Source organism: Shinella sp. 1A1, assembly GCF_055379515.1.
In genome coordinates this window covers 1,715,262-1,825,428 of record NZ_AP039671.1, presented here as the reverse complement: position 1 = coordinate 1,825,428, position 110,167 = coordinate 1,715,262, and the positions used below count along the sequence as shown (strand labels likewise).

Below are 110,167 nucleotides of genomic sequence, written 5' to 3'. Positions count from 1 at the left end.
TTCCCCGCAACATGTATCGCGCCTCGCCGATGGCCTTCGCCACGGACTGGATCGCCCGACGCGAGGCGCGGCTCGCGCTGGAGGCGGGGGCCGATAAGCTGGTGGACTATGGCCGCCGGCATTTCTTCTACATGCCCTTCGAACATTCCGAGGACCTTGCCGACCAGGACCTCTGCGTTTCGCTGTTCGAGGCGCATGGCGACGAGATGTATCTCGACTATGCGGTGCGGCATCGGGACGTCATTGCGGAATATGGTCGCTTCCCCCACCGCAATGCCTTCCTCGGGCGGGTCTCGACCCATCATGAGGAGGCTTATCTCGCGGAGCCGGGTGCCGGATTCTAGCACCGGTTTAAAATGGCCGCATTCATGGCTAGAAGAGTGCGGAATCGCATGATCGCGATGCGTCGTTCTTTCAGCGAGGGGCCTTTGCCTATACTCCGCCTTCTCTCCATGTTTTTCGTGGTGCTGCTGCTTGCGGTTTCGCCTGTCTCCGCGCAGACGGCGGCCGCGCCCGCCGCCGATGCCACGACGCAGTTGCAGCAGGCGAGCGCCGATCTCGACAAGGCCGGCGAGCAGCTCGCCTCCATTCGCGAGCGGGTCGAGAAGTTCAAGGATGACGATACGCGCCTCGTCGACCTGAAGGTCGAGGTCGAGGCGCTGAACCGGTCGATCATCGCCATATCCGTCGCGACGCGGCCGCGGCTGGAGGCGATCAAGGCGCGCCAGACGGAGCTTGGCGATCCGCCGGCCGAAGGCGCGCCGGCCGAGGCGGATGTCGTCGTCGCCGAGCGCAAGAAACTGGCGGCCGAGCGCAACGAGATCAATGCGCTGACCGGGGAGGCGGAGAACCTTTCCATCGAGGCGACGAAGCTCTCCAACCGCGTCACCGAGATCCGCCGGCAGCTCTTCACCGATGCGATCCTCAAGCGCACCGAAATCAGCTCCACGCTCTTTACCGAAGCCTCCGGCGCCCTTGCCGACGAGACGCAGACGCTTCGCCGCACGGCCACCGCCTGGACGCAGTTCGTCTGGAAATACAAACGCATGCAGCTTCTGGGCGCCGTCACCCTGTCGCTGCTTGCTGCGCTCATCCTGCTTTCCGGCAGCTACCGGCTGTTCTCGCCCTATATCACGCGTGCCGCCCGGCAGGAGAAGCCGCACTATATTACCCGCCTTTCCGTCGCCTTCTGGTCGACGGTGCTGCCGACGACGGCGGCCGGCGCCTTCGCGGGGGCCAGCTACTTCTTCCTTGACGCGTTCAAGGTGCTGCGGAGCGATATCGCGCCGCTGGTCGCAGTGGCGCTCGGCGTGACGGTCGCCATCTATTTCGTCGCGCAGCTCGCCAATGCGGTGCTGTCGCCGGGCGACGGCCACTGGCGGCTGGTGCGGGTTTCCGACCGGGGTGCCCGGCTTCTCTGGCTGCTGATCTTCGGCATGGCCATCGTCAACGGCGCGGATTTCTTCCTCGGCACGATCAGCGAGGTGCTCGGCTCGCCGGTGGTTCTGACGGTGGTGAAGAGCTTCTTCGCCTCCATCGTCATCGGCGCCCTGCTGGTGGTGACTGCCTTCATCAAGCCGGTGCTGCGGCAGGGTGAAATGCCCGGCTCGCAGGGGCGGCCCTGGCCGCGCTCGATCTTCGTTTTCCTGATCCTGATCGGCCTCGGCCTCATCTTCTCGGCGCTGCTCGGCTATGTCGGCATGGCCCGGTTCGTCGCCACCCAGATCGTCGTGACGGGCGCGGTGGTGGTGACGATGTATATCGGCTTCCTGTCCGGCCGCGCCGTTTCCGGGCCCAACGCCTTCGCGGAAACGGCGGTCGGCAAGCGGATGGAAGAGCGCTTCGGCCTCAGCCAGGTCGCGCTCGACCAGATCGGGCTTGCGGCGGGGCTGGCGATCTACCTGCTGCTCTTCGTCTTCTTCGTACCGCTCATCCTGCTGCAATGGGGCTTCCAGGTCGCGGACATCGAATCCTGGACCTATCGCATCTTCACGGAAATCCGCATCGGCACGATCACCATCTCGCTGATCGGCATCCTCGCGGGCATCCTGCTGTTCGTCATCGGCCTCGTCGTCACGCGCTGGTTCCAGAAATGGGTGGACGGCAATGTGCTGGCGCGCAGCCAGGTCGATGCCGGCGTGCGCAACTCGGTTCGCACGGCCGTCGGCTATGCGGGTGTGGCGCTGGCCGGTCTCATCGGCATCTCGGCGGCGGGCATCAACCTTTCCAGCCTCGCGCTCGTCGCCGGCGCCCTCTCGCTCGGTATCGGTTTCGGCCTCCAGAACATCGTGTCGAATTTCGTCTCGGGCCTCATCCTCCTGGCCGAGCGGCCCTTCAAGGTGGGGGACTGGGTGGTGGCCGGGACGACGGAAGGCTTCGTGCGCCGCATCTCGGTGCGCGCCACGGAGATCGAGACCTTCCAGCGCCAGACGGTCATCGTGCCGAATTCCGTGCTGATCAACGGGCAGGTCGGCAACTGGACGCATCGCAACAAGCTCGGCCGCGTGGAGGTGGCGATCAGCGTGCATGGCGGCAACGATCCTCATCGCGTGCAGGCGGTCCTGACCGAGGTGGTGCGGGCGCAGCAGGGGCTGCTGCGCAATCCCGAGCCCGTGGTCGTGTTCCAGGCGTTTTCCGCCGCGACGCTGGATTTCGAGATCCGCGCCTTTCTTGCGGATATTCTCAACGGCACGGGCGTCAAGTCGGAGCTACGGGCGGCCATTCTTGAGCGACTGCGCGCGGAAGGCATTGCCATCGGCGCACCGGCCGCGCCGGAAGTGCCGGTCAAGATTTCGAAGGAGGGGGCCGAGCTCATCTCCGCGCTTCTCGACCAGGCGACGGAAAAGGTTCGCCCCGCGCCGGCCCGGCGCCGCGGCAAGCCTGACGGAGAGGCGCCGCCGGCCTGAGACAGCTTGCCCGATTTCCGGCACATGAACGCCGCATTCACGCTGCATTCAGCACTTGCCCCATAAAACACATGCAAATCCGATCGGGGAACGGTAGTGTTCCCTCGGGCTTGAACAGGGGCGGCGCTCGGCGCCGGGCAAAAATGAAGCGAATGATCATGATGCTGCTTGTGTCGGCTGCGATGTCCGCTCCGGCCGTGGCTGCCTCCGTGACCAACAAGGATGCCGATACGCAGGTGCTCGTGGTCGTCGAAGGCGGCAGCCGCATGGAAATCGCGCTGGAGCCCGGCGCGACCGAGACGATCTGCCCCTCCGGCTGCTTCGTCACCCTGCCGAACGGCGACCGCATCGCGCTCAATGGCGGCGAGAATGTCGAGATCGAGGGCGGGGCCGCCTCGGTCAAGTAAACCCGGAATCCCGATTTCATGACGACGGCGCGGAAGAAGAACCGCGCCGTTTTACTTTATACGGAAGGTTGGTCCGGGTGTTGGGCCAATTCTGCTTCCCCGTGTTTTCATGCCTTCTGAATTTAACGCTTTCGCAAAGGGTTGCCGTTACGCCTTAAGCTGGGGAAAATCCATATTATGAAGGCATATCATGGCGTTTATCGGCATTTCCGGAATGCAATATTCCGGCGCGTCTCTTTCGCATCATCGTATTCTTGTTGCCGAAGACTCCAATGTCTTCACGTCCATGATCTCCAAGCGGCTGAAGGAGCTTCTCGGCCTCGATGTCGAGATCTGCCGCAGCTTCGAGGAACTGGAACTGGCCTATGACAAGTCCAGCGAGAAGATCACGCTGGCGATCTCCAATATCAACCTGCCGGGCGCCGAGAACGGCGAGGCGCTGAACTATCTGGTCGATCTTTCCATTCCGACGATCGTCTTCACCGGCACGTTCCAGCAGGCGACGCGCGACCAGCTCCTGTCGAAGGAAATCGTCGACTACATCATCAAGGACAATGTCTTCGCGGTCGACATGCTGGCCGAGTCCGTCTGCCGGTTCCTGACCAATCACCAGCACCATGTGCTGATCGTCGACGACAGCGCGACGGCGCGGGCGCTGCTTTCGACGCGCCTCAAGCGTTACAATTTCCGCGTCAGCACGGCGGAGAACGGGGCAAGCGCGCTGGCGCTGCTGAAAGCCAATTCCGATATCGGCCTGATGATCACCGACTACAACATGCCGGATATCGACGGCTTCGAGCTGACGCGGCGCATTCGCGGCACGGTAGGATCGCACCAGCTGCGCATCATCGGCATCTCGTCCTCGACGGACCGGCTGCTCTCCGCCCGCTTCCTGAAGGCCGGCGGCAACGATTTCATCATGCGCCCCTTCATCGACGAGGAATTCTACTGCCGCGTCAACCAGAACCTCGATACCCTCGCGCAGATCCGGTCGGCGCAGCTCAAATTGGCGAGCTGACCGGCGCGCAGGCCATATTCACCCAAGACTGTCCTCACGTTACGTGAGATATTTCCCGGCGAGTTAACCACTTGGTAAAACCGCTGGTTTGTAATGCGGCCCAACGGGAGCAATACGGGGTATTGGACGAGGTGGGAGTGGAACCGAATTCGCAGCGGGGACCTGCATTTCTGCGCCATTCCGGCCAGCAGGTGCTGCTCGTGGAGGATTCGCGCATGTTCTCCACGGCGCTGAAATACCGCCTGGAGACCGAGCTCGGCCTTTCCGTTACGCATTGCCCCAGCATGGCGGCGGTGCGGGCGATCTTCCAGTCGGAAGCGCCGGAATTCGCGCTTGCCGTGCTCGACCTCAACCTGCCCGACGCGCCCAATTGCGAAGCGCTCGACTACGTGATCTCCAAGGGCATCGCGCCGCTGGTCTTCACCGGCTCCTTCAGCGATACGACGCGTGACGCCATCCTGGCCAAGAACGTGCTCGACTATGTCGTCAAGGACAGTCCGGCAGCCATGCAGCAGCTCGTGCTCGCGGTCGACCGCATCCTGACGAGCGGCAAGACGCAGGTTCTCATCGTCGATTCCGAGCCGGAAAGCCTGCAGCAGCAGGTGAGCCTCATCGCCAAGCAGCGTTTCCAGATCGTGGCGGTCGAAACCGGGGCGGCGGCGCTGGAAGCGCTCGACAGCTATGGCGGCATCGATCTCGTCGTCACGGATCTCGATCTCTCCGACATGGACGGCTTCACGCTGCTGCAGGAAATTCGCAAGCGGCACGGGGACGATACCGTGCGTGTCGTGGGGCTCGCGAAGTCGGAGGACCGGATGGTCGCGGCGCGCTTCCTGCGGGCGGGCGGCGACGAATATATCCAGAAGCCGTTCCTGGTCGAAGAGTTCAACAGCCGCATCTTCCATGTGGCCGCCATCCAGAAGCGCGTGCAGTCGCTCCATCGCATCGCCGCGCGCGACTACCTGACGGACATCTACAATCGCCGCTATTTCTTCGAGGCCGGCCCGCGGCTCGTCGACCAGGCGCTGCGGCGCGGCGAGCAGATGTCCATCGCCATCCTCGACATCGACCATTTCAAGCGCCTCAACGACACCTACGGCCATGAGGTCGGCGACGTCGTGCTGAAGGCCGTGTCGCGCCGCCTCAAGCACCGGGTCGGCGACCGTCATCTTCTCGCGCGCCTCGGCGGCGAGGAGTTCGGCATCATCTTCCACGGGCTGGGGCTCGAGGAGGCGCTCGATTATTGCGAGCGGCTGCGCACGGAGCTTGCCGCCCAGCCGATCAGCGCGGATGGCGAGCCGCTGACGATCACCGTCTCGGCCGGCCTTGCCGCCATTTCCGTGCGGGAAACCTTCGACAACTATCTCAACGCCGCCGACCAGTTCCTCTACATGGCCAAGCATGCCGGGCGGAACCGCGTCTTCTCCGAACTGTCGCTGATGAACGCGCTCGCCAGCTGACCCCGCCTTCGAGGCGGGGCGCTTTGACCAGCTGACTTTTCGCATGTCGTTATCGCAAAGCCGCTGCACACTTTTGCGCGACATGCTTCAGGTCAGCGCGCGATGGCCGAAAGGGTCAGCTTGCGCTCGGCGCGCTCCTGCTGGGGCGAGCGGTTGTAGAGTTCGCGATAACACTTGGAGAAGTGCGAGGCGGAGACGAAGCCGCAGGCGACCGCCACTTCCACCACCGGCATGGACGACTGAACGAGCAGGTGGCGCGCGCGGTCGAGCCTGATCTCGAGATAGTAGCGGGCGGGCGAGCGGCCCATTTCCTGGCGGAAGAGCCGTTCGATCTGGCGGCGCGACAGGTCGGCGCCGTCGGCGATATCGAGCAGGGAGAGGGGCTCGGAGAGGTTCTTCTCCATCAACTCGATGATCGACAGCACCTTGGCGTTCTGTACGCCGAGGCGGGCGCGCAGCGGCAGGCGCTGGCGGTCGTGCGGGCCGCGCACGCGGTCGGTCAGGGCCTGCTCGCAGACGCGGTTGACGAGGTTCTCGCCGAAATCCTCGTCGATGAGGTTCAGCATCATGTCGAGCGAGGCGGTGCCGCCGGCGCAGGTATAGATATTGCCGTCGATCTCGTAGAGGTCGGCATAGACGTCGGCCTGCGGGAAGGCCTCGGCGAAGCCCGGCAGGTTCTCCCAGTGGATCGCACAGCGCTTGCCCGCGAGCAGGCCCGCCTGGGCCAGCACATGGGCGCCGGTACAGAGCGACCCGACGGCGACGCCGCGATTATAGACCTCGCGCAGCCAGGCATTGACCGACTTGTTGTTGAAATCCTCGACATAGACGCCGGAACAGACCAGCACCATGGAGGGGCGGTTCTCGCCTCCGAGATGCTTGCGCTCGTCGGCGAGCGAGGAGTTCACCTCGATGCCGATGCCGGCGGAGGACAGCACCTGCTGGCCGTCGCTGGAGGCGAGGCGCCAGCTATAGGCCTCGTAGCCGAGCATGCGGTTGGCGATGCGCAGCGTCTCGATCGCCGCCGAAAAGGGCAGCATGGAGAAGTTGGGCACGAGGAAGAAAACGAGAGAGCGCTTCTTGACGTTTTGCTTGTTCATCGGTGTGTCCATGCTGATGGGGCGATGTCGCAATGGTCGCAGGCAGGTCCGGGATCGGATAGCATTTTTGCGACGTTGAAAAGGACGGATACGACTGCGACATCCTTCGTATCTCCGCAATGTCAACGTGTTCCGGCGGAATTATGACGATTGTCCAGTGATGGCGCATTTGCGACCAGCGCCTTCGCATCGTCGGATTGCGACAAGCCTCCCGGTGCTTCCCGCCTGTTTGACGAGGTCGTTTGACAAGGCTGGCGCGCTCGGCCAAAACGAGCCGGATTTTCAAGGATGACGCCGATGCTGCCAGACGGATATTCGGACGTGCCGGCGGGCAAGCTCGCGGCCGTCGTGACCTGCCTCGAAATGCGCGAGCCGCCGGACCGGCGCGCCGACCCGGGACAGCCGGGCATCACGCTGGAGCATGTCGAGCGGGCGGACCCGGCCTGGTACCGCGATCTCTACCGGCGGATCGGCACGGACTGGCTCTGGGCCTCCCGCCTCGTCCTTCCCGAAGACGACCTCGCCGCTATTCTCCATCATCCGGACGTGGAGGTCTACGCGGTGATGAAGGACGGGCATGCGGAGGGGCTGCTGGAACTCGACTTCAGGGAAGAGGGGATCTGTGAACTCGCCTTCTTCGGACTGACCGCCGCGGCTATCGGTCGGGGCACCGGCCGCTGGCTGATGAACCATGCGATCGCGCGGGCGTGGTCGCGGGAGGGGCATCCGCCCATCGGGCGCTTCTGGGTGCATACCTGTACGCTGGATTCGCCGCAGGCGCTCGACTTCTACATCCGCTCGGGCTTTTCGCCGGTGAAGCGCCAGATCGAGGTTTTCGACGATCCACGGCTGACCGGTGCATTGCCGGCGACGGTCGCGCCCGGGGTTCCGCTACTCTAGAATCAAAAACCGCCGGAGGGACTTTCGTCATCTCCGGCGGTATCGGGCGTCGTCTTCCTTCGGCATGTCGCCGTGACAGTCATCCGTCATCGTGTCGTCTTGTCCCATGCGCGAAAGCCGATGTCCTTGCGCAGGTCGAAGGGCAGGCTTTCCAGTTCGCGTTCGACGCGATGACGCTGCCAGGCCGAAGCGAGCCGGCCGGTGACGGTCCGCAGGAGGTGGACGAGGCTGCCGGACACCTGCACGCCTGATGCGCGCCGGACCGGACGATGTTCCAGTGCAATTGCCATTTTCAGGGTTCCTTTCGAGCTTGGGAGGTATCGAAAGGTCGCGACCTTGATCGTGACTATTCCGCAACCTCACGCATCAATCAAACGAATATAACTGATCGAACCGATCAACGGTCTTCATGCTTCGTGACGGCGGGCCAGTCGATGTCCTGCTTGAGGTAGTCCGGCAGTTGCGCCAGCTCCTCTGCCGTGTGGCGCGCAACGGCGCGCCGGCGGCGGGCCTCGATGGCCTCGCCCACGAAGCGCCGTATTGCGTAGTAGAATCCGTTTCCGCGGGCGAGCACGGCAAGATCGGCACCGTCGGTCAGCGACTTTTGCGTTTTCATGGCGTTTTCCTCACGTTCGTTTGCTTTGCAGGTTGACTATCCGCCCGTCTCGGTTTTCAATCAAACGAAATGAAGTGACGCTTTGCTTCAGATTTTCTGATCCATGGAGGCGACAATGAACCTTCTGATGCGCCAGACGCTCCCGCTGCTGGAACTCGATATCCTGAGGACCTTCGTGGCGATCGCCGAGACCGGAAACTTCACCACGGCCGCCGAAACGGTGCACCGGACCCCGTCCGCCGTTTCCATGCAGATCAAGAAGCTCGAGGAGCTTCTCGGCTGCACGCTCTTCCGCCGCGATGCCCGGTCGGTGGTGCTGACCCATCACGGCGAGGTGCTGCTTTCCTATGCCCGCCGGCTGATCGCCCTCAGCAACGAGGCCGTCTCGCGCTTCATGATGCCGGAAATGAACGGTGTCGTGCGGCTCGGCGCGCCGGACGATGTCGGCGAGCTCATCCTGCCGGAAGTGCTCAGGCGTTTTGCGGAAACCTATCCGTCGATTGCCGTCAACGTCTCGATCGAGACGAGCAGCAATCTGCGCCGCGCGGTCGCCGAGCGCCGGCTCGACCTTGCCATCTTCAACGCGACGGACGGCACGATCCCGATCCCCGGCGAGGTGCTGCTCAAGGAACAGCTCGTCTGGGCCGGCAAGAATTGCGGCAACGCGCATCTGAAGAACCCGCTGCCCGTCTCCGTCTGGGAGGAGGGCTGCATCTGGCGCGCGCGGGCGCTGGAGGAGCTGAGCCGCTCCGGCCGGGATTTCCGCGTCGCCTATTTCTGCGCCCATCACATGGGCCAGCGCGCCGCGATCCGGGCCGATCTCGCGGTCGCGCCGCTTGCCCGCTTCCTGGTGGGGGACGACATGGTGGCGCTCGGCGAGAAGGACGGCCTGCCGGACCTCGGCCATTATCTCATCGGCCTCGTCGTCAACGAGGAGGCCGAGGCGCCGGCGCAGGCCGTGGCCGACTATATCCGCGCGGCCTTCGCCCGCATGGAGCGCCGGCCGATGGACATGCTGCAGGTCGCCTGCTGAAGCCTGGCCTTCCTTTCGCGCGCGGCTACCAGATGCCGCGCGTGATGCCGTTCCACAGCCAGGTCCAGACCGGCGGGTGATACCATTGCCGCGAGGGCGCCTCGATCGTCCGGGGCATCAGGGTGCCGTTCACGGCATCCGTCAGCGCCGTAAGGATGATCCCCGTCGCCGCCGCCGTCTGCAGGAGCGGATAGGTGTGCATCGTGTCCCGTTTGCCGGGCTTCATCCGCTGCTGGTAGAGCACGCCGCCGGTATCGACGCCCGCATCGACGAGATGCACGGTCGTGCCGAAATTCGCCTCGTCCCCCAGCACGCGCGACCAGTAGCCGCCCTGCAGGCCGCGATATTGCGGATTGATGCCGGCATGGAGATTGAGCACGGGGCAGGAAATGGCCGCAAGCGTCTCCGCCTTCAACATGCGGCAACTGACGAGCAGCAGCGCTGCGGGCCGGATGCCGTCGAAGGCCTCCAGGAATTGCGGGCTGTTGGCGGAGGGAACGGCGATGCGTCGGACGGCCGGGTCGACCGAGGCGTCGGCGCCATGGGCCGCGAGGATTTCCCGGGCGCGGCCCTCGGTGAAGCGCTTGCCGAATTTCGAGACGGCCATGGTCGCGAACTGGCCGAGCGCCTGGAACCATCCGAGCGTCCTCGCCCTCCGCCGCAGAAAGAGCGATTTCGGCTCGGGCTGCTCCTCGATGACGACGAGGTTCGGGAAGGCGGCCTTGACGGCATTGACGACAATTTCGGGATTGGTGCCCGGCTGGATCAGCATGGCCACCATTTCCGTCCTCGCGTCGCGTTCCGTCATGTCCGTCATTCCATCGTTGCCTTCGGCGGCATGATGGCCGGGGTGCCTTAGGAAGCGGTAACCGCCGGCGGGATTCGCCGGGCAGGGCTAAGGATTGGTTAGTGCACTTTTTGCTTGCCGATCCCGTTTCCCTCCGGCGCGGGCTGGTCTAGATTTCCCTTCGATGTGATTCACGAGGAGAATCTTCCATGACCGCAAAGAATCTTGCCCGTCTCGGTGCCGTGTTTGCCGCGCTGCTGGTGCTCAGCGCCTGTGGGAATACGATCCGCGGCCTCGGCCGGGACACGGCGAACACCGTGGATGCGACCAAGGATGCCGGCCACCGCATCGCGCGCGCCGCGAACTGAGACGCCTGAGGGCAAGCTCCGACGCTGCCGGCCTCAAGGTGGCGGCGCTCGGGGATCGGTCATGACCGGCCCGGCGCATGAAGGGGATATGGTCCGGTGAGAACCCGCCATCCCGACAGCGAGGGCATCCGTGCGGTTCTCGAGCCGCACGGTCTTTTTTTGCGCGGTGTCGTGAATTTCGCCGATGGCGATGCGGCGCCGTTCCTTTCGGATGGGCGCCCCGCCGCAAGCGTGCTGCTTGTCGGCAATGTCGGCGGCTCGATCTGGCCGGCCTTTTCCCTCTGGCGCGCCGCGCAGTCGGATGATGGCGGCAGCGATCCGCTCGATGCCTGGTCGAAGGTGATCATCGGCGCCGTTGCGCTGTCGGCGGGGGCGACGGCTTGGTTTCCCTCCGATCCGCCATGGCAGCCATTCCAGCAATGGGCGATGCGCGCGGAGGGGCTGAAAGCCTCGCCGCTCGGCATCCTGATCCACCCGGTCTACGGTCTCTGGCACGGCTATCGCGGGGCGCTCGGTTTTTCCGTGCCGGTCGAGGGCGAGGCCTTGCCGCTGCGCCCGCATCCCTGCGAGCACTGTCCGGACAAGCCGTGCCTTGCAGCCTGTCCGGTCGGCGCTGTCCGTCCGGAGGCCTTCGACGTCGCCGCCTGCCGGTCGCATCTGCGCGGGCCGGAGGGGCCGGGTGGCTGCATGGTGCTCGGCTGTCTTGCCCGTGCGGCCTGTCCCGTCGGGGCGGATTATCGCTATTGCGATGCCCAGCTCCGCTTTCACATGGCGGCGCTCTCTCTTTGACCTTTCGGCGGGAATCGCCGCTAAATTCGCCGCATTGCCGGCGGAGCCAGAGGGCCATGCGAGCGCTTCTGTTTGTCCTTTTCCTGTTTCTCACGCCTGCCCTGTGGAGCGTTGCCATGGCCGAACCGCCGAAATGCGCCGCGATCGAGCATTTGTCCGGCCGCTACACCGTCTGCACCTTCGATCCCGCGAAGGAGACGATCCGTCTCTTCGGCACGCAGACGCTCGATGCGCGCGGCGCGACCTACGACCAGCTCAATACGCATCTCCTGCGCAACGGCCAGCATATGAGCTTTGCCATGAACGGCGGCATGTACCATCCGGACTACGGGCCGGTCGGCCTTCTGGTCGAGAACGACCGGGAGACGGGCGCGCTCAACAGGCAGGATGCCTTCGGCAATTTCTTCATGAAGCCGAACGGCGTCTTCTTCCTCGAGGACGGCAAGGCGGGCGTGATGGAAACGGAAGCCTATGCGAAGGCAGGGCTTTCCCCGCGGGAGGCGACGCAATCGGGGCCGATGCTGGTGTTCGACGGCAAGATCCATCCGCGCTTCCTGCCGGATGCCACGAGCCTGCAGATCCGCAACGGCGTCGGCATCCTGCCGGACGGGCGCGTCGCCTTCGCCATCTCGAACGACCGGGTGCGCTTCCACGACTTCGCGACGCTCTTCCGCGACCGGCTGCAATGCCGTAACGCGCTTTTCCTCGACGGCAGCATTTCCAGCCTCTACTCCCCGGAAATCCGGCGGCACGACCGCCGCGCCGTCATGGGCACGATCATCGCCGTCGTCAAGAATCTGCCCTGGTGAGAAAAAATTTGCAGCCGCGACCCAAGGATTGCGGTCCGGCGCACGTCTGAAAGGATAGTGCACGCAATCGGGATGGACCCGTGGAAACAGAACTCGTCGAAAAGGCGGCCTTGGGGGATCGGCAGGCGTTCGCCGCGCTGGTCGAGAGCCGCTATGATTTCATCCATGCCGTCGCCTGGCGATGGTGCGGCGACCGGCAGGATGCCGAGGACGTGGCGCAGGAGGTGTGCATACGCCTCGCAAGCGCCATCCGCGGCTTCAAGGGTGCGAGCCGCTTCGGCACGTGGCTTTATGCGGTGACGCTGAACGCCGCGCGCGACCAGATGCGCAAGCGGCGGCGGAGCGAGTGGCGCGACGCCGCCTATCTGCGCGAGCAGGCGGTGCTGGAAGGCGGTTCCGGCGACGACGGCGGCGAGGAGCTCTGGCAGGCCGTGCGCCGGCTTCCCGACAAGCAACGCGACGCCGTGCTGCTGATCTATGGCGAGGGGCTGAGCCATGCGGCGGCGGCCGATGTGCTCGGCTGCGCCGAAACGACGATTTCCTGGCATGTGCACGAGGCCCGCAAGCGCCTGAAGGTGCTGCTGCGCGACACGGCCGCGTGACGGAAGGACAGACGATGACCGATCTCGACCTCGACAGACTTTCCCGCCGCCGCCCGCCGGCCGCAAGCGCCGCCGCCCGCGCCGAAGCGCTCACTGCTGCCATGCAGGCTTTCGACGGCGCGGAAAAAAATGCGGATGCTCCCCAAGGTTCGGCGGATCGCGGGCGTCGAAGCTCCATCTTTAACCGGATATGGAGCCCCATCATGAACCGCAGACTTCTCGCCGGCTCGGCGCTTGCCACGCTGCTCGTCGTCCCCGTCGCCGGCCTCGTCACCTATGAGCTGGTGCGCAACGGCACGGTGCCGCTGACAAACGAGACCGGGATCGCCGCCAAGCCCGCCGATGCGGACCAGCGCGCCCGCAAGCCGGTCGAGGAGGCGGCGAAGGCCGAGGCCCGGGTCGCCGCGGAGGCGGATGCCAAGGCGAAGGCCACCGCCGATACGGCCGACGGCACGCTTGCGGCCGAGCCCGCGCCGCTTGCCGAAAGCCGCGAGGAGGAGGCCGTCGCCGCCATGCCGGAATCGTTTGCCGTCGGCGGGGCGGCGAACCTGCAGACGTTGAGCCGCATGGCCGTGCCGTCCTCGGACATTGTTGCCATGCCGATGCCGGTGGAGGATCGCGAGCGCTTCGCCTCCGCTGATCCCAATCCGGTGAAGAGCGTTGCGGCCGATCCGGTCTCCACCTTCTCGGCGGATGTCGACACGGCTTCCTATTCCTATGTGCGCCGGTCGCTGCTCGGCGGCAGCCTGCCGGATCCCGAGGCGGTGCGCGTCGAGGAGATGGTGAACTACTTCCCCTATGACTGGAAGGGGCCGGAGACGGCGGAAAAGCCGTTCAACGCCACCGTCACCGTCATGCCGACGCCGTGGAACACGGGTACCGAGCTCCTGCATATCGGCATCAAGGGGTTCAACACCGCTCCGGCGAAGCAGCCTTCGGCCAATCTCGTCTTCCTCATCGACGTTTCAGGCTCGATGGACGAGCCGGACAAGCTGCCGCTCCTGAAGAGTGCCTTCCGCCTCCTGGTCGGCAAGCTGAAGGACACCGATACGGTCTCCATCGTCACTTATGCGGGTGATGCCGGCGTCGTTCTGGAGCCGACGGCGGCAAAGGAGCGGCAGACGATCCTCGATGCCATCGACACTCTCCAGCCCGGCGGCTCGACGGCCGGCGTGGCGGGCATCGAAACGGCCTACAAGCTCGCCGAAAAGGCCTTCAGGAAGGAGGGCGTCAACCGCGTCATGCTGGCGACGGACGGCGACTTCAATGTCGGGCCGGCCAGCGACGAGGACCTGAAGCGCATCATCGAGGAGCGCCGCAAGAGCGGCATCTTCCTCTCCGTGCTGGGTTTCGGCCGCGGCAACTACAATGACGGCATGATGCAGACACTGGCGCAGAACGGCAACGGCACGGCCGCCTATATCGATACGCTCGCCGAGGCGCAGAAGGCGCTGGTGGAGGAGGCGGGGTCCTCGCTCTTCCCCATCGCCAAGGACGTCAAGTTCCAGATCGAGTTCAACCCGGCGCGCATCGCCGAATACCGCCTGATCGGCTACGAGACCCGTGTGCTCAACCGCGAGGATTTCAACAACGACAAGGTGGATGCCGGCGATATCGGCTCCGGCCACCGCGTCACCGCGATCTACGAGGTGACGCCGAAGGGCAGCCCCGCCGTGTTGAACGATCCGCTTCGCTACGGCGAGGGCGAGGCGGCCGCGACGCCGGCGGCGGAAAGCGGCGAGCTGGCCTTCCTCAAGATGCGCTGGAAGAAGCCGGATGGCGATACCAGTGAGCTCGCCACGATGCCGGTTACGGATGCCGATGCGATCGCCGACGTGAACGCCGCCTCCGCCGACGTCCGCTTCTCCGTTGCCGTCGCGGCCTTCGGGCAGAAGCTCAAGGGCGTCACGGCCCTGCAGGACTATGCCTATGGCTCGATCCTCGGCCTTGCGGAAGCCGCGCGCGGCAACGATCCGTTCGGCTATCGGGCGGAGTTCCTGAAGCTCGTGCAGCTTGCGCGGGGGCTTTCGGGCGAGACGGCGCAGTAGGACAGGCCGCCCCTCATCCGGCCTGCCGGCCACCTTCTCCCCGCAAGCGGGGAGAAGGGGATATGCGGCGCCGCTTTCCTCAAGCAATACCCTGCGGGGGCTGTATCTTGTTGCAAGGCTGTCGCACATGAAAGGAAAGCATTGCCCATCTCCCTTCTCTCCGCTTGCGGGGAGAGCGACTGTCTTTGTTGTCAAGTGTTTTGCCATGGCCTTTGGTCCCTGATGATGGCGTTGAGCATGGTCAGCAGCTTCCGCATGGTTGCGACGATGGCGACGATCTTCGGCTTGCCGGCCGCCACGAGATGATCGCGGAAGGCCTTGAGCACCGCATTGTGGCGACTGGCCACGAGGGCTGCCATGAACAGCACGGACCGCACGTTGCTTCGGCCTCCGCCGATGAAGCTCCTGCCCTTCCACTTGCCCGATTGCCGCGTCCACGGTGCAAGCCCGGCCAGCGCCGCGATCTGTCGCCGGTCGAGGCTGCCCAGTTCCGGCATATGCGCCAAAAGCGTGCGCGCCACCGCCGGTCCCACGCCCGGCACCGAGGTCAACAGCCTCTCGCGCACCCGCCACAACGGTGATTTGCGGATCCGGTCGTCCATATCGGCATCGAGGCTCTCCAGCTCGCGCCGCAGCGCCGTCAGGACGCGCCGGATGCTCTTGCGGGCGGGCGGGGATGCGGCCATCCGCTCGCGGTTCTCTTCCGCCACCATCATCTGCACGATCTGGCGCCGCCGTGTCACCAGTTCGCCGAAGGCCCGCGCCGCCTCGTTCTTCAAGGGACGTATGTCGGGCTTGGCCGCTTCGACGAAGGCCGCGATCACTGCCGCGTCGATCGGATCGGTCTTGGCATGTTTGCCCAGAGCATTCGCATAGGCGCGAACCTGTGCCGGATTGACGCCCACCACGGCAAGCCCCGCCGCCGAAAGCGCCGCCACCGCCACATGCTCGTAGCCGCCCGTCGCCTCCAGCGCCACCAGAGCGGGGCCGTGCGACGACAGCCGGGCTATCAGCGCCTCCACGCAGGCATGATCGTGGCCGACCCGGAAATGTTCACCCGACGGCGCGACATGCACGTCGAGCCAGTCCTTCGATACGTCGATACCGACGACAACCTTGTCCATCCGATCCCATCCTTGCCTAAGCGGGCTTCGCAATGTCGAGCGGCCCTGGCGACTGTTCGGGTTCGATGGAACGGCGGATGGAGACCCGGGCTCTCCCGCGGGCTTGGTGTCCCAAAAGTGCTGCGGGATGCCATCCGCCACCGCAATGCCAAATACACCGGCTTTCGCGGATAAAGGGAAGTTACAAAGGTGCCGGCAGGCGGATGAGGGGATGCCGGAGGCAAGAAGATAAGTCTTTCGGTGCCGCGCCCCTCTTCCGACCCTTCGGGCCACCCTCTCCCCGAGGGGAAAAGGGAAGAGCGGTAACGTCGAACTCGTTCGATAGCCCTGCGGCTCGCGGTGGGCAGGATTATGCGGCGGGCTTTTCCCGCTCCTTGCCTGACTTGCCCGGGGATGCGCTTGCCGCATCCCCTTCGTCCCGCTTGCGGGGAGAGGGCGGCAGCAGGCGGATGAGGGGGGCGGTCCAGCGCCTTTCCTTCGTTTGCGGCAGGGGCTCGCAGCGCAGGACGTCGTTTTCCGCCTCGATCAGGTTCAACCCGGCATCGCGCAGCAAGCGCCGGTCCCTGCGGGCGACGAGCAGCCGCAAGGCCTCCCGCTCCGCCTGCCGTTGACGCCATTCTCTCAATCTTTCCAGCGCTTTTTTCAGGATGCCCATGGCCGTTGCCCTTCGTTCCGCGCATCAGTCAATCAAGGCGATAGACATTTCACAAACGAATAGCGATGATGGCAGGTATCAGGAAAAGCGATGGTGCGTCATGTATCCACCCCTTGAAAGCGATCTCCTGCGCATCTTCGTTGCCGTCGCGCAGGCCGGTAATGTCACCCATGCGGCGGAAAGGCTGGCGCGGACCCAGTCGGCGGTCAGCATGCAGGTGCGCAAGTTGGAGGATTCGGTCGGCGCCGTGCTGTTCGAGCGCGGTCCGCGCGGCGTTTCGCTGACGCCGGAGGGCAAGCGGCTGCTGCCCTATGCGCGGCGCATCGTCGGGCTCGTCGACGAGACGACGGCCGTCATGCGGACGGCGCCGCTCGACGGGCCGGTGCGCGTCGGCATTCCGGAGGAATACAACCAGACGGTCCTGCCGAACGCGCTGGCCGCCTTCGCCGAAATCCATCCCAATATCGAGGTGACGGTGCTTTGCGGCTATACCGCGCAGCAACTGGCGGCGCTCGAAGCGGACCAGTTGGACCTTGCCATCATTTTCGACTGGTGCGACGGCATCTCCGGCGAATTGCTGGCGGTCGATCCCACTGTCTGGGTGGCCTCGGCCGCGCATGGCCGGCATCTGGAGCGGCCGGTTCCGGTGGCGGTCTACTGGCGCTCAAGCTGGTGCCGGGATTTTGCGCTCCGCTCGCTCGAGCGGCACACCATCCCCTATCGCATCGCCTATACCTGCGATACGAGCGGCGGCCTGCGCTCGGCGGTGACCAGCGGGCTCACCATCGCGCCGCTCTCGCGCAGCAACATTCCGCCCGGCGCACGGGAACTGACGATCGCGGACGGCTTTCCGCCGATCGATTCCTCCCGCGTCATCCTCAAGCGCAATCCGCGCCGTGGCGGGCCGGCCATCGAGGGCATGGCGGACATGATCCGCAAATCCTTCGGGCCGCTCGCGAACGCGGGCGATCAGGCTTTCGGATAGGCGCGGTCGAGGCCGCCGGAGCGCGTGAGGCCGGTGCGGAAGGCGCCGTAGGCGGCGTGCTGGCTGGAGCGGGCGGTTTCCATGAGCCGTATCTGCAGGCGCGCGGGCGCCGCCTCGCCGAGCCATTCGCCGAGCTTTTCCAGCTTCAGCGAATTGAGGAAGCGGGCGGCCGCGGCGCGGTTGAGATAGAGGTCCAGGCCTTCGAGCAGGTTTTCGTCCTGTTGCGGGTTTTCCATCAGGAGGGCGAGATAGGCCCGGTCTGCCTCGCCGAGCGTGCCAAGCTTGTCGGCGACGGTTTCCCGGTCCGGAAAGGCTGCAAGATCGGCGTTCATTGTGTCCCCCTGGAATCGTTCACCCCTTGGGAATAGGACGCACCCGACCGGCCCGCAAGCGGGGATGGCGGAATTGGATTGAAAATCCAATATTGACAAATCATCCAATATTGGATTGTTTGTCGCCATGTTCGATACAGCAAATGCCGATGCGCTTCTGCGCCACCATGCCGCGACTGCCGCGGCCATCTCCACGCTCTTCTATCCCCATGCCGAAGTCGTGCTGCACGACCTCGAAACGGGGCTGATCGCTGGCATCTGGAATGCCTTTTCCGGCCGCAAGCCGGGTTCCGAATCGCTTGTCGAGGACGAGCTCGACCAGGCGGGCGAGGGCGGCGTCTACGGGCCCTATGAAAAGACCGGCGAGGACGGGCGGCGCCTCAAATCCGTGACGGCGGTGCTGAAGGACGATTTCGGCCAGGCCGTCGGCCTTCTGTGCATCAACATGGACGTTTCGCATTTCGAGGCCGCGGCCAAGCTGCTGGCGGCTTTCACCTGCGCTATCGCGCCGCGGCCGCCCTCGCTCTTTGCCGGCGACTGGCGGGAGGAGATCAACACCGCCCTGCACGACTGGCTGCGCACCCGCGGCCTTGCCCTGACGGCGATGCGCAAGGGCGACCGGGTGGCGCTCGTCGCCGAGCTCGACCGGCGCGGCCTGTTCCAGACCCGCAACGCCGTCGACCATCTCGCCGGCCTCATGGGCGCGTCGCGCGCCTCGATCTACAACTATCTCGCCGATGCCCGGCGCCAGAACAAGAAGGACAACATCTCGTGACCACGCTGCCGGATTTCCGCCTCGAAACCCATTTCTCGCGCTGGGAATTCAAGGCCCGCCACCACATGACGGCGAGCGACGCCGAGACCATGCGCATGTCGGACCTGCTGGCGCTCGCCGGCCCCGAAGACCTCGATGCCTGGGAGCGGGTCTCGCTCGGCTATACGGAGACCTGGGGGGCGCCGGCGCTGCGCGATACCATCGCCTCGACCTACGAGACGCTTTCGGGCGCCGATATCCTCACCTTCGCCGGGGCGGAGGAGGGGCTCTATTGCGCCATGCTGGCCCTGCTCGGGCCGGGCGACCATGCCATCGTCACCGTGCCGAACTACCAGTCGATGGAGACGATGCCGGTTACCATCACCCGCAATGTCACGGGCGTCGCGCTGCGGCCGGAGAATCGCTGGCAGCTCGATCTCGATGAGCTGCGCGCGGCCCTGCGCCCGGAAACCAAAGTCATCGCCGTCAACTTCCCGAACAATCCGACAGGCGCGATTGCCGATCAGGATATTTTCCGCGCGCTGGCCGATCTCTGCGCCGAGCGCGGCATCCACCTCTTTTCCGACGAGGTCTATCGCGGGCTGGAGATCGATGCGGCAAAGCGCCTACCGCAGGCGGCCGACCTCTTCGACAAGGGCATTTCGCTCAACGTGATGTCGAAGGCCTACGGCCTGCCGGGCCTGCGCATCGGCTGGATCGCCAGCCGCGACCGCGCGCTGCTGTCGCGCATGGAAAGGATGAAGCACTACCTCTCCATCTGCAACGCGCGTCCCTCGGAGGTGCTGGCCGGCATCGCGATCAAGGCGCGCGAGACGATCTTCGCCCGGCTTCGCGCCCTCTGCGCGGAGAATATGGAAAAGCTCGACGCCTTCTTCGCCGACCATCCGGATCGCTACGAGTGGACCCGGCCCGACGGCGGCTGCGTCGCCTTCGCCCGCTATCTCGGTAGGGACGGCGTGGAGGAGCATTGCCGGCGGCTGGTCGAGGAGAAGGGCGTCCTCCTCCTGCCCTCCAGCCTCTTCGTTTCCGACCTGCTGCCCGCTCCGATGGACCGCTTCCGCGTCGGCGTCGGGCGCCGCAATATCGATGCGGGGCTTGCGGCGTGGCGGGAATTCCTGGCCGAGGCTTGAGGCGGCCGCCGGCACGAAAAAGGGCGCCGTTCGGCGCCCTTGTCGTATTCGGCATTCCCCGGACTTCAGGCGGCTTTGGTCTCGTGGCTCGTCTGCGTCACCATGGCGGCGATGATCGTGCTGATGCTGAGCGCGCCGATCGGCCGGCCGGCTTCGTCCACCACATGGGCGAGCGTCTGGTTGGCGGCGGTCATGGCGCGGGCGGCGGTTTCGAGCACGGTGCCCTTGGTAAGCGGCATGCCTTCCGGATTGCCGGAAAGCGGCGCCATGATCGTCTCGACATTGACCACGCGGCCGCGGTTCACTTCCTTGACGAAGGCGGTGATGTATTCGTCCGCCGGGTTCAGCACGATTTCCTGCCCGGTGCCCTGCTGCACGACCATGCCGTCGCGCAGGATCGCGATCTTGTCGCCGAGGCGGAGCGCCTCGTCGAGGTCGTGGGTGATGAAGACGACGGTCTTCTTCAATTCCTTCTGGAGGTCGAGAAGGACGGTCTGCATGTCGACGCGGATCAGCGGGTCGAGCGCCGAATAGGCTTCGTCCATCAGGAGGATGTCGGCGTCGTTGGTCAGTGCGCGGGCAAGGCCGACGCGCTGCTGCATGCCGCCCGAAAGCTGGTTCGGATAGTGGTTCTCGAAGCCGGCAAGGCCGACGCGGGCGATCCATTCCTTCGCGCGCTTTTCCCGCTCGGCGGCGGCGACGCCCTGGATCTCCAGGCCATAGACCGTGTTTTCCAGAACGGTGCGGTGCGGCAGCAGTGCGAATTTCTGGAAGACCATCGCCGTCTTGTGGCGGCGGAACTGGCGCAGGTCGTTCTCGTTCATCCGACAGACGTCGACGCCATCATAGAGCACTTCGCCGGCCGTCGGGTCGATCAGGCGGTTGATGTGGCGGATCAGCGTCGACTTGCCCGAGCCGGAAAGGCCCATGACCACCATGATGCCGCCCGCCGGCATGGAGATGTTGATGTCGCGAAGGCCGAGGACGTGGCCGTATTTCTGGTTCAGTTCGGCCTTGCCGAGGCCGTTCTTCACGGCGTCGACGTAATCGCTGCCGCGCGGCCCGAAGATCTTGTAGAGATTGCGGACCTCGATTGCATGACTGACCATGAATTATCTCCCAGTGCTTCTGGCGCCGCACGCCGTGGGAATGGCGGCAACGATCGAAAATGATGGCGATGACCACGCGCGCGAAGCGCCCGCGGATATCCGTCCTTGGATGATGTCCGCCGCGCGGAAGCGGGCGTCGCGAAAGGCTGAAAATCTGCAAAGTAAGTCTGGCGATGCTTCGCGCAGGCCTGCCATCCGTTTCCCCTCTTCTCCGGCAGTAACTGCCCCGTACCGCGAGGCGCGATGACCTTGCGAACGGAACGGCGCGCGCGGGATATTCTTCTTATGGTTCCCGGCTTGCCTCTTCTTCATTGCATGAACCGCGGGTTCATATTGTGCTATTTGCGACCTCTTCGGTTTCCTGACGCGCATCGGAGCCCGCGGCCGCGTTCAAAGCGCGGCCTTGACCTTGCCGGCGATGTCGGGCGCGACCCATGGCGTCCAGATCTCCGGGAAGGTCTCGAGGAAGTACTTCGCGGCGTCTTCCGTGGAGGCATGGTTCTCCTCCATCCAGGCGAGCACCTTGGCAACGGTACCGTTGTCCCACTGGCGGACCTTCATGTAGTCCATCGCCCCGCCCGCCTTTTCGGCGAAGTCCTTCGTGGCGACGGTGAAGACGTCCGAGGTCGGGTAGGAATTGACCTTCGGATGAGGGCAGGCCGGCACCGCCGTGCAGCTATCCCATTCGGCCTTGTCGAATTCGACGCCGAAGGAGAGCTTGACCATCTGGTACTTGCCGAGGATCGCGGTCGGCGCCCAGTAGTAGCCGAGCCAGCCGGTCTTCTTTTCGAAAGCATCGGCGATCGAGCCATCGAGGCCGGCGGCGGAGTCCGTCTCGACGAGGCGGAAGCCGAGCTTGTCGGCGCCGAGCGCGCGGTAGAGGTTATCGGTCGTGACCTGGCAGTTCCAGCCCGCCGGGCAATTGTGGATCGCGGCCTTCGACGGGTCCTGCGGATCGGGGAAGAGCTCGGGATGCTTCAGCGCGTCCTGCACCGTCCTGATGTCCGAATTGTCGTCCGCGATGAATTTGGGGATCCACCAGCCCTCGACGCCGCCTTCGGAAAGGAGAGGGGCAAGCTGCATCAGCCGGCCTTCGGCAATCGCCTTGTCGAGCGGCGTGCGCACGGCGTTCACCCACAGTTCGGGCGCAAGGTCCGGCTCGCCCTTCTCGTTCATCGAGGTGAAGGTCGACATGGTGTCGCCCGCCACCAGGGTTACGGTGCAGCCATATCCCTTTTCGAGGATGAACCTGTCGAGATGGGCGGCGATGCCGGCCGAGGCCCAGTTCATTTCGGCGATGGAGACCGCGCCGCATTCCGCCGCCCGGGCCGGACCGGCAAGGCCGCAGAGACCGGCGGCAAGCAAGGCGGCGGCGAGGAGCTTCTTCATGGGCTGGAGACCTCCCAGTCTCGGCATGCAGCGATCGATCCGGATGGCAGCGCAGGTTACTGCGTGGTCCCGACTGCCCGAACGTTTTGTCCGACAGGAAAGCACGGCGCTATCGGTGAGCCGGTCTGCCTGTTGCGGTGACGCCGCGCTTTTTATGTTTGCCGCCGGAACCCTGCTGCCGGCGCCCGTCTTCGTGCGTCACCCGACAAGCCTACGGGTTCCTATTGAGAAATCAACCTCCTGCCCCTCGCAAGCGGCCCGAGGATGGCGCCAGCGGCCCGCCGGGCGGGAATTTTTCGAAATCACCCGAAAAAGTTCGCGATTCACCATTGCTTAAGGTCCCGATAACGGTCCGGTAACGATGTGCCGCTATTGGTGTTGTCACGGCGGGGGACACCGCCGCCTGCTCCGGAAAGGTTTTGCGTACCGGAGTGCCTGGGTTTCGATGCGTTTTTGTCGAAGCCGCCATGCGTATTTTGGCAAGCCGTGCATCCTTCCGGGATGCACGGCTTTCGCCATTTCAGGGCAATAAAAAACGCCGCCTTCCGGGGAAAGGCGACGCGGGATACGGGCGGACCTGACGACGGCTCGAAGGGATCAGCCGACGTTGCCGGTGCGGATGACGCCGAGCGGGCCGAGCGGCGCGTCCATGACGACGTTGCGCACGCGGGATTCGCTTCTGGGGGCTTGGCCATTCCAGGCGATCTGAACGAAATTCGGCTTGCTGAAGATATACAGCATGGTCTTGATCCTTGAAACCCGAAGCCACTTGCCTCGGCTGTGCGATATATTGGATATAGGCTCGAACGCGGGAAAAGTCATCGTCGCCGACGGCGCAAAATGTCGCAGACAGGATATCAAGGCAGGCATGCTCGAAACGCATGGCGGGACCGTTCGAATAGAGCCGGGGCGGCATGGCCGGATTGCGGCAATATTGCGGTAAATCAGACTTTTCCGGCGGCAAAAAGGAGTGTTGGAAGGACGCCATGACCAGGACGATCATGCTGCAGGGCACCGGCTCCGATGTCGGAAAAACGGTATTGGTCGCGGGCCTCTGCCGCATCGCCGCCAACCGCGGGCTGAAGGTGCGTCCCTTCAAACCGCAGAACATGTCCAACAATGCCGCCGTGTCGGCCGACGGCGGCGAGATCGGCCGCGCCCAATGGCTGCAATCGCTCGCCGCGCGCGTGCCGTCCTCCGTCCACATGAACCCGGTCCTCCTCAAGCCCCAGTCGGAGACCGGCAGCCAGATCATCGTGCAGGGCAAGGTGTTCGGACAGGCGAAGGGGCGGGACTATCAGGCGCTGAAGCCGAAGCTGATGGGTGCGGTACTGGAAAGCTTCGAAACGGTTTGTGCGGGCGCCGACCTCGTCGTCGTCGAGGGCGCGGGCTCTCCGGCGGAGATCAACCTGCGCGCCGGGGATATCGCCAATATGGGCTTTGCCACGCGGGCAGGCGTGCCGGTCGTGCTGGTCGGCGATATCGACCGCGGTGGTGTCATCGCTTCGCTGGTCGGGACCCACGCCATCCTGTCGGAAGAGGACCGGCGCATGGTCACCGGCTATCTTATCAACAAGTTCCGCGGGGATGTGACGCTCTTCGACAGCGGCATCGCCGAGATAGGGCGCTTCACGGGCTGGCCGTGCTTCGGCGTCGTGCCGTGGCTGAAGGAGGCCGGCCGGCTGCCGGCGGAGGATTCCGTCGTGCTGGAACGGCTTGCGCGGAGCGGGACGGGGGCCTTGAAGGTCGCCGTGCCCGTCCTGCCGCGTATCGCCAATTTCGACGATCTCGATCCGCTGAAGGCCGAGCCGCAGGTCGATCTCGTCTTCGTCCGGCCGGGCGAGCCGCTGCCGGCCGATGCCGGCCTCGTCGTGCTGCCGGGATCGAAATCCACCATCTCGGACCTTCGCGCCTTCCGCGCCGCCGGCTGGGACCGCGACCTCGCCCTCCACATGCGGCGCGGCGGCCGCGTCATCGGCATCTGCGGCGGTTACCAGATGCTCGGCGAGCGCGTCAGCGACCCGCTCGGCATCGAGGGCGGCGAGCGGGAGGTGGCGGGGCTCGGGCTGCTTGCCGTCGAGACGGAAATGGCGCCGGAAAAGACCGTGCGCAACAGCGCCGCTCGTTCGCTGCAATATGACGTGCCGCTGGACGGCTACGAGATCCATCTCGGCCGCACGACGGGGCCGGATGCGTTGCGCCCCGCCGTCAGCATCGACGGGCGGCCAGACGGCGCGCTCTCGGCCGATGGCCGGGTGATGGGCACCTATCTGCACGGGCTGCTTTCCAGCGACGCCTACCGGGCGCGGCTGCTCGCCGATTTCGGCATTGCGGGCGGCGGGTTCGATTACCGCGCGAGTGTCGATGCGGCGCTCGATGGCGTCGCGGCCGAGCTGGAGGCCGTCCTCGACCGCGGCTGGCTCGAAGGTCTTCTCGGTGCGGCTGATTAAACCGGCCGTCTGAAACGTACAGCTATCGGGTTCCTTCTGCATCCGCCTGCCGCACCAAAGTTGCGCCAGAATTGGGTGCAAGGAGTGACGAAAATCCGCCCGGCATGCCGGGCGCCGACGCCTGCGCGCGATCCGAAAGGGTGAATATATGGGTTCTGGACCTCTCGCACGTTCCGTTCTGGCCAGTCTGCTGGGGCTGTCGCTGGCCGGTCTTCCGGCCGCCGGCTTCGCCCAAAGCACCCAGGAAAACACGAGCGCCGGAAAGCGCTGGGAGGAGGAGTTCTCCTTCTGGCAGAAGGCCTCGTCCGGCAACGACCTTGCGCAGTACGAGCGCTACCTGAAGCAATACCCGACCGGCACCTTCGCCTCCATGGCGCGGCTGCGCATTGCCGAATTGCAGGCTGCCGCGAAGACGAAGGACGCGCAGGCCGCGACCGACGACGCTTCCGCCAAGGCAAAGGCGGATGATACGGCCGCTGCCGAAAAGGCCAAGGCAGAGGAAGAAGCGCGCAAGACCGAAGACGCCCGCAAGGCGGATGAGGTCAGGAAGGCCGCCGAAGCCGGGAAGGCGAAAGCGGACGAAGCGGCCCGCAAGGCGGCCGAAGCGAAGAAGGCCGCCGACGAGGCCGCGCGCCTGAAGGCGGAGGCCGAGGTGAAAAAGGCCGAGGAAGAGGCTGCCGCCCGCAAGCTCGCCGAAGAAAAGGCTGCCGCTGCCGAAAAGGCGAAAGCCGAAGCCGCCGCCGCGGAAAAAGCCCGCGCCGAGGAGGCGGCCCGCCTGAAGGCCGAGGCCGAGGAGAAAGAGGCCACCGCCCGCAAGCTCGCCGAAGAGAAGGCCGCCGCTGCCGAAAAGGCGAGGGCTGAAGCCGCCGCCGCGGAAAAGGCCCGCGCCGAGGAGGCTGCCCGCCTGAAGGCTCAAGCCGTGGAGAAGGAAGCCGTGGCCCGCAAGCTCGCAGAGGAGCAGGCGGCCGAGGCCGAGCGCCTGAAGGCGGAAGCGAAGGCCGCCGCCGACAAGGCGAAAGCGGAGGAAGCCGCGCGCCTCAACGCCGAGGCGGACCGCAGGAAGGCCGAGGAGGCCGCTGCGGCCGAAAAGGCCCGCGCCGAGCAGGAAGCTGCGGCCCGCCGGGACGCCGAGGCGAAGCGCGTCGAAGCCGAAAAGGCCGCTGCCGCCGAGAAGGCGCGCATCGAGCAGGAGGCTGCCGCCGCCCGCAAGCTTGCCGATGAGAAGGCGGCCGAATTGGAGCGCCTGAAGGCCGAGGCTGCGAAAGCGGCGGCGGATGCTGAGGCCAAGGCCGCGGAAGCCGCCCGCCTTGCCAAGGAAGCCGAAAAGCGCGCGGAAGAAGCCGCTGCCGCCCGCAAGCAGGCCGAAGGCGGCGCTGCCGCGGCGAATGCCGGCAAGGCTGAAGCCGCCGGCGGCCAGAACGGCGATATCGCAGCCCGCAAGGCGGAGGACGCCAGGCGCGAGGAGGAGACGTTCCAGAAGGCGGTGCTCGACGGCTCCGAAAAGGCGTTCCGCGCCTATATCGCGGCCTATCCGAACGGCCGCTTCCTTGCGGATGCGCGCGAGCGCCTCGCCGCGCTCTCGAAGGCCAGGCGGCCGGAAACCGGCACGGCGACCGCCGACACCGAGCGCAAGGCCGTGGAGCAGCCCGTGGTCGATCCGCGCGAGGCCTATATGGACCGCTCGCTGCGCGCCCAGGCCCAGCGCTGGCTGAGCGCGCTCGGCTATAACACCTACGGCGCCGACGGCGTTTTCGGTCCGCGCACCCGCGCGGCGATCTCCGCCTGGCAGGGCGCATCGGGCTATCGCACCAGCGGCTATCTCACGCGCCAGCAGTACCGCGTGCTGCGCGAGGCCGCGCAATATGCCGAGGCGCGCCAGACCCGCCAGCGGCGCTACCAGCGGCAGCGCGAGTACGACGTGCTGGAAGGCCCCGTCGACGGTTACTATGACGGGCCGTATTACCGCGACGACGGCTATTACAATCGCCGCGGCGGCGTGGTGATCATCCCCGGCTATTGAGGCCGGGGGCGCAGGACCTCCTTATGCCCGCCGCTCGATTGACTTGGCGGCGGGGCACGCTTAATCATCCGACCATCGGATGGTTCCCGACGGCCGCAAACCGGCCCGGGAGAGAAGGGAACGTGACACGGTGGACCCAGATCGGGCGCCGCAATCACGGCCGACCCCGCGACTGTAGAGTGGCGAGGAACGATCGGCCGATGGAACCGACGGCGTGCGGGGCGGCATGGTGCCACCCCGGCAAGGCGCCGGCGAACCATCGGAAAAGCCACTGGGCTGCACTGCGATAAGCCGGGGTTGGACGCCTCTATCTCTACGAATCGTCCGCCTTTCGCAAAGCCTGCCCGGGAAGGTGAGAGCGTTCCGCCGGTGCCTTGGCACCTGACGCCGCGAGCCAGGAAACCTGCCATCCGACAGAGGGCATGTCGCCCGATCCGGGAGTTCTCCCCTGTGCCTGAACGGAGGTTGTCATGGCGCTATCCACATCATCCCTTTGGCTCCGGGCCGGTCCGGCCGGGGCCGCGTGCGCGCCTCCTTTCCTCGCGTCCGCCTGAGGCCGCCGTTATGGCGGTCACTTTCGACATGAATTTGCGGAACGCCGGACGATGACGGTTCCTCACGGCGGAGCTGTGCTCGTGCTGGGCGGAGCGCGTTCGGGAAAATCCGCATTCGCCGAAAGGCTGGTCGCCGGGACCGGCCTCGAACGCCATTACATCGCCACCGGCCGCGCCTTCGACGACGAGATGCGCCAGCGCATCGCGAAACACCGGGAAGACCGCGGCGGCGGGTGGCGGACGCATGAGGAACCGCTGGCCCTTGCCGCGCGCATCGCCGAGGTGGCGCGGGAAGACCGCGCGGTGCTCGTCGATTGCCTGACGCTCTGGGTCACGAACCTGATGCTGGAGGAGCGGGACATTCCCGCCGAATTTTCCGGCCTTCTCGCCGCCATCGCTGGCGCTCCCGGCCGGCTGGTCTTCGTGTCGAACGAGGTCGGCCTCGGCATCGTGCCGGACAATCGCATGGCGCGCGAGTTCCGCGACCATGCCGGGCGGCTGCACCAGCAGGTGGCCGCCCTCGTGCCTGAAGTCTATTTTATCGCGGCCGGACTGCCGCTGAAAATGAAGGGTTGAGCCATGCTGCAACAGAAAATCCCCGCCACCGTCATTACCGGCTTCCTCGGCGCGGGCAAGACGACGATGATCCGCAACCTCCTGCAGAATGCCGGCGGAAAGCGCATTGCGCTCATCATCAACGAATTCGGCGACCTCGGCGTCGACGGCGACGTGCTGAAGGGCTGCGGCGCGGAGGCCTGCACCGAAGACGATATCATCGAGCTGACCAACGGCTGCATCTGCTGCACCGTCGCCGACGATTTCATCCCCACCATGGCGAAGCTGCTGGAGCGCGAGAACCGCCCGGACCATATCGTCATCGAGACCTCGGGCCTTGCCCTGCCGCAGCCGCTCGTCGCGGCCTTCAACTGGCCGGAGATCAAGACGCAGGTGACGGTGGACGGCGTGATCACCGTGGTCGACAGCGCCGCCGTCGCCGCCGGCCGCTTCGCCGACGATCACGACAGGGTGGACGCGCTGCGTGTCGAGGACGAAAATCTCGACCATGAAAGCCCGCTGGAGGAACTCTTCGAGGACCAGCTGACCGCCGCCGACCTCATCGTCCTCAACAAGACGGACCTCATCGATGCCGCCGGCCTTCAGGCCGTGCGCGACGAAGTCGCCTCCCGCATCGCCCGCAAGCCCTCGATGATCGAGGCGCGGAACGGCGAGGTCGCCGCCGCCGTGCTGCTCGGCCTCGGCGTCGGCACGGAGGACGACATCGCCAACCGCAAGTCGCACCACGAGCTGGAGCACGAGAACGGCGAGGAGCACGACCACGACGAATTCGACAGCTTCGTCGTCGAGCTCGGCGCCGTCGCCGATCCCGCCGCCTTCATCGAACGCCTCAAGGGTGTGATCGCCGAGCATGACGTGCTGCGCCTCAAGGGTTTCGCGGATGTTCCCGGCAAGCCGCTGCGCCTGCTCGTCCAGGCCGTGGGCAGCCGCATCGACAGCTATTTCGAGCGCGCCTGGGCGCCCGGCGAAGCGCGCGGCACCCGCCTCGTCGTCATCGGCCTGCACGACATGGACGAGCAAGCCGTTCGCGCCGCCATCGCGGCGGCGGTGTGATTTCGGCATGAAAGTGCTGCGGTTCCTCTCTTCGGTGCGTCGGCCGTCTCCCCGGCGGGGGGCAGGGCGCTTGCCTATGGCATTCGGCGCGGCCGCTTTTCCCTTCTCCCCTCGGGGAGAAGGTGGCCCGAAGGGCCGGATGAGGGGGCGCGACACGGAATGACTTCTCTTTCTTGCCTTCGGCATCTCCCTCATCCGCCTGCCGGCACCTTCTCGCCGCTGGGGAGAAGGGGATGGGGCGCCGTTTTACATTCGATAGCCCCTTCTGCGGGGGAGACTGCCTCCGGGCCGAAGGGCATGCCATGCACCTCCTGCTAGCCCAGAAAGGCACCATCGCCGACGGCAAGGAGGCCGTCGACCTCGGCCAGACGCCGGGCGATATCCTCTTCCTCTCCGCCGCCGACACGGAACTCGCCGCCATCGCCGCCGCCCATCGCGCGCGGGGCGGCGAGACGCGCCTGCGCCTCGCCAGCCTTGCCACGCTGTCGCATCCGATGTCGGTCGATACCTATGTCGAGCGCACGGCGCGGCATGCCAAACTCATCGTCATCCGCGCCCTCGGCGGAGCCAGCTATTTCCGCTATGTGCTGGAAGCTCTTCTGGCGACCGTCGTCGCCAATGGCGTCAAGCTCGTCGCGCTGCCGGGCGACGACCGGCCGGACGACGGCCTGATCCCCTTCAACCGCATCGAAGACGAGGACCGCCAGCGGCTCTGGGCCTATCTCAACGAGGGCGGCGCGGAGAACGCGGATCGCTTCCTCGCCTATGCGGATGCCGTGGTCCTCGGCGGCGAAAGGCCGGAGCCGGCGATGCCGCTGGACAAGGCCGGCATCTGGTGGCCGGGGCAGGGTGTCGTCGATATCGGGACGTGGCGGCAGGTTGCCGGCGTTTCACCCCCCTCTGGCCCGCCGGCCATCTCCCCCAGAGGGGGGGAGATCGATGGAGGAACGGTTTCCCGGAATTCAGGCGCTTCTACGGAAGCAAATGCGTGCCGCCTGCCAATCTCCCCCCTTGTGGGGGAGATGGCCGGCAGGCCAGAGGGGGGTATCCCAACCGCCGCCGTCTGCTTCTACCGCGCCTATGTCCAGAGCGGCGAGACGCGCCCCGTCGAGATGCTGATCGAGGCGCTGGCGGCCGAGGGCATCCGCGCCCTGCCGCTTTTCGTCTCCAGCCTCAAGGAAGCCGCCTCCATCGAGACGGTCCGCGCGGCCTTCGCTGAGGCCCCGCCGGATATCGTCCTCAACGCCACGAGTTTCGCGGTCTCCGCCCCCGGCGCGGGCCGCAAGCCGACAGTGCTTGATGAGACCGGCGCGCCTGTCCTTCAGGTCGTCTTCTCCGGCTCCTCGCGCGAAGCCTGGGAGGCGTCGGGGCAGGGGCTGACGGCGCGCGATCTCGGCATGAACGTTTCCCTGCCGGAGGTCGACGGCCGCGTGCTTTCCCGCGCCGTCTCCTTCAAGGCGGCGGCGCGTTATGACGAGCGGGTCGAGACCAATATCGTGAGCCTCGATCCGGTGGAGGACCGCATCCGTTTCGTGGCGAAACTCGCCGCCGGCTGGGCGCGGCTGCGGCGGGCAAGGCCGGCCGAGCGGCGCATTGCCCTCGTCATGGCGAATTACCCGAATCGCGACGGCCGGCTAGGCAATGGCGTCGGCCTCGACACGCCGGCCGGCACGATGGAAGTGCTGCGCGCCATGGCGGCTGAGGGCTATGCGGTCGCCGATCTGCCGGAGGATGGCGATGCGCTGATCGCCCATCTCATGGCCGGCCCGACCAATGCGGCGCGCGACGGGCGGGAAATCCGCGAGACGCTTTCGCTGAATCAATACAAGACCTTCTTCTCTTCGCTTCCGAAAGTGATTCAGGAGGAGATGACGGACCGCTGGGGCGAGCCGGAAGACGATCCCTTCGTCATCGGTGACGTCTTCGCCCTGCCGCTCGCCCGTTTCGGCGAAACGCTGGTCGGCATCCAGCCGGCGCGGGGCTACAATATCGATCCGAAGGAGAGCTACCATTCGCCGGACCTCGTGCCGCCGCACGGTTATCTTGCCTTCTACGCCTTCCTGCGTCTCCATTACGGCGCGCATGCCATCGTGCACATGGGCAAGCACGGCAATCTCGAATGGCTGCCGGGCAAGGCGCTGGCGCTGTCGCAGGCCTGCTATCCCGAAGCCGTGCTCGGCCCGGTGCCGCATCTCTATCCCTTCATCGTCAACGATCCGGGCGAGGGCACGCAGGCCAAGCGCCGCTCCGCCGCCGTCATCGTCGACCACCTGACGCCGCCGCTGACCCGTGCCGAGACCTATGGCCCGCTTAAGGACCTCGAAGCGCTGGTCGACGAATATTACGACGCCTCCGGCGGCGACCCCCGGCGCATCAGGCTGCTCTCCAAGCAGATCCTCGATCTGGTGCGCGATATCGGCCTCGACAGCGATGCCGGAATCGCCAGGTCCGATGGCGAGGCGGCGGCGTTGCAGAAGCTCGACGCCTATCTCTGCGACCTCAAGGAAATGCAGATCCGCGACGGGCTGCATGTCTTCGGCGTCTCGCCGGAGGGGCGGCTGCTCACAGACTTGACGGTGGCGCTCGCCCGTGTGTCGCGTGGATTGGGCGAAGGGGGCGAGGCGAGTCTTCAGCGGGCGATCGCGGCGGATGCGCTTGCGGCGGCAACCCCCTCTGGCCTGCCGGCCATGTCCCCCACAAGGGGGGAGATTGATGTGGGGACGGTTTCCCGGAACGCGAACGTCGCTGCCAAGGGAGGGGCTCACCACCTGCCAATCTCCCCCCCTGTGGGGGACATGGCCGGCTGGCCAGAGGAGGGTGGCCTCCGCTTCGACCCTCTCGACTGCATCGCCTCCGACCCCTGGACCGGCCCGCGCCCCGACATCCTCGCCTCCCAGTCCGTCGCCCCCTGGCGCAGCAATGGCGACACGGTGGAGCGCATCGAGCTTCTGGCGGCAAGGCTGGTGGACGGCACGCTGCCTTGCCCGGACGGCTGGCAGGCTACCCGCGCCGTCCTCGACACCATCGACACGACCATCCGCCCCGCCATCGCCGCCTGCGGCCCGGCGGAGATTTCGGCGCTGATACGCGGCCTTGACGGGCGCTTCGTCGAACCCGGCCCCTCCGGCGCGCCGACGCGCGGGCGGCCGGACGTGCTGCCGACGGGGCGCAACTTCTATTCCGTCGACAGCCGTGCCGTGCCGACGCCCGCCGCCTGGGAGCTCGGCCGGAAATCCGCCGAACTTATCGTCACGCGCTATGCGCAGGACCACGGCGAATGGCCCACCTCCTTCGGCATCACCGCCTGGGGCACCTCCAACATGCGCACCGGCGGCGACGATATTGCGCAGGCCATGGCGTTGATCGGTGTCAAGCCGACCTGGGACATGGCCTCCCGCCGCGTCACCGGCTTCGAGATCATCCCGCCCGCAACGCTCCGCCATCCACGCGTCGACGTGACTTTGCGCATCTCCGGCTTCTTCCGCGATGCCTTCCCGGAGCAGATCGCGCTCTTCGACCGCGCCGTGCGCGCCGTCGGGGCGCTGGACGAGGACGATGCGGACAATCCCATCGCCGCGCGCATGCGCGCCGAGGCGGCGGCGCTGGCGGCGAAGGGCGCTTCCGATGACGAGGCGGCGAGGCAGGCGGGCTTCCGCATCTTCGGCGCGCAGTCGGGCGGCTATGGCGCGGGCCTCCAGACCATGATGGACGAGGGCCTGTGGAGCGAGCGCGGCGACCTTGCCGAGGCGTGGCTCGCCTGGGGTGCGCATGCCTATGACGGGACGAGCGACGGCGTGCCGATGCGCGCGCGGCTGGAGGCGCGCATGAAGAGCCTTCAGGCGGTCATCCAGAACCAGGACAGCCGCGAGCACGACCTGCTCGACAGCGACGAATACTACCAGTTCGAGGGCGGCATGGCGGCGGCGGCCGAGCACCTTTCCGGCAGGCAGCCCGTCGTCTACCACAACGACCTGTCGCGGCCGGAAAGACCCGTCGTGCGCACGCTGGAGGACGAGATCGGCCGCGTCGTGCGCGCCCGCGTCGTCAATCCCAAGTGGATCGACGGCGTCATGCGCCATGGCTACAAGGGCGCTTTCGAGATCGCCGCGACGGTCGATTTCATGTTCGCCTTCGCGGCGACGACCGGCGCGGTGAAGGATCATCATTTCGAGGCCGCCTACCAGGCCTATGTGCAGGATCCGCGCGTGCGCGATTTCCTTGCTGAAAAGAACCCGGCGGCGCTCGCCGAGATGGCGGCGCGCCTTGCCGAGGCGATCGACCGTGGCCTGTGGACGCCGCGCTCCAACTCGGCGCGCTATGAGCTCGACATGCTGGGAAAGAGGAGGGCGTCGTGATGAACCTTGCCGGCCGCTGCCTTTGCCGTTCGCTGACGTTTTCCGTTTCCGGCGATATCGTCAGCACGGGCCATTGCCATTGCGAGAGTTGCCGGCGCGCCACATCCTCGCCGGTCACGACCTTCTTTTGCGTGGTGGCGGGCGATGTCGCATTCAAGGGCGGGACGCTGCGGCACTATGCATCCTCGCCCGGCGTGCGGCGCGGTTTCTGCGGCAATTGCGGCTCGCCGATGAGCTACGAGAGCGAGAAGCGGCCCGGCATCGTCGATCTCTACGTCGCCTCGCTGGACGATGCGGCGGGCGTCGAAATTACCCAGCACGGGTTTTGGAACGAGCGGGTTTCCTGGCTGCATTGCGAGGACGACCTGCCGAAACGGGAAGGCTGACATGACAGACAACCACGACGAAACCGCCGGCATGAGCGAAGCCGAGCTTGCCCGCCATTCGGAGAAGATGGCGAAGAAGAAGCAGGCGCGCGAGAAGATCATGGCGACCAAGACGGACGAGAAGGGCCTCGTCATCGTCCATACCGGCAAGGGCAAGGGCAAGTCGACCGCCGGCTTCGGCATGATCTTCCGCCATATCGCCCACGGGAAGCCCTGCGCCGTCGTGCAGTTCATCAAGGGCGCTATGGTGACGGGAGAGCGCGACCTGATCGAGGCGCATTTTGCCGATCTCTGCCAGTTCTTCACGCTCGGCGAGGGCTTCACCTGGGAGACGCAGGACCGCGCCCGCGACGTGGCGATGGCGCAGAAGGCGTGGGAAAAGGCTAAGGAACTCATTCGCGACGAGCGCAATTCCATGGTGCTGCTCGACGAGATCAACATCGCGCTGCGCTACGACTATATCGACATCAGGGAGGTCGTCGACTTCCTGAAGACCGAGAAGCCCTACATGACCCATGTCGTGCTGACGGGCCGCAACGCCAAGGAAGAACTGATCGAGATCGCCGATCTTGCGACCGAGATGGAGCTCCTGAGGCACCCGTTCCGCTCGGGCATCAAGGCGCAGCAGGGCGTGGAGTACTGAGGGAAGGTTTCGCCCCTCATCCCCCTGCCGGGACCTTCTCCTTGGCTGCGGGGAGAAGGGAGCAGAACGGCGCGCCCGGCGCTCCTCGCCCCGCTTGCGGGGAGAGGATGCCGGCAGGCAGGTGAGGGGCCGTGCGGCCTACCAGCCGAGCCACACCCGCAGCGGATGGCTCGGATCGGCCATCAGGCGGATAGCGAGCGCGATGGAGGTGACGACGAGAAGCGGCTTGATGATCTTCGCGCCGCTCTTCATCGCCACGCGCGAGCCGGCCTGCGCGCCGAGGAACTGGCCGGCGCCCATGACGAGGCCGACCTTCCAAAGCACGACGCCGTAGAGCAGGAACACGGCGAAGGCGCCGACATTGGAGCCGAAGTTCAGGAGCTTGGTATGCGCCGTCGCCTTCAGGACGCCGAAGCCGGCAAGCGTCACGAAGGCCAGCATGAAGAACGAGCCGGTGCCCGGGCCGAAGACGCCGTCATAGAAGCCGATCGCCGGCACGATGGTGACGGTGAAGAGGAAGACGCTCATGCGCCGGTGCTTGTCCACGTCGCCGATATTCGGCTTCAGCCCGAAATAGACCGCGATGGCCACCAGCAGGAAGGGCAGGATCGCCTTCAGTACGTCGCCCGGAACCACCGTCGCCAGCAAAGCCCCGAAAACCGCGCCGAACGCCGAGAGCGCGGCCATCGGTGATTGCTCGGTGAGCCGCACATGGCCGGCGCGCGCATAGGCGAGCGTCGCCGATCCCGAGCCGAAGAGCGATTGCAGCTTGTTGGTGCCGAGCGTTTCCAGCGGTGGAATGCCGGCGAGCAGCATGGCTGGAATGGTGATCATGCCGCCGCCGCCGGCAATCGAATCGATGAAGCCGGCGAGGAAGGCGGCGAAGAACAGGAAGACGAGAAGGTGGAGGGCGATATCGGCCACGGCGGGACTCGGGAAAACGAGGGGTCTGCCGTTCTTCTGTCAGACTGCATGACAAAAGCAAAGCCTGCCGGCGATCCGCCGATCCGGTTTGACCGGCCTTTCGCCCTTCGATACTAAGGAGACGCGACGGTGCCCCGAGCGGGCCGAGCGGTGTCCGGTGCGGCTGACCCAGAGGGGCTTCATCCGGAGCTGTCGGAAACGGCAAGGCCGGGCTCTTTCGCGTGGAATTTAGCAAGAGACCGCCATGAGTGCCGAGGCCCCATTACCCGACACCGGACGACGACCGCTCGTTCTCGGCCTTGGCTGCGAGCGCGGAACGCCACCGGGCGAACTCGTCGATCTCGCCATTTCCATCGTGACCCGGCCGGAGGATATCGCCTTCGTCGCGACGCTGGACATGCGCGCCGAAGAGCCGGCCATGCTGGCCGTCGCGCGGCATTTTTCCGTGCCGCTCGTGACCTTCTCCGCCGCGCGCCTCGAAACCGAAACGCCGCGGCTTGCCAATCCGTCGCAGATCGTCTTTGCCCATGCGGGCTGCCACGGCGTTGCCGAGGCGGCGGCGCTGGCGCAGGCAGGTGCGGGCGGGCGGCTGGTCGTGGAGAAGACGAAATCCGCCCACGCCACGGCGGCGGTGGCTGAATCCTTTCAATCGCTTGTCGCGGTTTCCTCGCAAGGCGATTCCATGTCCTCGCATTTCGATTCAAACCGGGAGCACATCTGATGCACGCCCTGTTCTCCGCCCTCCCGCCGATGGAAAGAGGCACCGTCTGGCTCGTCGGCGCAGGCCCCGGCGATCCGGGCCTCCTGACGCTCCATGCCGCCAATGCGCTGCAACAGGCCGATGTCGTCGTGCATGACGCGCTGGTCAATGCCGATTGCCTGTCGCTGGCGCGTCCCGGCGCCGTGCTGGAATTTGCCGGAAAGCGCGGCGGCAAGCCCTCGCACAAGCAGCGGGATATTTCGCTGCGGCTCGTCGAGCTCGCCCGCGCCGGCCATCGCGTGCTGCGGCTGAAGGGCGGCGATCCCTTCGTCTTCGGGCGCGGCGGGGAGGAAGCGCTGACGCTGGTCGAGCACGGCATTCCCTTCCGCATCGTGCCGGGCATCACGGCGGGCATCGGCGGGCTTGCCTATGCCGGCATTCCGGTGACGCACCGCGAGGTCAACCATGCCGTCACCTTCCTGACGGGGCACGATTCCTCCGGCCTCGTGCCGGATCGTATCAATTGGGAGGGCATCGCCAAGGGGTCTCCCGTCATCGTCATGTACATGGCGATGAAGCATATCGGCCAGATCGCCGCCAATCTCGTCGCCGGCGGGCGCTCGCCGGACGAGCCGGTCGCCTTCGTCTGCAATGCAGCGACGAGCGAGCAGGCGGTGCTGGAAACGACGCTCGCCCGCGCCGAGGCGGATGTCGCCGCCGCCGGCATCGAGCCGCCCGCCATCGTCGTGGTGGGCGAGGTCGTGCGCCTTCGCCCCTCGCTCGACTGGATCGGCGCGCTGACCGCCGGCCGCAGGCTCGCGCCCGATCCCTTCGGCTCGCGCGAAAGGAAGGATCCGGCATGAGCGGACTGCTCATCGCCGCCCCCGCATCCGGCTCCGGCAAGACGACGGTGACGCTCGGCCTTGCCCGCGCGCTGGCCGATGCCGGCCTCCGTCTCGTTTCCGGCAAGGCGGGGCCGGATTATATCGACCCGGCCTTCCATGCCGCGGCGAGCGGAAAGCCCTGCTTCAACTACGATCCCTGGGCCATGCGTCCGGACCTCATCCGCGCCAATGCCGTCCATCAGGCGGGCGAGGGGGAATTCCTGCTCATCGAGGCGATGATGGGCCTCTTCGACGGGGCGGCCGACGGCACGGGCGCGCCGGCCGATCTGGCCGCGACGCTCGGCCTGCCCGTGGTGCTCGTCATCGATTGCAGCCGCCTGTCGCAGTCCGTCGCGGCGCTGGCGAGGGGATACAGGGATCATCGCGGCGATGTGCATGTCGCCGGCGTCATCCTCAACAAAGTGGGCAGCGCCCGGCACGAGGCGATGCTGCGCGCGGCGCTGGAAACCGCCGGCATCGCGATTTTCGGCGTGCTGCGCAGCGATCCGGCGCTTGCCCTGCCGGAGCGGCATCTCGGCCTCGTCCAGGCGGGGGAGCATGGGGCGCTGGAAGCCTTCATCACACATGCCGCCGGCGTGGTGGCCCGTGACTGCGATCTCGACCGTCTTGCCGTCCTTGCTTCTGGCCGCGCCGCTTCCCTGCCGCCTTCTGCCGTCTTGCACCTTCCGCCGCTCGGCCAGCGCATCGCGATTGCCGAGGACCGGGCCTTTGCTTTCACCTACCAGCACCTGCTGCTCGGCTGGCGCATGGCGGGGGCGAGCCTTTCGTCCTTCTCCCCGCTTGCCGACGAGGCGCCCGCGGCCGATGCCGATGCGGTCTACCTGCCCGGAGGTTATCCGGAACTGCATGCCGGGACGCTTGCCAATGCCGGCCGTTTCCGTCAGGGCATGCTGGAGGCCGCGCGCCGTGGCGCGCGTATCTATGGCGAATGCGGAGGCTACATGACACTCGGGGAAGGGCTGGTCGATGCAGCAGGAACGCGCCATACCATGCTCGGCCTGTTGCCGCTCGTCACCAGCTTCGCCGAGCGTCGCCGCCATCTCGGCTATCGCCGCGTCACGCCGCTGGCGGGGTCCGGCTTTGCCGCGCCGATGACGGCGCACGAGTTCCATTATTCGACCCTCGCGCATGAGGGAGAGGCGGATCGGCTCTTCGCCGTCACGGATGCCGTCGGCGAGGATCTCGGCATGGCCGGGCTTCGCAGGGGTGCCGTCAGCGGCTCCTACATGCACCTGATCGACCTTGCACCGGAGGCCGCATGAGCGCGCCGCGCATCGTCCACGGCGGCGGCATCGCCGCGGCCGCCGCCCGCTACGGCGGAAGGCCCGAGGACTGGCTCGACCTTTCGACCGGCATCAATCCCAATCCCGTCGCCGTTCCCGAGGTGGACATTGCCGCCTGGCACCGCCTGCCGGATCGCCACCGCCAGGATGCCGCCCGCATCGCCGCGCAGCGTTATTATGCGACGCCGCAAGCCCTTCCGCTTCCCGTGCCCGGTACGCAGTCAGCCATCCAGCTCCTGCCGCGCCTCGTTTCGCCCGGCCGCCGCGCCGCTGTGCTTTCCCCCACCTATGGCGAATATGCCCGCGTGCTCGCCAATGCCGGCGTCGCAGTGGACCGGATTGCAAGTCTCGATGCGGTGACGGCCGCGCACGGTCTCGTCGTTGTCGTCAATCCGAACAATCCCGACGGCCGGCTTTTCCCGCGCGAGGCGCTGCTGTCGCTCCATGCGCGCGTCGCCGCGAAGGGCGGCCTGCTCGTCGTCGACGAGGCCTTCGGCGACATGCGCCCGGAAGGTTGCATCGCGCCGCTTGCCGGCGACGACAGACCGGGCCTTCTCATCTTCCGCTCCTTCGGAAAGTTCTTCGGCCTTGCCGGCCTCCGCCTCGGCTTCGCCATCGGCGAGGCGGCGGTCATCGATCGCATCGAGGACGGGCTCGGCCCCTGGGCTGTCTCCGGCCCGGCGCTGACGATCGCGACCACGCTCATGGCCTCCGACACGTCCGCCATCCGCTGCGCCATCGACGGGCGCAAGGCCGCGCTCGACGCGGTGCTGGCGGCTGCCGGCCTCACTGTTGCCGGTGGAACGGGCCTTTTTTCGCTGGTGGATCATGCGGATGCCGCCGCGATCCATGAAGGCCTTTGCCGCCATCATGTGCTGGTGCGTCCTTTCGATTATAATCCGCGATGGCTGCGGTTCGGCCTTTCCCCCGACGCCACGGGGGATGGCCGGCTGGCCGCGGCGCTGGCGGATGTGATGGGCCGATGACGGAGACGCTGCTGATCCTGTTTTTCGCGCTGCTGCTGGATCGTCTCGTCGGCGATCCCGACAGGCTCTGGCAGCGCGTGCCGCATCCGGTCGTGCTGTTCGGCCGGGCGATCGGGGGGATGGATGCGCTTTTCAACGGCAAGCGCCTTTCGCCGGCGACACGGCGCTTCAACGGCGCTGCCGGCATTGCCGTGCTGCTTGCCGCCAGCCTTTTCGCCGGCTTCGTCCTGCACCGGCTTTTCGCGCCGCTCGGCGTCGGCGGCGCGGTTGTCGAGGTGGTCGTCGTCGCCGTCTTCCTCGCGCAGAAGAGCCTTCACGACCATGTCCGCGCCGTCTCGACGGGCCTCAAGGACGACGGCCTCGAAGGCGGGCGGCGGGCCGTGTCGATGATCGTCGGCCGCGATCCGGCGACGCTCGACGAGCCGGCCGTCTGCCGCGCCGGGATCGAGAGCCTTGCCGAGAATTTTTCCGACGGCGTCGTCGCCCCGGCACTCTGGTATGCGCTTCTCGGCCTGCCGGGCCTCCTTGCCTACAAGATGCTCAACACGGCCGATTCGATGATCGGCCACAGGAGTGAGAAATATCTCGATTTCGGCTGGGCCTCCGCCCGGCTCGACGACCTTGCCAACTGGCCCGCCGCGCGCCTGTCGATCCTCTTCATCGCCGCTGGCGCATGGCTGGCGCAGGGCCGGCGGGCGGCGCGGGCGGCCATCGGCGCGGCGCTGCGCGATGCCGGCCTGCACCGCTCGCCGAATTCCGGCTGGCCGGAAGCGGCCATGGCCGGCGCGCTCGGCATCGGCCTTGCAGGTCCGCGCATCTATGGCGGCGCGCGCGTCGACGAACCGATGATGAACGCCGCCGGTCGCACCGTCGCGACGGTCGCCGATATCGATCTGTCGCTGCGTATCTTCTCAGCCGCCTGCGCCGTTCTTGCCGTCACGGTGCTGCTGGCGGCAGGCCTTGCTGCCTCCATATAGGCGCAACGATTAACTTCGTTTTCTTTTCTCCACCCCCGTCAATATTGTGGAAGGCTGGAACGTCTATAGTCTGTCTTGCCGTCAGACATGGCGCCGATGTCATGCGCGAACGAATAGAGGGGAAATCATGCGTGGCTTGCTTGCGACCGCGGTCGCATTCCTTCTGGTCCTGTTTCAGGCCGAGACTGCACTTTCCGCCAACCTTGTCGCGGAGGTCAGCCTTTCTTCACAGACGATGATCGTTACTCAGAACGGTATCGTGAAACACCGCTGGCGCGTCTCGACGGGCCGCAAGGGCTTCGGCACGCCGACGGGCGCGTGGAAGGCGAAATGGGCCTCGCGCAACCACCGCTCGCGCAAGTACGACAATGCGCCGATGCCCTATGCAATCTTCTTCAACGGCGGCTACGCGGTGCATGCGACCTTCGACACCAAACGCCTCGGCCGCCCCGCCTCGCACGGCTGCGTGCGGCTGCATCCCTCGAACGCCGCGACGTTCTTCCAGCTGGCGAACAACAGCGGGCTTTCGAACACCCGCATCGTCATCTCGCGCTGAGGATATGGATCAGTCGTTGCCTGCAAAGCGCATCAGCCGGTCCATGTCGGGGACGGTGACGTGGCGGTTGTTCTCGATGCGGATGACGTTTTCCTTGCGCAGCTTGGTGAACTGGCGGCTGACGGTCTCGATGGTGAGGCCGAGGAAGTCGGCGATGTCGGCGCGTGAGAGCGGCAGGTCGAAGGACGACATGTCGACGCTTTCCGGGTCGATATGGGTGGCGATGAGGTAGAGGAAGCTCGCCACCTTCTCCTGCGCCGTCTTGCGGCCGAGGGTCAGCATCCAGTCGCGCGCCTCGTCCAGCTCCTTGAGCGCCTGGCGGTGCAGCTTGTGCTCCAGCTCGGGCGTCCGCCTGACGAGGCGGTCGAGTACGTTGCGCGGGAAGTTGCAGACTTCGCTTTCGGTGGCAGCTTCCGCGGTGATCGCGCTCTCTTCCAGGAAAGGGCGGCCGAGGAAGTCGGGGGCGAACTGCAGGCCGACGATCTGCTGACGGCCGTCTGCCATGACCTTGGTCAGCTTCACCACGCCGCGCATGATGTTGGAATAATTGACGATCGTCTCGCCCTGGCCAATCACCTCGGCGCCTGTCTCCAGCCGGTGGCGGGAGGAGTGCTTGTTGAGCTCGGTGAGCTGTTCGGCCGTCAGCGCGCCGCACACGCCGCCATGGCGCGCCTCGCAGGCGCGGCAGACCAGCGGAATGTCGGAATTATGGATATCCTGACGGCGAACTTCCATGTCGGCTTTTCCTTTCGCCCCGCGGCTGACGACGCAACGATGCCGTGCTAGCCCACGCAGGCATGAACATAAAGCGTGCCGCCTCGCGGCAAAATAGCGCTTCCTGACTATTGTCAAATCGTAGCGCAGTCCCGCCGGCTTTCACTTGATCAAAATCAAATGGCGGCGCGCCTTTCGGGGTTATTTGCGTATGCGAAGGAGATATTCCATGCAGGACGCACTCGTAAGACGCCTTTCTTCCCCGGTTCCGCGCTATACAAGCTACCCGACCGCCCCGCATTTCAACGCGGGGATCGGTCCGCAGGTCTATACGGAAGGGCTGGGACGGCTGGGAAAGGCGAACCGCCTGTCGCTCTATGCGCATGTTCCCTATTGCGACCGGCTCTGCTGGTTCTGCGCCTGCCACACCAAGCAGACCCTTCGTTACGAGCCGGTCGAAGCCTACCTCAAGGGCCTTCATGCGGAGATCGCGGCCGTCGGCCGGTGCGTCTCGCCGGAAGCGCCTGTCACGGCGCTGCACTTCGGCGGCGGCTCGCCGACGCTGCTGCGGCCGGACGACATGGTGGCGCTGAAGCGCTGTCTCGAGCGGAGCTTCGCCTTTTCGCCCGAGGCGGAAATCTCGGTGGAGATGGATCCGAACGACCTGGATGAGGCGCGGCATGATGCGCTCGCCGCGATCGGCATGACGCGTGCCAGCCTCGGCATCCAGGATTTCGATCCGAAGGTGCAGAAGGCGATCAACCGCATCCAGACCTTCGAGCAGACGCGCGGCGTCGTGGAAGCGGCGCGGCAAAGGGGCGTGCGTTCGGTGAACTGCGATATTCTCTATGGCCTGCCATACCAGACGATGGAGACGCTGGCGGAGACGGTGCGCGCCGTCATCTCGCTTAGCCCCGACCGTATCGCGCTGTTCGGCTATGCCCATGTGCCGTGGATGAAGAAGCACCAGACGATGATCGACGAAGCTGCACTGCCCGGTGTCGTCGCCCGCTTTGAGCAGATGACGATGGCCGGGGAAATGCTGGTCGCCGCCGGTTATGAGGCCGTCGGCATCGACCATTTCGCCCTGCCGGCCGATCGGCTCGCTGTTGCTGCGCGCAACGGCACGCTTCGCCGCAATTTCCAGGGCTATACCGACGACCAGGCCGATGCCCTGATCGGGCTCGGCGCATCGGCCATCGGCCAGTTGCCGGAAGGCTATTTCCAGAACATGCCGGCAACCGGCGAATATCTGCGCCGGGTGGAGGAGGGCGGTGTCGCCGTCGTCCGCGGCTATGCGCTGACTGACGAGGACCGCGCCCGCGCCTTCGTGATCGAACGGGTGATGTGCGATTTCGGCTTTTCCTTTGCCGATCTTGCCATCCGTCATCCGCTTTTCGCCGCGACGATCCGGGCGGAGGCCTGCGGCTTCGCCGCTTCGGACAGGGACGGCCTTTGCCGCATCGAGGGGGACAGGTTCATGCTGACGGGGGCGGGCAAGCCCTTCGCCCGCACGGTCGCGGCAGCGTTCGATGCGCATCTTTCAAGTGGTCGGGGACGGCATTCCATCGCGGTCTGACGGCGGGCTTGGGCATGTTCTTTGCGCAACACAGGGGCGCAGATCATGCAGGGCCCTCATCAACCCCATTGGCAATCGCATCGGATTTCCATATAGGATCGCCCAACTATAGATTCATGAGGTATGGGCGTGACTGCTACATTCGACAAGGTTGCCGACATCATTGCTGAAACGAGCGAGATCGATCGCGAGACGATCACGCCGGAAAGCCACACGATCGACGATCTCGGCATCGACAGCCTGGACTTCCTCGACATCGTCTTTGCGATCGACAAGGAATTCGGCATCAAGATCCCGCTGGAAAAGTGGACGCAGGACGTCAACGAAGGCAAGGTTGCGACGGAAGAATACTTCGTCCTGAAGAACCTCTGCGCCAAGATCGACGAACTGCGGGCCGCCAAGGCCTGATCATACGGCGCCCGGCCGCCGCTGGCGGCGCTGTTCCGGACGATCCCGGCGCAAGGGGCTATCGGCCTGCCGTCTTCGGCAGGCCTTTCGGTTTTCGGCGGAGGCATATCCGATGCTGCTAGAATATTTTCAGATGATCGACCGGGTGGAAGCCGTCGATGGCGCGCGCCGCGTGCTGAAGGCCCGTTCCGTCGTTCCGTCCAAGAGCCCGGTCTTCGAGGGCCATTTCCCCGGCATGCCGCTCGTTCCGGGCGTGCTGCTCATCGAGACCATGGCACAGGCCTCCGGCTTCCTCGTGCTGGCGGCATCCGATTTTGCGGCCATGCCTTTCCTGATGAGCGTCGACGGGGCCAAGATGCGCACTTTCGTCGAGCCCGACGCGGTACTCGACATCGAGGCCGTGCTGGAGCATGACGGATCGGGTTATGCCGTGACGAAGACCAAGATTACGTCGGCCGGCAAGAAGGTGTGCGACGCGCAGCTCAAGCTGCGCACCATGCCGTTTGCCGAAGTGCCGCTGGCCGATATCGTGCGCAAGCGCGCGGGCGAGGTGGGTTTGTTCGAGGCGCTGGCAGCGTCTGCTGAAGGGAAGTGAGCATGGCGAAGGCGAAGAACGATGTGGTTATCACCGGCGTCGGCATCGTCACCTGTCACGGTGTCGGGGCCGAGGCCCATGTGCAGATTCTGGGGAGCGCAAAGGCCCCGGAACTGAAGATCGATACGGAGCGCTTCGCGCCCTATCCGGTCCATCCGATGCCGGAGATCGACTGGAACCAGCAGATACCCAAGCGCGGCGACCAGCGCCAGATGGAGAACTGGCAGCGTCTCGGCGTCTTCGCCGCGGGCCTGGCGCTCGACGATGCCGGCTTCAAGGACGATGCAGATGCCTGCGGCACGATGGACATGATCGTGGCGGCCGGCGGCGGCGAGCGCGACATCACGGTCGACTCGCTGATCGTCGACGAAGGCTTGAAGCGCAACGACCGCGAACGCCTGCTCAACGAGAAGCTGACGACGGAACTGCGCCCGACGCTGTTCCTCGCGCAGCTCTCCAACCTGCTCGCGGGCAATATCTCCATCGTGCATAAGGTCACGGGTTCGTCGCGTACCTTCATGGGCGAGGAAGCTGCCGGCATCAGCGCCGTCGAGACCGCTTTCCACCGCATCCGTGCCGGCCAGTCGACCCATACGCTTGTCGGCAGCGCGCTGGTTGCCGAGCGGCAGGACGTCATCCTGCTCTATGAAGCCATCGGCGCGCATGCGACGGGCGGCTGGACGCCGCTCTGGTCGCGTGACGAGAATGCCGGCGGCGGCATCATCACCGGCTCGGCCGCTGCCTTCCTCATCCTGGAATCCCGCGAACATGCGGAAGCCCGCGGCGCGCGCATCTACGCGACCATCGACGCCATCGGCGGCGATCGCGGCGCGCGTGACGAAGGCCGGCTGGAAGCGCGTCTCGAGCGTCTTGCCGAAGGCGCTTCGGCGGGCAACGAGACCGTCGTCTTCTCCGGCGCATCCGGCGCGCATGACGCGACGGCCCGCGAAAAGGCCTGGCTCGACCAGCGTTTCGCCGGCAGCGCGGTGCGCGGCTACAGCGCCGTCATCGGCCAGTCGCTCGAAGCGCAGTTCCCGCTCGGCCTCTCGCTCGCCGCGCTGACGCTCGGTGCGGGCGTCAAGGTCGCGCCGTTCGATACGGCCGTCGAGGCCGCCATGAGCGCTCCCGCCGCCACCGCCGTCGTCACGACGGTCGGCCATTCGCGCGGCGAGGGCGTCGCAATCCTTTCCGCAGAGAAGTGAGGTTCCGGCCATGACGAATGCCGCTTACAGGGATCATCTCGGTCGCCCCATCGTCGTCGTGACAGGCATGGGCGTCGTCACGTCGCTCGGGCAGGGCCTCAAGGACAACTGGGCCGCGCTCACCGGCGGCGTCTCGGGTATCCATGACATCACCCGCTTCCCGGTCGACGGGCTGAACACCCGTATTTCCGGCACGGTCGATTTCATCGACGTGCCGGTCGAAAACCCGGTCGAGCGCTCCTATGCCTATGCCCGCGAAACGACCGACGAGGCGCTGGCACAGGCCGGTATCTCCGGCGCGTTCGGCGGCCCGCTCTTCCTCGCTGCCCCGCCGATCGAGCCGGACTGGCGCGACCGCTTCGCGCTTGCCGACCGCGCGCCGGCCTCGCAGCGTCCGGGCGATGCCTATGACCGCTTCCTCGCCGTGCTGCGCGACAATCCCAGCCCGGCGCTGCATGAAGCCTGGGCCTTCGGCTCCATTTCCGAGCGTCTTTCCGACCGCTACGGCACGCGGGGCCTTCCGGTGACGCTGTCGACCGCCTGCGCTTCCGGAGCGACGGCCATCCAGCTCGGTGTCGAGGCGATCCGCCAGGGCCGCACCGACCGCGCGCTGACCGTCGGCACAGACGGCTCGGTGACGGCCGAGGCGCTGATCCGCTTCGCGCTGCTCTCGGCGCTCTCCACGCAGAACGATCCTCCGACCAAGGCCTCCAAGCCGTTCAGCAAGGATCGTGACGGCTTCGTCATTGCCGAAGGCGCGGCGACGCTGGTGCTGGAATCGCTGGAATCGGCCATCGCTCGCGGCGCCAAGGTGCTCGGCATCCTCAAGGGCTGCGGCGAGAAGGCCGATCATTTCCACCGCACGCGCTCCTCGCCGGACGGCGGCCCCGCCATCGCGACGATCCGTGCGGCTCTGGAAGACGCCGGCATCGACGAAAGCGGCATCGGCTACATCAATGCCCACGGCACCTCGACGCCCGAGAACGACAAGATGGAGTATCTCTCCATGTCGACCGTTTTCGGCGACAAGCTGGCGAATATCCCGGTCTCGTCCAACAAGTCGATGATCGGCCACACGCTGACGGCCGCCGGCGCGGTCGAGGCGGTGTTCTCGATCCAGACGATGCTGACCGGCACCCTGCCGCCCACCATCAACTACACGAATCCCGACCCGACGATCCAGCTGGATGTCGTGCCGAACGTGAAGCGCGATGCGCGCGTCACGGCGGTTCTGTCCAACTCCTTCGGCTTCGGCGGCCAGAACGCCAGCCTCGTGATGACGGCCGAACCGGCCTGATAGGAATTCTACCATGCGCGCCCTCCAGCTTCTCGACGACCGCAAGCTCGAAATCACCGATATCCCGGAACCGGAAGCTCCCGGCCCGGGCGAGGTGACGCTGCGCGTCAAGGCCGTCGCCCTCAACCATATCGATGTCTGGGGCTGGCGCGGCATGGCCTTCGCCAAGCGCAAGATGCCGCTGGTCATCGGCGCGGAAGCGGCCGGCGTCGTCGAGGCCCTCGGCCCCGGCGTTTCCAATGTTCTGCCCGGCCAGCTCGTCTCGATCTATGGTGCGCGCACCTGCGGGCTCTGCAAGCCCTGCCGCGAGAAGCGTGACAACCTGTGCGAACATGTCGGTGGCGTCTACGGCTTCCATCTCGATGGCTTTGCGCAGGAGAAGGTAAACCTTCCCGCCCGCCTGCTGGTTCCGGCACCGCCCGGCATCGATGCCGTCGCCGCGGCGCTCGCGCCCGTCACCTTCGGCACGGTCGAGCACATGCTGTTCGACAATGCCAAGCTCGAACCCGGCGAGACGATCCTCGTCCATGCCGGCGGCTCGGGCATCGGCACGGCGGCGATCCAGCTTGCCAAGAAGATCGGCTGCACCGTCATCACCACGGTCGGCTCGAACGACAAGATCGAGAAGGCCAAGGCCCTTGGCGCCGACCACGTCATCAATTATCGCGAAGACCGCTTCGAGGGCGTCGTGCGCAAGCTGACGAAGAAGAAGGGCGTCGACGTCGTCTTCGAGCATGTCGGCAAGGATACCTGGGCAGGCTCCATGCTCTGCCTCAAGCGCGGCGGCCGCCTCGTCACCTGCGGCTCCACCTCGGGCGTTTCCACCGACATGAACCTGATGATGCTGTTCCAACAGCAGCTCAAGCTCCTCGGCTCCTTCGGCTGCCGCATGGAGAACATGGCGGATGCCATGCAGAAGATGGCGCGCGGCATCGTGCATCCGGTCATCGACACGGAAGTCACCTTCGATGGCATCGAAACGGCGCTGGAGCGCATGGAATCGCGCCAGATCTTCGGCAAGATCGTCCTGAAGCTGGACTGACGCCGTTGCGGATGCTGATCACCCGCCTCGTCCTGGCGCTGCGCAATTCGAAGGACTGGTTCATTGCGCAGTTCGCCTTCGGCCTGCTCAATCTCCTGAAGCTGCTGCCGGCCGATGGTGCGATCAATTTCGCCGACCGCGTCGCGCGCTGGATCGGGCCGAAAACCAAGCGTCACACGCTGACGCTGACGAACCTGCGAAACGCCTATCCGGAAAAGCCCGAGGCGGAGATCGAGGCGATCGCGCTCGATGCCTGGGGCAATATGGGCCGGCTTGCCGCCGAGTATGTCTTTCTAGATCGCCTGTTCGATTTCGACCCGGAGAAGACGGAACCCGGCCGCATCGAGGTCTCCGGCATTCCGCTTTTCAAGGACCTGCGCGACAATCCGCGGCCTTTCATCGTCTTCACGGCCCATACGGGCAATTTCGAGCTGCTTCCGGTCGCTGGTGCGGCCTTCGGGCTGGACGTGACGGTGCTCTTCCGCCCGCCGAATAATCCCTACGTTGCCGAGAAGGTGTTCGAGTTCCGCAAGGCCCGGATGGGGCAGCTTGTGCCCTCCCATGCCGGTTCGTCCTTCACGCTTGCCCGCAAGCTCGAAGCGGGACAGCCTGTTGGGGTTCTGGTCGACCAGAAGTTCCGCAAGGGGCTTTATACGAAGTTCTTCGGCCGCGACGTGCAGACCAATCCGCTGCTGGCCAAGCTCGTCCGCCAGTTCGACTGCGAAGTCTATCCGGCGCGCTGCATCCGCCTTCCGGGCAACCGCTACCGGCTGGAGCTGGAACCGGCGATGGCGGTCCCCCGCAAGGCGAACGGCGCGGTCGATGTCGATGCGACGGCCCAGATGCTCAACGACAAGGTGGAGCAATGGGTGCGCGAATATCCCGGCCAGTGGCTGTGGTATCACGACCGCTGGAACATCAAGCGCAGTCTTAATACTTGATGGCTTCCAATTCCTTTCTTCATTTCTCCGGCTGAGCATATCCGGCCACGCCATTTACGTGTTTTCTGTCCCATTATGGGTTTGACATATCTCCCTCCGCTTATATGATTTTATCGAGCCGCCCGCTTTGGCAGTGGTTTGACGGAGGGTAGAGTCAAAAAAGAGCTTTCGATTCGGACACGATAAGTAAAATGATGATGCAATTGCTGTAGTTCTCAGCAATTCATGGAGCATGATTTGAAAGCTCTTGTAGGGTTGTTCTGGTTTAAGTATTCGCAACTTCAGCATGCGGTGAGGGCGGGAGACGAAAAGCTCATCGCCATGCTGGACAGGGAAATCGAAACGGCCTTGCTGGCCGTCCTGCAGAAGGAGGCGAGCGACGCCTCCGAATTCCGCTCCCAATTCCAGTTCTTCGTGGATCTTTTGCGGGAGGAGGCGGAAGACAAGGCTTGCGTGCTCCGGCAGGCACGCCATTTCAAGCTGCTGCTTGACCGCTATTTCGGCACCGAAGAGGGCGCCGCGTTCCTCGGCTTCAGGCCGTCCCCCGGAGTTCGCCCCGTTGCGGCGCCGCGCGTCATGGAGGATGGGCTGCTCAACGAGGCGATCCTCGACAGCCTGCCGGATCGTGTGGCGGTCGTCACCACCGACTATCGCTACATCTATTCCAACCCGTTGAATGCGGAGCGCTTCGGCGGCAAGCCCATCGATCTCGTCGGGCGGCATATCGCCGAATTCATCGGCCGCCCGCGTTTCGAAAACCTGCTGAAGCGGCACCTGGATCGCTGTTTTACGGGCGAGGCGGTGGAATACGACTATATGTCCACCCGCCCGGGCAAGGGCATGACCCGTTGCCGGATGACGCCCTGCATGTCGGTGGCCGGGCATGTGCTGGGCGCCATCGTCGTGCTCCAGGACATGCTGGAGTTCCGCGATCCGATGGCGGCCTGAAACCTAGGACGCAAGGCCCGCTTCGGGCAGCATGAACCGCTGTTCGAAGGCGATGTGGCGCCGGATGGATTCGAAGAAGCCGCGAAGCATGTAGCCTGCGGCTTCCGCGTTCACGCTGTCGTCACCGCTGCCGAGGCGCGTCAGCGTGTCGGTCAGCTCTTCCGCGAAGCACTCGTCCTCGACATGCTCGAATTTCAGGCGGGCGATCGTCCCGGCCATTTCCTCGCCGCCCGATGCCTGCGTTTCCAGCATGGGGAACAGGGCTTCCTCTTCATAGCGGTGGATGCCGTTGATCAGCGGGATCAGGGACTTGGCCGCGTAGATGCATTTCTGCCGGTTGATATTGGCCGGCAGGCTGTCGGCGATTTCTTCCAGTGCGCTACAAAGCGCCAGCTGGGCGTCATGGGCCTTTTTCAGCCAGTCCAGTGAAGCGGTGTCCGTCGGGCGATCCGAGAGCAACCGGGCGATGCCAGCGTAATCCGTCATGTCGTGCTTCCTCGTTGAGGGGAGGGCCGCGGTGTTTTCGACGCGCGGCTGCGTCAACCTGTCCCTTGATGCCGCCACCTTCCGATCCGCGCCTTGATCCAAGTCAAGGATACGGGCTCGCGCATCTGCGATGGCTCCATGGAGCGCAATGGCCGATTCCGTGCGGGAACCGGGCGTTGCGGTACTTTGACCGGTTGGGGGATGCCAACGATGAAATACATAACGGAAACAATCGTCCTGGCCGTCGGCGCCTTCCTTGCGCTGCTCGGTGTGGCCTTCGCCCAGGACAAGCTCTTCGAGGCCCATATGTGGGTCCTCTTCTTCGTGCTGCTCGCCAGCACGCTCGTCATGGTGCGGCGCGTGTCCTTCGTGCCTGCCGGCCCAGCCCCATCCTCGCAGGATGACGGCGGCTATTTCGACGAGGTCATCAAATACGGCGTCATCGCGACGGTGTTCTGGGGCGTCGTCGGCTTCCTCGTCGGCGTCTTCGTGGCGCTGCAGCTTGCCTTCCCCGACCTCAACATCGAGCCCTGGCTGAATTTCGGCCGCACGCGTCCGCTGCACACCTCGGCCGTGATCTTCGCCTTCGGCGGCAATGCGCTGATCGCGACGTCCTTCTACGTCGTGCAGCGCACCTCGCGGGCGCGCCTCTTCGGCGGCAATCTCGGCTGGTTCGTGTTCTGGGGCTACCAGCTCTTCATCGTCATGGCCGCCACCGGCTACCTGCTCGGCGTCACGCAGGGCCGCGAGTATGCCGAGCCGGAATGGTATGTCGACCTCTGGCTGACCATCGTCTGGGTCGCCTATCTGGTCGCCTTCCTCGGCACGATCATGACGCGCAAGGAACCGCACATCTACGTGGCGAACTGGTTCTTCCTGTCGTTCATCGTGACGATCGCCATGCTGCACATCGTCAACAACCTGGCGATCCCGGTCTCGTTCCTCGGCTCGAAGAGCTACTCGGCCTTCTCGGGCGTGCAGGATGCGCTGACGCAGTGGTGGTACGGCCATAATGCCGTAGGCTTCTTCCTGACGGCCGGCTTCCTCGGCATGATGTACTACTTCATCCCGAAGCAGGTGAACCGTCCGGTCTATTCCTACCGCCTGTCGATCATCCACTTCTGGGCCCTGATCTTCATGTATATCTGGGCCGGCCCGCACCACCTGCACTATACGGCGCTGCCGGACTGGGCGCAGACGCTCGGCATGGTCTTCTCGGTCATGCTCTGGATGCCCTCGTGGGGCGGCATGATCAACGGCCTGATGACGCTCTCGGGCGCCTGGGACAAGATCCGCACCGACCCGATCGTGCGCATGATGGTCATGGCCGTCGCCTTCTACGGCATGGCGACCTTCGAAGGCCCGATGATGTCGATCAAGTCGGTCAACTCGCTCAGCCACTACACGGACTGGACCATCGGCCACGTACATTCGGGCGCGCTCGGCTGGAACGGCCTCATCACCTTCGGCGCGATCTACTTCCTCGTCCCGAAGCTGTGGAAGCGCGAGCGGCTCTACTCGATCCGCATGGTCAACTGGCACTTCTGGCTCGCAACCCTCGGCATCGTCGTCTACGCGGCCGTCATGTGGGTCGCCGGCATCCAGCAGGGCCTGATGTGGCGCGAATACGACGAGCAGGGCTTCCTGGTCTACTCGTTCGCCGAAACCGTCGCCGCCATGTTCCCCTACTACGTGCTGCGCGCCGTCGGCGGCGGGCTGTTCCTCCTGGGGGCGATCATCATGGCCTACAACGTGACCATGACAATCCTCGGCTACCAGCGTGACGAGGCCCCGATCCCGGGCGCCGCGCCCGCCCTGCAGCCGGCCGAATAGGAGGGGACAGAATGTCCATTCTTGATAAACACGCCATCCTCGAACGCAACGCGACGCTTCTCCTCGTCGGCTCGCTCCTCGTGGTGACCATCGGCGGCATCGTCGAGATCGCCCCGCTGTTCTACCTGGAGAACACCATCGAGAAGGTGGAGGGCATGCGGCCCTACTCGCCGCTGGAGCTCGCCGGCCGCGACATCTACGTCCGCGAAGGCTGCTACGTCTGTCACAGCCAGATGATCCGGCCGTTCCGCGACGAGGTGGAGCGCTACGGGCATTACTCGCTGGCGGCGGAATCGATGTACGACCATCCGTTCCAGTGGGGTTCGAAGCGCACGGGGCCGGACCTTGCCCGCGTCGGCGACCGCTACTCGAACGAGTGGCACGTCCAGCACCTGATCGAGCCGCGCTCGGTCGTGCCGGAATCGGTGATGCCGAGCTATTCCTTCCTCAAGGAGACGAACCTCGAGGTGAAGAACGTCGCCATGCACCTGACGGCCAACCGCGACGTCGGCGTGCCCTACAGCGACGAGATGGTCGAGAACGCCGAGGCGGACATGAAGGCGCAAGCCGATCCGAACGCCGATACGGCGGGCCTTCTCGGCCGCTATCCGAAGGCCAAGATCGGCGATTTCGACGGCGATCCGGCGCGGCTCACCGAAATGGACGCGCTCGTCGCCTATCTCCAGATGCTCGGCACGCTGGTGGACTTCTCCACCTATGACGATGCCAGCGGCTACCGCTGAGGAGGACGTCTCATGGAAACCTATACCGCCATGCGCCACTTCGCCGATAGCTGGGGCCTGCTCGCCATGACGCTGTTCTTCGTGGCCGTCCTCGCCTTCACCCTTCGCCCCGGCGGCCGCAAGGCTGCCGAACGGGCCGCTGAAATCCCCCTCAAGGAGGACTGATCATGGCCGAGAAGCATATCGACGAAATCTCGGGCGTCGAAACCACCGGCCATGAATGGGACGGCATCAGGGAACTGAACAATCCGATGCCGCGCTGGTGGGTCTGGACGTTCTACCTGACGATCCTGTGGGCCATCGGCTATACCATCGCCTTCCCGGCCTGGCCGATGATCTCGGATGCGACGCGAGGCATGCTCGGCTGGTCGAGCCGCGCCAACATCGCCGCCGAGCTTGCCAGCGCCAAGGAAGCGCAGGCCGTCAATGTCGACCGCATCGCCAAGTCGTCGCTGGAGGAGATCCTGGCCGATCCGCAGCTCTCGCAGTTCGCGATCTCGGGCGGCGCCTCGGCCTTCAAGGTCAACTGTGCCCAGTGCCACGGCTCGGGCGCGGCCGGCGGCGCGGGCTTCCCGAACCTCAACGACGACGACTGGATCTGGGGCGGCACGGTGGAGGACATCTACCAGACCATCGCCCACGGCATCCGCCATCCCGGCGACGATGAGACCCGCGTCTCGGAAATGCCGGCCTTCGGCGAGATCCTCGAGCCGGCGCAGATCAAGGAAGTTGCCGCCTATGTCGTCAGCCTGACGGGAACGCCATCGGATGCGAGCCTGGTCGAGCCCGGCAAGCAGGTCTTCGCCGACAATTGCGCTTCCTGCCACGGCGAGGACGCCAAGGGCAACCGCGAGATGGGCGCCCCCGACCTTGCCGACGCCATCTGGCTGAAGGGCGAGGGCGAAGCGGCTATCGCCGCGCAGGTCCGCGCGCCCAAGCACGGCGTCATGCCCGCCTGGCTCCCCCGCCTCGGAGAGCCGGCCGTCAAGCAGCTCGCTATCTTCGTGCATTCGCTCGGTGGCGGCGAATAGACAGCAGGACATGCAAGGACGGAAGGCCGCGGGAGACCGCGGCCTTTCTGTTTATGGGGTGAGGGGTTGTTCCGGATCGGCGGAGCAGGCGCCGGTGGCGTTGATCATCGGGTCGAGCCCGAGGAGGAAGACGGTAGGAAGGTTTCGATGCTGAAGGCGATGGTTTCCTCCGCCACGCCGCCTGATGGGCGCGCACCTTTGCTCCCCTCCGTCAACCTCGGCCTTGAGCCGAGGGTCCACACTTACACCCGTACCAGGTCGGCTGCCGCTATGCGGCAAGGCCAACGATGTCGCTGCCCCGCAGGGCGACCGTTCAGGCCACGACCGTGTTCCGGCCCGCCGATTTCGCGCGATAGAGGTTCCGGTCCGCTGCAGCGAGCGCTTCGGCCGGGTCGAAGTGAGGCGCGCAGTGGAAGGCGCCGATGCTGATGCCGAGGGCGATGCGGATGCCGGAGGGCGTGCGCAGGTCGATCGCCGCGACCGCCTTGCGGATTGCCTGTGAGTGGTCGAGCATGCGCTCGGGCGCGGCTTCGTGCAGGAAAACGGCGAACTCCTCGCCGCCGAGCCGCCCGACCAGATCGCCGTCGTCGGAAAGGCCCGAGAGCACCGTGCCGACACGGGCGAGCGCTTCGTCGCCGGCCGCATGGCCGAAGCGGTCGTTGACCGACTTGAAATGATCGATGTCGAGGAAGAGCAGGCCGCCATGCGCGCCGGCCCGGTTGCGCTCGTCCAGCCCCGCCATGAAGGCCGCGCGGTTGAGCACGCCGGTGAGGGCATCGCGCCGGGCCTGGTCCTGCAGGCGGTCATAGGCCGCCGCCAGCGCGTCGCGCGCCTGGGCGAGGGCGGTGTTGGCCGTGCGCAGCCTTTCCGCCTGCCAGAAGTGCAGCATGGAGGCCGGTATGGAGATGGCGATGGGGCAGGCGATGGTCATGACGAGGCCCGCGCCGGCGACCTTGCCGCCCAGCATCGGCACGAAGGCGAAGCTGATCATGAGCGAGGCCAGCACGGAGAGCGCCGCCACCGCCAATGTCTTGCCGAGGATCCTGTACATCGAACGAGCCCGTCCGTTTCAACCGCGGCACTCGCTAGAGCATTTCCGCTTTTCGCCGAATCGCGAAAACGCTCCAACTCTTTCTGTGCCGCATTCCCGAACGCAAAACCGCTTCGCGCTTTTGCTGGAAATGCTCTAGGAGCCGATGATTGAAAAAGCCTGAATTCATTCGATAAAAGTCATCCCGCGATCATATTGACGTTACGGCAGGTTTTTATCGGTCCGACCAGACCGCCAGTTCGTAGCCGTCGGGATCGGCGAAGTGGAAACGGCGGCCGCCGGGAAAGGCGAAGATCGGCCGGACGATTTTCCCGCCGGCCGTCTCGATGCGCGCGAGGGCGTCCTCCAGATCGTCGGCGAAGAGGATGACGAGCGGCCCGCCGCCAGCCGCCACGGGCGCCGTCGTCGTGAAGCCGCCGGTGAGGCGGCCGTCCTGGAATTCGCAATAGTCCGGGCCGTAATCGGTGAAGGTCCAGCCGAAGGCGCCGCCGTAGAAGGCCTTGCTCCTCGCGATGTCCGAAACGTTGAATTCGATATAGTCGATCCTGTAATCGGCGTCCCTGCTGCTCATCGCGGCCTCTCCTCGTTTTCCATCAATCGCGCCAGCGCGTCGAGATCGCGGGCGACATGCGCCGCGTCCGCCGCGAAGGCCGCATCGTCCATATCCGCCTGCCGCAGCAGGGTGAACATCACCTCCGCGCCATCGCCATTCGGCACGACGCGCAGGGCATTTTCGACCCGCAGCCCATCCGGCAGCGTCACCGTATGGTCGATGACGCCGAATTCGTTCGGCGGCGCGAAGCGCACGCGCACATTGCCGACGGGGCCGCCGTCGGCGATCCAGTCGTCACCGTCGCGCGTCAACCCCGCGGCGAGACCGGACGCCCAGAGCGGCATGTTCTCCGGCCTCGACGCGAAATCGTAGACCGCGCGCCAGTTACGTCGAATCGTCCGGTGGACGATGCGGGCGGGAAGGGTGGTCATGGCTGTCTCCTCTCTCCCGATCATAGGTGAGTTATAGGAAAGTGTCGAACAAAAAGTGAACATATTGCCGTGCAGCGGCGCTCCACGCATGCCGTACAATGCCTTGTGCGGCAACCCGCCACGCCATGCGATGCGCGAAACTTGACGTAGATCAACGATAGCGGCCCCTGTTGGCGTCATTGTGCCGGCACAACGACAGGTGCGGCCCATCCCATGCAACAGACTTCCACCACGATCTATAATTCCGTCGAGCGCCACGAAGCGGAGCCCGTCAATTCGGCGAAGGTGCGCAAGCCGCTTTACGAGAAGCGCAAGAAGATCTTCCCCAAGCGCGCCGAAGGCCGCTTCCGCCAGTTCAAGTGGCTGGTGATGCTGATCACGCTCGGCATCTACTACCTGACGCCGTGGATCCGCTGGGATCGCGGCCCGCACGCGCCGGACCAGGCCGTGCTGGTCGATCTTGCCGGTCGCCGGTTCTACTTCTTCTTCATCGAGATCTGGCCGCAGGAATTCTTCTTCGTGGCGGGCCTGCTCGTCATGGCGGGCTTTGGGCTCTTCCTCGTCACCTCGGCGGTAGGGCGCGCATGGTGCGGCTATGCCTGTCCGCAGACCGTCTGGGTCGATCTCTTCCTCGTCGTGGAGCGCGCCATCGAAGGCGACCGCAACGCGCGCATGAAGCTCGATGCCGGCCCCTGGACGCTCGACAAGATCTGGAAGCGCGTCAGCAAGCACGTCACCTGGCTGGTGATCGCAGTGGCGACCGGCGGCGCCTGGATCTTCTATTTCGCGGATGCGCCGACCCTGCTCGTCGAGTTCGTGACGCTGCAGGCGCCGCCCGTCGCCTATATCACTGTCGCCATCCTGACGGCCACGACCTATGTCTTCGGCGGGCTGATGCGCGAGCAGGTCTGCACCTATATGTGTCCGTGGCCGCGCATCCAGGCGGCGATGCTCGACGAGAGCTCGCTCGTCGTCACCTATAACGACTGGCGCGGCGAGCCGCGTACCCGCCACGCCAAGAAGGCCATCGCCGCCGGCGAGAGCGTCGGCGACTGCGTCGATTGCAATGCCTGCGTCGTCGTCTGTCCCATGGGCATCGACATCCGTGACGGCCAGCAGCTCGAATGCATCACCTGCGCGCTCTGCATCGACGCCTGCGACAACGTGATGGACAAGCTGGGCAAGGAGCGCGGCCTCATCGCCTATGCTACCCTTTCGGACTATTCGACCAACATGGCGCTGGCGACCGCCGGCGGCACGGTTCCCGTCGATCCGAAGCGCGTGCGCGATGCCGACGGCCGCTTCATCGACGCGATCAGGCATTTCGACTGGCGCATCATCTTCCGCCCGCGCACGCTGCTCTATTTCGGCGTCTGGTCGCTGGCCGGCCTTGCGCTCGTCTTCGCGCTGCTGTCGCGCGACCGGCTCGACCTCAACGTCATCCACGACCGCAACCCGCAATTCGTCGTCGAATCGGACGGCTCGATCCGCAACGGCTATGCCGTGAAGCTGCTCAACATGATTCCCGAGCCGCGCGTCATCACCGTCTCCATCGAGGGCATGCCGGGCGCGACGATGAAGATAGCCGGCCATGACAGCGCGGACGGCCGCAGCGTCGACGTACCGGCGGACCCGGACAAGGTGACGGCGCTGCGTGTTTTCGTCACCCTGCCCAAGGATCGGCTTGCGGAAGCCGCCGAAGGCTTCCAGATTATCGCCGAGGACCGGCAGGGTCACGAGCGCGATGTCTATTCCGCCAAATTCAACACGCCGGGAGCAAAGTGATGGCCGCAGAACGCAAGGAACAGGGCTTCGTCTTCACCGGCTGGCATATGCTGGGCGTCATGGTGCTGTTCTTCGGAACGATCATCACCGTGAACCTCATCATGGCGTGGAACGCCTCGCATAGCTGGAGCGGCCTCGTCGTGCCGAACACCTATGTCGCCAGCCAACAGTTCAACGGCAAGGTCGCCGAGGCCAAGGCGCTCGCCGCCAGCGGCATCGAGGGCAACCTGACCATCGAGGCGGGCCGCGTCGCCTATCGGGTGGTGGACGCCAAGGGCGCGCCGCTCGTCGCCGACGACGTCTCTGCCGTCTTCAAGCGGCCGGTGGACGAACGCGACGACTTCACCCTCGCGCTCCAGCCGGACGGGCGGGGGCTCTTCACGGCCGAGCGCGACATCGCCTCCGGCCAGTGGGTCGTCGACATCGCCACGAGGAAGGACGGCAGGAAGGTATTCCACCAGACCGTCCGCACCGTGGTCGCGGGAGGCGCGAAATGAGCTGCTGCGCACCCGGCACGGAAGGCGCGATGGAGGCCGAGCGCGCCAGCCACGCGCTGCCGTCCTCGGAGGAGCTGATGCTCGCCAGCCGCACGGTAGGCGAGGGGCTGCGCCAGAGCGACCTCAGCGTGCCGGGCGTGCATTGCGGCACCTGCATCACCACCGTCGAGGGTGCTCTGAACGCCCTGCCGGAAGTCGCGCGGGCACGCGTCAACCTCTCCACGCGCCGCGTCTCGGTCGTCTGGAAGGAGGAGGTCGAGGGCCGCCGCACCGATCCGCAGGCGATTGCCGCCGCCATCCGCGCCACGGGCTACGACACGCATCTGTTCTCGCTCGCCGCCGAGGGCGACGACAGGCTGCGCAACCAGCTTATCCGCGCCGTCGCCGTCGCGGGCTTTGCCGCGACGAACATCATGCTGCTGTCGGTTTCCGTCTGGTCGGGCGCGGAAGACGCGACGCGTGACCTCTTCCACTGGATCTCCGCCTTCATCGCCGGGCCGACGCTGATCTATTCCGGCCGCTTCTTCTACCAGTCCGCCTGGAACGCCGTGCGCCACGGCCGCACCAACATGGACGTGCCCATCGCGCTCGCCATCACGCTCTCCTATGCCGTCTCTCTCTGGGAGACGCTGCACAGCGCCGAACATGCCTGGTTCGACGCGACCGTCAGCCTTCTCTTCTTCCTGCTCATCGGCCGCACGCTCGACCATGTGATGCGCGACCGCGCCCGCTCGGCCATCACCGGCCTTGCCCGCCTTTCGCCGCGCGGAGCCATGGTCGTGAGGCCGGACGGCTCGCGCGACTATCGCCCGGTCGAGGAGATTGCCGTCGGCGAACATCTCTCCATCGCGGCCGGCGAGCGCATCCCGGTCGATTGCCGCGTGCTTTCGGGCGTGAGCGATATCGACCGCTCCATCGTCAACGGCGAGAGCGATCCGCTGGCCGCCACGCCCGGCACGCAGCTCGAGGCCGGGGCGATGAACCTTACCGGCTCGCTCACCGTCGAGGCCGTCGCCACCGCGCGCAATTCGTTCCTCTCCGAGGTTATCGGTCTTATGGAAGCCGCCGAAGGCGGCAGGGCCCGCTATCGCCGCATCGCCGACCGGGCCGCGCAGATATATTCGCCCGCCGTGCATCTGCTGGCGCTCGTCTCCTTCCTCGGCTGGGGCTTTCTCGACGGCGACTGGAAGCATGCCATGCTCGTCGCCATCGCGGTGCTGATCATCACCTGCCCCTGCGCGCTCGGCCTTGCGGTGCCGGTGGTGCAGGTGGTGGCGGCCGGCCGGCTCTTTGCCGGCGGGGTGATGGTGAAGGACGGATCGGCGATGGAGCGTCTCGCCGAGATCGACACCGCCGTCTTCGACAAGACCGGCACGCTGACGCTCGGCAAGCCGCGCCTCGTCGACCGGGGCAAGCTGAACCGCGCGCATCTTGCCCTTGCCGCCGCGCTCGCCGCCCATTCGCGCCATCCGCTGTCGATGGCGCTGGCCGGCGCCAATGCCGGCCCCGCGCCGGTGATCGACGCGGTGACGGAGGTTGCCGGCGGCGGGCTCGAAGCCGTGACGGGGCAGGGCGTGCTGCGCCTCGGCAACCGCGCCTTCGCCTGCGGCAGGGCGGCCACCACTGAGGAGGCGCATGGTCTTTCCGAAGTCGTGCTCACCTGCGACGGCGAGGTGCTCGAAACCTTCCGCTTCGAGGATGCGCTGCGGGCCGGCGCGGGCGAGGCCATCGCCGCCCTCCGGCAGGACGGCGTCGAAATGGCGATTCTTTCGGGCGACCGCGCCCCAGCCGTCTCGCGCATCGCCGGCCTTCTCGGCATCGGCCGCTGGCGCGCCGCGCTCTCGCCGCGCGAGAAGACGGAATCGGTGGCCGAGCGGGCGGCAGCGGGGCATCGCGTGCTGATGGTCGGCGACGGCATCAACGACGCGCCGGCGCTTGCCGCCGCCCATGTCTCCATCGCGCCCGCGACGGCGGCCGATGTCGGCCGGCAGGCGGCGGATTTCGTCTTCCTGCACGAGAGCCTCGAAGCCGTGCCCTTCGCCCATGAGACCGCGCGGCGCGCCGGCCGGCTCATCCGGCAGAACTTCGCGCTCGCTATCGGCTACAACGTCATCGCCGTGCCCATCGCGATCCTCGGCCATGCCACGCCGCTCATCGCCGCCATAGCCATGTCCACTTCCTCGATCATCGTGGTGGTGAACTCGCTTCGCCTGCGCGGCAGGATGCCGGCCTTCGCGGCCCGCGCCGCGGACGAAGCGCGCCCGGTCAGGACCATGGTGCGAGCCGCATGAACACGCTGATCTTCCTCATCCCCATCGCGCTCTTCCTCGGCGCGCTCGGCCTCGGGGCCTTTCTCTGGTCGCTCAAGAGCGGCCAGTACGACGATGTCGAGGGCGCCGCCTGGCGCGTGCTCGACGACGGCGACGACAAGCCGGGGACGTGATTTCGAGCGGTTCTAAAAACGCTGTTCGAACAAACAATTGCTTGTCGTAAATCGATTTGAATGCCAAAACACCTCCGCTGGAGCTAAGCTCCTCAGTCTCTTCTTGCGCGGCGTTTCCGGCATGAGCCCGAAACAATCCCCGCCGCGCCATTCTACGGAGGTATTATCGTGGCACAGGCGGAAATCGGTCTTATCGGTCTCGGCGTCATGGGGTCGAACCTTGCGCTCAACATTGCCGAAAAGGGCAACACGATCGCGGTGTTCAACCGCACGGCGGCGCGCACGAAGGAATTCTACGAGGAGGCCGGCGATCTCAAGGGCCGCATCGTGCCCTGCGAGACGATTGAAGAATTTGTCGCCGCCATCCGCCCGCCGCGCCCGATCATCATCATGATCCAGGCCGGCGCCGCGGTCGACCAGCAGATGGAACTGCTGCGCCCGCATCTGGAAAAGAACGACATCATGATCGATGCCGGCAACGCGAACTTCCGCGACACGATGCGCCGCTTCGACGCGCTGAAGGATTCGGGCCTCACCTTCATCGGCATGGGCGTCTCCGGCGGCGAGGAGGGCGCGCGCCACGGCCCCTCCATCATGGTCGGCGGCACGGAAGACTCTTGGAAGCGCGTCGAGAAGGTGCTGACGTCGATCGCCGCCAAGTACAACGACGACCCGTGTGTGGCCTGGCTCGGCGAGAACGGTGCCGGCCACTTCGTCAAGACCATCCACAACGGCATCGAGTATGCCGACATGCAGATGATCGCCGAGATCTACGGCATCCTGCGCGACGGCCTGAAGATGAGCGCCTCCGAGATCAGCGCCGTCTTCGGCGAATGGAACAAGGGGCGCCTCGAATCCTACCTCATCGAGATCACCGCGACGGTGCTGGCCGCCAGGGATCCGATCAGCGGCAATGCGATGGTCGACATGATCCTCGACAAGGCCGGCCAGAAGGGCACCGGCAAGTGGTCCGCCATCGAGGCGCAGAACATGGGCGTGCCGGCGACCGGCATCGAGGCCGCCGTCGCGGCCCGCTCGATCTCCTCCTTCAAGGGCGAGCGCGAGGCCGCCGAGAAGATCCTCGGCCTGCCGGCCGTTCCCGAACTCAAGGTCGCCGACAGGGCCGCCTTCCTCAAGGACCTCGAAAGCGCGCTTCTCGCCGGCAAGATCGGCGCCTATGCGCAGGGCTTCGCCGTGATGTCCGCCGCCTCGAAGGAATACGGCTGGAACCTGCCGATGCCGACGATCGCGAAAATCTGGCGCGCCGGCTGCATCATCCGCTCGCAGTTCCTCGACGCGATTACCAGCGCCTTCACCAAGACGCCGGATGCCGCCAACCTCATCGTCACCCCGGCCTTCGCCGAGATGGTGAAGGAAACCGACGGGGCGCTGCGCCGCGTCGTCTCCGCCGCCGCCCTGCACGGCCTGCCGGTCCCGGCGCTCGCCTCGGCGCTCGGCTATTTCGACAGCTACCGCCGTGGCCGCGGCACGGCGAACGTCATCCAGGCGCAGCGCGACTTCTTCGGCGCGCACGGCTTCGACCGCGTGGACGGTGCGGACAGCCACCATGGCCCCTGGGGCTCCGGCCTCAACGGCTGAGTTCCGGCGAAAGCCTGAAATGAAAAGGCCCGGTCACAAGACCGGGCCTTTTGCTTGAACGGCGGGAGGCGTCAGGCGTAGACGCCCCTGAGATGCGGGCCGACGGCGCCGCTCGATGCGGCTGCCGGGGCAAGCTCGACCGAAGCCTTCGGCGGCGGCATTCTGGTGCCGATGGCGAACAGGATGGCGCTGACGATCGAGAAGCCGGCGAAGAGAAGGAACATGCCCGGCCCGCCGAAGGCGCCGAGCATGAGGCCGCCGAAAGTGGGGCCGACGAAGTTGCCGACGGTCGAGAAGGAATGGGCGCCGAAATAGCTGCCCCTGTTGCGGTCGTTCGAAATGCCGTCGACCAGCATGTATTCGGACGGGACGACCAGAATTTCCCCGATGGTGAAGATGACCATGGAGATCGCGAGGCCCCAGAGGCCGCTGGAGGCCAGGAAGCCGAGCTCGCCGACGAGAAACAGCAGGCAGCCGGTCACAAGTGCATTCAGCGCTCCGGCGCGTTCGATGAAGCGGCGGGCGAACGGGTTGCCGATCAGGACGACGGCGCCGTTGATGGAGACGATATAGGCGAAGATCTCGACGCCGCCGGCGATGTTACCGGCGAGGTAGGGAGCAAGCGTCGCCGACCATTGGCCGTAGACCGCCACCAGCATGGTGCCGCCGCCGACGAAGAAGGCGAGGCGGGGATCGCGGATCGCCATCTTGATGCTCTGGAGCACCGATATTTTCGGCGCGGATGCGTGCTCGGCCTCGCTAAGCTGCACGGGCACTTTCAGCATGTAGAGGGCGAGCGCGAAGAGGGCGTAGACGATGCCGGCGATGACGAACAGCGTCGTGGATGCGGCGCCTGCCGCGATCCCGATCAGCGGGCCGACGGCGAAGCCGAAATTGATCGCCATGTAGCGCCAGGAGAAATAGTTGAGGCGCAGCGGTTCGGGGCACACGTCGCTCATCAGGGCGCGGGATACCGGCTCGTTGATCGCGACGGCAACAGCCGCGACCACCTGGGCAATGCAGAATGCGATGACGGTTTCGGCGACGCCCATGCCGACCATGGCGAGGGCCATGGAAAGCAGCGTGAGCGTCAGCACGGTCTTGCGCCCTACCTTGTCCGACAGGGAGCCCGCGAAGGGCGCTGCGACCGCGCCCACCAGCGGGCCGACACCCAGCAGCATGCCGATCATCGCCGGCCCGAGGCCAAAGGTCTGCTGCAGCTTGATGGCAAGGAACGAGAGCGTCATCGCCCTCGCGACATTCACGAGGCCGGCGCCTGCGATGAGGAACAGCACATAGTTCAATCTTTGTTTCTCGTGGGCCATCGCCGCTCCTGCTTGCCGTCGCGACTGCTTCAATTCAGCGACGGCTTTGCGATGCCTAAAAAACGGGCGGCCTGCAACGGCTATATATGGCTACGCCCAGTTGCCGGCATGCCGAAGCGGCATGGGTTGATGTGTCAGGCCTCGTCCGTCGGGATCGGATAGCTCAGCGTCTGCAATTCTTCGGGCGGAATGCCCTCTATGCGGGCGATGACGGCCTTTGCAAGCTCCCGGCCGGCGAGGCGGATGTCCTCGCGCATGGTGACGACCTCCGGCCGCAGCCATTGCAGGAACATGTGCGGCTCCTTGGAGACCATGTCGATGTCCTGCCCGAGCCTGCGGCCCCTGGCCTCGAGCGCCGCGATCAGCGCCACCGCGCCCGAGCCGCTGCCGGAGACGATGCCGTCAGGCCCGTCGGCGGCGTCGAACAGCGCCTCCGCGGCGCTGCGGATCTCGCGAAGATTGTTGTCGAGGTTGACGGTGTTGAAGGGCAGGGCCGTCGCGCCGAAATCGCGGATGCCCTTTTCGAAGCCCGCCCGCATGTGCAGGTAGAAGGTGAGGTAGGGCGGTGGCTGGAGCAGCACCAGCCGCTTGCGGCCGAGCTCCACCAGCTTGCGCACGGCCTCATAGGCAAAGCGCTCGTTGTCGAAGTCGTGATAGGGATGGGCAAGGCCCATCTCGGTGCGGCCATGCGTGACGAAGGGGAAGTTGTGCTCCATCATCAGCGCGACGCGCGGGTCCTTCGGCTCGGTGCGCGAGATGATCACACCGTCGGCCGCGCCCGTTTCCAGCACGTAGCGCACCGGATCGAGCGCATTGCCCTGCGTGCGGTAGGGCGTCACCACGAGATGGTACTGCGTTGCGGCGAGCACCTCCGAGATGCCGACGACCATGGGGCTCGTCAGGCCCATGATCTCCTCTTCCAGGCTGAGGATCAGGCTGATGACATTGGTCTTGCCGGTGCGAAGGCGCACGCCCGCCCGGTTCGGCTGGTAGCCGATCTGCCGGGCGACGAGGCGCACGCGCTCCTTTGTCTCGCTGCTGATGTCGGGCGCATCCTTCAGCGCCCGCGAAACGGTGGTGATGCCGAGGCCGGTCATGAAGGCGATGGTCTTCAGCGTCGGTCGCTCGCTGGAGGGGGGCGTCGATGCCGCCCGGCCCCCACTCTTCATTCTGTCCATCCCCGCCTGTCCACCTCTTCGCATTAGCGGCCGGTTATACAGATTTTGCTTCCGGCCGCCACTCCTTGTCGGAAGTATATATAAAACTGAAACGATACAGGTGTTTTGTCGAGGGTGAAATTTCAGGAAACTCCATGCTTTCGTCCTGCTTGCCTGACATTGCGCCAAAAAGCGATAATTCATGCGATTACGAATGCGAGGTATGAAAAACGCCGTTTTCTCGATATAAATATAATAAATACAGTATATTAATTCTCTTTTGCCTTTGTGCTTTCCGGTTCGCCTCGAGTCATAAGCGACCATTGCTCGACGGAAAACACATGAGTCGCGCCCGGGCTGATTGCGTGTTCAAATCGATCGGCTTAACTTTCCACTAAAACGTTTCAGTTGGGGAGGAGACTCATGGAAATTTGCTCGAGACGCCGGCCGAGACGGTGGTGCGGCGCATCGGCCTCCGGCAGGTCGAGCTGCTCACCGACAAGGACGAGGCCGGCAGCCGTTTCGCGCTGAAGGTCAACGGCCGCGAAATCTTCTGCCGTGGCGCGAACTGGATTCCGGCCGACGCCCTGCCGTCCCGCATTACGCCATCCGGCGTGCGCGATCTCCTGCAATCGGCCGTCGACGTCAATATGAACATGCTCCGTGTCTGGGGCGGCGGCTTCGACAGCGGCAAGCTCGGCAAGATCATGTCGGGCACGGCGCATGTGCTGGGGCCGGGCATGGAGAGCTGGCATCCGAACCCGGACTTCTTCTTCGCGCCGGGCGGTGGGCCGATCCTCGACATGGGGCCGTATTACGTCAACAACCTCGTCAACCTTGTCGGCCCGGTGAAACGCGTCTTGGCGCTCGCCAACCGGGCGCGCGAGGAGCGGGTGATCGGCAACGGCCCCCGCCTCGGGGAGAAAGTGCCGGTCGTGGTCGCGACGAACATCCACGCCATTCTCGAATTCGCCAGCGGCGCGCAGGTGGCGTTGATGGCGAGCTGGGACGTCTGGGCGCATCGCCACCAGAACATGGAGCTTTACGGCACGGACAGCGCGGTCTTCGTGCCGGACCCGAATTTCTTCGGCGGGAAGGTGGAAGTCGCCGGTGACGACAAGGAACCGAAGGAAGTGGAGGTCTGGGACCATCCGCTGACCGCGCAGAACTTCCAGTTCGACTGGGGCAAGCAGGCGAACTACCGCGGCATCGGCCTTGCCGACATGATGGAGGCGGTGACGACCGGCCGCGACTATCGCTGCTCGCTCGATCGCTCGCTGCACACGATCAACGTGCTGACGGCGATCCTGCGTTCGGCGGAGGAGGGCCGGGCGATCGACATCGTGACGACCTGCACCCAGCCGGAGGCGCTGGGCATCGAAGAGGCGCGGGCGTTGCTGAGGTAAGCGCCCCTCATCCGGCCTGCCGGCCACCTTCTCCCCGCAAGCGGGGAGAAGGAGATATGCCGCGCAGGTTTCCCCAATCAGTGACTCTCGTGGGGTACGTTCCCCCTCTCCGCTTGCGGGAAGAGGGTTAGGGTGAGGGGCAATTCCCCCTTGTGAATACCGGCGTGGGAGCGTTATGCAGGCGCAACCAGAATGCAGCAAAGGAACGCGACCATGGCCTGGCAGCCGGCGGAAAACCGTTACGACACGATGACCTATAACCGCGTGGGACGCTCCGGCCTGAAGCTGCCGGCGATCTCGCTCGGCCTCTGGCACAATTTTGGCGACGACACGCCGCATGACCGCAAGGTCGACATGTGCCGCACGGCCTTCGACCTCGGCATCACCCATTTCGACCTCGCCAACAATTACGGCCCGCCGGCCGGCACCGCCGAGATCGCCTTCGGCGAAATCCTGCGCACCGATTTCAAGGCGCTGCGCGACGAGCTGATCATCTCCTCCAAGGCCGGCTACGACATGTGGCCGGGTCCTTACGGCGAGTGGGGCAGCCGCAAATACCTCATCGCCTCCTGCGACCAGAGCCTGAAGCGCATGGGCCTCGATTATGTCGATATCTTCTACTCCCACCGCTTCGACCCGGATACGCCGCTGGAAGAGACCTGCGGCGCGCTCGATCATATCGTGCGCTCCGGCCGCGCGCTCTATGTCGGCATCTCCTCCTACAATTCGCAGCGCACCCGCGAGGCCGCCGCGATCCTGAAGGATCTCGGGACGCCCTGCCTCATCCACCAGCCGAGCTATTCCATGCTCAACCGCTGGGTCGAGGAGGACGGTCTCGTCGATACGCTGGAAGACCTCGGCATCGGCTCCATCGTCTTCTCGCCGCTGGCGCAGGGCATGCTGACCACGAAGTATCTCGGCGGCATTCCGGGTGACAGCCGCGCGGCGCTGAACCACTTCCTCAAGAAGGATTTCATCCGCCCTGAGATCATCGACAACATCCGCAAGCTGAACGCCATCGCCGAAAAGCGTGGCCAGACGCTGGCGCAGATGGCGCTCGCCTGGGTGCTGCGCGGCGGTCGCATCACCTCGGCACTGATCGGCGCCAGCCGTTCCGCGCAGATCGTCGATTGCGTCAAGGCGCTGGAAAAGCCCGACTTCACGGCCGAGGAACTGGCCGAGATCGATGTCTACGCCAAGGAAGCCGACATCAATCTCTGGGCCAGCTCCGCGGAACGCGACTGACATTATCAGCTCACCTGCCGGACCCAGACAGGAAACGGGTCCGGCAGGTTCGCCCACCGGGCAGGCTCGAAATCATCAGCCTCCACGAGACAGGCATCGAGCCGGCGACGGATATCGGTTTCATCCATCGGATCCGCGCCGATGAAGACGAGTTCCTGCCGCCGGTCGCCCCATATTGGATCGGAATGGTGGGTGATGGCGTCTTGCGCCGCCCGATCCTCCGGCCAGTGCTGGCGCGGCACGGAGGCCCACCAGAGGCCGAGCCGGCCGCTCCTGACCAGCGCACCCGCCTGGCTCATCTCCCCGACATGGTGCGGGCGGGTGGCGAGCCAGAAGAAGCCCTTGGCGCGGATGACGCCCGGCCAGCTCTCGTCGAGGAAGGCCTTGAAGCGGGCAGGGTGGAAGGGGCGTTTTGCCCGGTAGACGAAGGAGCGGATGCCGTATTCATCGGTCTCCGGCACATGATCCCGGAAGCCGTGCAGTTCCTTGAACCAGAGCGGATGCTCGCTCGCCTGCTTGAAATCGAAGCGGCCGGTGCCGAGGATATCGGCGAGTTCGACGCGGCCGAAATCCGTCTCGATGACGCGGGCGCTCGCATTGAGGCCGCCGACGATCTGGCGGGCGGCGACGAGATCGGCGGGGCTTGCAGCGCCCGCCTTGTTGAGCACCACCACGTCGGCGAATTCGATCTGCTCGACCAGCAGTTCCACCAGCGTGCGCGTATCGCCTTCGCCGGCGGTCTCGCCGCGGTCGGCGAGGAAATCTTGCGAGCCGTAGTCCTTGAGGAGGTTGGCGGTATCGACGACCGTCACCATCGTATCGAGGCGGGCGACATCCGACAGGCTGCGGCCGTCTTCGTCGCGGAAGTCGAATGTGGTGGCAACGGGCAGCGGCTCGGAAATGCCGCTGGATTCGATCAGCAGGTAGTCGAAGCGGTTCATTTCCGCCAGGCGTCGCACCTCGTTCAGGAGGTCGTCGCGCAGCGTGCAGCAGATGCAGCCGTTCGTCATCTCGACGAGCTGTTCATCCGTGCGCGACAGGTCCGCACCGCCGTCGCGGATGAGGGCGGCGTCGATGTTCACCTCGCTCATGTCGTTGACGATGACCGCGACGCGCAGGCCGCTGCGGTTGTTGAGGACGTGGTTCAGCAGCGTCGTCTTGCCGGCGCCGAGGAAGCCGGAGAGGACGGTGACGGGGAGGCGGTTGTCCATCGGGATTTGCCTTTAGTGTTATACTATTACATCTGATTGGCTGAAAAAGGCGGGAAAATTCCCGCCTTCTTGTGCACTTGTTGGGAAGCCGAGTGCTCAGCCGTCCTTGCCAAGGCAATCGCGCAGGGATGTCGCGATGCTCTTCATCAGGGTGAAGTAGAGGTCCGGGCCGGGATCGAGCGTGGCGGCTTCGGGGTCGAGCGTGCCGGACTTTGCCGGCGTGCCCTCGATCACCACGTTCACCAGCTTCGGCTCGAACTGCGGTTCGGCGAAGACGCAGGTGGCGCTGAGGGTCTTTACCTTGTCGCGGATCTGGGTCAGGCGTTCGGCGCCGGGCAGGGTTTCCGGGCTGACGGTGATCGAGCCGGCCGCGAGCACGCCGTAGTGGTGCTCGAAATACTGATAGGCGTCGTGGAAGACGATGAAGGGCTTGTCCTTGATCGGGGCGACCGTCTCGGCGAGTTCCTTGTCGAGCGCGGCGAGCTTATCGTTCAGGCTGGCGAGGTTCCTATTGTAGGTCTCGGCATTGGCGGGGTCCTTTTCGGCAAGCACCTTGGCGGCCTCGGCGGCGATGGCGCGGGCATTTTCCGGGCTCAGCCACAGGTGCATGTCGAATTCGCCGTGCTCGTGGCCTTCGGCCTCCTTGGCATGGTCGTGGCCATCGGTGTCGTGGGAATGGCCTTCATGGGCGTGATCGTGGCCTTCCTCGCCCTCATGCGTATGCGCCTCGAAGGGACCGCCTTCGCGGAACGGCAGCTTTTCGAGGCCCGGCGCGTCCTCCAGTTCGACGACGGTCGCCTTGCCGCCGAGCGATTCCAGCGGCTTTTCCAGGAAGGCCTCCAGCCCGTGGCCGACCCAGAAGATCACATCGGCGTCCTGCAGGGCGGCCGCATTGGAGGGCTTGAGCGAGTAGGTATGCGGCGAGGCCGCCCCCTCCACGATGAGGCTTGGTTCCCCGACGCCCTGCATGATCGCGGAAACAAGCGAATGGATCGGCTTGATCGAGACGACCACGCTCGGCGCTTCGGCCCGCGCCGCGGCTGCGCCGGCGGCGAAAAGGGCGGTGGAAAGAAGGAGGGTGCGAACGGCCTTTTGCATGGGATCTCCGTCTTGAATGGAAATGTAATGTTATTACATCAATTGCGTTATGCTATAACGTGTGCCATATCGAGTGGCAACAGGCTTTTGGAAAAATCATGCTGCAGACTCCGAACAGGACCGCTCCGCCGCTCGTCTCCCTTTCCGGCGTCGGCGTGCGCCGCCAGGGCCGCTGGCTCGTGCGCGGCGTGGAATTCTCGATCGCGCCTGGCGAGATCGTCACGTTGATCGGCCCGAACGGCTCCGGCAAATCGACCACCGCCAAGACGGCGATCGGCGTCATGAAGGCGGACGAGGGCAGGGTGGAGCGCAAGGCCGGGCTGAAGGTCGGCTATGTGCCGCAGAAGCTCGCCGTCGACTGGACCATGCCGCTCACCGTCGACCGGCTGATGACATTGACCTCCCCGCTTAAGGGCGCGGAGATCGATGCCGCGCTTGAGGCGACGGGTATCCGCCATCTTGCGCGCGCCGAGGTGCAGCATCTTTCGGGCGGTGAGTTCCAGCGTGCGCTGCTTGCCCGCGCCATCGCCCGCAAGCCCGACCTGCTGGTGCTCGACGAGCCGGTGCAGGGCGTCGATTTCTCCGGTGAAATCGCGCTCTACGATCTCATCAAGACCATCCGCAATGCGACCGGCTGCGGCATCCTGCTCATCTCGCACGACCTGCATGTCGTGATGGCCGAGACGGACACCGTCATCTGCCTCAACGGTCATGTCTGCTGCCGCGGCACGCCCGATATCGTCAGCCAAAGCCCGGAATACTTGCGCCTCTTCGGCGCCCGGGCGGGCCAGACGCTCGCCCTCTACAACCACAATCACGACCATACGCACCTGCCCGACGGCCGCGTGCTGCATGCCGATGGCTCGATCACCGACAATTGCCGGCCGGACGACGGCCACCATGCCGTCGATATCCTGCCTTCCGGCGGGCGGGCGGGGCGGATGCGCCTCGGCCATGTGCACGGGCCGAACTGTGGCTGCGACCACGAGGCGGCAGGCAGCAAGGAGCAGCGCGATGCTTGACGATTTCTTCATCCGCGCCCTCGTCGCCGGCATCGGCCTTGCGCTGACCGCCGGCCCGCTCGGCTGCTTCGTCGTCTGGCGGCGCATGGCGTATTTCGGCGATACGATGGCCCATTCGGCGCTGCTTGGCGTCGCGCTGTCGCTGCTGATGGATTTCAACCTGCTGCTCAGCGTCTTCATCGTCGCGGCGACGGTTTCGGTGCTGTTGCTGCTGCTCCAGAAGCGCGGCACGCTTTCCACCGATGCGCTGCTCGGCATCCTCTCTCATGCGACGCTCGCCATCGGCCTCGTCATGGTCTCCTTCATGACCTGGGTGCGTATCGACCTCGTCGGCTTCCTCTTCGGCGATATCCTCGCTGTCTCGCGCGCCGATGTGGACCTCGTCTGGGGCGGCGGTATCCTCGTCACCTTCGCGATCATCTGGATGTGGCGTCCGCTGATCGCCTCGACGGTCAATCCGGAACTGGCGGAGGCCGAGGGCATGCAGCCGGAGAAGACGCGGCTCGTCTTCATGCTGCTGATGGCGCTCGTCATCGCCATCGCCATGAAGATCGTCGGCATCCTGCTGATCACCTCGCTGCTGATCATTCCCGCCGCGACGGCGCGGCGGTTTTCCACCAGCCCGGAGATCATGGCCGTGCTCGCCTCCGTCATCGGGGCGCTGGCGGTTGTCGGCGGGCTGTTCGGTTCCCTGAAATTCGACACGCCTTCCGGTCCCTCCATCGTGGTCGCAGCGCTTGGCCTGTTCATTCTAAGCCTGCTGACGAAGCCGAGGATGGGCGCAGTGGCGGCAAGTGAAGGAGGTCGTGCATGACCATGCAGCAATTGACGCGCAACCAGGGCCTCGTCTTCGACGTGCTGACGCATTCCGAAGGCCCGCTCAGCGCCTATTCCATCCTCGACAAGCTGCGCGACAGCGGTTTTCGTGCGCCGCTGCAGGTCTATCGGGCGCTCGACAAGCTCCTGGAATTCGGCCTCGTGCATCGTCTCGAAAGCATGAACGCCTTCGTCGCCTGCGCCCATCCGGACGAAGGCTGCCATGCCCATGGCCTGACGGCGTTCATGATCTGCGAGACCTGCGGCGATGTCGTCGAATTCCACGATCACATGATCGAGGACCGGCTGAAAGGCTTTGCGAAAGACCGCAACTTCAAGACCGGCAAGACGACCATCGAGATCCGCGGCACCTGCGCCGGCTGCGCTTGAAATCCGGCTTTTGCTGGAAATGCTTCAGCCGATCGGCTTGAGGCCCCTCTTGAAGCGCTGCCAGTTGCGCACATAACTTTCGGCCGATTTCTTCAGGCCTTCGACCGCTTCCGCATCCAGCGTGCGGATGGCTTTGGCCGGCGAGCCGACGATCAGGGAGTTGTCCGGAAAGACCTTGCCTTCCGTCACCAGCGCATTGGCGCCGACGAGGCAGTTGTTGCCGATGACCGCGCCGTTCAGCACCGTCGCGCCCATGCCGATGAGCGAATTGTTGCCGATGGTGCAGCCGTGGATGATGGCGCTGTGGCCGATCGTGCAGCCTTCGCCGATGATGACCGGCTTGCCGGGATCGGTATGCACGACGACGCCTTCCTGGATGTTCGAGCGCGCGCCGACGATGATCGGCTCGTTGTCGCCGCGCAGCGTCGCGCCGAACCAGATGCCGACATCCTCGCCGAGGATGACCTTGCCTATGACATTGGCATCCGGCGCCACCCAGTAGCGGTCGTCGGCGGGAAGCGTGGGCGTCCGGTCGTCAAGGGCGTAGAGCGGCATGGGGTCCTCCTTCGAATCCTTGGCGGTAGTCTAGCACCCATCTCGCCGGGCGGGGAAAGGCCGAGGGTGGTTTTTCCCGGCCATATGGAGTATGAGCCGCGCCATGACGAAGACAGGCACATTCTACCAGCAGGCCGTGGAGACGGGGACGAAGATCTTCGCCACCGCGCCGATGATCGACTGGAGTGACCGGGCGTACCGCGTCTTCGCGCGGCAGCTGACGAAGCACGCGCTGCTCTTCACCGAGATGATCGTCGCGGATGCGATCCTGCGCGGCAACCGCGACCGGCTGCTCGGCTTCGACGCGGTGGAGCAGCCGGTGGCGCTCCAGCTCGGCGGCAACAGCCCGCAGAAGCTGGCGGAAGCGGCGCGGATCGGCGAGGGGTTCGGTTATGCCGAGATCAACCTCAATGTCGGCTGCCCCTCGGACCGGGTGCAATCCGGCACCTTCGGCGCCTGCCTGATGCGCGAGCCCGATCTGGTGGCCGATTGCGTGGCGGCGATGAAGGCGGCGGTCGCCATTCCGGTGACCGTCAAGTGCCGCATCGGCGTCGATGATCAGGATCCGGAAGTGGCGCTGCGCGATCTCGTCTCGCGGGTGAAGGCGGCGGGCACGGATGCCGTCTGGGTCCATGCGCGCAAGGCCTGGCTGCAGGGGCTTTCGCCGAAAGAGAACCGCGATATTCCGCCGCTCGACTACGGTCTGGTGCGGCGGCTGAAGGCGGAAAACCCGAATCTTTTCATCGGTCTCAATGGCGGGCTTCATAGTTTGAGTCAGGCTGTTGAAGAGATGGATGGCCTCGATGGTGTGATGCTCGGAAGGGCTGCCTATCAGGATAGCTGCGTTCTGACGGGCGTGGATGAACTTTTTCCGCATCCGCTTCTGGGCGGCCAGCCCTCCGGCATATCTTCCGGCCCACAGGCGCTTCCGGTCGCCTATTGGGAGGCGGTGCGGGACGGCATGATGGCCTATGCGGGCGAGGTGATCGCACGCGGCGGCCGGGTAGCGCATGTGACGCGGCATATCGTCGGGCTGTTTCAGGGGTTTCCGGGCGCGCGGCGCTACCGGCAGATTCTTTCGGCCGACGCGACGAAGCCGGGTGCGGGGCCGGAGGTGATCGCGGCGGCTTTCGCGGCGGTGCTGGCGGCGCGGGGCGAGGTCGAGGCGGCGGAGTAGCGCTTTCTGTGCATCGCCGCGGCGTCACCACAATTTCGTCCCCTCCGGGTCGGAAAACGGCGTAGATAACGAACGACGCAATGCAGAAGCAGGTCCAGCAGAAGTGCGCAGCGGTTTTGCGTCCGGACTTGCGAAAGACAGGCAGAAACAGACAGGTGGCCGCGTGATCGATCCCTACGCCATGCTCGGACTTGAGCGCGATGCCGATGACGGCGCGGTCAAGACCGCCTACCGCAAGGCCGCCAAGGGCATGCATCCCGATTCGGGCGGCGATGCCGACCAGTTCGCCCGCCTGCAGGCCTGCTACGACCTGCTGCGCGACCCCGTGCGCCGAAAGGTCTTCGACGACACCGGCTTCGACCCGCAGCTCGCCGATCCGCGCGACCTCAAGGGCCTGATGCTGCTCGAACCGCTGGTCAACGACGTCATTCTCGACGAGCGCGAGCCGGGCAGCTTCGATCCGCTGGCGGCGATGCGCCGCAAACTCTCCGACGACATCGTCAAGAGCCGCTTCCACATCCTCGAGCTGGAACGCCACCGCAACCGCGTGCGCCAGCATATCGACCGCCTCGGCCGCAAGGCCGGCACGGACTTTCTGGGCTCCATGCTGCGCGCCCGCTCGCAGTCGATCACCGAGGCGATCCGCAATGCGGAAGGGCAGATCCAGGCCATCGAGCAGGCCTATACCATGCTGGAAGGCTATTCCTACGAACTGGCCGCGGCGCTGGAGCCCATGAAGGGCGAGGCGGCAGAATAGGCCGCCGCCCCACCATTCCGGACATCACCATTTGATCGGTGGCGAAAACCCTTCCTGCTCCGCCGGCGGCCGCTTTTCGCGTATCCTGGCGAAGCGGCGGAACTCGTGCAGCCTCTCGCCCCGCAGGAGCGGGCGGGTGATCTCCACGGCGGCGTCCTGAAGCACCCGCTCGTCGCGCCAGGAGGAGGTGAAGAACAGCTTGCTGTCCCGGTGGCCGTAATCGCGCACATCGCGGACCTGCTCGGCAAGCTGGTCGAAAAGCGCGCGCTGGCCGGCGTCGAGATTGGCGAGGCAGCAGGGCTGCTGCGTCTTGCGGAAAAACCAGGCGCAGCGTTTCTGCCGCCGGCAGGACCGGTGGCGGCAGACGCGCTCCGGCATGGCGAGCATTTCGGCGGTGCGGGCGAGCAGCGCGGCGTCGAGCGGGGGCAGTCTGGATCGGTCGAACATGGAAACTCCTAGAGCATTTACAGCAAAAGTGCGAAGCGGTTTTGCGTTCGGAAAATGCGGCGAAACAAAGAGTTAGAGCGTTTTCGCGATTCGGAGAAAAGCGGAAATGCTCTAGTGCTGGAGAGAGGTGAGGGAGGCGCATCGCGCCGGCCGCGGACATGCGCCATCGTTCCCGCGCGAAAAACATCGCCGGGGTTTGCGCATGAAACTTCGGACGGGGCGCTGAAAGCTGCCGGGTCAGAAGTAGAAATGGCACCTTTCAGCGCCCCGTTCGGTGGTTTTTGCCTGCGACTTGGGTCTCTCTGCAAAGGCCGGGTCCGGCGGCGGTTCGCCGTCGGTTTCCGGGGCGGGCTCCTTCCGGTTTTGGCGCGCCGGACCGGGCGCTCGTTCGCTCCCGCTCCGGGCGGAAAGGTTTTCACCTTTCCCGGAAAAACGTCACCCCGGCGGACGATGCCGACGCCGTCCGCCAGTCCCGGCCCCCTTGTGTGCCGCACAGGCACGCCCGGCGCGCCGTTCGGGGATGAAACCACGGGACCGGTCCGACGCCCCGCCGTTTCCCCCGTGTCGCCGGAGGGAGACCATTTTCCGCAGGCCCCCTGGGCGAAGGCCTACGTCCTTCCTCCACCCAAAGCGCCGACCCCGCCTCGCCGCAACGCCTTGCGGTGTATCCGCGGCGGGATGAGGGGAGTATCGCATGGGTTTTGGAGGCGGGGAAAATGATAGGGGGGCAATTGGAATGCAAATTTAGCCACGGCTAAACGAGCCGGGCTTCGCTATGCGTGTGTATACTCTGCAAGAGAGCACACCACGCCGGTTCTTTGGAGAAAATTGAGCTCATGATTTCATTTTGGAATATTTCTGTTGAGAGTTTACAGGGCGAATACCGCACTTCCGCTCCGCTATAACAATTAACCCAACAGCAAGCGCGGTCTGTTGAGATTCTTCCTTAGAGAAGCCAACGAATCCATATCCTGTGCCTGGTTTTACATAAACCCTTTCGATGTCCCCGAATTGAGCGAAGGCTTCGTATACCTTCTTTCTATCTATTTTCTTTGGAAGGTTTCCAACGAACACTTCATAGTAACCCTGCTTTTCCTCAGCACTGTCGGCGGTTCTTTGGGGCTTGGAATTCGTTTTTATCTCACTAGGTGCGCTGTTCTGATCTGTAACGATCATAAATCTCGGAACGTCGCGAATTCCAATTTGATCTTTCCTCGATATTCTCTTCGCTGATTGCTTTGATACTTCTGTATTTATCAAGTTTTTCTTTTTAAGCGAAACAAGTAGCTGTCTGTATTGCTCAATATCGATAATTCCGGCGCGATCGATGATGTTTTGCGGAGATATTAATTCCCCGCCTCTCCCAAGGAGAACTATTGATTTCTCCTGTGTTGAAAGCTCAACCTTATCAAAATGACTTAGCCACAAAATTTCATCTTTAGTATATATAGTTCTGTGATGCATATCCAATTGGAATGAATTGTCCACGCTCTTTATTTCGGGCGGAGCCAGCTCATTTGACTTCATGAGCTAAAATATTCTTCTCATGCCCTCACCAAGCTCTCGCATGAAGCCAAGTTCTCTCAATGTTCTTGCGATATAAGAGTTTCTTGACTGGTGGACGCCCCTCATTTGCTTTAACTCATCGATCTTTACGGTAGAGAGCAGACCGCCTGGATTCTTCACCTCGATTCTGTCATCGAAAACAAAAATCTCGATGCCTGCCCCCTCACTTGAATAATCTCGGTGCGCAACGGCGTTTACTAGCGCTTCCCTACATGCGTTTTCTGGATACATAAATGTTGATCGAAAGCGAGCATCCTCGTGGAACGTTGTCTGAACAAGGAAGGGACGCATAAGATCCCAAGATCTTTCAATAATCTTGCATACATTTTCAGTTACGACTTCATCTGAGGAGACGTTATATGACGACCCGGCTCCCAATACGGTCCCCGATATTTTCATTACTCTTACTTGGCATCTTGGGTGCCATTTCGAGATGTCCTTCGCAAAAAGCAGAAGCGCCGCTTTTCTTAGGCGAACTCCTATATCGGGGCCGCCGTACTCTGCTAAGCCAAGGTATTGTAAGCATTTTTCAGCGCTCATCCCCTTGGATATCAGATCGCCAGTAATCTGAATTAAATCAGCGTCGAGGTCTGTAACATTGGCTCCGTCAACAAATTGTCTGTCGTATTCTCTCGATGTAATCTCTGTTCTGTCAAATATTATTGATTCTGCGGAAATTGGTATTGTTTCGAGGTCGTTTCTTTTTAGGCATCTTCCGTCTGACGTTTGGTGAATGTATTTTGTTGACTTAGGAATGCTAAAAGAAATTATTTTATTATTGAATATTTCTTCTATTACGATTTTCACCGATTGGAGCGGCGTTGTCTTTAGTACGTGCGTTTTGTATGATTCAACAATTGTTTCAATTTCAGATGAATCAAAGCATTATGCACCTGTAATTTCTCCGGAATCTTCAACTCCTATTAATATTTCTCCCCCATCTGCATTTGCAAAGGCAACTAATGCTTCCGCGACGTCTTTGCAAACGTCGCGTGTTGGGCGAGCCGACTTCTTTCCAGGCGCGCCATGAAAGGCGCTTTTAAACTCGCGAAAATGGCTTTCTCCGAGGGAAATGGAGCGCTCCATTTTTTCCTTGTTTGACAGCATTAGACTCCCCTTTATTGTCTTATATACAAACGGTTGTGATCCAAATGAATGGCAGATCAGAATGTTCGTGTCACCCCGCTGGTGGGGTGTGAAAACTCAATTTATGGTTTTGCTTGCGGACGCGGCGTCTATCATCGGCGATGTTATGAGACGGTACTTGCATTGATTCACTGTCCCGGCCGACCCGTCTTCCCCTTCGTCCGCCCCTTGCGCTTCGCCTCAGTCGGGTCCTCATAGCTTCCGGTGCCGATCTTCCCCCGCCGAACCGGCTTGGCATCGTCCGCGCCGCTTGTCCGCTCCGGCTGGCCTTCGGCTGCCGGGGCGGTGCGTTTCTTGGTGGAGAGGGTTTCGTCCGGGCGTTGGGGGAGGTCGCCGGTGATGGGTTTTTCGGTGCGGCCGACGGTCATTTCGTCGAGGGTGTTCCTGCGGAAAAGGGATTTTCCGGCCGGGGTGGCGACGTCGCGGCCCATCTCGTCGAGGGCGGGCTTGCGGAAGAGCGGGCGTTCGGTGTCGGTGCCCGGGCCCATGTCGTCGAGCTGGGGTTTGGCAAAATAGCTTTTGCCATTCTCTTCTGTGCTCACGGCCGTACCGCCCTTCGGGCCGGCCTCCGCACGGGGCGCCGGGCGACCGGCGGCCGCCGCCTGGCCTTGCGGCTTCGCCGAGCTTTTGCCCTTTCCTCCACTTTCCTGCGATCTTGCTTCGTCCCGCGCCATCGGGTCGTCCATGACGGCGAGTTCGGCGGCCTTAAGGCGCTTGATCTCGTCGCGGATGCGGGCGGCGGCTTCGAAGTCGAGGTCGGCGGCGGCGTCGCGCATCTGTTTTTCGAGCGCTTCGAGATGGGCCTTGAGGTTGTTGCCGACGAGGTGGCCGGCATCCGCAAAACCCTTGCCGGAGACGCCGGAAATGTCGGCGCGGACGTGGTCGCGCTCGTAGACGCTGTCGAGAATGTCGGAGATTTTTGCCTTCACGGATTCCGGGGTGATGCCGTTCGCCTCGTTATAGGCGACCTGCTTCTCGCGGCGGCGGGTCGTCTCGTCCATGGCGCGCTGCATGGAGCCGGTGATCTGGTCGGCATAGAGGATGACCTTGCCGTCGACGTTTCGCGCCGCGCGGCCGATGGTCTGGACCAGCGAGGTCTCGGAGCGCAGGAAGCCCTCCTTGTCGGCGTCGAGGATGGCGACGAAACCGCATTCGGGAATGTCGAGGCCTTCGCGCAGCAGGTTGATGCCGACGAGCACGTCGAAGGCGCCCAGACGAAGATCGCGGATGATCTCGATGCGCTCCAGCGTATCGATGTCGCTGTGCATGTAGCGCACGCGAACGCCCTGCTCGTGCAGGTATTCGGTGAGGTCTTCGGCCATGCGCTTGGTGAGCACGGTGACGAGGGTTCGGTAGCCGGCGGCGGCGGTCTCGCGGATCTCGCCCAGCACGTCGTCCACCTGGCTTTTCGCCGGGCGCACCTCGACCGGCGGGTCGATGAGGCCGGTCGGTCGGATGACCTGTTCGGCGAAGACGCCGCCGGACTGTTCCAGCTCCCAGCCGCCCGGTGTCGCCGAGACGGCGATCGTGTCCGGGCGCATGGCGTCCCATTCCTCGAAGCGCAGCGGGCGGTTGTCCATGCAGGAGGGCAGGCGGAAGCCGTATTCGGCCAGCGTCGCCTTTCTGCGGAAGTCGCCCCGGTACATGGCGCCGATCTGCGGGATCGTGACGTGGCTTTCGTCGATGAAGATCAGGGCGTTGTCGGGGATGTACTCGAAAAGGGTCGGCGGCGGCTCGCCGGGGCGGCGGCCGGTGAGGTAGCGCGAATAGTTCTCGATGCCGGCGCAGGAGCCGGTGGCCTCCAGCATTTCCAGGTCGTAGCGCGTGCGCTGCTCCAGACGCTGGGCCTCCAGCAGGCGGCCGGCCTTTTCCAGCTCAACGAGGCGGTGCTTCAGCTCCTCGCGGATGGCCTTGATGGCGCCGTTGAGGGTGGGGCGCGGGGTGACGTAGTGGCTGTTGGCGTAGATTTTTACCGATTTCAGGTCGCCGGTCTTCTGGCCGGTCAGCGGGTCGAACTCGGTGATGGCGTCGATCTCGTCGCCGAACATGGAGATGCGCCAGGCGGCATCCTCAAGGTGGGCGGGGAAGATTTCGATGGTATCGCCGCGCACGCGAAAACTGCCGCGCTGGAAATCCATCTCGCGGCGCTTGTACTGCTGGGCGACGAGGTCGGCGAGGAGCTGGCGCTGGTCGAGCCGTTCGCCGACTTCCATCTGGAAGGTCATGGCGGTGTAGGTCTCGACCGAGCCGATACCGTAGATGCAGGAGACCGAGGCGACGATGATGCAGTCGTCGCGCTCCAAGAGCGAGCGCGTCGCGGAGTGGCGCATGCGGTCGATCTGTTCGTTGATCGAGCTTTCCTTCTCGATGAACGTATCGGAGCGCGGCACATAGGCTTCCGGCTGGTAATAATCGTAGTAGGAGACGAAATATTCGACCGCGTTGTCGGGGAAGAAGTTCTTGAACTCGCTGTAGAGCTGCGCGGCCAGCGTCTTGTTCGGCGCGAGAATGACGGCGGGGCGCTGGGTCTCCTCGATCACCTTGGCCATGGTGAAGGTCTTGCCCGAGCCGGTGACGCCGAGCAGCACCTGGCTGCGCTCGCCGGAGGAGAGGCCGCCGACGAGATCGCCGATGGCGGTGGGCTGGTCGCCCGCGGGCTTGTATTCGCTGACCATGCGGATGGGGATGCCGCCCTCGGATTTTTCCGGGCGGGCGGGGCGGTGCGGCGTCCAGAGCTTGCCGTCCTTGAACAGCGGATTGCCGCTCTCGATGAGCGCCGAAAGCGCCTCCACCGTGGCGGTGACGCCGGAGCCTCTATCGAGCGCGGCCGCGTCTTCCAGCGAGACGTCAAGGCCGGAGACCGGGTTGAGGCCGGCGGCGGCGCGAGTCTTCGGATCGGACGAGCCGCCGATGGAAACGCCGCGGGAGGTTTTCGACACCGTCACCTGCTCGGTGTGGCGGCGCGCGGCGTTCTCGACGCTCTTGCGGTGCTTGCCGGCCTTGGAGGCGACCTCGCGGCGGCTTTCGATGCCGGAGGCCTCCGCCTCGGCCTCGAGCTGCTTCACCCAGTCGGAGACGCTGCCGCCAAGCGGTTCTCCCTCGAAAGGCGATTGCGGGGCTTCCTCGAAACCGGGGTTCGGGGCGGTGGATTTCTTCGGTGATCTGGCCATGCGGGGAATATGGAGAGAGTCACCGCGAAAGGGAAGGGGTGACGAGTACAAAAGGGAAACGAATCTGTCGTCTCATGCCGCTTGGGCGGCGGGTGCTATCGTGCGGACGGTCGGGTGCGCGCGGCATGCTCGTTCAGCCAGCGCGGGATTTCGGCGGCGGGCATGGGGCGGGCGAAGAGGTAGCCCTGGGCATGGCGGCAGCCGAGCATGCGCAGGATCTCGGCCTCCTCCTCCTTCTCGACGCCTTCCACCACGATGTCGATGGAGAGGGCGTGGCCGATGCCGATGAGGGCGGAGATGAGCGCCTGGTTCTCGCGGCTGGTGGCGATCCCGGAAACGAAGCTGCGGTCGATCTTCAGCCGGTCGATATGCAGGCTGACGAGATAAGCGAGGGAGGAATGGCCCATGCCGAAATCGTCGACGGCGAGGCGGAAGCCGGCGGCTTCCAGCCGGGCGAGCTCGGCGCCGGCGGCCTGCGTGTCGAGCGTCGCCTCCTCGGTGATCTCGATCTCCATCAGGCCGGGGGAAACCTCGTGTTCCTTCGCGATGCCGGTCAGGAGGCGCGAGAGCGTGTCGCCGGAGAATTCGCGCGGCGAGACATTCACCGCGACGGCCGCCTCCGGCAGGCCGAGGCGGGGCAGGGTGCGCAGGAACTCCGCGGCGCGGGTGGCGACATAGCCGGTGAGCGCCGTCGAGATGTGCAGGGCCTGGGCGGCGCGGACGATATCGGGCGGGGCGACGGCGCCGAGCTCGGGATGCGTCCAGCGCAGCAGCGCCTCGAAGCCGGTGACGGCGCCGGTTGCGAGCTCCACCTGCGGCTGGAAGACGACCTGCAACTGGCGCTGCTCGATGGCCTCGGTCAATGTCGCCTCGATGAGGCGCTGGTGCTCGATCCGGGCCTTCAGCACCGGGTTGAACAGGCCGAGGCGGCGGCGCCCGCCTTCCTTGGCGGCATAGAGGGCGATGTCGGCGCTGGCGAAGAGGTCGTCGGCCGTGTCGCCGTGCTGCGGATAAAGGACAAGGCCCGCGCTGGCGCCGACGGTGATGGGACGCTCGCCGATGAGGACGGGATCGCCGGCGAGGCGCACGATTCCGTCGCCGATGGCGCGTCCGCGCGCTTCCGCCTTCTCGCCCTCGACGATGACGGCGAACTCGTCGCCGCCGAGGCGCACGACGAGGTCGGTCGGCCCGGTCAGGCTGACGAGGCGGCTGGCGATCTCGACCAGCACCGAATCGCCCGCGCCGTGCCCCATCGTGTCGTTGATCGCCTTGAAGCGATCGAGGTCGATGGCGAGCAGTGCGAGCGTATCGGCGGGCAGGCCGCTCGCCAGGAGGTTGCGCAGGCGCTCGTTGAAGAGGGCGCGGTTGCCGAGGCCAGTCAGCGGGTCGCGGTTCGCCAGCGATGCGAGCTGGTGGTAGGACTGGCGGATCTCCGCATTGGCGTCGGACAGCGAGGCGGCGAGCGCCACCGCCTTCAGCCGGTCCATCTGGCTGCGGATGAAGCTCGCCTCGCTGAACTGGCTGGCGCGCAGCATCATCACGGCGAGCAGCAGCGCGTCGGCGGCGATGACGTAGGCTTCCGTCGTGCCGGCGAAGAGCAGTGAGGCGAAGGCTGCGGCGAGCGGCGGGCCGGCGAAGAGAAGAGCGGTGCGGGCATAGGCGGTGCTCTGCATCAGCGAGCCGGCGCAAATGCCGCAGATGATGAAGATCAGATAGGGATTGAGCCCGTTCGCGCCGTGGGCGGCGCCGATGAAGGGCGGCAGGCTCCAGGCAAGGCCGCTCCCGAGCGCGCCGAAGGAGAGTACGCCGAGCGCGCGCTCCGGCCGCTCGACGGCGCAATTCATCCTCCGGACGATGCGCACGGCGACATAGCGCGCAAGGTTGATCGCCAGCACGGCGGCGAGCCAGAGGAGGATGCCGAAGGCCGGCCCGTCGAGCCAGAGCACGGCGGCGGTGGTGGCGGCGATGAAGCTGTTGGCGTTAAGCGACAGCACGATGCCGTCCAGCACGGACAGGGCCTGCGCGGAAAGAATCTGTCGTCTCGTCGTTTCGTCCGCCGGCATCAGCCGGACTGCATCGGTCATTCTCTGTCCCCGCCCAGAAGCGCGTGCCGCCTTTTTCGCGGTCTGCGCAGAGGGTGGGGCGGGGGGGCATAAGATAGTCTTAACGGGGGATCGCGAGAATCCATGACGTCCGGCTTGACGTGGCCGTCGGCTGAGCTATGCCATCGGCATATTCCCTTCCTTTCAGGATTCGCCGATGCCCTTCAGCCTCAACCCCGCGGCCGTGTGGCCGGTCGTGCTGCTCTGCCTCTCCAACGTCTTCATGACCTTCGCCTGGTACGGGCACCTCAAGTTCAAGTCGGCGCCACTCTTCGTCGCGGTGCTGGCGAGCTGGGGCATCGCTTTCTTCGAATATTGCCTCGCCGTGCCGGCCAACCGCATCGGCCACGAGGTCTATTCGGCCGCGCAGCTCAAGACGATCCAGGAAGTGATCACGCTCCTGGTCTTCGCCGGCTTCTCGGTGTTCTGGCTGAAGGAAAGCCTGACCTGGAACCATGCCGTCGGCTTCATGCTGATCGCCGCCGGCGCCGCCTTCGTCTTCAAGGGCTGAGCGCCTTATTCCAGCATGTCGAAGGCGCGGAAGATCCAGCTGAGCTGGTAGAGGATGCCGAGGCTGACGAAGGTGGTGTGGTAGCGGCGGCTCGCCGTCCACGCCGCCAGAAGGCACAGCACGATGAAGACGGCGTTGCGCGCCGGATATTCGTAGCCGAAGGAGCCGAAATAGGCCTTTCCCTTCAGCGCCGTGTCCAGGAGATCCACCGCGAAGACGAGCGCGAAGGCGCCGAAGAACCATTTGCGCCGCGAGTAGAAATAGTCCTCGTAGCCGGCATAGTCGTCGAGCGTGGTCGGGAACAGGAAGACGGCGAGCAGGAAGAACAGGCAGCAATAGCTGATCAGGAAGAGATAGACGCCGAAGCCGATGGTCGCCAGCGCCTGCAGGCGGAACTCCCACCACCAGAAATGCAGCAGGAACAGCAGCAGGAAGCCCGCCCAGGCCAGATGGACCGGATAGGCCTTCACCTTGCCGGGGTGCTGGACGAAGAGCGCGACGCCGGTGAGGATGCGCGCCACGCTGAGGCTGACCACCATGCCGATGACGACGCGAACATGGCCGAAGAGCGCGGGGTCGTGCTGGACATGCTCCATGGCGCCCTCCATCTTCTATTCGACGGGTACGGGCGTCGGGTGGCCCTGCTGGTCGAGCGCCACCATGACGAAGGTGGCGCCCGTCACCTTTTCCAGCGTCGTGGTGAGATAGCGCTGCGCCCAGGCCTCCACTGCCAGCGTGATCGAGGTCCTGCCGACGCGGGCGATGTCGGTATAGATGCTGAGCGTGTCGCCGATCTTCACCGGCAGTTCGAAGGCCATTTCCTTGACGGCGGCGGTGACAACGCGGCCGCGCGCGCGCTCGGCGGCGCGGATGCCCGAGGCAAGGTCCATCTGCGCCATGACCCAGCCGCCGAAGATGTCGCCTGCGGCATTGGCATCGCCCGGCATGGCGAGCGTGCGAAGGGTGAGCTGTCCGTTCGGCATTTTCGTATCGGTCATGCGGGGCCTCTCCAACTTTCCTTCAGGTCTAGCCGAATGCGGGCCATGGAGAAAGGGGGAAGGGCAGGCGCATTTTCGAGTATTTTCAACCTCTAAAAATTGACGATTGCAATTTTAGATCATTTTAAAGGGTTTCCCGCAGCTTCGTCGACAAGGCGTATTGCGCCTGCCGAAGTCGAGGAGAGCCCGGTGAAGAATTACAGAATATCCACGCGCCTGTCGTTGCTTGTGGGCCTTGCCCTGACCATCTTCGCCGTCGCGCTCGTCTACAGCCTCTACCATTACCAGGAGGCGATGGTCGCCGAGCGCAAGTCGAAGCTCGCGGCGATGGACGAGAGCATGCTGACGCTCTTCAAGCATTACCACGAGCTGGAGGTTGCCGGCACGCTGACCCGCGAGGAGGCGCAGACCCGGGCAAAGGACGCCGTGCGGGCGCTGCGCTACGAGGACAGCGGCTATTTCTGGATCAACGACATGAATGCCGTGATCGTCATGCACCCGATCAAGCCGGCGCTCGACGGCACCGACCAGTCCGGCATGGCCGACCCGACGGGCAAGCACATCTTCACCGAATTCGTGAAGGCCGTGAAGGCGAGCCCGACCGGGCAGGATTTTGTCGATTACTACTGGCCGAAGCCCGGCTTCGAGGAGCCGGTGCTGAAATATTCGCATGTCGCGGGCTTCGCGCCCTGGGGCTGGGTCGTCGGCACGGGCGTCTATGCGGACGACCTCGCCGCCCTGTTCCGCCGCAACGCCATCGGCATGGCGGTGATCCTCGCCGCCGGCGGCCTCGTCATCATCCTTGCCGCCTATGCTATCGTGAAGAGCGTGACCGGCCCCATCGTGCGCCTCAAGGCGACCATGCAGGCCATCGCCGAGGAGGACGTTTCCGGCGCGGTGCCGGAGACCGACCGCAAGGACGAGATCGGCGAGATGGCGAAGGTGGTTTCGATCCTGCGCCAGTCGGTCGCCGAGCGGGCGGAGTTGCGTGTCCGTGAGGGCGAGCAGCAGGCCCGCCTCGATGCCGAGCGCTCGGACGGCGAGCGCCGCCAGCGCGCCGTCAGCCAGAGCCAGTCGGATGCCATGCAGACCGTCGGCGAGGCACTGGAACGGCTGGCGGGCGGCGACCTGACGGTCTCCATCTCTGCGATCGCGCCGGAATATGCCAAGCTGCGCGACGATTTCAACAGCGCGGTGGACGCGCTTTCCGGCGTCGTCCATGCCATCGCCCGGTCCACCGACATCGTGCATGGCAGCGCATCGGGCATTGCCGAGGCGGCCAACAACCTATCGCATCGCACCGAGCAGCAGGCGGCCTCGCTCGAGGAGACCGCCGCGGCGCTCGACGAGATCACGGCGACGGTGCGCAACGCCTCCGACCGTGCGGCGGAGGCGAGCCGCATGGTGGTCGAGACCAAGCAGTCGGCAGGCCGGTCGGGCGCCATCGTGCGCGACGCCGTCACCGCCATGAGCCGCATCGAGGATGCCTCCAACCGCATCGGCCAGATCATCGGCGTGATCGACGAGATCGCCTTCCAGACCAATCTGCTTGCCCTCAATGCCGGCGTCGAGGCGGCGCGGGCGGGCGAGGCGGGGCGGGGCTTTGCGGTCGTGGCGCAGGAGGTGCGCGAGCTTGCCCAGCGCTCGGCCAACGCCGCCAAGGAGATCAAGGGGCTGATCGGCAATTCGGCCGCCGAAGTCGGCAACGGCGTGGCGCTGGTGCGCTCGACGGGCGATGCGCTCACCGAGATCGAGACCCTCGTCAACCGGGTGAACGATCAGGTGACCTCGATTGCCACCTCCGCCCGCGAGCAGGCGACGGGCCTTGCCGAGGTGAACACGGCGGTCAACCAGATGGACCAGATGACGCAGCAGAACGCCGCGATGGTCGAGGAGACCAATGCCGCCGGCCAGACGCTGACCCGCGAAAGCGAGCAGCTGAAAGCGCTGCTCGGGAATTTCCGGCTGGATGCAGCTGGAGCGGCGGACCACCGGCGCCGCGCGGCATAATCAGAAGACCATCTCCGGAATGCCTTGCCCCGGCGCCCCCGCGCCGGGGTTTTTCGTTTCCGCCGGGAACGCTTCGTTTACCCTGTTGCGACAAAATCCCAAGGGAAAGCAGGCATGTCGGCCTGCCGTCCGGCTTTCAGGCCCGTCTCGTCCGAATGCGGACAAAAGCGGCCTGCACCATCGCCGGACAGGACTGTGTGCAACCGGGACTCCGCAACGGGCGGAGGCGGGCGCCGGGCGGATGTGACCATGGGTATTGCGTTTGTTTCTCGTCTTCGAAGGCCGCTCGGGCTCCTGTTGATCCCGGCGATGCTGGCCGCCTGTTCCGGCGGCATGACGCCGCCTGACGATATCGACGGCGCGGGCGTCAGCGCGGTCACGCCTGTCATGGACATGGGCGATACGGGCGGCGAGCCCGTCGAGACGGCGATGGCCGTGCCGGCGCGGCAGAAGAAGCGCCTGCCGATGATCGACAGCGACGAGGCGATGGGCGTCACGCAGCCGGTGCAGGCCTCTTCCGGCGCGCTCACCGTTCCCGAAGGCGGCGTCAACATGGACGAGGGGCTCGGCGTCGGGCGCGTCGAGGGGCTGGCCGAGGCGCAGGCGAACGAGATTGCCGAGGGCAATGCCAGCCAGGTCGTGGTCGACGGTGTCGGCACGGATATGCCGCGGCAGGTTGGCGAGCCGGCGTCGATCCCGATGTCGGACGGGAATGCGGAACTCGGCGGCGAAGGAGACGGTTATCTCCGGGTGCCGGACAAGGCGGCGACGCGCCGGCGGCAGGCGAGCGACGGCGAGCAGGTCGCCTTCCTGCCGCGGATGAGCAACCCGATGCAGATGCCCGAAGCAATGGGCGGCATGCCAGCCTCCGAACGGGCCTGCCGGCAGCGGCTGCAGAAGCTCGGCGTGAAATTCCGCGACGTGCCGCGTATCTCCCGCGGCCGCTCCTGCGGCATCGAGTGGCCGGTGGAGCTTTCCGGCCTTTCCGGCGGCATCCAGATCAAGCCGGCGGCGCAGGTCAACTGCCAGATCACCGAGGCCTTCGCGCGCTGGGTGAAGCAGGAGCTCGTGCCCTCGACGCGCATGCGCTACCTCTCCGGCGTCTCGGCCATCCACCAGATGTCGTCCTATTCCTGCCGCACCATGAATTCGCAGCGCGGCGCGGCGATGTCGGAACATGCCAAGGGCAACGCCATCGACGTCGGCAAGATCGTGCTGACCTCCGGCAAGGCCATCGCCATCGAGAAGAAGGGCTTCTTCGCGTTCCGCGAGAAGGGGCTGCTGAAGTCGGTGCGCGGTGATAGCTGCAAGTATTTCTCGACCGTGCTCGGACCCGGCAGCGACCGCTTCCACAAGGACCATTTCCACTTCGACCTGCGCGCGCGCAAATCGGGCTACCGGCATTGCAGCCTGTGAGCGTGATGGCCGACGGGCTGAAACAGGCGAGGGCGGCGTGCGATGTGTTGCGCGATGTGCTCGGCGACGCCCTCTTGGCCGTCTACCTCCATGGTTCGGCGGTTTCCGGCGGATTGCGGCCGCAAAGCGATGTCGATCTGATCGCCGTCATCGAGCGGCGCATGATAGATGGGGAGCGGCGGGCGCTTCTTGCGGCGCTGCTTGCCCTGTCGGGTCCGCATCCGGCCCCGCCGGGTGGACCCCGATGCCTTGAGGTGATGATTTTCGTGAAGGCGGATCTTGCAAGGCCGGCCTTTCCGGCGCGGGTCGAATTCCTTTACGGCGAATGGCTGCGTGATGCATTCGAGACCGGGGGGCTTCCCGGACCGTCATACGATGCGGAGAATACGCTGGTGCTGGCGCAGGCGCGCCGGGAGGCGATGACGCTCCTTGGGCCGGATGCGCGGACGTATCTGCCGGAAATCCCGGCGAAACATGTGCGCCGGGCGATGCGTGAGGCGCTCCCCGCGCTTCTGGCGAGCCTTGAGGGCGATGAGCGCAATGTGCTGCTGACCCTTGCCCGGATGTGGCGGACCGCAGTCCTCGGCGATTTCGTCGCCAAGGACGTGGCTGCTGCCTGGGCCGCGCCGCTGATGGCCGCGGGCGAAGCTGAGACGCTGCTCCTTGCGCGGGACGGCTATATCGGCAAGGCGAAGGACGTCTGGCTGGACCGGCGAGAGGCTGCCCTTCGCGCGGTGGATGCCATGTCCATGGAGGTATCCGCGCTGCTGGAGCCGGATTGAAGGCAAAAAAAGACCGGCGGGGCGCCGGTCGAAAGGGGTGGCAGGCTCGCGGAGGGGCGGCTGCCCGGAACTGTCACATTCCACCACCCGCGCCGGGGCGTCCGGCGAGGATGCATGCGGGCTTCCGTAAGGAAGCGGGCGGATGGGGCCGCCGGAGGCTCCCGCAGGGTATGGGAGCAAGGCCGCTGCGCAGGCAGGGGAGCGATGGGGTGAGCGGGGGTGCAAACCGTTCCCTTCGGCCTCGATGAGAGCTTCCCTGAAATCGGTCACGGTTTGATGACAGGCGCTGTCCCGTCGCATGAAGATTTTGCGAGAGCCGGGCGGGGCGAATTTTTTCCGCGGCACGGGTGAAAATTGAGGAGGAACACGCCATATAGGGTGTCCTTCCGCATGAATTTCCTCTTTCCGGACCCTCCCATGGCGCCCATCGTTTCCATTCGCAACCTTACCAAGAGCTATGCTTCGGGGTTCCAGGCGCTGAAGGGCGTCGATCTCGACATCGAGGAGGGCGAGATTCTCGCGCTGCTCGGGCCGAACGGCGCCGGCAAGACCACGATGATCTCGATCATCTGCGGCATCGTCACGCCGAGCGGCGGCAGCGTGACCGTCGCGGGCCACGACATCCTGCGCGACTATCGCGAGACACGCTCCATTATCGGCCTCGTGCCGCAGGAGCTGACGCTCGACGCCTTCGAGACGGTGTGGAACACGGTGGCCTTCTCGCGCGGCCTGCACGGGCGCAAGCCGGATCCGGCGCTGATCGAGCGTATCCTCAAGGACCTTTCGCTTTTCGACAAGAAGGACACGATGCTGCGCCACCTTTCCGGCGGCATGCGGCGGCGCGTGCTGATCGCCAAGGCGCTCTCCTACGAGCCGAAGGTGCTGTTCCTCGACGAGCCGACGGCGGGGGTGGACGTGTCTCTGCGCAAGGACATGTGGCAGCTCGTCGAGCGCCTGCGCGCCGCCGGCGTCACGATCATCCTGACGACGCACTATATCGAGGAGGCCGAGGAGATCGCGGACCGCATCGGCGTCATCAACCACGGGCAGATCCTGCTGGTGGAGGACAAGAAGGCGCTGATGGCCAAGCTCGGGCGCAAGCAGATGACCGTCGAACTCGCCGAGCCGATCGCCGCAATTCCCGAGGCGCTGTCGGCCTACGGGCTGACGCTTTCGGGCGAGGGCGCGCGCCTCGTCTACGAATTCGATTCCACCGGCGAGCGCACCGGCATCTCCTCGCTGATCACCGCCCTCTCGCAATGCGGCCTGCGGGTGAAGGACATTTCCACCGAGCAGAGCTCGCTGGAGGACATTTTCGTGGAACTGGTGGGAGCCGGCGCATGAACTTCGAAGCCATCAGGTCCATCTACGCATTCGAGATGGCGCGCACGCGCCGCACGCTGCTGCAGAGCGTCGTGTCGCCGGTCATCACCACCTCGCTCTATTTCATCGTCTTCGGAGCGGCCATCGGCTCGCGCATGCAGGAGGTGGGGGGCGTTTCCTACGGCGCCTTCATCGCGCCCGGCCTCATCATGCTGACGCTGCTCAACCAGTGCATCGGCAACGGCTCCTTCGGCATCTATTTCCCGAAATTCACCGGCACGATCTACGAGATCCTGTCCTCGCCGATCTCGATGATCGAGATCGTCATCGGCTATGTCGGGGCGGCGGCGACCAAGGGGCTGATCGTCGGCACGATCATCCTCATAACAGCCTCGCTCTTCGTCGACATATCGATCAAGCATCCCTTCATGATGGTGCTGTTCTTCGTGCTGACGGCGGTGAGCTTCTCGCTGTTCGGCTTCATGATCGGCATCTGGGCGAAGGACTTCGAGCAGCTCAACCTCTTCCCGATGCTGATCGTCCCGCCGCTCGTCTTCCTCGGCGGCAGCTTCTATTCCATCGAGATGCTCCCGCCCTTCTGGCAGACCGTCAGCCACTTCAATCCGGTGCTCTATCTCGTCTCCGGCTTCCGCTGGAGCTTCTACGAGATCGCCGACGTCAATCCCGTCGTCAGCCTCGTGATCGTGCTCGGCTTCCTCGTCGCATGCCTGTCGATCACGGCCTGGATCTTCAAGACCGGATACAAGCTGAAGAACTGAGAACGCCCCATTTCCTTGCGGCCCCGGCCGCGTTAGTCTCGACATCGTGGGCACCGTCCTGCTGACCCAAACATCAACGGGCACACCTTCCGCCGGCACCGTCCGGCACGGTGTCGCGTCGTTGCAAACGGAGGTTCTGCGATGAACGACATCGCCGATCACGGTGTCCGGTTCGGACGGATTGCGGCCATGCTGCCGGTCAGGGACATGGGCAAGGCCCATGACTTCTACACGCGCGTTCTCGGTTTCACGAAAGTCTTCGAGAACGGAAATCCCGTCGGCTTCATGATCCTGAAGCGCGATGCGGGGGAGCTGCACCTCACCCTGCAGCCCTCGCACGAGGCGGCGAATTTCAACGTCGCCCATCTGATGGTGGACGATGCCGATGCGCTGCATGCCCTGTGCCAGCGCCACGGCCTGAGGATCATCAAGCGCCTTCAGGACAAGGACTATGGCCTCAGGGCCTTCGTGTTCGAAGACCCGGACGGCAACCGCATCGATGTGGGGCAGCCGATCTGAGGCGAATGAACGGGGCGGCATGGTCCGCCCCGTTTTCGCCTGTCGCGAAATGTCAGTCCTTCAGCCGCAGCTCGTCGCGGGTGATTTCGATTGAGCCGAGGGTTTCCAGGAAGCTCATGCCGAGGAGGCTCTGGTCGAGCCGGCCCTGTTCGGTGACCATGCCGCGGATGGTGCCGCGCAGGATGGGGCCGATGGCGATCTGGCGCAGCGTCACGGGCGCGGCGAGCGCCCGGCCGTTGGCGGTGGACACGTCGATGGAGAAGACAAGGTTGTCCGGGTTGATGCCGAGGCGCATGGCGTCCTCGTAGGAGAGCACCACCGAGCTTGCGCCGGTATCGACCAGCATGCGCATGGGGATGCCGTCGATGCTCACATCCGCCTCGAAATGACCGGAGACGCCCTTGTGGATGACGAGGATCTGCTCGCCCTCGGCATTCGTCGTCACCACGGCGCGGCCGGGGATGAGGCCGGCGGTCAGCCGGTTGCCGACCTCCTGCAGGTCGAAGCGGTAGAGATAGCCCGTCGCCAGCGCCATGATGATCACCAGCCAGATCGCCGCCTGCCGCAGGCTTTCGCCCCATTGCCGGCGGCCGGCCAGAATGCCGGCGGCGAGCATCGCGCCGATGGCGGAGAGCGAGACGAGCCGGCCGAAATCGTCGTTGGCAAGGCCGAGCGTGCGCCCGCCGTCATGGTTGAGGATGAGAAGCGCAAGGCCGCCGGCGAGGATGGCGAGAAGGATATAGAGCCTCATGCGCTGCGCTCCGCCATCGGGACCTGCCGGGACATCGCGACGAGCCGGGCCGGCAATGTCGCCATCAGGCTTCGGCGCTCGTCGGAGGTATAGCGCGTCCAGGAGCCGATCTCCTCGCGCGTGCGCCCGCAGCCGAGGCAATAGCCGGTCTCCGTATCGATCGAACAGACGAGGATGCAGGGCGATTCCATCGCGGCTCCGGCTTCGTTGCGTTTCGGTTCTATATCGGCGGCTCAGAGCGCCAGGGCAAGGGCGAAGAGCACTGACATTTCCGCGAGCTGCTGGGTCGCGCCGATCGTGTCGCCGGTGTGTCCGCCGATCTTGCGGCCGGCGATACGGTTGAAGACCAGCACGGCGGCGACGGCGGCGGCGAGCGCGAGGAGCAGCGCGAAGACCGTGCCGTGCGGCAGGAGGAGAAGCGCGGCGATCGCGATGCCGCTTGCCAGCGCGAATGTTGTGGCGCTGCCGTCCGGCTCGCCGACGGAGGTCGCGACGCCGTCGCGGCGGGCTGGCGGCAGCAGCGACCAGTGCCAGACCATGGCGGTGCGGCTGGCGGCGGCGACCGCAAGCAGCGCCATGCCGAGGCCGGAGGGCGTGAGCACCGTCGCAAGCGCGGCGATGGCGGAAGCGCGCAGGCCGAAGGAGAGGATGAGCGCCACGGCGCCGTAGGAGCCGACGCGGCTGTCCTTCATGATCGCCAGCGCGCTGTCGCGATCCCGCCCGCCGCCGATGCCGTCGGCGCTGTCGGAGAGCCCGTCCTCATGCAGCGCACCGGTGACGAGCACCTGCAGTGCAAGGGCGGCGAAGGCCAGCAGCGCGGGCGGGGCATGGACGGCGGAAAGCACGGCGGCAAGGGCCGCCGCCGGCAGGGCGATCAGCACGCCGGCCAGCGGAAAGGCGCGCACGGCCCGCGACAGGCGGCCGTCATGCCCGGTGAAATGGCGCTGCGGCACCGGCACGCGCGAGAGGAAGGCGACCGAGCGTGCCGTGTCGTCGATGAAGTCGTGGATGGCCAAGGCGAGCGCTCCTTCCTGGGAGCGACGGCGAAGCCGGCGATTGCCCCTCATCGCCCTGCCGGGACCTTTTCCCCGCAGGCCGGGGAGAAGGAGGCGGAACGGCGCGCCCATCGCTCCTCGGCCCGCTTTCGGGAAGAGGATGGCGGCAGGCAGATGAGGGGCCTTTCGCGCGGCTGCGCCTTCGCATCCGGTTGCCCTGTGACGAAAGGGCGGCGCAGACCGCCGCAATTGCGGTTGTCGGATTCGCGCCCTCGCTCTATTAGGAGACACCAAACACCCGCCTTTGAAAGCCTGAAGCGAGGAATTCCCCAAGATGAGTGCCAGCGGCCTGCCGTTCGATGATTTTCGTGAATTGCTGCGTAACCTGCCCGGTCCGGATTCGGCGGCGCTGGTCGCGGCGCGAGAACGCGATTCGCAGCTCACGAAGCCGCCGGGCGCGCTCGGCCGGCTGGAGGAGATCGCCTTCTGGCTCGCCGCCTGGACCGGCCGTCCGCCGGCCGTCACGCGTCCGCTCGTCGCCATCTTCGCCGCCAATCACGGCGTCACCAAACAGGGCATCACGCCCTATCCGTCCACCGTTACGGCGCAGATGGTGGAGAATTTCGCGGCCGGCGGCGCGGCGATCAACCAGATCTGCGTGACGCACGATCTCGGCCTCAAGGTCTTCGACCTCGCGCTCGACTATCCGACCGCCGACATCACCGAGGAAGCCGCGCTTTCCGAGCGCGACTGCGCCGCCACCATGGCCTTCGGCATGGAAGCCGTCGCCGGCGGCACGGACCTCCTGTGCATCGGCGAGATGGGCATCGGCAACACGACGATCGCGGCGGCCATCAACCTCGCGCTCTACGGCGGCACGGCGGAGGAATGGGTCGGCCCCGGCGCGGGTTCGGAGGGCGAACTGCTCCAGCGCAAGATCGCGGTGGTGAAGAGGGCGGTGGAACTGCACCGCGCGCATCTTTCCGATCCGCTCGAAGTGCTGCGCCGCCTCGGCGGGCGCGAGATCGCGGCGATGGCCGGCGCGATCCTCGCCGCCCGCATGCAGAAGATCCCCGTCATCATCGATGGCTATGTCGCGACGGCGGCGGGCGCGATCCTGCGCGCCGCCAATCCCTCGGCGCTCGACCATTGCCTGATCGGTCACGTCTCGGGCGAGCCGGGGCACATGAAGGCGATCGAGAAGCTCGGCAAGACGCCGCTGTTGGCGCTCGGCATGCGGCTTGGCGAGGGCACCGGCGCGGCGCTTGCCGCCGGCATCGTCAAGGCGGCCGCGGCCTGCCATTCCGGCATGGCGACCTTCGTTCAGGCGGGCGTCAGCAACCGTTCGTAGCGCATCGCCGGCAAAAAGCCCCAATGGCGTGAATTGAGAGCCGCGCATGCCCGTCCCAAGGGCATGCTGCAGGCACGGTGAGAGCGGGATATCGGAATGGGTCAGGCACCAATCGAGAAGAAGACGGGCATCAGCCACCTGTTCGCGGCGGCAAGCTATTCGGCGGCCGGCGCGCGCCGCCTGCTCGGCGAATCGGCCTTCCGGCACGAGCTGATCGCCTTCGGCGTCGCCATGGCGATCTTCGCCTTCGTCGGCGCGTCGTTCTTCCAGTATGTCGCGATGGCGATCCTCTTCCTGCTGATGGTCGCCTTCGAGGCGCTCAACACCGCCATCGAGGAGATCGTCGACCGGGTATCGCCGGAGATTTCCGAGATGGGCAAGCATTCGAAGGATCTCGGCTCCTTCGCCGTCTTCTGCCTCATCATCGCCAATGCCGGCTATGCCGGGTATGTGGTGGTGTCCCAGTTCATCTGAACCTGGCCGACGCCTCAGGCGAAGCTCTTCCTGCGGGGGGTGACGGGCTGGGTCTCGCTGACGGCGGGCAGGCTCTGGAGGACGCGCTTGGCGGGCAGGATGGCGATGGCCTCGGTGCCCTCGCGCAGCTTAGATTTCAGGATGAATTCGCCGTTGTGCTTGGCGAGGATCGCCTGGACGATGGGCAGGCCGAGGCCGGTGCCCTGTTCGGCGCTCTTGATGGCGATGGAGCCCTGGCCGAAGGCGGAGAGGACCACGGGGATCTCGTCTTCCGGGATGCCGGGGCCGTTGTCCCTGATGGAGACATACTGGCCGCCGCCGGCCGTCCAGCCGGCCTTGACGACGACTTCGCCGCCCTGCGGCGTGAACTTCACGGCGTTTGACAGGAGGTTCAGGATGACCTGGCGCAGCGCCTTCTCGTCCGCCCAGACCGCCGGCATGCCGCTCTCGACCTGCTCGGAGATGGTGATGTTCTTGGCGCGGGCGCGCAGCTGCACCATGCCGATGCAATCCTCGGCGATATCGACGAGCGCCACCGAATCCTCCGCGAGATCGTACTTGCCCGCCTCGATGCGCGAGAGGTCGAGGATCTCGTTGATGAGGTTGAGCAGGTGCTGGCCGGAGCGGTGGATGTCGGACGTGTATTCCTTGTAGACCGGGTTGTTGAGCGGCCCGAGCACTTCCGTCGACATGACCTCGGAGAAGCCGAGGATGGCGTTGAGCGGGGTGCGCAGCTCGTGCGACATGGAGGCGAGGAAGCGGGATTTCGCAAGGTTCGCCTCCTCGGCGCGGCGGCGCGCCTCGTCGGACATGGATTTGGCGACCTCCAGCTCGGCGATCAGGTCGTCCTTCTCCGATTGCGAGGAGAGGAGCTGCGCGCTGGTGTGGCGCAGGCGGTGCGTCATGAAGACGAGGAAGGCGAGGGCGGCGGCGACGATGGCCGTCATGCCGACGGTCGAGGGATCGGGGCGCAGCAGCGAGGAGGCCGACAGCGCGATGATCGTGGGCATGAAGGCGCACAGGATCGCATGGCGCAGCATGAGCGTGCTCATGGCGGTGACGGCGAGCGCCACCAGCAGCGAGGAGCCCTTGTAGAAATCGAAGGCGACGCCGGAGCAGCGTCCGCAGGTCTGGAGCGCGAAGGTCGCCCAGGCAAGGCCCATGAGGACCTGCGCGAGAAGGAAGCGGCGCTGCCAGCGGCGCACGTTCTCGCCGGTGATGTCGTGCCGGCGTGCGCGGCGCGCGACGAGCATGCCGATGGCGTGGACGCTGAGCGCCAGCACGGCCCAGGCGAGAAGGCCGATCTCCTGCGTGAGATAGATGCCGCCGGCCGCGATCAGCACCACGACGACCGGGATGGCAAGCGCGCCCTGCACGGTCGCGCTGATGTGGAGCTGCATCATCTCGCGGTCGAAGCCTGGCGAATTGCCCGTTGCCGTCTGCAACCGCTCGCGAGTCGCGCGGACAGCCCGCGAGACAGCCTTGTTACGATGGCTGCGCGACTTGTCGACGATGATCTTGTCGGTCGAGGTACTGACGCCGGTACTCATCACGGTTGCAACTGTTGCGGACAGCATTGAATTCTAGGGTGGAATCCTTAAGAAGATGCTGCCGCGCATAAACCATTTGCGAACCATTTCGGCATTTTCCGTGACATGCGTTCGGCCATGTTCCGGCATAGGACCGATGTCGGGAATCAAGGATAGGAATACGGTCCATGGGACTTTCCAGGCGGGGACGCGATGTCGGCGTGGCGGTTGCGTTTCTGGCGCTGACGGCGCTGATCGTCTTGCGGGTCGGCGGCGAGAGCGGCGGGACGATCACCGGCACGGCGCGGGCGGCGGACGGCGACACGCTGACGCTGGAGGGCCACCGCATCCGCCTCCTCGGTTTCGATGCGCCGGAGCTCATGCAGATGTGCAAAAGGGACGGCGCGGAATGGCGCTGTGGCGTCGCCGCGCGCTCGCGCATGGCGGAGATGCTGCGCGCCGGGCCGATCACCTGCCGCACGCAGGCCACGGACAAGTACGAGCGATGGCTGGCGCGCTGCACCGGCGCCGATGGCGCCGATCTCGGCGAGCGCATGGTGCGGGAGGGGCTTGCCGTCGCCTATGGTGGTTATGAGGGCGAGGAGCGGCTCGCCAAGGCTGAGCGCAAGGGGCTCTGGGGCTCGCAGTTCGACGTTCCGCAGGAATGGCGGCGGATGAATGGCCGGCCGCAGGAGGGACGGCATATGGCGGAGCCCGGCCTGTTCGGCGATATTCTGGAAGCATTGGGACTGAACTGATGGACGCGGACGGACGGGAACGCGATCTGGTGGCGCTTGCCGCCGCCATTGCGGCCTGCCGGCTCTGTCGCGACGCGCCCGCGAAGGCCGGCAATCCGCTGCCGCACGAGCCGCGGCCGGTCGCGGTGCTTTCCGAAAGCGCCCGCATCCTGATCGCCGGGCAGGCGCCGGGGCTGCGGGTGCACGAAAGCGGCCTGCCGTTCAACGACGCATCGGGCGACCGGCTGCGCGCCTGGATGGACGTCACCCGCGAGGATTTCTACGATCCGCGGAAATTCGCCATCGTGCCGATGGGCTTCTGCTTTCCGGGCTACGATGCCCATGGCAGCGACCTGCCGCCGCGGCGGGAATGCGCGCCGCTGTGGCGCTCGCGTGCGATGGCGGCCATGCCGCAGGTCGAGCTGGTGCTGGCGATCGGCCAGTATGCGCAGTCCTGGCATCTCGGCGCGGCGAAGGCCGCCAGCATGACGGAGACGGTGCGCGACTGGCGCCGGCATCGCCACCGCAACACGGGCCCGGCGGTGCTGCCGCTGCCGCATCCGAGCTGGCGCAACACGGCATGGCTCAAGCGCAATCCCTGGTTCGAGGAAGAGGTGCTGCCCGAGCTGCGAAAGCGTGTGAAAACGCTGGCTGGGTGAAATGTAATTCTTCCCATCCGGCCTGATTTGGGTGTATGAGGGAATTAATTTTCATAGGGGGACACAATGGACCGTCTGGACCGCAAGATCCTGCGCCTGCTACAGGAAGATTCCACGCTCGCGGTGGCGGACCTCGCCAAGAAGGTGGGGCTTTCCACCACGCCCTGCTGGCGGCGCATCCAGAAGATGGAAGAGGACGGCGTGATCCGCAAGCGCGTCGCGCTGCTCGATCCCGTCAAGATCAACACCAAGGTCACCGTCTTCGTCTCGATCCGCACCAATTCGCATTCGACGGAATGGCTGAAGCGCTTCTCCGAGGTGATCGTCGAGTTTCCGGAAGTCGTCGAGTTCTATCGCATGAGCGGCGAGGTGGATTACCTCCTGCGCGTCGTCGTGCCCGACATCGCGGCCTATGACGCCTTCTACAAGCGCATGATCGCTCGCATCGAGATCCGCGATGTCTCCTCCGCCTTCGCGATGGAGCAGATCAAATACACGACCGAGCTTCCGCTCGACTACATGGCCGTGGACAACCAGAAGAGCGGCGAGGAATAGGCATCGCTCACAGGTCGTCCGGCGGCCTGAAGGTGACGAGAAGCGTCTTCCACGTCGCATAGGGCGCAAGCTCGGCCAATCCCTTGAAGGGCGCGCAGCGGACGACGGCGCGCACCGCGCTCGCGGCAAAAGCCTTCGTCGCCGGATCGCCGGCGACGGGGCCGTCGATCGTCGGCGATCCGTCGAGTTCACCGGATTCGGTCAGCGAGACCTTCACGCGCACCGTAGCATCGACCGGCGTATCGGCCGGGAGCGACCAGCACCGGGCGATCTGCCGGTGCAGCGTCGTGGCCAGCGCCGCCGTCGCGTCCTCGGCCCTCGCCGGTGCGGAGAGGGCGAGGGCGGCCAAAGCGACGAGGGCTGCGCGGCGCAGCACCCTATTTCCTTTCGAGCCGCGCCAGCAGGGAGGACGTGTCCCAGCGGTTGCCGCCCATGTCCTGCACGTCGCCGTAGAACTGGTCGACGAGGGCCGTGACGGGCAGCTTGGCGCCGTTGCGGCGGGCTTCGGACAGCACGATGTCGAGATCCTTGCGCATCCAGTCGATGGCGAAGCCGAAATCGTATTTGCCGGCATTCATCGTCTTGTGGCGGTTCTCCATCTGCCAGGAGCCGGCGGCGCCCTTGGAGATCACCTCCACGACCTTCTCGATGTCGAGGCCGGCCTTCTTGCCGAAATGGATGCCCTCGGCCAGACTCTGCACGAGGCCGGCGATGCAGATCTGGTTGATCATCTTGGTGAGCTGGCCGGCGCCGGCCGGGCCCATCAGGCCGACCATGCGGGCATAGGCGTCGATGACGGGCCGGGCCTTTTCGAAGGTCGCCTCGTCGCCGCCGCACATGACGGTGAGCACGCCGTTCTCCGCGCCGGCCTGGCCGCCGGAGACGGGGGCGTCGATGAAGCCGCAGTCCTTTTCCTTCGCGGCGGCGTCGAGCTCACGGGCGACTTCGGCGGAGGCAGTGGTGTTGTCGATGAGGATCGCGCCCGGCTTCATGCCTTCGAGGACGCCGTCCTTGCTGATCGTCACCGAGCGCAGGTCGTCGTCGTTGCCGACGCAGGTGAAGACGAAATCGGCGTCCTTCGCCGCTTCCGCCGGCGTGCGAAACGCCTTGCCGCCGAACTCGGCCGCCCATTTCTCCGCCTTGGCGAAAGTGCGGTTGTAGACCGCCACCTCATGGCCTCCCTTGACCTTCAGATGGCCTGCCATGGGATAGCCCATGACGCCGAGACCGATGAATGCAACCTTTGCCATGTCGTAACCTCCTGCAATTGCTGGCAGGTGGTGTAGCGGATGATCGATTTCGGCGAAAGTGTTTCTCGCAAAAGGTGATGGTGCGGGCGTGGATGGATCCTCGGGCTCTACCCGAGGATCCATCATCCGCGAAAACCTTGCGGTCAGCCGCGATATTTCGCCAGCACCAGATGGCCGGCAATGGGCTCGCCTTCCTCCATGCGCACGGTGATGTCCGTGATCTCGACGAGGTCGAAGCCGGTTTCGTCGAGGCGCTGGCGGACATAGCCGGCGGAATGGGCGAAGCGCTGGTGCGGGCCGACCATGAAGGGACGGCCGGCGAAGGTGTCGTCGGGCAACGTCTCGGAGGAGAAGATGAAATGGCCGCCCGGCACGAGATTCTCGGCGGCGCCGAAGAACAGTGGCTCCAGCGCGCCGAGATAGGGCAGCACGTCGGTCGCGGTGATGAGATCGAAGGGCTCGTCCTCGTTGTCATCGAGGAAATCAACGGCCTCGGCGACGTAGAGCGTCTCGTAGAGGTCCTTGTCGTGGGCGACCTCGACCATGTTCTCCGAGAGGTCGACGCCGGTTATGTCCTCGGCCATGTCGCGCAGCGCCCCGCCGGTGAGGCCCGTGCCGCAGCCGAGATCCAGGACGCGCTTGAACGGTCCGAGCCCTAGCGCCTGGAAGCGCTGGCGCACGAGGAGCGGCACGCAATAGCCGAGTTGGTCGACGAGGACGTTGTCGAAGACCTCGGCATGCTGGTCGAAGAGCGTGGTGACATAGGCGTCGGGCGCCTTTTCGGGCGTATCGCCGCGGCCCATCGAGGCAAGGCGCACGGCCGCTCCGCCATGGTCTTCCGGGTCGAGCGCCAGCACCTCGGCATAGGCCTTCGCGGCGGCGTCGAAATCGCCGGACTTCTCCAGCGAAAGGGCGCGGTTATAGGCTTCCGCGAGCGCGTCTTCGTCGATCTTTTTCATGCGGCGTCTCTTACGGTCCGGTGCGGGCTTTGGCAATGAAGGATGCGCGGGCAAATAAGCATTTATCAATCAACGAAAGAGGCGCATGATCGCTCCCAAGACCAAAAAGACCATTGGGAGGAATGACATGCCCGCCGATATGCCCCTCACGTCGCTCTCCACCGATGCCAAGCGTTCCGCCAGTCCGGGCCTGCCGTCGACGCCGATGGAGACGATCAACACCATGGTGCACTACTACCGTGGCGAGCTCGGCCGTATGGCCGGCTGGCGCGACCGCATCGACCGGACCTCGAACTGGGCGATCACGGTGGTCGCGGCGCTGCTTTCGGTGTCGCTGTCGACGCCCAACGCGCATCACGGCGTGCTGCTCTTCGCCATGCTGCTGGTGACGCTGCTGCTCCTCATCGAGGCGCGGCGCTACCGCTTCTTCGACGTCTACCGGGCGCGGGTGCGTCAGCTCGAGCGGTTCTATTTCGCTGAAATCCTCAATCCGCGCGACCAGCTCGCTCTCGATTGGGCGGCGCCCATCGCTAAAAGCCTGCGCAAGCCGGAATTCCTGATCAGCTACCGGGATGCCGCCTGTCGGCGGCTGCGGCGCAACTATTGCTGGATGTATCTCATCCTGCTGCTTGCCTGGGGGCTGAAGATCTCGTCCTCGGCTTTGCAGCGGCCGGCGACGGCGGGTCGGGACATGTCGCTCGCCGTCGAGCATGTGGTGGGCAATGCGGCGCTCGGGCCGGTGCCCGGCAGCGTGGTGATCGCGCTGGTGCTGATCTTCTACGTCGCCATCGCCTATTTCTCGCTCAAGGTGGACATGTCCGACAGCGAGCTGGCGCACGGCTCGGTGCATGTCTGAGCGGAGCCGGCGTCAGTTGATGACGAATTCTCCCTTCAGCGCGCGCCATTCCGTCGCCGAGATCAGGCGGCGGTGGACGTAGCTGACGGAGTGGATGGGGCCGTCCAGCTTCTCCTGCCAGAATTTCAGGAAGCTCTTCATCTCCGGGAAATCCGGGGCGAGATCGTAGTGCTGCCAGATGTAGGTTTGCAGGAACTGCCGGTGGTCCGGCATGCGGTAGAGAATCTGGGCCGTGGTCATGCCGTAGCCCCTGAGTTGCAGTGCCATGTCGTCGGTCATAACGGACCTCATTGCTTGCGAATGATGGTCCTTATGAGTGTGCGCCGGCATGATTAACCGGACCTTAAAATCTGCACCGTAACGGGAATAATTCCGTAAAAACAGGACCTTGGCAGCACTCTTCTTCGAGTGCTGCCAAGATGTTCAACGCTTGAGATGGCGCGTCAGGCGGGCTTCCAGCCAGGCCCAGACATTGCGCAGCAACTCCACGATGATGAGGTAGAGCAGCGCTGCCCAGAGATAGGCCTGGTAGTCGAAGGTGCGCGAGAAGGCGCGGCGGGTCTCGCCCATCAGGTCGAAGACCGTGACGATGGCGACGATGGCCGAGCCCTTGATCATCAGGATGATCTCGTTGCCGTAGGGGCGCAGCGCCACGATGAGCGCCTGCGGCAGGATGACCTTGAAGAAGGCGACCTTCTTCGGCAGGCCGAGGGCGGCGGCGCCCTCGTGCTGGCCGCGCGCGACGCTCTCGATCGCCCCGCGCAGGATCTCGGCCTGGTAGGCGGCGGTGTTGAGCGTGAAGGTCAGCAGCGCGCAGTTCCACGCATCGCGGAAGAACCACCAGAGCCCCCAGGCCTTCAGCTCGGCCGAGAAGCTGCCGAGGCCGTAATAAACGAGGAAGAGCTGCGTCAGCAGCGGCGTGCCGCGGAAAAAGTAGACATAGCCATAGGCCAGCCAGGACAGGGCCTTGTTCTTCGACATGCGCGCGAAGGCGATGGGCAGCGAGAGCAGGCCGCCGAGCACGATGGAAAGGCTGACGAGCAGCAGCGTCACGCCGAGGCCGGAAATGTAGTTCGGGCCGTATTTGGTGAATTTCTCCGGATCCCAGCCCTCGACCATCATCATGAAGATGCCGACGGTGAGCGCCAGCCAGACGCCGAGGAAGACGTTGCCGAAGAAGCGGCCGGCGGTGAAGGGCTTGGGCGGCGCCGGGGGCGGGGCCTGCGGCGGCAGGAGGGTGGTGACGTGGCTCATCGCGCGGCCTCCGAACGCTTGGCCCAGCTCTCGATCCACGAGAAGATCAGCGAGGAGAGGAAGGCGAGGATGAGGAAGAGCAGGCAGGCGATGGCGTAGAACTCGAAGGCCTGCTTGGTCACGCGTGCGGCGACGCTCGTCTGGCGCAGGATATCGGGAAGGCCGACGACCGAGACGAGGGCGGTATCCTTGAGCAGCGCCATCCAGAGATTGCCGAGGCCGGGCAGGGCGACGCGAATGAGCTGCGGCAGGACGATGAGTTGCATGGTGCGTCCGTGATGCAGGCCGAGCGCATAGCCCGCCTCGTACTGGCCGCGCGGAATGGCCTTGAAGGCCGAGAGCAGCACTTCCGAGCAATAGGCGGAGAAGACGACGCCGAGCGCCACCATGCCGGCGGCGAAGGCGTTGATCTCGACCGTGCCCTGATAACCGATGGCGGTCATGAGGTTCTGCACGAGGATCTGCAGGCCGTAATAGACGATGAACAGCGTCAGCAGTTCCGGCAGGCCGCGGAAGAGCGTGGTGTAGATGTCTGCCGCGAGGCGCAGCGACTTTTCTTCCGACTGCTTGGCAAGCGCGATGAAGAAGCCCATGGCGAGACCGACGGGCAGGGTGGCGACGGCAAGCGCTCCGGTAACCAGGAAGCCGAAGGCGATCTCGTCGCCCCAGCCGGCATCGCCGCATGCCAGCAGCGTGTTACCCGCGAACAGTTTGAAGATGCCGACCGGCCCGCAGAGAGGATCTATGATCCCGAAAAACGCGTATACCGCCTCGACAATGGCGGTGAATAACCCGCTCATGCCAAAATCCCCCGATGCGCTTTGCGCTTGTCTTTAAGGCGTTTTCCACGCCCCGTCTTTTGTTCGTAGCGACGCCGTTTCGGTCGCGAAACCCCGTCTATCCTCGACTTCTCAAACAAATACGGCAGGAGAGCAAGCCCTCCCGCCGCTGCATTCTCGTGATGGGGTCAGAAAAAACCCGCATGAAGAGAAAGATGTTGCCTATCACTCACCGTAGACGTCGAACGGGAAGTACTTGGCGTTGATTTCCTGGTACTTGCCGTTGGCGCGGATCGCGGCGATCGCCGCCGTGAACTTGTCGGCGAGCGGATCGCCCTTGCGCACGGCCGCGCCCACGCCGTTGCCGTTGATGACGGGATCGACCGGCAGGGTGCCGAGCAGCTTGCAGCAGGCGCCGTCTTCGGTCTTCAGCCATTCGGAGAGAATCACGACGTCGTCGATGGCCGCATCGATACGGCCGTTGGCGATGTCGAGCTTGTATTCGTCAGCCGTCGGGTAGAGCTTGAGCTCGGCATCCTTCATATGCGCTTCGGCATAGTTGGCGTGGGTCGTGGAACCCTGTGCGCCGAGCGTCTTGCCGGCAAGCGATTCGGCCGAGGCGTCCTTGATGTCGGAATCCTTCGGCACGACGATGGCCGGCGGCGTGTTGTAGTACTTCTTGGAGAAGTCGACCTTCTCCTTGCGCTCGTCGGTGATCGACATGGAGGCGAAGATCGCGTCGAACTTCTTTGCGATCAGCGCGGGGATCATGCCGTCCCAGTCCTGCGTGACGAAGGTGCAGTCCGCCTTCATCTCCTCGCAGAGGGCCTTGGCGATGTCGACGTCGAAGCCGGTCAGCGTGCCGTCGGATTCGAGATTGTTGAAGGGCGGGTAGGCGCCTTCCGTGGCGATCACGATCTTCCCGCCCTCCGCCATCGCGGAAGACGAGGCGAACAGCGCGATGACGGCGGCGGAGGCTGCCAGCGTGAAACGTTTGGAAATACGCATTTTAATCCTCTCAGTTGAAGGCGCTCGGGTTCTTCTTTTTGTCCGGGCCTTAAGTCCAGCGGGCAGGGCTGCCCGCTTGGGCCGGATAATCGACCCGTTTTCGCCAAAAAATCAACTGGTTTTCCGCCGTCATTCCGCCCCGTTTCCCCGACAATTTCTGCGCCCGCCTCTGGTTCGGCGGAAGGCGCGACCTATCTCGCCGGTCAACAGGAGGTTGTTCAGCGGGCATTCAGGCGCCTCTGATTACGCCTTTTCAGGAAAACGGCGATTTGCCGACCGGCCGCAGAAGCCGGCCGGTCGCTCTCGAAACAACAGACGGGACACCGTGAGGACAGAACGATGACTTTTCGCTCAAGACTTTTTGCAACCGTGGCGCTTCCGCTGCTTTCGGCATCGCTGATCGCCACGCCCTCGCTGGCCGATGCCCTGTCGAAGCCCTTCGAAGTTGCTCAGGAAAGCTCCGATGAAGGCCAGCCGAGCGAGGACGAACTGCTGCTGAAGCAGCAGCAGGAGGAACAGCGCCAGGCAGAGGAACAACAGCGCCAGGCCGAAGAGCAACAGCGTCAGGCTGAAGAGCAGCAGCGTCAGGCCGAGGAACAGCAGCGTCAGGCCGAGGAACAGCAGAAGGCTGCCGAGGATCAGCAGCGCGCGGCCGAACAGGAAGCCCAGCGTCAGGCCGAGGAGCAGAAGGCCGCCGAGGAAAGCGCCCAGCCGGCCGCCGAGGAAGAGCAGCCCCGCACCCAGAAGGAGCGCAAGGGCAAGAAGCGGCACCAGCAGGAGCAGCAGAGCGAAGAGCAGCAGCCTTCCGAGGAGCAGAACGCGGTCGGCGAGGACACCCAGCGCCAGGCTGAGGATCAGCAGCGCGCTGCCGAGGAAAGCGCTCAGCCTGCCGAAGAAGAGCAGCAGCGCTCGAAGAAGGAGCGCAAGGGCAAGAAGCACCAGCAGCAGGAGCAGCAGCAGACCGAGGAGCAGCAGCCCGCCGAGGAGCAGAATGCGGACACCCCGCGTCAGGCCGAGGAGCAGAAGGCCGGTGAGGAAAGCGCCCAGCCGGCCGAGGAGCAGCAGCCCTCGCAGAAGGAACGCAAGGGCAAGAAGCGACACCAGCAGGAGCAGCAGCAGACCGAAGGGCAGCAACCGACCGAGGAACAGCCGGCGATGACCGGCGAGGGCACGCCTGCCGAAACGGAAGGACAGCCTTCGACCGCCGAACAGCCGATGGACGCGGAACAGCAGCCGGCCACCGCCGAGGGCGGCGAGGCATCCGGCGAGAAGAAGGCCCCGGCCGTCGTCGAGACCCTTTCCGAGGAGCAGAAGCAGGAAATCGCCGCTGATCCGAGCAAGACCGACGAAACCGTCGTCCTGCCGGTCGAAAACGGTGCCGCCGTGCTGGACAGCGACAAGGACGCCGACAATGCCGGCGGCCAGAAGAGCCGCGACCAGCGCCGCAAGAAGCGCGAGGAACTGCGTGCCGAGGAAGAGGCGGCTCCCATGCCGGAATCTGACGTCTCGGCTCAGGCTCCCATCTCGGACGAGGTGCGTGAGGCCCTGCCGCAGCGAATCGACGCCGCGATCAAGGAAAAGGGCGAGCGCCTCGACGCCGCGCCTGTCTTCGAAGTCCCGCAGACGACCAATGTCATCAACAATACCGTGATCAACAACACGGTCGTGAACAACACCGTCAACAACAACACGGTGAACAACAATGTCACGCATGTGAACGTGGTGGAGAAGGTCGACAACCGCATGGTTCTGTCGATCGGCAACCAGCTCGTCGTGCGTGGCGATGACCGGGAACGCCTGCGGCACGATTCGGAAGAGGTCTATTACGACAACCTCGCGCGCGGCCGTGTCCGTGAAACCATCGTGCGTCCGGGCGGCGTGCGGCTGGTGACGATCTACAACCGCTACGGCGACATCATCCAGCGTTCGCGCATCGGCCGCGACGGCGACGAGCACATCCTCGTCTATGCGCCCGACCTCGGCGACGATGCGCCGCGGCCCGATTTCGTCGATGTCGGCTACGAGCTGCCGCCGATGCGCCTGCGCATTCCGGTTCGCGACTACATCATCGACACGTCCAGCGATCCGGACCGCGACTATTACGACTTCCTCGCCGAGCCGCCGGTCGAGCGCGTCGAGCGCGTCTACACGATCGACGAGGTGAAGCACTCGGCCCGCCTGCGCGACAAGGTGCGCCGTATCGACCTCGATACGATCACCTTCGCCACCGGCAGCGCCGAAGTGCCGATGTCGCAGGCCCGTACCTTGCGCAAGGTCGCCGACGCCATGCAGAAGGTGCTGGACAAGGATGCGGGCGAGACCTTCCTCATCGAAGGCCATACGGATGCGGTGGGTTCGGACAAGTCGAACCTCATCCTCTCCGACGAACGCGCCGAATCCGTCGCGAGCCTGCTCACCGACGTCTATGGCATCCCGCCGGAAAACCTGCAGACGCAGGGCTATGGCGAACGCTTCCTGAAGGTTCGCACCCAGTCCGCAGAACAGCAGAACCGCCGCGTCACCATCCGTCGCGTCACGACGCTGGTCCGTCCGGTCGCGCAGAACTGATCGCAGGCATGAACGGAGAAGGCCGCGGGAGAAATCCCGCGGCCTTTTTCATGTCCGGCGGTCAGGCAAGGCCGGTGAGGCGGATGACAAAATCGGCGATGGCCTTCGTGTCGTCGAGGTTGAAGACGGGCAGCGCCGCATCCGGGACCGGATGGTCGGCGGCGATGGCGGCGATATGGGGATCTTCCGGGGCGAGCGGCGTGCGGTTGGCCGCGTCCAGCCGGCGTGCCTCGATCTTCGGGATCGGCTCGCGCTTGTAGCCCTCGATCAGCACGAGGTCGCAGGGGGCGAGGCGGGCGAGGATCTCCTCGAAGGAGGGTTCCGGCGCGCCGCGCAGCTCGTGCATGATGGCATAGCGCGTGCCGGAGACGATGGTGACCTCATGGGCGCCGGCCTGTCGGTGGCGGTAGCTGTCGGCGCCGACCTTGTCGATGTCGAAGTCATGGTGAGCGTGCTTGATGGTCGAGACGCGGTAGCCGCGGGCGACGAGTTCGCTCACAAGGCGGACGGCAAGGCCGGTCTTGCCGGAATTCTTCCAGCCGGCAATGCCGAAGATTTTCGGTCGCGTCATCGTTCCAGTATCCAGAGCCAGTTTTCCGCCGCATCGAGATCGTCCGGCGTATTGATGTTGAAGAAGGGGTCGAAGGCGCCGCGCGGGGTCTCGACCGCCGGGAAGGCGACCTCCCGCGCCTGGTGGCGCTCCAGGTAGCTGCGCACCCGAAGCGCGCCACCGCCGGCCAGCCAGGCGGCAAGATCGTCCATCAGCGCGACGGGCCAGAGGGCGAAAACCGGATGAGGGCCGCTTGCCGAGCTGGCGGCGACGATGCGCTCCGGCCTGTCGACGGCCTCAGCGAGGCGTGCGACGAGATCGACCGGGAAGAAAGGGCTGTCCGTCGGCACGGTCGCCACGTGGCTCGCTTCGGGATGGAAGCGCCTTGCATGGTCGAGGGCGGCGAGCACGCCGCCGAGCGGGCCGGAGCGGGAGGCGTCGAGATCGGCGAAGACCGGCAGTTCCCCGCCTTCCGCGAAAAGCACGGGGCCGTTGGCATTGACGGCGAGGGCGGAGACCTGCGGGCGCAGCCGCCGGGCGGCGCGGTCGATCAGCGAGAGTCCGCCGAGCCGGATGCGCGCCTTGTCCTGCCCCATGCGGGACGACAGGCCGCCGGCCAGGATCACGCCCGGTATCGCCTCGCTCAGTGCCATTTCCTCCCGCCTTTCCTTTATCCGATCTAGGCCCTGCGGGCTTTGCCCGCAAGTGTTCAGGATGCCACGGGGATCTGCGTTTCGGCCGCCTCGGACCGCCGCCGGTTTTCGCGATAGAAGGTGTAGAGGCCGGAGGCGACGATGATCGTAATGCCGACCGTCATCCAGGCGTCGGGCAGTTCGGCGAAGAACAGGAAGCCGATGGCGATGGCCCAGACGAGGCTGGTATAGCGGAAGGGCGCGATGAAGGAGATCTCGCCGACGCGCATGGCGCTGACGATCGTCTGGTAGCCGACGAGAAGCAGCACACTCGCCGCCGCCAGCCGCGCGAGGACATCGGGCGGCATCGGCTGCCAGCCGCCCATCGGCACGACGAGCGCCCCGCCAAACAGCGTGATGGCGACGGCCGTCACGGCGCTGATGAAGATCGAGGGCACGTCGCTGCGGATCCTGCGGGTGGAGAGGTCGCGCGCCGCGGCGCCGACCACCGAGCCGATGGCGTAGATCGCCGCCATGGAAAAGCCCTCCGGGCCCGGCCGGATGACGACCAGCACACCGGCAAAGCCCGCGGCGATGGCAAGCCAGCGCCGCCAGCCGACCGTCTCGCCGAGGAACAGCGCCGCGCCCAGCGTGACGGCGAGCGGCAGGGACTGGAGGATGGCGGACGTATTGGCGAGCGGCATGGCGCCAAGAGCCGAGATATAGGTGAGCGAGGCGAATATCTCCGCCGCAAGGCGCAGCGCCAGGGCCGGCTGCAACACGATCCGCCAGGAGCCGAGCGCGCCCATGCTCCATGCGATGAGGAGGACCAGCGCGCTGGTCATCAGCCCGCGCACGAAGAGGATCTGGCCGGTATTCATGACATGGGTGACGGATTTGACGAGGGCGTCGTTGCAGGTGAAGGCCGCCATGGCGATGACCATGTAGAGCGCGCCCCGTGCGTTTCCGGAAGTGTTCATGCGGATGATTCCGAGCCTCTGTCGTCTTCTCATAGGCCGAATGGCGCAGCTTATCGACCGGAACAATCAGGGGTAACGGCAAAAGAGGATGCAAAGTCCGGTTTCCGTGCGGCTTGCGCCTGAATTGCTGCCCTCCCGCCGAAGGGTTTCATTAAGCTTCCCCACCTATCGTTGCGTGATCCCGATAAGTGATCGCATGATGCGACGGGTGAGGGCGCGCCGCCTGGTGGAAGATCGGCCGAAGCCCTGACAGCGAGGAGAACGGCCGGGCTCGGCAACGAGCCGAGCGGCCGCTTCGGCTTTGAGACACCCTGGGAAATCTTGGCTCTCATAAGAAGAACATATTGGGGAATCCATGTCATTCATCGACCGCCTGCTGCAGCAGCGTCGCATCGTCACGAAGGTGCTGCTGTTCGTCATTCCTCTCGTCGCCCTGATCGCGGGCATCGGCCTCGTCGGCTATTTCACCGCGAGCACGCTCAACGGCCACATGACCGTGACGCGTGAGACGATCAACAGCCTGTCGCATTTCCAGAACCTGCGCACCGGGCTTCAGGATTTCGTCGACCGGCCGGGCCAGGAAACGCGTGATGCGCTGGGCGCGCGGATCGACGAGCAGGAGGCCGGCATCCACGATCTCGACGCGCTTCTGCCCGACGCGGCGGAAAAGGCGAAGATCGCCTCCGTCGTCGCGCTTGCCGCGACCATGCGCAGCCAGAGCGAGACGCTCTGGGCCATCGACCAGGAACGCAACGCCGTGACGGCTGACCTCGAAGGCGCGCTTGCCGCCATGACGCGCGATGGCGAATTCGCCGAAAAGCAGATCGGCGTCATCCGTGGCGAATCGGGCGAGAAGGAAGCCTTCGCCAAGGCGCTGCTCTTCGACGCCGCCGCCTACCAGGGCCTTGCCGAGCGCATCGGCAAGTTCCGCAAGCCTGTCGCGCTGGCGATGAAGGCCGAGGACAAGGTGAAGGCGGCCGAGACCTACCTGCCGCCGCTTCTCAAGCAGCTCGACGAATCCAAGGCGATCGCCTCGGCCAAGGCGCTGGAGCAGATCAAGCCGCTCGAAGTCGAGATCGCCGCCATCAAGGAAATCCTCGCCGCCGGCGACGATGCCGAGACGAAGAAGACGAAATTCGTGCCGGTTCTGACGCGGCTTTCGAAATTCGATGCGGATTTCGTGAAGGAGGCCGGCAAGAACTCCGACACCGCCGCCAAGCGTTTCGTCGGCATGGATGCCGAGATCGCCCTCCTGAAGACGCTGATCGCGCTGATGGGCGATACGTTCAAGGGCATCGACGAGACCCGCCTGCATATCAGCGAGCTGCACCGCAAGCTCGACCAGGCGAGCCGCGACGCCGTGCTGGTGGACGTGAAGGCGGTTTCCGAAAGCGCCGGCAAGCTTGCCGAACTCGGCGCGAAGAATGCCGCATTGCGCGACCTTGCCGAAAAGCTCGCCCCCTC

General features: G+C 65.2%; 110 protein-coding genes (2 of these 110 only partly in view). 67 read left to right on the top strand and 43 right to left on the bottom strand.

The window, feature by feature from the left end; all coding sequences use genetic code 11:
* The 5 genes from ACZ48C_RS09140 to ACZ48C_RS09120 all read left to right on the top strand — a co-directional run.
* Positions 1–344 carry the 3' portion of a DUF924 family protein gene (locus tag ACZ48C_RS09140; protein ID WP_318912292.1) on the top strand. 214 nt of this gene lie to the left of the window's left edge, so 344 of the gene's 558 nt are visible here — the last part of the coding sequence; the start codon falls outside the window, past its left edge; it ends in the stop codon at positions 342–344.
* Between the two features lie 84 nt (positions 345–428).
* Entirely contained in the window at positions 429–2,906 is a 2,478-nt protein-coding gene (locus tag ACZ48C_RS09135) for a mechanosensitive ion channel family protein (protein WP_464780906.1), read from the top strand.
* Positions 2,907–3,064: 158 nt separating this feature from the next.
* Positions 3,065–3,313, top strand: a complete 249-nt coding sequence (locus ACZ48C_RS09130; RefSeq protein WP_413251131.1) for a hypothetical protein — start codon at positions 3,065–3,067, stop codon at positions 3,311–3,313.
* 190 nt (positions 3,314–3,503) lie between these two features.
* Positions 3,504–4,331: a response regulator gene (locus ACZ48C_RS09125; protein WP_464780905.1), complete on the top strand. Its 828-nt coding sequence runs from the start codon at positions 3,504–3,506 to the stop codon at positions 4,329–4,331.
* A gap of 137 nt (positions 4,332–4,468) precedes the next feature.
* Positions 4,469–5,791 carry a GGDEF domain-containing response regulator gene (locus ACZ48C_RS09120; protein WP_318912287.1) on the top strand — a complete coding sequence of 441 codons (1,323 nt, stop codon included), beginning with the start codon at positions 4,469–4,471 and terminating at the stop codon, positions 5,789–5,791.
* Positions 5,792–5,883: 92 nt separating this feature from the next.
* On the opposite strand, the gene ACZ48C_RS09115 is transcribed toward ACZ48C_RS09120, so the two are convergent.
* The gene (locus ACZ48C_RS09115) at positions 5,884–6,891 is read right to left on the bottom strand and encodes a GlxA family transcriptional regulator (protein WP_119256086.1); all 1,008 of its coding nucleotides are present in this window, start codon (positions 6,889–6,891) and stop codon (positions 5,884–5,886) included.
* A gap of 297 nt (positions 6,892–7,188) precedes the next feature.
* On the opposite strand from ACZ48C_RS09115, the gene ACZ48C_RS09110 reads away from it, so the two are divergent.
* Complete coding sequence (locus ACZ48C_RS09110) at positions 7,189–7,791, top strand: GNAT family N-acetyltransferase (RefSeq protein ID WP_464780904.1); 603 nt, start codon at positions 7,189–7,191, stop codon at positions 7,789–7,791.
* Positions 7,792–7,877: 86 nt separating this feature from the next.
* Here the strand turns inward: ACZ48C_RS09110 and ACZ48C_RS09105 are convergent, their stop codons facing one another.
* Positions 7,878–8,081 carry a hypothetical protein gene (locus ACZ48C_RS09105; RefSeq protein ID WP_464780903.1) on the bottom strand — a complete coding sequence of 68 codons (204 nt, stop codon included), beginning with the start codon at positions 8,079–8,081 and terminating at the stop codon, positions 7,878–7,880.
* Between the two features lie 107 nt (positions 8,082–8,188).
* Complete coding sequence (locus ACZ48C_RS09100; protein WP_318912280.1) at positions 8,189–8,407, bottom strand: hypothetical protein; 219 nt, start codon at positions 8,405–8,407, stop codon at positions 8,189–8,191.
* Between the two features lie 115 nt (positions 8,408–8,522).
* Between ACZ48C_RS09100 and ACZ48C_RS09095 the strand changes: the two genes are divergently transcribed.
* Entirely contained in the window at positions 8,523–9,440 is a 918-nt protein-coding gene (locus ACZ48C_RS09095) for a LysR family transcriptional regulator (RefSeq protein ID WP_119256089.1), read from the top strand.
* 25 nt (positions 9,441–9,465) lie between these two features.
* Here ACZ48C_RS09095 and ACZ48C_RS09090 read toward each other — a convergent pair whose 3' ends face one another.
* Complete coding sequence (locus ACZ48C_RS09090; RefSeq protein WP_464780902.1) at positions 9,466–10,248, bottom strand: formyl transferase; 783 nt, start codon at positions 10,246–10,248, stop codon at positions 9,466–9,468.
* A 188-nt stretch (positions 10,249–10,436) separates the two neighbouring features.
* On the opposite strand from ACZ48C_RS09090, the gene ACZ48C_RS09085 reads away from it, so the two are divergent.
* From ACZ48C_RS09085 to ACZ48C_RS09065, 5 genes are all read left to right on the top strand, one after another.
* Entirely contained in the window at positions 10,437–10,595 is a 159-nt protein-coding gene (locus ACZ48C_RS09085) for an entericidin domain-containing protein (RefSeq protein WP_119256090.1), read from the top strand.
* A 96-nt stretch (positions 10,596–10,691) separates the two neighbouring features.
* Positions 10,692–11,384, top strand: a complete 693-nt coding sequence (locus ACZ48C_RS09080) for a ferredoxin (RefSeq protein WP_464780901.1) — start codon at positions 10,692–10,694, stop codon at positions 11,382–11,384.
* 56 nt (positions 11,385–11,440) lie between these two features.
* Positions 11,441–12,193, top strand: a complete 753-nt coding sequence (locus ACZ48C_RS09075; RefSeq protein WP_464780900.1) for a phosphodiester glycosidase family protein — start codon at positions 11,441–11,443, stop codon at positions 12,191–12,193.
* 80 nt (positions 12,194–12,273) lie between these two features.
* Positions 12,274–12,795, top strand: coding sequence for an RNA polymerase sigma factor (locus ACZ48C_RS09070; protein ID WP_318912274.1), 522 nt, complete (start codon positions 12,274–12,276; stop codon positions 12,793–12,795).
* 14 nt (positions 12,796–12,809) lie between these two features.
* Positions 12,810–14,843, top strand: a complete 2,034-nt coding sequence (locus ACZ48C_RS09065; RefSeq protein ID WP_464780899.1) for a vWA domain-containing protein — start codon at positions 12,810–12,812, stop codon at positions 14,841–14,843.
* A gap of 191 nt (positions 14,844–15,034) precedes the next feature.
* On the opposite strand, the gene ACZ48C_RS09060 is transcribed toward ACZ48C_RS09065, so the two are convergent.
* Positions 15,035–15,967 carry an IS110 family RNA-guided transposase gene (locus ACZ48C_RS09060; RefSeq protein ID WP_464780898.1) on the bottom strand — a complete coding sequence of 311 codons (933 nt, stop codon included), beginning with the start codon at positions 15,965–15,967 and terminating at the stop codon, positions 15,035–15,037.
* A gap of 349 nt (positions 15,968–16,316) precedes the next feature.
* On the bottom strand, positions 16,317–16,622 hold the full coding sequence (locus tag ACZ48C_RS09055) for a hypothetical protein (RefSeq protein ID WP_464780897.1): 306 nt from the start codon (positions 16,620–16,622) through the stop codon (positions 16,317–16,319).
* Between the two features lie 100 nt (positions 16,623–16,722).
* Between ACZ48C_RS09055 and ACZ48C_RS09050 the strand changes: the two genes are divergently transcribed.
* The gene (locus tag ACZ48C_RS09050) at positions 16,723–17,607 is read left to right on the top strand and encodes a LysR family transcriptional regulator (protein WP_464780896.1); all 885 of its coding nucleotides are present in this window, start codon (positions 16,723–16,725) and stop codon (positions 17,605–17,607) included.
* On the opposite strand, the gene ACZ48C_RS09045 is transcribed toward ACZ48C_RS09050, so the two are convergent.
* Positions 17,592–17,939, bottom strand: coding sequence for a hypothetical protein (locus ACZ48C_RS09045; RefSeq protein WP_464780895.1), 348 nt, complete (start codon positions 17,937–17,939; stop codon positions 17,592–17,594). The two genes, ACZ48C_RS09050 and ACZ48C_RS09045, sit on opposite strands and share 16 nt — an antisense overlap.
* Before the next feature lie 127 nt (positions 17,940–18,066).
* Here ACZ48C_RS09045 and ACZ48C_RS09040 point away from each other — a divergent pair, with 127 nt between their 5' ends.
* Both ACZ48C_RS09040 and ACZ48C_RS09035 read left to right on the top strand, forming a co-directional pair.
* On the top strand, positions 18,067–18,714 hold the full coding sequence (locus tag ACZ48C_RS09040) for a helix-turn-helix transcriptional regulator (protein ID WP_464780894.1): 648 nt from the start codon (positions 18,067–18,069) through the stop codon (positions 18,712–18,714).
* Positions 18,711–19,844, top strand: coding sequence for an aminotransferase class I/II-fold pyridoxal phosphate-dependent enzyme (locus ACZ48C_RS09035; protein WP_464780893.1), 1,134 nt, complete (start codon positions 18,711–18,713; stop codon positions 19,842–19,844). Before ACZ48C_RS09040 ends, ACZ48C_RS09035 begins: the two co-directional genes overlap by 4 nt.
* Before the next feature lie 65 nt (positions 19,845–19,909).
* Here the strand turns inward: ACZ48C_RS09035 and ACZ48C_RS09030 are convergent, their stop codons facing one another.
* The 3 genes from ACZ48C_RS09030 to ACZ48C_RS09020 all read right to left on the bottom strand — a co-directional run bounded on the left by ACZ48C_RS09030 (position 19,910) and on the right by ACZ48C_RS09020 (position 23,083).
* On the bottom strand, positions 19,910–20,953 hold the full coding sequence (locus ACZ48C_RS09030) for a quaternary amine ABC transporter ATP-binding protein (protein ID WP_424546384.1): 1,044 nt from the start codon (positions 20,951–20,953) through the stop codon (positions 19,910–19,912).
* 390 nt (positions 20,954–21,343) lie between these two features.
* Positions 21,344–22,342 carry an ABC transporter substrate-binding protein gene (locus ACZ48C_RS09025; RefSeq protein ID WP_464780892.1) on the bottom strand — a complete coding sequence of 333 codons (999 nt, stop codon included), beginning with the start codon at positions 22,340–22,342 and terminating at the stop codon, positions 21,344–21,346.
* Positions 22,343–22,939: 597 nt separating this feature from the next.
* Positions 22,940–23,083 carry a hypothetical protein gene (locus tag ACZ48C_RS09020; protein ID WP_162911322.1) on the bottom strand — a complete coding sequence of 48 codons (144 nt, stop codon included), beginning with the start codon at positions 23,081–23,083 and terminating at the stop codon, positions 22,940–22,942.
* 245 nt (positions 23,084–23,328) lie between these two features.
* Between ACZ48C_RS09020 and ACZ48C_RS09015 the strand changes: the two genes are divergently transcribed.
* The 7 genes from ACZ48C_RS09015 (at position 23,329) to cobO (ending at position 34,379) form a co-directional block, all read left to right on the top strand.
* On the top strand, positions 23,329–24,792 hold the full coding sequence (locus ACZ48C_RS09015) for a cobyric acid synthase (RefSeq protein WP_464780891.1): 1,464 nt from the start codon (positions 23,329–23,331) through the stop codon (positions 24,790–24,792).
* A gap of 148 nt (positions 24,793–24,940) precedes the next feature.
* On the top strand, positions 24,941–26,812 hold the full coding sequence (locus tag ACZ48C_RS09010; RefSeq protein ID WP_464780890.1) for a peptidoglycan-binding domain-containing protein: 1,872 nt from the start codon (positions 24,941–24,943) through the stop codon (positions 26,810–26,812).
* 605 nt (positions 26,813–27,417) lie between these two features.
* Positions 27,418–27,942, top strand: coding sequence for a bifunctional adenosylcobinamide kinase/adenosylcobinamide-phosphate guanylyltransferase (gene cobU, locus ACZ48C_RS09005; protein ID WP_464780889.1), 525 nt, complete (start codon positions 27,418–27,420; stop codon positions 27,940–27,942).
* A gap of 3 nt (positions 27,943–27,945) precedes the next feature.
* Positions 27,946–28,995 carry a cobalamin biosynthesis protein CobW gene (gene cobW, locus ACZ48C_RS09000; RefSeq protein WP_464780888.1) on the top strand — a complete coding sequence of 350 codons (1,050 nt, stop codon included), beginning with the start codon at positions 27,946–27,948 and terminating at the stop codon, positions 28,993–28,995.
* 302 nt (positions 28,996–29,297) lie between these two features.
* Entirely contained in the window at positions 29,298–33,350 is a 4,053-nt protein-coding gene (cobN, locus tag ACZ48C_RS08995; protein WP_464780887.1) for a cobaltochelatase subunit CobN, read from the top strand.
* On the top strand, positions 33,350–33,736 hold the full coding sequence (locus tag ACZ48C_RS08990) for a GFA family protein (protein WP_464782797.1): 387 nt from the start codon (positions 33,350–33,352) through the stop codon (positions 33,734–33,736). The genes cobN and ACZ48C_RS08990 overlap by 1 nt, the downstream gene beginning before the upstream one ends.
* Before the next feature lies 1 nt (position 33,737).
* On the top strand, positions 33,738–34,379 hold the full coding sequence (gene cobO, locus ACZ48C_RS08985; protein ID WP_464780886.1) for a cob(I)yrinic acid a,c-diamide adenosyltransferase: 642 nt from the start codon (positions 33,738–33,740) through the stop codon (positions 34,377–34,379).
* Positions 34,380–34,517: 138 nt separating this feature from the next.
* Here the strand turns inward: cobO and ACZ48C_RS08980 are convergent, their stop codons facing one another.
* Positions 34,518–35,303, bottom strand: coding sequence for a TSUP family transporter (locus ACZ48C_RS08980; protein WP_464780885.1), 786 nt, complete (start codon positions 35,301–35,303; stop codon positions 34,518–34,520).
* A 244-nt stretch (positions 35,304–35,547) separates the two neighbouring features.
* Here ACZ48C_RS08980 and ACZ48C_RS08975 point away from each other — a divergent pair, with 244 nt between their 5' ends.
* From ACZ48C_RS08975 to ACZ48C_RS08950, 6 genes are all read left to right on the top strand, one after another.
* Positions 35,548–36,024 (top strand): cobalamin biosynthesis protein, encoded by a 477-nt coding sequence (locus ACZ48C_RS08975; protein ID WP_464780884.1) that lies wholly within the window; start codon positions 35,548–35,550, stop codon positions 36,022–36,024.
* Complete coding sequence (cobA, locus tag ACZ48C_RS08970; RefSeq protein ID WP_464780883.1) at positions 36,024–36,866, top strand: uroporphyrinogen-III C-methyltransferase; 843 nt, start codon at positions 36,024–36,026, stop codon at positions 36,864–36,866. Before ACZ48C_RS08975 ends, cobA begins: the two co-directional genes overlap by 1 nt.
* Positions 36,863–38,170, top strand: a complete 1,308-nt coding sequence (locus ACZ48C_RS08965; protein WP_464780882.1) for a cobyrinate a,c-diamide synthase — start codon at positions 36,863–36,865, stop codon at positions 38,168–38,170. The genes cobA and ACZ48C_RS08965 overlap by 4 nt, the downstream gene beginning before the upstream one ends.
* Positions 38,167–39,177: a threonine-phosphate decarboxylase CobD gene (gene cobD, locus ACZ48C_RS08960; RefSeq protein ID WP_464780881.1), complete on the top strand. Its 1,011-nt coding sequence runs from the start codon at positions 38,167–38,169 to the stop codon at positions 39,175–39,177. Before ACZ48C_RS08965 ends, cobD begins: the two co-directional genes overlap by 4 nt.
* Positions 39,174–40,154, top strand: coding sequence for an adenosylcobinamide-phosphate synthase CbiB (gene cbiB, locus ACZ48C_RS08955; RefSeq protein WP_464780880.1), 981 nt, complete (start codon positions 39,174–39,176; stop codon positions 40,152–40,154). Before cobD ends, cbiB begins: the two co-directional genes overlap by 4 nt.
* Positions 40,155–40,281: 127 nt before the next feature.
* Positions 40,282–40,710, top strand: a complete 429-nt coding sequence (locus ACZ48C_RS08950; RefSeq protein WP_119256114.1) for a L,D-transpeptidase — start codon at positions 40,282–40,284, stop codon at positions 40,708–40,710.
* Between the two features lie 9 nt (positions 40,711–40,719).
* Here the strand turns inward: ACZ48C_RS08950 and ACZ48C_RS08945 are convergent, their stop codons facing one another.
* Positions 40,720–41,445 carry a Crp/Fnr family transcriptional regulator gene (locus tag ACZ48C_RS08945; RefSeq protein WP_119256115.1) on the bottom strand — a complete coding sequence of 242 codons (726 nt, stop codon included), beginning with the start codon at positions 41,443–41,445 and terminating at the stop codon, positions 40,720–40,722.
* Between the two features lie 208 nt (positions 41,446–41,653).
* Between ACZ48C_RS08945 and hemN the strand changes: the two genes are divergently transcribed.
* The 8 genes from hemN (at position 41,654) to ACZ48C_RS08905 (ending at position 49,436) form a co-directional block, all read left to right on the top strand.
* The gene (gene hemN, locus ACZ48C_RS08940; protein WP_464780879.1) at positions 41,654–43,003 is read left to right on the top strand and encodes an oxygen-independent coproporphyrinogen III oxidase; all 1,350 of its coding nucleotides are present in this window, start codon (positions 41,654–41,656) and stop codon (positions 43,001–43,003) included.
* A gap of 123 nt (positions 43,004–43,126) precedes the next feature.
* Positions 43,127–43,411, top strand: coding sequence for an acyl carrier protein (locus tag ACZ48C_RS08935; RefSeq protein ID WP_119256117.1), 285 nt, complete (start codon positions 43,127–43,129; stop codon positions 43,409–43,411).
* Between the two features lie 112 nt (positions 43,412–43,523).
* Positions 43,524–44,006 (top strand): 3-hydroxyacyl-ACP dehydratase FabZ family protein, encoded by a 483-nt coding sequence (locus ACZ48C_RS08930; RefSeq protein WP_119256118.1) that lies wholly within the window; start codon positions 43,524–43,526, stop codon positions 44,004–44,006.
* A 2-nt stretch (positions 44,007–44,008) separates the two neighbouring features.
* Positions 44,009–45,208, top strand: a complete 1,200-nt coding sequence (locus tag ACZ48C_RS08925) for a beta-ketoacyl-ACP synthase (RefSeq protein ID WP_464780878.1) — start codon at positions 44,009–44,011, stop codon at positions 45,206–45,208.
* A gap of 10 nt (positions 45,209–45,218) precedes the next feature.
* Positions 45,219–46,505 (top strand): beta-ketoacyl-ACP synthase, encoded by a 1,287-nt coding sequence (locus tag ACZ48C_RS08920; protein ID WP_464780877.1) that lies wholly within the window; start codon positions 45,219–45,221, stop codon positions 46,503–46,505.
* Between the two features lie 13 nt (positions 46,506–46,518).
* The gene (locus ACZ48C_RS08915; RefSeq protein WP_160784505.1) at positions 46,519–47,547 is read left to right on the top strand and encodes a zinc-binding dehydrogenase; all 1,029 of its coding nucleotides are present in this window, start codon (positions 46,519–46,521) and stop codon (positions 47,545–47,547) included.
* Positions 47,548–47,558: 11 nt separating this feature from the next.
* Positions 47,559–48,488, top strand: a complete 930-nt coding sequence (locus ACZ48C_RS08910) for a lipid A biosynthesis lauroyl acyltransferase (RefSeq protein WP_464780876.1) — start codon at positions 47,559–47,561, stop codon at positions 48,486–48,488.
* A 321-nt stretch (positions 48,489–48,809) separates the two neighbouring features.
* A complete protein-coding gene (locus ACZ48C_RS08905) occupies positions 48,810–49,436 on the top strand; it encodes a PAS domain-containing protein (protein ID WP_424547545.1) in 627 nt (208 codons plus the stop codon).
* Positions 49,437–49,439: 3 nt separating this feature from the next.
* Here ACZ48C_RS08905 and ACZ48C_RS08900 read toward each other — a convergent pair whose 3' ends face one another.
* On the bottom strand, positions 49,440–49,922 hold the full coding sequence (locus ACZ48C_RS08900) for a hemerythrin domain-containing protein (protein WP_464780875.1): 483 nt from the start codon (positions 49,920–49,922) through the stop codon (positions 49,440–49,442).
* A gap of 210 nt (positions 49,923–50,132) precedes the next feature.
* Here ACZ48C_RS08900 and ccoN point away from each other — a divergent pair, with 210 nt between their 5' ends.
* From ccoN to ccoP, 4 genes are read left to right on the top strand one after another with little or no spacing between them, the layout of a single operon-like run.
* Positions 50,133–51,755: a cytochrome-c oxidase, cbb3-type subunit I gene (gene ccoN, locus ACZ48C_RS08895; RefSeq protein ID WP_318912225.1), complete on the top strand. Its 1,623-nt coding sequence runs from the start codon at positions 50,133–50,135 to the stop codon at positions 51,753–51,755.
* An 11-nt stretch (positions 51,756–51,766) separates the two neighbouring features.
* Positions 51,767–52,498, top strand: a complete 732-nt coding sequence (ccoO, locus tag ACZ48C_RS08890) for a cytochrome-c oxidase, cbb3-type subunit II (protein ID WP_464780874.1) — start codon at positions 51,767–51,769, stop codon at positions 52,496–52,498.
* A gap of 12 nt (positions 52,499–52,510) precedes the next feature.
* Positions 52,511–52,663 (top strand): cbb3-type cytochrome c oxidase subunit 3, encoded by a 153-nt coding sequence (locus tag ACZ48C_RS08885; protein ID WP_119256127.1) that lies wholly within the window; start codon positions 52,511–52,513, stop codon positions 52,661–52,663.
* A gap of 2 nt (positions 52,664–52,665) precedes the next feature.
* Positions 52,666–53,529, top strand: a complete 864-nt coding sequence (gene ccoP / locus ACZ48C_RS08880) for a cytochrome-c oxidase, cbb3-type subunit III (RefSeq protein ID WP_318912221.1) — start codon at positions 52,666–52,668, stop codon at positions 53,527–53,529.
* Between the two features lie 313 nt (positions 53,530–53,842).
* On the opposite strand, the gene ACZ48C_RS08875 is transcribed toward ccoP, so the two are convergent.
* The 3 genes from ACZ48C_RS08875 to ACZ48C_RS08865 form a co-directional block, all read right to left on the bottom strand.
* On the bottom strand, positions 53,843–54,580 hold the full coding sequence (locus tag ACZ48C_RS08875; RefSeq protein WP_464780873.1) for a GGDEF domain-containing protein: 738 nt from the start codon (positions 54,578–54,580) through the stop codon (positions 53,843–53,845).
* A gap of 214 nt (positions 54,581–54,794) precedes the next feature.
* Entirely contained in the window at positions 54,795–55,151 is a 357-nt protein-coding gene (locus ACZ48C_RS08870; protein WP_464780872.1) for a VOC family protein, read from the bottom strand.
* The gene (locus ACZ48C_RS08865) at positions 55,148–55,564 is read right to left on the bottom strand and encodes an SRPBCC family protein (RefSeq protein ID WP_318912215.1); all 417 of its coding nucleotides are present in this window, start codon (positions 55,562–55,564) and stop codon (positions 55,148–55,150) included. The genes ACZ48C_RS08870 and ACZ48C_RS08865 overlap by 4 nt, the downstream gene beginning before the upstream one ends.
* Before the next feature lie 213 nt (positions 55,565–55,777).
* Here ACZ48C_RS08865 and ccoG point away from each other — a divergent pair, with 213 nt between their 5' ends.
* From ccoG to gndA, 5 genes are all read left to right on the top strand, one after another.
* On the top strand, positions 55,778–57,349 hold the full coding sequence (gene ccoG, locus ACZ48C_RS08860; protein ID WP_119256132.1) for a cytochrome c oxidase accessory protein CcoG: 1,572 nt from the start codon (positions 55,778–55,780) through the stop codon (positions 57,347–57,349).
* Positions 57,346–57,846 carry a FixH family protein gene (locus ACZ48C_RS08855; protein ID WP_464780871.1) on the top strand — a complete coding sequence of 167 codons (501 nt, stop codon included), beginning with the start codon at positions 57,346–57,348 and terminating at the stop codon, positions 57,844–57,846. The genes ccoG and ACZ48C_RS08855 overlap by 4 nt, the downstream gene beginning before the upstream one ends.
* Positions 57,843–60,137, top strand: coding sequence for a cation-translocating P-type ATPase (locus tag ACZ48C_RS08850; protein WP_464780870.1), 2,295 nt, complete (start codon positions 57,843–57,845; stop codon positions 60,135–60,137). Before ACZ48C_RS08855 ends, ACZ48C_RS08850 begins: the two co-directional genes overlap by 4 nt.
* Positions 60,134–60,289, top strand: coding sequence for a cbb3-type cytochrome oxidase assembly protein CcoS (gene ccoS / locus ACZ48C_RS08845; RefSeq protein WP_313192907.1), 156 nt, complete (start codon positions 60,134–60,136; stop codon positions 60,287–60,289). The genes ACZ48C_RS08850 and ccoS overlap by 4 nt, the downstream gene beginning before the upstream one ends.
* Positions 60,290–60,457: 168 nt before the next feature.
* On the top strand, positions 60,458–61,888 hold the full coding sequence (gndA, locus tag ACZ48C_RS08840; protein WP_464780869.1) for an NADP-dependent phosphogluconate dehydrogenase: 1,431 nt from the start codon (positions 60,458–60,460) through the stop codon (positions 61,886–61,888).
* Between the two features lie 71 nt (positions 61,889–61,959).
* Here the strand turns inward: gndA and ACZ48C_RS08835 are convergent, their stop codons facing one another.
* On the bottom strand, positions 61,960–63,213 hold the full coding sequence (locus ACZ48C_RS08835; protein ID WP_464780868.1) for an MFS transporter: 1,254 nt from the start codon (positions 63,211–63,213) through the stop codon (positions 61,960–61,962).
* 134 nt (positions 63,214–63,347) lie between these two features.
* Complete coding sequence (locus ACZ48C_RS08830) at positions 63,348–64,382, bottom strand: LacI family transcriptional regulator (protein ID WP_464780867.1); 1,035 nt, start codon at positions 64,380–64,382, stop codon at positions 63,348–63,350.
* A gap of 419 nt (positions 64,383–64,801) precedes the next feature.
* On the opposite strand from ACZ48C_RS08830, the gene ACZ48C_RS08825 reads away from it, so the two are divergent.
* Together ACZ48C_RS08825 and mgrA are read left to right on the top strand one after the other, a co-directional pair.
* Complete coding sequence (locus tag ACZ48C_RS08825; RefSeq protein WP_464780866.1) at positions 64,802–65,776, top strand: Gfo/Idh/MocA family protein; 975 nt, start codon at positions 64,802–64,804, stop codon at positions 65,774–65,776.
* Positions 65,777–65,989: 213 nt separating this feature from the next.
* Positions 65,990–67,021, top strand: coding sequence for an L-glyceraldehyde 3-phosphate reductase (mgrA, locus tag ACZ48C_RS08820; protein WP_242223437.1), 1,032 nt, complete (start codon positions 65,990–65,992; stop codon positions 67,019–67,021).
* A 5-nt stretch (positions 67,022–67,026) separates the two neighbouring features.
* Here mgrA and zigA read toward each other — a convergent pair whose 3' ends face one another.
* Both zigA and znuA read right to left on the bottom strand, forming a co-directional pair.
* Complete coding sequence (gene zigA, locus ACZ48C_RS08815; RefSeq protein WP_464780865.1) at positions 67,027–68,232, bottom strand: zinc metallochaperone GTPase ZigA; 1,206 nt, start codon at positions 68,230–68,232, stop codon at positions 67,027–67,029.
* A gap of 96 nt (positions 68,233–68,328) precedes the next feature.
* Positions 68,329–69,330, bottom strand: a complete 1,002-nt coding sequence (gene znuA, locus ACZ48C_RS08810) for a zinc ABC transporter substrate-binding protein ZnuA (protein WP_464780864.1) — start codon at positions 69,328–69,330, stop codon at positions 68,329–68,331.
* A gap of 98 nt (positions 69,331–69,428) precedes the next feature.
* On the opposite strand from znuA, the gene ACZ48C_RS08805 reads away from it, so the two are divergent.
* From ACZ48C_RS08805 to ACZ48C_RS08795, 3 genes are read left to right on the top strand one after another with little or no spacing between them, the layout of a single operon-like run.
* Entirely contained in the window at positions 69,429–70,352 is a 924-nt protein-coding gene (locus tag ACZ48C_RS08805; protein WP_464780863.1) for an ATP-binding cassette domain-containing protein, read from the top strand.
* Positions 70,345–71,166, top strand: a complete 822-nt coding sequence (locus ACZ48C_RS08800; RefSeq protein WP_119256144.1) for a metal ABC transporter permease — start codon at positions 70,345–70,347, stop codon at positions 71,164–71,166. The genes ACZ48C_RS08805 and ACZ48C_RS08800 overlap by 8 nt, the downstream gene beginning before the upstream one ends.
* Positions 71,163–71,558 (top strand): Fur family transcriptional regulator, encoded by a 396-nt coding sequence (locus ACZ48C_RS08795; protein WP_119256145.1) that lies wholly within the window; start codon positions 71,163–71,165, stop codon positions 71,556–71,558. The genes ACZ48C_RS08800 and ACZ48C_RS08795 overlap by 4 nt, the downstream gene beginning before the upstream one ends.
* A 24-nt stretch (positions 71,559–71,582) precedes the next feature.
* Here ACZ48C_RS08795 and ACZ48C_RS08790 read toward each other — a convergent pair whose 3' ends face one another.
* Positions 71,583–72,113 (bottom strand): gamma carbonic anhydrase family protein, encoded by a 531-nt coding sequence (locus ACZ48C_RS08790; RefSeq protein ID WP_464780862.1) that lies wholly within the window; start codon positions 72,111–72,113, stop codon positions 71,583–71,585.
* A gap of 103 nt (positions 72,114–72,216) precedes the next feature.
* Between ACZ48C_RS08790 and dusA the strand changes: the two genes are divergently transcribed.
* Together dusA and ACZ48C_RS08780 are read left to right on the top strand one after the other, a co-directional pair.
* Positions 72,217–73,290, top strand: a complete 1,074-nt coding sequence (gene dusA / locus ACZ48C_RS08785; protein WP_464780861.1) for a tRNA dihydrouridine(20/20a) synthase DusA — start codon at positions 72,217–72,219, stop codon at positions 73,288–73,290.
* A 181-nt stretch (positions 73,291–73,471) separates the two neighbouring features.
* Complete coding sequence (locus tag ACZ48C_RS08780; RefSeq protein ID WP_119256393.1) at positions 73,472–74,047, top strand: J domain-containing protein; 576 nt, start codon at positions 73,472–73,474, stop codon at positions 74,045–74,047.
* A gap of 24 nt (positions 74,048–74,071) precedes the next feature.
* Here the strand turns inward: ACZ48C_RS08780 and ACZ48C_RS08775 are convergent, their stop codons facing one another.
* From ACZ48C_RS08775 to ACZ48C_RS08750, 6 genes are all read right to left on the bottom strand, one after another.
* Positions 74,072–74,494 carry a hypothetical protein gene (locus ACZ48C_RS08775; protein WP_464780860.1) on the bottom strand — a complete coding sequence of 141 codons (423 nt, stop codon included), beginning with the start codon at positions 74,492–74,494 and terminating at the stop codon, positions 74,072–74,074.
* An 834-nt stretch (positions 74,495–75,328) separates the two neighbouring features.
* Positions 75,329–76,021, bottom strand: a complete 693-nt coding sequence (locus ACZ48C_RS08770) for an RNA recognition motif domain-containing protein (protein WP_464780859.1) — start codon at positions 76,019–76,021, stop codon at positions 75,329–75,331.
* A gap of 3 nt (positions 76,022–76,024) precedes the next feature.
* Complete coding sequence (locus ACZ48C_RS08765; protein WP_464780858.1) at positions 76,025–76,867, bottom strand: ATP-binding protein; 843 nt, start codon at positions 76,865–76,867, stop codon at positions 76,025–76,027.
* Between the two features lie 78 nt (positions 76,868–76,945).
* Positions 76,946–77,167: an AlbA family DNA-binding domain-containing protein gene (locus ACZ48C_RS08760; RefSeq protein WP_464780857.1), complete on the bottom strand. Its 222-nt coding sequence runs from the start codon at positions 77,165–77,167 to the stop codon at positions 76,946–76,948.
* 167 nt (positions 77,168–77,334) lie between these two features.
* Complete coding sequence (gene uvrB / locus ACZ48C_RS08755; protein ID WP_464780856.1) at positions 77,335–80,376, bottom strand: excinuclease ABC subunit UvrB; 3,042 nt, start codon at positions 80,374–80,376, stop codon at positions 77,335–77,337.
* Between the two features lie 95 nt (positions 80,377–80,471).
* Positions 80,472–82,460, bottom strand: a complete 1,989-nt coding sequence (locus ACZ48C_RS08750; protein ID WP_464780855.1) for a putative bifunctional diguanylate cyclase/phosphodiesterase — start codon at positions 82,458–82,460, stop codon at positions 80,472–80,474.
* A 175-nt stretch (positions 82,461–82,635) separates the two neighbouring features.
* Here ACZ48C_RS08750 and ACZ48C_RS08745 point away from each other — a divergent pair, with 175 nt between their 5' ends.
* The gene (locus ACZ48C_RS08745) at positions 82,636–82,989 is read left to right on the top strand and encodes a DMT family protein (RefSeq protein WP_318912186.1); all 354 of its coding nucleotides are present in this window, start codon (positions 82,636–82,638) and stop codon (positions 82,987–82,989) included.
* A gap of 5 nt (positions 82,990–82,994) precedes the next feature.
* On the opposite strand, the gene ACZ48C_RS08740 is transcribed toward ACZ48C_RS08745, so the two are convergent.
* Positions 82,995–83,585: a hypothetical protein gene (locus tag ACZ48C_RS08740; RefSeq protein WP_119256394.1), complete on the bottom strand. Its 591-nt coding sequence runs from the start codon at positions 83,583–83,585 to the stop codon at positions 82,995–82,997.
* A 15-nt stretch (positions 83,586–83,600) separates the two neighbouring features.
* The gene (locus ACZ48C_RS08735; RefSeq protein WP_119256151.1) at positions 83,601–83,987 is read right to left on the bottom strand and encodes an acyl-CoA thioesterase; all 387 of its coding nucleotides are present in this window, start codon (positions 83,985–83,987) and stop codon (positions 83,601–83,603) included.
* A gap of 189 nt (positions 83,988–84,176) precedes the next feature.
* On the opposite strand from ACZ48C_RS08735, the gene ACZ48C_RS08730 reads away from it, so the two are divergent.
* The 6 genes from ACZ48C_RS08730 (at position 84,177) to ACZ48C_RS08705 (ending at position 90,816) form a co-directional block, all read left to right on the top strand.
* Positions 84,177–85,997, top strand: a complete 1,821-nt coding sequence (locus ACZ48C_RS08730) for a methyl-accepting chemotaxis protein (RefSeq protein WP_424547523.1) — start codon at positions 84,177–84,179, stop codon at positions 85,995–85,997.
* Between the two features lie 249 nt (positions 85,998–86,246).
* Positions 86,247–87,413, top strand: a complete 1,167-nt coding sequence (locus ACZ48C_RS08725) for an extensin-like domain-containing protein (RefSeq protein WP_464780854.1) — start codon at positions 86,247–86,249, stop codon at positions 87,411–87,413.
* A 5-nt stretch (positions 87,414–87,418) separates the two neighbouring features.
* Positions 87,419–88,195: an aminoglycoside adenylyltransferase domain-containing protein gene (locus ACZ48C_RS08720; protein WP_464782796.1), complete on the top strand. Its 777-nt coding sequence runs from the start codon at positions 87,419–87,421 to the stop codon at positions 88,193–88,195.
* A gap of 417 nt (positions 88,196–88,612) precedes the next feature.
* Positions 88,613–89,539, top strand: coding sequence for an ABC transporter ATP-binding protein (locus ACZ48C_RS08715; protein ID WP_464780853.1), 927 nt, complete (start codon positions 88,613–88,615; stop codon positions 89,537–89,539).
* The gene (locus tag ACZ48C_RS08710; RefSeq protein WP_313192930.1) at positions 89,536–90,297 is read left to right on the top strand and encodes an ABC transporter permease; all 762 of its coding nucleotides are present in this window, start codon (positions 89,536–89,538) and stop codon (positions 90,295–90,297) included. Before ACZ48C_RS08715 ends, ACZ48C_RS08710 begins: the two co-directional genes overlap by 4 nt.
* Positions 90,298–90,438: 141 nt before the next feature.
* The gene (locus tag ACZ48C_RS08705) at positions 90,439–90,816 is read left to right on the top strand and encodes a VOC family protein (RefSeq protein ID WP_454633436.1); all 378 of its coding nucleotides are present in this window, start codon (positions 90,439–90,441) and stop codon (positions 90,814–90,816) included.
* Positions 90,817–90,868: 52 nt separating this feature from the next.
* On the opposite strand, the gene ACZ48C_RS08700 is transcribed toward ACZ48C_RS08705, so the two are convergent.
* From ACZ48C_RS08700 to ACZ48C_RS08690, 3 genes are read right to left on the bottom strand one after another with little or no spacing between them, the layout of a single operon-like run.
* On the bottom strand, positions 90,869–91,567 hold the full coding sequence (locus ACZ48C_RS08700) for a retropepsin-like aspartic protease family protein (protein ID WP_119256157.1): 699 nt from the start codon (positions 91,565–91,567) through the stop codon (positions 90,869–90,871).
* Entirely contained in the window at positions 91,564–91,758 is a 195-nt protein-coding gene (locus tag ACZ48C_RS08695; protein ID WP_464780852.1) for a DUF1289 domain-containing protein, read from the bottom strand. The genes ACZ48C_RS08700 and ACZ48C_RS08695 overlap by 4 nt, the downstream gene beginning before the upstream one ends.
* Positions 91,759–91,800: 42 nt before the next feature.
* Positions 91,801–92,634 (bottom strand): adenosylcobinamide-GDP ribazoletransferase, encoded by an 834-nt coding sequence (locus ACZ48C_RS08690; RefSeq protein ID WP_464780851.1) that lies wholly within the window; start codon positions 92,632–92,634, stop codon positions 91,801–91,803.
* A gap of 262 nt (positions 92,635–92,896) precedes the next feature.
* Here ACZ48C_RS08690 and cobT point away from each other — a divergent pair, with 262 nt between their 5' ends.
* Together cobT and ACZ48C_RS08680 are read left to right on the top strand one after the other, a co-directional pair.
* Positions 92,897–93,913, top strand: coding sequence for a nicotinate-nucleotide--dimethylbenzimidazole phosphoribosyltransferase (gene cobT / locus ACZ48C_RS08685; RefSeq protein WP_464780850.1), 1,017 nt, complete (start codon positions 92,897–92,899; stop codon positions 93,911–93,913).
* Between the two features lie 96 nt (positions 93,914–94,009).
* Entirely contained in the window at positions 94,010–94,387 is a 378-nt protein-coding gene (locus ACZ48C_RS08680; protein WP_119256161.1) for a diacylglycerol kinase, read from the top strand.
* 14 nt (positions 94,388–94,401) lie between these two features.
* On the opposite strand, the gene ACZ48C_RS08675 is transcribed toward ACZ48C_RS08680, so the two are convergent.
* The gene (locus ACZ48C_RS08675; protein WP_464780849.1) at positions 94,402–95,937 is read right to left on the bottom strand and encodes a sensor histidine kinase; all 1,536 of its coding nucleotides are present in this window, start codon (positions 95,935–95,937) and stop codon (positions 94,402–94,404) included.
* Between the two features lie 167 nt (positions 95,938–96,104).
* Here ACZ48C_RS08675 and ACZ48C_RS08670 point away from each other — a divergent pair, with 167 nt between their 5' ends.
* From ACZ48C_RS08670 to ACZ48C_RS08660, 3 genes are all read left to right on the top strand, one after another.
* On the top strand, positions 96,105–96,674 hold the full coding sequence (locus ACZ48C_RS08670; protein WP_162911330.1) for a thermonuclease family protein: 570 nt from the start codon (positions 96,105–96,107) through the stop codon (positions 96,672–96,674).
* Positions 96,674–97,312 carry a uracil-DNA glycosylase family protein gene (locus tag ACZ48C_RS08665; RefSeq protein ID WP_464780848.1) on the top strand — a complete coding sequence of 213 codons (639 nt, stop codon included), beginning with the start codon at positions 96,674–96,676 and terminating at the stop codon, positions 97,310–97,312. The genes ACZ48C_RS08670 and ACZ48C_RS08665 overlap by 1 nt, the downstream gene beginning before the upstream one ends.
* Before the next feature lie 66 nt (positions 97,313–97,378).
* The gene (locus tag ACZ48C_RS08660) at positions 97,379–97,867 is read left to right on the top strand and encodes an Lrp/AsnC family transcriptional regulator (protein WP_119256165.1); all 489 of its coding nucleotides are present in this window, start codon (positions 97,379–97,381) and stop codon (positions 97,865–97,867) included.
* Between the two features lie 7 nt (positions 97,868–97,874).
* Here ACZ48C_RS08660 and ACZ48C_RS08655 read toward each other — a convergent pair whose 3' ends face one another.
* The 3 genes from ACZ48C_RS08655 to ACZ48C_RS08645 all read right to left on the bottom strand — a co-directional run bounded on the left by ACZ48C_RS08655 (position 97,875) and on the right by ACZ48C_RS08645 (position 100,076).
* Positions 97,875–98,243 (bottom strand): hypothetical protein, encoded by a 369-nt coding sequence (locus ACZ48C_RS08655; protein ID WP_464780847.1) that lies wholly within the window; start codon positions 98,241–98,243, stop codon positions 97,875–97,877.
* 1 nt (position 98,244) lies between these two features.
* Positions 98,245–99,117 carry an NAD(P)-dependent oxidoreductase gene (locus tag ACZ48C_RS08650; protein WP_464780846.1) on the bottom strand — a complete coding sequence of 291 codons (873 nt, stop codon included), beginning with the start codon at positions 99,115–99,117 and terminating at the stop codon, positions 98,245–98,247.
* 143 nt (positions 99,118–99,260) lie between these two features.
* Positions 99,261–100,076 (bottom strand): methyltransferase, encoded by an 816-nt coding sequence (locus ACZ48C_RS08645; protein ID WP_464780845.1) that lies wholly within the window; start codon positions 100,074–100,076, stop codon positions 99,261–99,263.
* 127 nt (positions 100,077–100,203) lie between these two features.
* On the opposite strand from ACZ48C_RS08645, the gene ACZ48C_RS08640 reads away from it, so the two are divergent.
* Positions 100,204–100,932 (top strand): DUF2270 domain-containing protein, encoded by a 729-nt coding sequence (locus ACZ48C_RS08640; RefSeq protein WP_424548699.1) that lies wholly within the window; start codon positions 100,204–100,206, stop codon positions 100,930–100,932.
* 12 nt (positions 100,933–100,944) lie between these two features.
* Here ACZ48C_RS08640 and ACZ48C_RS08635 read toward each other — a convergent pair whose 3' ends face one another.
* From ACZ48C_RS08635 to ACZ48C_RS08620, 4 genes are all read right to left on the bottom strand, one after another.
* A complete protein-coding gene (locus ACZ48C_RS08635) occupies positions 100,945–101,211 on the bottom strand; it encodes an usg protein (protein ID WP_119256170.1) in 267 nt (88 codons plus the stop codon).
* A 144-nt stretch (positions 101,212–101,355) separates the two neighbouring features.
* The gene (locus ACZ48C_RS08630) at positions 101,356–102,186 is read right to left on the bottom strand and encodes an ABC transporter permease (protein WP_318912163.1); all 831 of its coding nucleotides are present in this window, start codon (positions 102,184–102,186) and stop codon (positions 101,356–101,358) included.
* Complete coding sequence (locus tag ACZ48C_RS08625; RefSeq protein WP_464782749.1) at positions 102,183–102,986, bottom strand: ABC transporter permease; 804 nt, start codon at positions 102,984–102,986, stop codon at positions 102,183–102,185. Before ACZ48C_RS08625 ends, ACZ48C_RS08630 begins: the two co-directional genes overlap by 4 nt.
* A gap of 204 nt (positions 102,987–103,190) precedes the next feature.
* Positions 103,191–103,973: an ABC transporter substrate-binding protein gene (locus tag ACZ48C_RS08620; protein WP_464782748.1), complete on the bottom strand. Its 783-nt coding sequence runs from the start codon at positions 103,971–103,973 to the stop codon at positions 103,191–103,193.
* Positions 103,974–104,312: 339 nt separating this feature from the next.
* On the opposite strand from ACZ48C_RS08620, the gene ACZ48C_RS08615 reads away from it, so the two are divergent.
* On the top strand, positions 104,313–106,541 hold the full coding sequence (locus tag ACZ48C_RS08615; protein WP_464782747.1) for an OmpA family protein: 2,229 nt from the start codon (positions 104,313–104,315) through the stop codon (positions 106,539–106,541).
* A 61-nt stretch (positions 106,542–106,602) separates the two neighbouring features.
* Here ACZ48C_RS08615 and mobB read toward each other — a convergent pair whose 3' ends face one another.
* The 3 genes from mobB to ACZ48C_RS08600 are packed head-to-tail and all read right to left on the bottom strand — an operon-like array spanning position 106,603 to position 108,703.
* On the bottom strand, positions 106,603–107,112 hold the full coding sequence (gene mobB, locus ACZ48C_RS08610) for a molybdopterin-guanine dinucleotide biosynthesis protein B (protein ID WP_318912158.1): 510 nt from the start codon (positions 107,110–107,112) through the stop codon (positions 106,603–106,605).
* Positions 107,109–107,744, bottom strand: coding sequence for a molybdenum cofactor guanylyltransferase MobA (gene mobA, locus ACZ48C_RS08605; RefSeq protein ID WP_464782746.1), 636 nt, complete (start codon positions 107,742–107,744; stop codon positions 107,109–107,111). Before mobA ends, mobB begins: the two co-directional genes overlap by 4 nt.
* Positions 107,745–107,800: 56 nt before the next feature.
* The gene (locus ACZ48C_RS08600) at positions 107,801–108,703 is read right to left on the bottom strand and encodes a DMT family transporter (RefSeq protein WP_464782745.1); all 903 of its coding nucleotides are present in this window, start codon (positions 108,701–108,703) and stop codon (positions 107,801–107,803) included.
* A gap of 355 nt (positions 108,704–109,058) precedes the next feature.
* Here ACZ48C_RS08600 and ACZ48C_RS08595 point away from each other — a divergent pair, with 355 nt between their 5' ends.
* Positions 109,059–110,167 carry the start of a methyl-accepting chemotaxis protein gene (locus ACZ48C_RS08595; protein ID WP_464782744.1) on the top strand. 1,435 nt of this gene lie beyond the right edge of the window, so the window shows 1,109 of its 2,544 coding nt (coding positions 1–1,109); its start codon is at positions 109,059–109,061; its stop codon lies off the right edge, out of view.

Bases quoted from the DNA above. Each gene is read 5' to 3' on its own strand.
- ACZ48C_RS09105 (WP_464780903.1), bottom strand. From the start codon at position 8,081: ATGGCAATTGCACTGGAACATCGTCCGGTCCGGCGCGCATCAGGCGTG.
- ACZ48C_RS08740 (WP_119256394.1), bottom strand. From the start codon at position 83,585: ATGGAGCATGTCCAGCACGACCCCGCGCTCTTCGGCCATGTTCGCGTC.
- ACZ48C_RS08900 (WP_464780875.1), bottom strand. From the start codon at position 49,922: ATGACGGATTACGCTGGCATCGCCCGGTTGCTCTCGGATCGCCCGACG.
- ACZ48C_RS09110 (WP_464780904.1), top strand. From the start codon at position 7,189: ATGCTGCCAGACGGATATTCGGACGTGCCGGCGGGCAAGCTCGCGGCC.
- ACZ48C_RS08635 (WP_119256170.1), bottom strand. From the start codon at position 101,211: ATGACCGACGACATGGCACTGCAACTCAGGGGCTACGGCATGACCACG.
- ACZ48C_RS08935 (WP_119256117.1), top strand. From the start codon at position 43,127: ATGGGCGTGACTGCTACATTCGACAAGGTTGCCGACATCATTGCTGAA.
- ACZ48C_RS08710 (WP_313192930.1), top strand. From the start codon at position 89,536: ATGAACTTCGAAGCCATCAGGTCCATCTACGCATTCGAGATGGCGCGC.
- zigA (WP_464780865.1), bottom strand. From the start codon at position 68,232: ATGGACAACCGCCTCCCCGTCACCGTCCTCTCCGGCTTCCTCGGCGCC.
- ACZ48C_RS08660 (WP_119256165.1), top strand. From the start codon at position 97,379: ATGGACCGTCTGGACCGCAAGATCCTGCGCCTGCTACAGGAAGATTCC.
- ACZ48C_RS09010 (WP_464780890.1), top strand. From the start codon at position 24,941: ATGGGTTCTGGACCTCTCGCACGTTCCGTTCTGGCCAGTCTGCTGGGG.
- ACZ48C_RS08795 (WP_119256145.1), top strand. From the start codon at position 71,163: ATGACCATGCAGCAATTGACGCGCAACCAGGGCCTCGTCTTCGACGTG.
- ACZ48C_RS08865 (WP_318912215.1), bottom strand. From the start codon at position 55,564: ATGACCACCCTTCCCGCCCGCATCGTCCACCGGACGATTCGACGTAAC.
- ACZ48C_RS08615 (WP_464782747.1), top strand. From the start codon at position 104,313: ATGACTTTTCGCTCAAGACTTTTTGCAACCGTGGCGCTTCCGCTGCTT.
- ACZ48C_RS09040 (WP_464780894.1), top strand. From the start codon at position 18,067: ATGTTCGATACAGCAAATGCCGATGCGCTTCTGCGCCACCATGCCGCG.
- ACZ48C_RS08750 (WP_464780855.1), bottom strand. From the start codon at position 82,460: ATGACCGATGCAGTCCGGCTGATGCCGGCGGACGAAACGACGAGACGA.
- ACZ48C_RS08950 (WP_119256114.1), top strand. From the start codon at position 40,282: ATGCGTGGCTTGCTTGCGACCGCGGTCGCATTCCTTCTGGTCCTGTTT.
- ACZ48C_RS08770 (WP_464780859.1), bottom strand. From the start codon at position 76,021: ATGAAGTCAAATGAGCTGGCTCCGCCCGAAATAAAGAGCGTGGACAAT.
- cobD (WP_464780881.1), top strand. From the start codon at position 38,167: ATGAGCGCGCCGCGCATCGTCCACGGCGGCGGCATCGCCGCGGCCGCC.
- ACZ48C_RS08905 (WP_424547545.1), top strand. From the start codon at position 48,810: ATGCTGGACAGGGAAATCGAAACGGCCTTGCTGGCCGTCCTGCAGAAG.
- ACZ48C_RS09125 (WP_464780905.1), top strand. From the start codon at position 3,504: ATGGCGTTTATCGGCATTTCCGGAATGCAATATTCCGGCGCGTCTCTT.
- ACZ48C_RS09085 (WP_119256090.1), top strand. From the start codon at position 10,437: ATGACCGCAAAGAATCTTGCCCGTCTCGGTGCCGTGTTTGCCGCGCTG.
- ACZ48C_RS09130 (WP_413251131.1), top strand. From the start codon at position 3,065: ATGATGCTGCTTGTGTCGGCTGCGATGTCCGCTCCGGCCGTGGCTGCC.
- ACZ48C_RS08690 (WP_464780851.1), bottom strand. From the start codon at position 92,634: ATGAGGGGCAATCGCCGGCTTCGCCGTCGCTCCCAGGAAGGAGCGCTC.
- ACZ48C_RS09090 (WP_464780902.1), bottom strand. From the start codon at position 10,248: ATGACGGAACGCGACGCGAGGACGGAAATGGTGGCCATGCTGATCCAG.
- ACZ48C_RS08975 (WP_464780884.1), top strand. From the start codon at position 35,548: ATGAGTGCCGAGGCCCCATTACCCGACACCGGACGACGACCGCTCGTT.
- ACZ48C_RS09095 (WP_119256089.1), top strand. From the start codon at position 8,523: ATGAACCTTCTGATGCGCCAGACGCTCCCGCTGCTGGAACTCGATATC.
- ACZ48C_RS08990 (WP_464782797.1), top strand. From the start codon at position 33,350: ATGAACCTTGCCGGCCGCTGCCTTTGCCGTTCGCTGACGTTTTCCGTT.
- ACZ48C_RS09115 (WP_119256086.1), bottom strand. From the start codon at position 6,891: ATGAACAAGCAAAACGTCAAGAAGCGCTCTCTCGTTTTCTTCCTCGTG.
- ACZ48C_RS08965 (WP_464780882.1), top strand. From the start codon at position 36,863: ATGAGCGGACTGCTCATCGCCGCCCCCGCATCCGGCTCCGGCAAGACG.
- ACZ48C_RS08945 (WP_119256115.1), bottom strand. From the start codon at position 41,445: ATGGAAGTTCGCCGTCAGGATATCCATAATTCCGACATTCCGCTGGTC.
- ACZ48C_RS09075 (WP_464780900.1), top strand. From the start codon at position 11,441: ATGCGAGCGCTTCTGTTTGTCCTTTTCCTGTTTCTCACGCCTGCCCTG.
- mgrA (WP_242223437.1), top strand. From the start codon at position 65,990: ATGGCCTGGCAGCCGGCGGAAAACCGTTACGACACGATGACCTATAAC.
- ACZ48C_RS08675 (WP_464780849.1), bottom strand. From the start codon at position 95,937: ATGAGTACCGGCGTCAGTACCTCGACCGACAAGATCATCGTCGACAAG.
- ACZ48C_RS08700 (WP_119256157.1), bottom strand. From the start codon at position 91,567: ATGAGGCTCTATATCCTTCTCGCCATCCTCGCCGGCGGCCTTGCGCTT.
- cbiB (WP_464780880.1), top strand. From the start codon at position 39,174: ATGACGGAGACGCTGCTGATCCTGTTTTTCGCGCTGCTGCTGGATCGT.
- cobO (WP_464780886.1), top strand. From the start codon at position 33,738: ATGACAGACAACCACGACGAAACCGCCGGCATGAGCGAAGCCGAGCTT.
- cobT (WP_464780850.1), top strand. From the start codon at position 92,897: ATGAGTGCCAGCGGCCTGCCGTTCGATGATTTTCGTGAATTGCTGCGT.
- ccoN (WP_318912225.1), top strand. From the start codon at position 50,133: ATGAAATACATAACGGAAACAATCGTCCTGGCCGTCGGCGCCTTCCTT.
- ACZ48C_RS09045 (WP_464780895.1), bottom strand. From the start codon at position 17,939: ATGAACGCCGATCTTGCAGCCTTTCCGGACCGGGAAACCGTCGCCGAC.
- cobN (WP_464780887.1), top strand. From the start codon at position 29,298: ATGCACCTCCTGCTAGCCCAGAAAGGCACCATCGCCGACGGCAAGGAG.
- ccoG (WP_119256132.1), top strand. From the start codon at position 55,778: ATGCAACAGACTTCCACCACGATCTATAATTCCGTCGAGCGCCACGAA.
- ACZ48C_RS08735 (WP_119256151.1), bottom strand. From the start codon at position 83,987: ATGACCGATACGAAAATGCCGAACGGACAGCTCACCCTTCGCACGCTC.
- ccoS (WP_313192907.1), top strand. From the start codon at position 60,134: ATGAACACGCTGATCTTCCTCATCCCCATCGCGCTCTTCCTCGGCGCG.
- uvrB (WP_464780856.1), bottom strand. From the start codon at position 80,376: ATGGCCAGATCACCGAAGAAATCCACCGCCCCGAACCCCGGTTTCGAG.
- ACZ48C_RS08720 (WP_464782796.1), top strand. From the start codon at position 87,419: ATGGCCGACGGGCTGAAACAGGCGAGGGCGGCGTGCGATGTGTTGCGC.
- znuA (WP_464780864.1), bottom strand. From the start codon at position 69,330: ATGCAAAAGGCCGTTCGCACCCTCCTTCTTTCCACCGCCCTTTTCGCC.
- ACZ48C_RS08745 (WP_318912186.1), top strand. From the start codon at position 82,636: ATGCCCTTCAGCCTCAACCCCGCGGCCGTGTGGCCGGTCGTGCTGCTC.
- ACZ48C_RS08850 (WP_464780870.1), top strand. From the start codon at position 57,843: ATGAGCTGCTGCGCACCCGGCACGGAAGGCGCGATGGAGGCCGAGCGC.
- ACZ48C_RS08910 (WP_464780876.1), top strand. From the start codon at position 47,559: ATGCTGATCACCCGCCTCGTCCTGGCGCTGCGCAATTCGAAGGACTGG.
- ACZ48C_RS09060 (WP_464780898.1), bottom strand. From the start codon at position 15,967: ATGGACAAGGTTGTCGTCGGTATCGACGTATCGAAGGACTGGCTCGAC.
- mobA (WP_464782746.1), bottom strand. From the start codon at position 107,744: ATGGCACTGAGCGAGGCGATACCGGGCGTGATCCTGGCCGGCGGCCTG.
- ACZ48C_RS08805 (WP_464780863.1), top strand. From the start codon at position 69,429: ATGCTGCAGACTCCGAACAGGACCGCTCCGCCGCTCGTCTCCCTTTCC.
- ACZ48C_RS08870 (WP_464780872.1), bottom strand. From the start codon at position 55,151: ATGAGCAGCAGGGACGCCGATTACAGGATCGACTATATCGAATTCAAC.
- ACZ48C_RS09030 (WP_424546384.1), bottom strand. From the start codon at position 20,953: ATGGTCAGTCATGCAATCGAGGTCCGCAATCTCTACAAGATCTTCGGG.
- ACZ48C_RS08925 (WP_464780878.1), top strand. From the start codon at position 44,009: ATGGCGAAGGCGAAGAACGATGTGGTTATCACCGGCGTCGGCATCGTC.
- cobW (WP_464780888.1), top strand. From the start codon at position 27,946: ATGCTGCAACAGAAAATCCCCGCCACCGTCATTACCGGCTTCCTCGGC.
- ACZ48C_RS08760 (WP_464780857.1), bottom strand. From the start codon at position 77,167: ATGCTGTCAAACAAGGAAAAAATGGAGCGCTCCATTTCCCTCGGAGAA.
- ACZ48C_RS08715 (WP_464780853.1), top strand. From the start codon at position 88,613: ATGGCGCCCATCGTTTCCATTCGCAACCTTACCAAGAGCTATGCTTCG.
- ACZ48C_RS08650 (WP_464780846.1), bottom strand. From the start codon at position 99,117: ATGGCAAAGGTTGCATTCATCGGTCTCGGCGTCATGGGCTATCCCATG.
- ACZ48C_RS08625 (WP_464782749.1), bottom strand. From the start codon at position 102,986: ATGAGCGGGTTATTCACCGCCATTGTCGAGGCGGTATACGCGTTTTTC.
- ACZ48C_RS09015 (WP_464780891.1), top strand. From the start codon at position 23,329: ATGACCAGGACGATCATGCTGCAGGGCACCGGCTCCGATGTCGGAAAA.
- ACZ48C_RS08915 (WP_160784505.1), top strand. From the start codon at position 46,519: ATGCGCGCCCTCCAGCTTCTCGACGACCGCAAGCTCGAAATCACCGAT.
- ACZ48C_RS08680 (WP_119256161.1), top strand. From the start codon at position 94,010: ATGGGTCAGGCACCAATCGAGAAGAAGACGGGCATCAGCCACCTGTTC.
- ACZ48C_RS08930 (WP_119256118.1), top strand. From the start codon at position 43,524: ATGCTGCTAGAATATTTTCAGATGATCGACCGGGTGGAAGCCGTCGAT.
- ACZ48C_RS09020 (WP_162911322.1), bottom strand. From the start codon at position 23,083: ATGCTGTATATCTTCAGCAAGCCGAATTTCGTTCAGATCGCCTGGAAT.
- ACZ48C_RS08695 (WP_464780852.1), bottom strand. From the start codon at position 91,758: ATGGAATCGCCCTGCATCCTCGTCTGTTCGATCGATACGGAGACCGGC.
- mobB (WP_318912158.1), bottom strand. From the start codon at position 107,112: ATGACGCGACCGAAAATCTTCGGCATTGCCGGCTGGAAGAATTCCGGC.
- ccoP (WP_318912221.1), top strand. From the start codon at position 52,666: ATGGCCGAGAAGCATATCGACGAAATCTCGGGCGTCGAAACCACCGGC.
- ACZ48C_RS08600 (WP_464782745.1), bottom strand. From the start codon at position 108,703: ATGAACACTTCCGGAAACGCACGGGGCGCGCTCTACATGGTCATCGCC.
- ACZ48C_RS08670 (WP_162911330.1), top strand. From the start codon at position 96,105: ATGGGACTTTCCAGGCGGGGACGCGATGTCGGCGTGGCGGTTGCGTTT.
- ACZ48C_RS09065 (WP_464780899.1), top strand. From the start codon at position 12,810: ATGACCGATCTCGACCTCGACAGACTTTCCCGCCGCCGCCCGCCGGCC.
- ACZ48C_RS08830 (WP_464780867.1), bottom strand. From the start codon at position 64,382: ATGAAGAGTGGGGGCCGGGCGGCATCGACGCCCCCCTCCAGCGAGCGA.
- ACZ48C_RS08725 (WP_464780854.1), top strand. From the start codon at position 86,247: ATGGGTATTGCGTTTGTTTCTCGTCTTCGAAGGCCGCTCGGGCTCCTG.
- dusA (WP_464780861.1), top strand. From the start codon at position 72,217: ATGACGAAGACAGGCACATTCTACCAGCAGGCCGTGGAGACGGGGACG.
- ACZ48C_RS08835 (WP_464780868.1), bottom strand. From the start codon at position 63,213: ATGGCCCACGAGAAACAAAGATTGAACTATGTGCTGTTCCTCATCGCA.
- ACZ48C_RS08885 (WP_119256127.1), top strand. From the start codon at position 52,511: ATGGAAACCTATACCGCCATGCGCCACTTCGCCGATAGCTGGGGCCTG.
- ACZ48C_RS09100 (WP_318912280.1), bottom strand. From the start codon at position 8,407: ATGAAAACGCAAAAGTCGCTGACCGACGGTGCCGATCTTGCCGTGCTC.
- ACZ48C_RS08620 (WP_464782748.1), bottom strand. From the start codon at position 103,973: ATGCGTATTTCCAAACGTTTCACGCTGGCAGCCTCCGCCGCCGTCATC.
- ACZ48C_RS08630 (WP_318912163.1), bottom strand. From the start codon at position 102,186: ATGAGCCACGTCACCACCCTCCTGCCGCCGCAGGCCCCGCCCCCGGCG.
- ACZ48C_RS08790 (WP_464780862.1), bottom strand. From the start codon at position 72,113: ATGCCGCTCTACGCCCTTGACGACCGGACGCCCACGCTTCCCGCCGAC.
- cobU (WP_464780889.1), top strand. From the start codon at position 27,418: ATGACGGTTCCTCACGGCGGAGCTGTGCTCGTGCTGGGCGGAGCGCGT.
- ACZ48C_RS08780 (WP_119256393.1), top strand. From the start codon at position 73,472: ATGCTCGGACTTGAGCGCGATGCCGATGACGGCGCGGTCAAGACCGCC.
- ACZ48C_RS08640 (WP_424548699.1), top strand. From the start codon at position 100,204: ATGCCCGCCGATATGCCCCTCACGTCGCTCTCCACCGATGCCAAGCGT.
- ccoO (WP_464780874.1), top strand. From the start codon at position 51,767: ATGTCCATTCTTGATAAACACGCCATCCTCGAACGCAACGCGACGCTT.
- ACZ48C_RS08775 (WP_464780860.1), bottom strand. From the start codon at position 74,494: ATGTTCGACCGATCCAGACTGCCCCCGCTCGACGCCGCGCTGCTCGCC.
- ACZ48C_RS09050 (WP_464780896.1), top strand. From the start codon at position 16,723: ATGTATCCACCCCTTGAAAGCGATCTCCTGCGCATCTTCGTTGCCGTC.
- ACZ48C_RS08875 (WP_464780873.1), bottom strand. From the start codon at position 54,580: ATGTACAGGATCCTCGGCAAGACATTGGCGGTGGCGGCGCTCTCCGTG.
- cobA (WP_464780883.1), top strand. From the start codon at position 36,024: ATGCACGCCCTGTTCTCCGCCCTCCCGCCGATGGAAAGAGGCACCGTC.
- ACZ48C_RS08645 (WP_464780845.1), bottom strand. From the start codon at position 100,076: ATGAAAAAGATCGACGAAGACGCGCTCGCGGAAGCCTATAACCGCGCC.
- hemN (WP_464780879.1), top strand. From the start codon at position 41,654: ATGCAGGACGCACTCGTAAGACGCCTTTCTTCCCCGGTTCCGCGCTAT.
- ACZ48C_RS08800 (WP_119256144.1), top strand. From the start codon at position 70,345: ATGCTTGACGATTTCTTCATCCGCGCCCTCGTCGCCGGCATCGGCCTT.
- ACZ48C_RS08665 (WP_464780848.1), top strand. From the start codon at position 96,674: ATGGACGCGGACGGACGGGAACGCGATCTGGTGGCGCTTGCCGCCGCC.
- ACZ48C_RS08705 (WP_454633436.1), top strand. From the start codon at position 90,439: ATGAACGACATCGCCGATCACGGTGTCCGGTTCGGACGGATTGCGGCC.
- ACZ48C_RS08920 (WP_464780877.1), top strand. From the start codon at position 45,219: ATGACGAATGCCGCTTACAGGGATCATCTCGGTCGCCCCATCGTCGTC.
- ACZ48C_RS09055 (WP_464780897.1), bottom strand. From the start codon at position 16,622: ATGGGCATCCTGAAAAAAGCGCTGGAAAGATTGAGAGAATGGCGTCAA.
- ACZ48C_RS09025 (WP_464780892.1), bottom strand. From the start codon at position 22,342: ATGAAGAAGCTCCTCGCCGCCGCCTTGCTTGCCGCCGGTCTCTGCGGC.